Source organism: Halorientalis persicus, assembly GCF_900110215.1.
Classification (GTDB): domain Archaea; phylum Halobacteriota; class Halobacteria; order Halobacteriales; family Haloarculaceae; genus Halorientalis; species Halorientalis persica.
The window spans coordinates 1-83,845 of the sequence record NZ_FOCX01000017.1; the positions used below are offsets into that span (position 1 = coordinate 1).

Annotated in this window: 140 protein-coding genes, 1 tRNA gene and 2 pseudogenes; 109 read left to right on the forward strand and 34 right to left on the reverse strand. The window is 64.3% G+C overall.

Going from position 1 to position 83,845, the window contains the following annotated elements:
• Positions 1 to 232, reverse strand: a 232-nt coding sequence (locus tag BMX17_RS16165; protein WP_139203513.1) for a transposase-like zinc-binding domain-containing protein, incomplete at its 3' end; no start/stop codon positions are given.
• A 720-nt stretch (positions 233 to 952) separates the two neighbouring features.
• Between BMX17_RS16165 and BMX17_RS16170 the strand changes: the two genes are divergently transcribed.
• Positions 953 to 1,840, forward strand: a complete 888-nt coding sequence (locus BMX17_RS16170; protein WP_092661963.1) for a universal stress protein — start codon at positions 953 to 955, stop codon at positions 1,838 to 1,840.
• A gap of 1 nt (position 1,841) precedes the next feature.
• Here BMX17_RS16170 and BMX17_RS16175 read toward each other — a convergent pair whose 3' ends face one another.
• Both BMX17_RS16175 and BMX17_RS16180 read right to left on the reverse strand, forming a co-directional pair.
• Complete coding sequence (locus BMX17_RS16175; RefSeq protein WP_092661965.1) at positions 1,842 to 3,104, reverse strand: M20 family metallopeptidase; 1,263 nt, start codon at positions 3,102 to 3,104, stop codon at positions 1,842 to 1,844.
• An 8-nt stretch (positions 3,105 to 3,112) separates the two neighbouring features.
• Entirely contained in the window at positions 3,113 to 3,334 is a 222-nt protein-coding gene (locus BMX17_RS16180) for a YgaP family membrane protein (protein WP_092661967.1), read from the reverse strand.
• A 190-nt stretch (positions 3,335 to 3,524) separates the two neighbouring features.
• Here BMX17_RS16180 and trxA point away from each other — a divergent pair, with 190 nt between their 5' ends.
• The gene (gene trxA / locus BMX17_RS16185; RefSeq protein WP_092661969.1) at positions 3,525 to 3,929 is read left to right on the forward strand and encodes a thioredoxin; all 405 of its coding nucleotides are present in this window, start codon (positions 3,525 to 3,527) and stop codon (positions 3,927 to 3,929) included.
• A 16-nt stretch (positions 3,930 to 3,945) separates the two neighbouring features.
• On the opposite strand, the gene BMX17_RS16190 is transcribed toward trxA, so the two are convergent.
• Positions 3,946 to 4,488 carry a DUF1684 domain-containing protein gene (locus BMX17_RS16190; RefSeq protein WP_092661971.1) on the reverse strand — a complete coding sequence of 181 codons (543 nt, stop codon included), beginning with the start codon at positions 4,486 to 4,488 and terminating at the stop codon, positions 3,946 to 3,948.
• Between the two features lie 192 nt (positions 4,489 to 4,680).
• On the opposite strand from BMX17_RS16190, the gene BMX17_RS16195 reads away from it, so the two are divergent.
• The 3 genes from BMX17_RS16195 to BMX17_RS16205 are packed head-to-tail and all read left to right on the forward strand — an operon-like array spanning position 4,681 to position 6,939.
• Entirely contained in the window at positions 4,681 to 6,078 is a 1,398-nt protein-coding gene (locus BMX17_RS16195) for an FAD-dependent oxidoreductase (RefSeq protein ID WP_092661973.1), read from the forward strand.
• Complete coding sequence (locus BMX17_RS16200) at positions 6,075 to 6,296, forward strand: hypothetical protein (RefSeq protein WP_092661975.1); 222 nt, start codon at positions 6,075 to 6,077, stop codon at positions 6,294 to 6,296. The genes BMX17_RS16195 and BMX17_RS16200 overlap by 4 nt, the downstream gene beginning before the upstream one ends.
• Position 6,297: 1 nt before the next feature.
• Positions 6,298 to 6,939, forward strand: coding sequence for a class I SAM-dependent methyltransferase (locus tag BMX17_RS16205; RefSeq protein WP_092661977.1), 642 nt, complete (start codon positions 6,298 to 6,300; stop codon positions 6,937 to 6,939).
• A 23-nt stretch (positions 6,940 to 6,962) separates the two neighbouring features.
• Here BMX17_RS16205 and BMX17_RS16210 read toward each other — a convergent pair whose 3' ends face one another.
• The 7 genes from BMX17_RS16210 to BMX17_RS16240 form a co-directional block, all read right to left on the reverse strand.
• Complete coding sequence (locus tag BMX17_RS16210; RefSeq protein ID WP_092661979.1) at positions 6,963 to 7,649, reverse strand: helical membrane plugin domain-containing protein; 687 nt, start codon at positions 7,647 to 7,649, stop codon at positions 6,963 to 6,965.
• A gap of 10 nt (positions 7,650 to 7,659) precedes the next feature.
• On the reverse strand, positions 7,660 to 8,802 hold the full coding sequence (locus tag BMX17_RS16215) for an NAD(P)/FAD-dependent oxidoreductase (RefSeq protein WP_092661981.1): 1,143 nt from the start codon (positions 8,800 to 8,802) through the stop codon (positions 7,660 to 7,662).
• 19 nt (positions 8,803 to 8,821) lie between these two features.
• Positions 8,822 to 9,064, reverse strand: coding sequence for a sulfurtransferase TusA family protein (locus BMX17_RS16220; RefSeq protein ID WP_092661983.1), 243 nt, complete (start codon positions 9,062 to 9,064; stop codon positions 8,822 to 8,824).
• Between the two features lie 39 nt (positions 9,065 to 9,103).
• A complete protein-coding gene (locus tag BMX17_RS16225) occupies positions 9,104 to 9,502 on the reverse strand; it encodes a DsrE/DsrF/DrsH-like family protein (RefSeq protein ID WP_092661985.1) in 399 nt (132 codons plus the stop codon).
• A gap of 137 nt (positions 9,503 to 9,639) precedes the next feature.
• Positions 9,640 to 10,032: a helix-turn-helix domain-containing protein gene (locus BMX17_RS16230; protein ID WP_170845453.1), complete on the reverse strand. Its 393-nt coding sequence runs from the start codon at positions 10,030 to 10,032 to the stop codon at positions 9,640 to 9,642.
• Between the two features lie 123 nt (positions 10,033 to 10,155).
• A complete protein-coding gene (locus tag BMX17_RS16235; protein ID WP_092661989.1) occupies positions 10,156 to 10,755 on the reverse strand; it encodes a DsrE/DsrF/DrsH-like family protein in 600 nt (199 codons plus the stop codon).
• Positions 10,752 to 11,009: a sulfurtransferase TusA family protein gene (locus BMX17_RS16240; RefSeq protein ID WP_092661991.1), complete on the reverse strand. Its 258-nt coding sequence runs from the start codon at positions 11,007 to 11,009 to the stop codon at positions 10,752 to 10,754. The genes BMX17_RS16235 and BMX17_RS16240 overlap by 4 nt, the downstream gene beginning before the upstream one ends.
• Before the next feature lie 247 nt (positions 11,010 to 11,256).
• Here BMX17_RS16240 and BMX17_RS16245 point away from each other — a divergent pair, with 247 nt between their 5' ends.
• The 6 genes and pseudogenes from BMX17_RS16245 to BMX17_RS16270 all read left to right on the forward strand — a co-directional run bounded on the left by BMX17_RS16245 (position 11,257) and on the right by BMX17_RS16270 (position 15,929).
• Positions 11,257 to 11,730: a YeeE/YedE family protein gene (locus tag BMX17_RS16245; protein WP_092661993.1), complete on the forward strand. Its 474-nt coding sequence runs from the start codon at positions 11,257 to 11,259 to the stop codon at positions 11,728 to 11,730.
• Positions 11,727 to 12,185, forward strand: coding sequence for a DUF6691 family protein (locus tag BMX17_RS16250; protein ID WP_092661995.1), 459 nt, complete (start codon positions 11,727 to 11,729; stop codon positions 12,183 to 12,185). Before BMX17_RS16245 ends, BMX17_RS16250 begins: the two co-directional genes overlap by 4 nt.
• A gap of 245 nt (positions 12,186 to 12,430) precedes the next feature.
• A pseudogene (locus BMX17_RS16255) lies at positions 12,431 to 12,574 on the forward strand (DUF7512 family protein); the annotation flags it as partial.
• Positions 12,575 to 12,639: 65 nt separating this feature from the next.
• Positions 12,640 to 13,683: a sulfite exporter TauE/SafE family protein gene (locus BMX17_RS16260; protein ID WP_394327913.1), complete on the forward strand. Its 1,044-nt coding sequence runs from the start codon at positions 12,640 to 12,642 to the stop codon at positions 13,681 to 13,683.
• Between the two features lie 176 nt (positions 13,684 to 13,859).
• The gene (locus tag BMX17_RS16265) at positions 13,860 to 15,053 is read left to right on the forward strand and encodes an MBL fold metallo-hydrolase (protein ID WP_092661999.1); all 1,194 of its coding nucleotides are present in this window, start codon (positions 13,860 to 13,862) and stop codon (positions 15,051 to 15,053) included.
• A 99-nt stretch (positions 15,054 to 15,152) separates the two neighbouring features.
• Complete coding sequence (locus BMX17_RS16270; protein ID WP_092662001.1) at positions 15,153 to 15,929, forward strand: DUF2270 domain-containing protein; 777 nt, start codon at positions 15,153 to 15,155, stop codon at positions 15,927 to 15,929.
• Here BMX17_RS16270 and BMX17_RS16275 read toward each other — a convergent pair whose 3' ends face one another.
• From BMX17_RS16275 to BMX17_RS16310, 9 genes are all read right to left on the reverse strand, one after another.
• Positions 15,930 to 16,778 carry a universal stress protein gene (locus BMX17_RS16275; protein WP_092662003.1) on the reverse strand — a complete coding sequence of 283 codons (849 nt, stop codon included), beginning with the start codon at positions 16,776 to 16,778 and terminating at the stop codon, positions 15,930 to 15,932.
• A gap of 148 nt (positions 16,779 to 16,926) precedes the next feature.
• Positions 16,927 to 17,319 (reverse strand): winged helix-turn-helix domain-containing protein, encoded by a 393-nt coding sequence (locus tag BMX17_RS16280; protein WP_092662005.1) that lies wholly within the window; start codon positions 17,317 to 17,319, stop codon positions 16,927 to 16,929.
• Between the two features lie 105 nt (positions 17,320 to 17,424).
• Positions 17,425 to 18,060, reverse strand: coding sequence for a helix-turn-helix domain-containing protein (locus tag BMX17_RS16285; protein WP_092662007.1), 636 nt, complete (start codon positions 18,058 to 18,060; stop codon positions 17,425 to 17,427).
• A gap of 41 nt (positions 18,061 to 18,101) precedes the next feature.
• Positions 18,102 to 18,473: a truncated hemoglobin gene (locus BMX17_RS16290; RefSeq protein WP_092662009.1), complete on the reverse strand. Its 372-nt coding sequence runs from the start codon at positions 18,471 to 18,473 to the stop codon at positions 18,102 to 18,104.
• A 68-nt stretch (positions 18,474 to 18,541) separates the two neighbouring features.
• Entirely contained in the window at positions 18,542 to 20,110 is a 1,569-nt protein-coding gene (locus tag BMX17_RS16295) for an ABC1 kinase family protein (protein WP_092662011.1), read from the reverse strand.
• A 142-nt stretch (positions 20,111 to 20,252) separates the two neighbouring features.
• The gene (locus BMX17_RS16300) at positions 20,253 to 20,474 is read right to left on the reverse strand and encodes a DUF7511 domain-containing protein (protein WP_092662013.1); all 222 of its coding nucleotides are present in this window, start codon (positions 20,472 to 20,474) and stop codon (positions 20,253 to 20,255) included.
• A 112-nt stretch (positions 20,475 to 20,586) separates the two neighbouring features.
• A complete protein-coding gene (locus BMX17_RS16305; protein WP_092662015.1) occupies positions 20,587 to 21,048 on the reverse strand; it encodes a pyridoxamine 5'-phosphate oxidase family protein in 462 nt (153 codons plus the stop codon).
• A 77-nt stretch (positions 21,049 to 21,125) separates the two neighbouring features.
• The gene (locus tag BMX17_RS26225; RefSeq protein WP_170845441.1) at positions 21,126 to 21,284 is read right to left on the reverse strand and encodes a DUF7560 family zinc ribbon protein; all 159 of its coding nucleotides are present in this window, start codon (positions 21,282 to 21,284) and stop codon (positions 21,126 to 21,128) included.
• A gap of 106 nt (positions 21,285 to 21,390) precedes the next feature.
• Complete coding sequence (locus tag BMX17_RS16310; RefSeq protein ID WP_092662018.1) at positions 21,391 to 21,807, reverse strand: universal stress protein; 417 nt, start codon at positions 21,805 to 21,807, stop codon at positions 21,391 to 21,393.
• Between the two features lie 157 nt (positions 21,808 to 21,964).
• Here BMX17_RS16310 and BMX17_RS26230 point away from each other — a divergent pair, with 157 nt between their 5' ends.
• The 35 genes from BMX17_RS26230 (at position 21,965) to BMX17_RS16455 (ending at position 40,551) form a co-directional block, all read left to right on the forward strand.
• On the forward strand, positions 21,965 to 22,117 hold the full coding sequence (locus BMX17_RS26230; protein ID WP_170845442.1) for a DUF7560 family zinc ribbon protein: 153 nt from the start codon (positions 21,965 to 21,967) through the stop codon (positions 22,115 to 22,117).
• Between the two features lie 586 nt (positions 22,118 to 22,703).
• Positions 22,704 to 22,853: a hypothetical protein gene (locus BMX17_RS26235; RefSeq protein WP_170845443.1), complete on the forward strand. Its 150-nt coding sequence runs from the start codon at positions 22,704 to 22,706 to the stop codon at positions 22,851 to 22,853.
• The gene (locus BMX17_RS26240; RefSeq protein WP_170845444.1) at positions 22,846 to 23,004 is read left to right on the forward strand and encodes a hypothetical protein; all 159 of its coding nucleotides are present in this window, start codon (positions 22,846 to 22,848) and stop codon (positions 23,002 to 23,004) included. The genes BMX17_RS26235 and BMX17_RS26240 overlap by 8 nt, the downstream gene beginning before the upstream one ends.
• Positions 22,997 to 23,473: a bZIP transcription factor gene (locus BMX17_RS16315; RefSeq protein ID WP_092662020.1), complete on the forward strand. Its 477-nt coding sequence runs from the start codon at positions 22,997 to 22,999 to the stop codon at positions 23,471 to 23,473. The genes BMX17_RS26240 and BMX17_RS16315 overlap by 8 nt, the downstream gene beginning before the upstream one ends.
• 190 nt (positions 23,474 to 23,663) lie before the next feature.
• Positions 23,664 to 25,751 carry an ATP-binding protein gene (locus BMX17_RS16320; protein WP_092662022.1) on the forward strand — a complete coding sequence of 696 codons (2,088 nt, stop codon included), beginning with the start codon at positions 23,664 to 23,666 and terminating at the stop codon, positions 25,749 to 25,751.
• Positions 25,752 to 25,753: 2 nt separating this feature from the next.
• On the forward strand, positions 25,754 to 26,134 hold the full coding sequence (locus tag BMX17_RS16325; protein WP_092662024.1) for a hypothetical protein: 381 nt from the start codon (positions 25,754 to 25,756) through the stop codon (positions 26,132 to 26,134).
• Entirely contained in the window at positions 26,127 to 26,405 is a 279-nt protein-coding gene (locus BMX17_RS16330) for a hypothetical protein (protein WP_092662026.1), read from the forward strand. The genes BMX17_RS16325 and BMX17_RS16330 overlap by 8 nt, the downstream gene beginning before the upstream one ends.
• Positions 26,398 to 26,727, forward strand: coding sequence for a hypothetical protein (locus tag BMX17_RS16335; protein ID WP_092662028.1), 330 nt, complete (start codon positions 26,398 to 26,400; stop codon positions 26,725 to 26,727). The genes BMX17_RS16330 and BMX17_RS16335 overlap by 8 nt, the downstream gene beginning before the upstream one ends.
• Before the next feature lie 2 nt (positions 26,728 to 26,729).
• Complete coding sequence (locus BMX17_RS16340; protein WP_092662030.1) at positions 26,730 to 26,987, forward strand: hypothetical protein; 258 nt, start codon at positions 26,730 to 26,732, stop codon at positions 26,985 to 26,987.
• Positions 26,987 to 27,199, forward strand: a complete 213-nt coding sequence (locus BMX17_RS16345; RefSeq protein ID WP_092662032.1) for a hypothetical protein — start codon at positions 26,987 to 26,989, stop codon at positions 27,197 to 27,199. The genes BMX17_RS16340 and BMX17_RS16345 overlap by 1 nt, the downstream gene beginning before the upstream one ends.
• Positions 27,196 to 27,474 (forward strand): hypothetical protein, encoded by a 279-nt coding sequence (locus BMX17_RS16350; protein ID WP_092662034.1) that lies wholly within the window; start codon positions 27,196 to 27,198, stop codon positions 27,472 to 27,474. The genes BMX17_RS16345 and BMX17_RS16350 overlap by 4 nt, the downstream gene beginning before the upstream one ends.
• Positions 27,467 to 27,877, forward strand: a complete 411-nt coding sequence (locus BMX17_RS16355) for a hypothetical protein (RefSeq protein ID WP_092662036.1) — start codon at positions 27,467 to 27,469, stop codon at positions 27,875 to 27,877. Before BMX17_RS16350 ends, BMX17_RS16355 begins: the two co-directional genes overlap by 8 nt.
• Before the next feature lie 99 nt (positions 27,878 to 27,976).
• Positions 27,977 to 28,420: a hypothetical protein gene (locus BMX17_RS16360; protein ID WP_092662038.1), complete on the forward strand. Its 444-nt coding sequence runs from the start codon at positions 27,977 to 27,979 to the stop codon at positions 28,418 to 28,420.
• Positions 28,413 to 28,880, forward strand: a complete 468-nt coding sequence (locus BMX17_RS25260) for a hypothetical protein (protein WP_139203557.1) — start codon at positions 28,413 to 28,415, stop codon at positions 28,878 to 28,880. Before BMX17_RS16360 ends, BMX17_RS25260 begins: the two co-directional genes overlap by 8 nt.
• A 279-nt stretch (positions 28,881 to 29,159) precedes the next feature.
• Positions 29,160 to 29,411, forward strand: coding sequence for a helix-turn-helix domain-containing protein (locus BMX17_RS16370; RefSeq protein ID WP_092662042.1), 252 nt, complete (start codon positions 29,160 to 29,162; stop codon positions 29,409 to 29,411).
• Between the two features lie 60 nt (positions 29,412 to 29,471).
• On the forward strand, positions 29,472 to 29,765 hold the full coding sequence (locus BMX17_RS16375; protein ID WP_092662044.1) for a hypothetical protein: 294 nt from the start codon (positions 29,472 to 29,474) through the stop codon (positions 29,763 to 29,765).
• Positions 29,766 to 29,767: 2 nt separating this feature from the next.
• The gene (locus BMX17_RS16380) at positions 29,768 to 29,977 is read left to right on the forward strand and encodes a hypothetical protein (protein WP_092662046.1); all 210 of its coding nucleotides are present in this window, start codon (positions 29,768 to 29,770) and stop codon (positions 29,975 to 29,977) included.
• Positions 29,978 to 30,422: 445 nt separating this feature from the next.
• The gene (locus BMX17_RS16385; protein ID WP_092662048.1) at positions 30,423 to 30,746 is read left to right on the forward strand and encodes a hypothetical protein; all 324 of its coding nucleotides are present in this window, start codon (positions 30,423 to 30,425) and stop codon (positions 30,744 to 30,746) included.
• Between the two features lie 45 nt (positions 30,747 to 30,791).
• A tRNA-OTHER gene (locus BMX17_RS16390) sits at positions 30,792 to 30,880 on the forward strand.
• Positions 30,881 to 30,893: 13 nt separating this feature from the next.
• Positions 30,894 to 31,151 (forward strand): hypothetical protein, encoded by a 258-nt coding sequence (locus BMX17_RS16395; RefSeq protein ID WP_092662049.1) that lies wholly within the window; start codon positions 30,894 to 30,896, stop codon positions 31,149 to 31,151.
• Positions 31,152 to 31,268: 117 nt separating this feature from the next.
• On the forward strand, positions 31,269 to 31,391 hold the full coding sequence (locus BMX17_RS27325) for a hypothetical protein (RefSeq protein ID WP_280141404.1): 123 nt from the start codon (positions 31,269 to 31,271) through the stop codon (positions 31,389 to 31,391).
• 5 nt (positions 31,392 to 31,396) lie between these two features.
• Positions 31,397 to 31,726 (forward strand): hypothetical protein, encoded by a 330-nt coding sequence (locus BMX17_RS16400; RefSeq protein WP_092662051.1) that lies wholly within the window; start codon positions 31,397 to 31,399, stop codon positions 31,724 to 31,726.
• A gap of 17 nt (positions 31,727 to 31,743) precedes the next feature.
• Positions 31,744 to 31,962 (forward strand): hypothetical protein, encoded by a 219-nt coding sequence (locus tag BMX17_RS16405; RefSeq protein ID WP_092662053.1) that lies wholly within the window; start codon positions 31,744 to 31,746, stop codon positions 31,960 to 31,962.
• On the forward strand, positions 31,955 to 32,119 hold the full coding sequence (locus BMX17_RS26245; RefSeq protein WP_170845445.1) for a hypothetical protein: 165 nt from the start codon (positions 31,955 to 31,957) through the stop codon (positions 32,117 to 32,119). Before BMX17_RS16405 ends, BMX17_RS26245 begins: the two co-directional genes overlap by 8 nt.
• A 76-nt stretch (positions 32,120 to 32,195) precedes the next feature.
• The gene (locus BMX17_RS16410; protein WP_092662055.1) at positions 32,196 to 32,606 is read left to right on the forward strand and encodes a hypothetical protein; all 411 of its coding nucleotides are present in this window, start codon (positions 32,196 to 32,198) and stop codon (positions 32,604 to 32,606) included.
• Positions 32,603 to 32,863 carry a hypothetical protein gene (locus BMX17_RS16415; protein WP_092662057.1) on the forward strand — a complete coding sequence of 87 codons (261 nt, stop codon included), beginning with the start codon at positions 32,603 to 32,605 and terminating at the stop codon, positions 32,861 to 32,863. Before BMX17_RS16410 ends, BMX17_RS16415 begins: the two co-directional genes overlap by 4 nt.
• A complete protein-coding gene (locus tag BMX17_RS16420; RefSeq protein WP_092662059.1) occupies positions 32,856 to 33,821 on the forward strand; it encodes a MerR family transcriptional regulator in 966 nt (321 codons plus the stop codon). The genes BMX17_RS16415 and BMX17_RS16420 overlap by 8 nt, the downstream gene beginning before the upstream one ends.
• A complete protein-coding gene (locus tag BMX17_RS16425) occupies positions 33,818 to 34,063 on the forward strand; it encodes a hypothetical protein (RefSeq protein ID WP_092662061.1) in 246 nt (81 codons plus the stop codon). Before BMX17_RS16420 ends, BMX17_RS16425 begins: the two co-directional genes overlap by 4 nt.
• A gap of 179 nt (positions 34,064 to 34,242) precedes the next feature.
• Complete coding sequence (locus BMX17_RS16430; protein ID WP_092662063.1) at positions 34,243 to 34,638, forward strand: hypothetical protein; 396 nt, start codon at positions 34,243 to 34,245, stop codon at positions 34,636 to 34,638.
• Between the two features lie 15 nt (positions 34,639 to 34,653).
• Positions 34,654 to 35,361 (forward strand): hypothetical protein, encoded by a 708-nt coding sequence (locus BMX17_RS16435; RefSeq protein ID WP_092662065.1) that lies wholly within the window; start codon positions 34,654 to 34,656, stop codon positions 35,359 to 35,361.
• A gap of 4 nt (positions 35,362 to 35,365) precedes the next feature.
• Positions 35,366 to 35,554 carry a hypothetical protein gene (locus tag BMX17_RS16440; RefSeq protein ID WP_092662067.1) on the forward strand — a complete coding sequence of 63 codons (189 nt, stop codon included), beginning with the start codon at positions 35,366 to 35,368 and terminating at the stop codon, positions 35,552 to 35,554.
• A 6-nt stretch (positions 35,555 to 35,560) separates the two neighbouring features.
• Positions 35,561 to 37,186, forward strand: a complete 1,626-nt coding sequence (locus BMX17_RS16445) for a hypothetical protein (RefSeq protein WP_092662069.1) — start codon at positions 35,561 to 35,563, stop codon at positions 37,184 to 37,186.
• 7 nt (positions 37,187 to 37,193) lie between these two features.
• On the forward strand, positions 37,194 to 37,622 hold the full coding sequence (locus tag BMX17_RS16450; RefSeq protein ID WP_092662071.1) for a hypothetical protein: 429 nt from the start codon (positions 37,194 to 37,196) through the stop codon (positions 37,620 to 37,622).
• A gap of 16 nt (positions 37,623 to 37,638) precedes the next feature.
• Positions 37,639 to 37,824, forward strand: a complete 186-nt coding sequence (locus tag BMX17_RS25265) for a hypothetical protein (protein WP_139203558.1) — start codon at positions 37,639 to 37,641, stop codon at positions 37,822 to 37,824.
• A 3-nt stretch (positions 37,825 to 37,827) separates the two neighbouring features.
• The gene (locus BMX17_RS16455) at positions 37,828 to 40,551 is read left to right on the forward strand and encodes a hypothetical protein (protein ID WP_092662073.1); all 2,724 of its coding nucleotides are present in this window, start codon (positions 37,828 to 37,830) and stop codon (positions 40,549 to 40,551) included.
• On the opposite strand, the gene BMX17_RS16460 is transcribed toward BMX17_RS16455, so the two are convergent.
• Positions 40,548 to 40,868, reverse strand: coding sequence for a hypothetical protein (locus tag BMX17_RS16460; RefSeq protein WP_092662075.1), 321 nt, complete (start codon positions 40,866 to 40,868; stop codon positions 40,548 to 40,550). The two genes, BMX17_RS16455 and BMX17_RS16460, sit on opposite strands and share 4 nt — an antisense overlap.
• A gap of 45 nt (positions 40,869 to 40,913) precedes the next feature.
• Here BMX17_RS16460 and BMX17_RS16465 point away from each other — a divergent pair, with 45 nt between their 5' ends.
• The 7 genes from BMX17_RS16465 to BMX17_RS16495 all read left to right on the forward strand — a co-directional run bounded on the left by BMX17_RS16465 (position 40,914) and on the right by BMX17_RS16495 (position 46,043).
• On the forward strand, positions 40,914 to 41,525 hold the full coding sequence (locus BMX17_RS16465) for a hypothetical protein (protein ID WP_092662077.1): 612 nt from the start codon (positions 40,914 to 40,916) through the stop codon (positions 41,523 to 41,525).
• 34 nt (positions 41,526 to 41,559) lie between these two features.
• Positions 41,560 to 42,498 (forward strand): HNH endonuclease, encoded by a 939-nt coding sequence (locus tag BMX17_RS16470; RefSeq protein WP_092662079.1) that lies wholly within the window; start codon positions 41,560 to 41,562, stop codon positions 42,496 to 42,498.
• 25 nt (positions 42,499 to 42,523) lie between these two features.
• Positions 42,524 to 42,727, forward strand: a complete 204-nt coding sequence (locus BMX17_RS16475; protein WP_092662081.1) for a hypothetical protein — start codon at positions 42,524 to 42,526, stop codon at positions 42,725 to 42,727.
• Positions 42,728 to 42,729: 2 nt separating this feature from the next.
• Entirely contained in the window at positions 42,730 to 43,125 is a 396-nt protein-coding gene (locus BMX17_RS16480; RefSeq protein WP_092662083.1) for a hypothetical protein, read from the forward strand.
• Between the two features lie 3 nt (positions 43,126 to 43,128).
• Positions 43,129 to 44,079, forward strand: coding sequence for a phage minor head protein (locus BMX17_RS16485; protein WP_092662085.1), 951 nt, complete (start codon positions 43,129 to 43,131; stop codon positions 44,077 to 44,079).
• Positions 44,080 to 44,150: 71 nt separating this feature from the next.
• The gene (locus BMX17_RS16490; protein WP_092662087.1) at positions 44,151 to 44,465 is read left to right on the forward strand and encodes a hypothetical protein; all 315 of its coding nucleotides are present in this window, start codon (positions 44,151 to 44,153) and stop codon (positions 44,463 to 44,465) included.
• Positions 44,466 to 44,516: 51 nt separating this feature from the next.
• Positions 44,517 to 46,043, forward strand: coding sequence for a hypothetical protein (locus BMX17_RS16495; RefSeq protein ID WP_139203559.1), 1,527 nt, complete (start codon positions 44,517 to 44,519; stop codon positions 46,041 to 46,043).
• A gap of 95 nt (positions 46,044 to 46,138) precedes the next feature.
• Here the strand turns inward: BMX17_RS16495 and BMX17_RS26995 are convergent, their stop codons facing one another.
• The gene (locus BMX17_RS26995; RefSeq protein ID WP_244515029.1) at positions 46,139 to 46,330 is read right to left on the reverse strand and encodes a hypothetical protein; all 192 of its coding nucleotides are present in this window, start codon (positions 46,328 to 46,330) and stop codon (positions 46,139 to 46,141) included.
• A 9-nt stretch (positions 46,331 to 46,339) separates the two neighbouring features.
• On the opposite strand from BMX17_RS26995, the gene BMX17_RS27530 reads away from it, so the two are divergent.
• The 33 genes and pseudogenes from BMX17_RS27530 (at position 46,340) to BMX17_RS16640 (ending at position 67,180) form a co-directional block, all read left to right on the forward strand.
• Positions 46,340 to 46,459 (forward strand): hypothetical protein, encoded by a 120-nt coding sequence (locus BMX17_RS27530; protein ID WP_394327916.1) that lies wholly within the window; start codon positions 46,340 to 46,342, stop codon positions 46,457 to 46,459.
• Between the two features lie 586 nt (positions 46,460 to 47,045).
• Entirely contained in the window at positions 47,046 to 49,217 is a 2,172-nt protein-coding gene (locus BMX17_RS16505) for a hypothetical protein (RefSeq protein WP_092662093.1), read from the forward strand.
• Positions 49,217 to 49,618 carry a hypothetical protein gene (locus BMX17_RS16510; protein WP_092662095.1) on the forward strand — a complete coding sequence of 134 codons (402 nt, stop codon included), beginning with the start codon at positions 49,217 to 49,219 and terminating at the stop codon, positions 49,616 to 49,618. Before BMX17_RS16505 ends, BMX17_RS16510 begins: the two co-directional genes overlap by 1 nt.
• A 47-nt stretch (positions 49,619 to 49,665) precedes the next feature.
• Complete coding sequence (locus BMX17_RS16515; protein ID WP_092662097.1) at positions 49,666 to 50,487, forward strand: phage major capsid protein; 822 nt, start codon at positions 49,666 to 49,668, stop codon at positions 50,485 to 50,487.
• Positions 50,488 to 50,493: 6 nt separating this feature from the next.
• On the forward strand, positions 50,494 to 50,904 hold the full coding sequence (locus tag BMX17_RS16520; protein ID WP_092662099.1) for a hypothetical protein: 411 nt from the start codon (positions 50,494 to 50,496) through the stop codon (positions 50,902 to 50,904).
• Between the two features lie 5 nt (positions 50,905 to 50,909).
• Positions 50,910 to 51,149, forward strand: coding sequence for a hypothetical protein (locus BMX17_RS16525; protein WP_092662101.1), 240 nt, complete (start codon positions 50,910 to 50,912; stop codon positions 51,147 to 51,149).
• Positions 51,150 to 51,152: 3 nt separating this feature from the next.
• Positions 51,153 to 51,521 carry a hypothetical protein gene (locus tag BMX17_RS16530; RefSeq protein WP_092662103.1) on the forward strand — a complete coding sequence of 123 codons (369 nt, stop codon included), beginning with the start codon at positions 51,153 to 51,155 and terminating at the stop codon, positions 51,519 to 51,521.
• 6 nt (positions 51,522 to 51,527) lie between these two features.
• Entirely contained in the window at positions 51,528 to 51,992 is a 465-nt protein-coding gene (locus tag BMX17_RS16535) for an HK97-gp10 family putative phage morphogenesis protein (RefSeq protein WP_092662105.1), read from the forward strand.
• A complete protein-coding gene (locus BMX17_RS26250; protein WP_170845447.1) occupies positions 51,989 to 52,153 on the forward strand; it encodes a hypothetical protein in 165 nt (54 codons plus the stop codon). Before BMX17_RS16535 ends, BMX17_RS26250 begins: the two co-directional genes overlap by 4 nt.
• Positions 52,150 to 52,308 carry a hypothetical protein gene (locus tag BMX17_RS26255; RefSeq protein WP_170845448.1) on the forward strand — a complete coding sequence of 53 codons (159 nt, stop codon included), beginning with the start codon at positions 52,150 to 52,152 and terminating at the stop codon, positions 52,306 to 52,308. Before BMX17_RS26250 ends, BMX17_RS26255 begins: the two co-directional genes overlap by 4 nt.
• An 8-nt stretch (positions 52,309 to 52,316) precedes the next feature.
• Complete coding sequence (locus tag BMX17_RS16540; protein ID WP_092662107.1) at positions 52,317 to 52,952, forward strand: hypothetical protein; 636 nt, start codon at positions 52,317 to 52,319, stop codon at positions 52,950 to 52,952.
• A 16-nt stretch (positions 52,953 to 52,968) separates the two neighbouring features.
• Positions 52,969 to 54,291, forward strand: a complete 1,323-nt coding sequence (locus BMX17_RS16545; RefSeq protein WP_139203560.1) for a hypothetical protein — start codon at positions 52,969 to 52,971, stop codon at positions 54,289 to 54,291.
• 13 nt (positions 54,292 to 54,304) lie between these two features.
• Positions 54,305 to 54,685 (forward strand): hypothetical protein, encoded by a 381-nt coding sequence (locus tag BMX17_RS16550; protein ID WP_092662111.1) that lies wholly within the window; start codon positions 54,305 to 54,307, stop codon positions 54,683 to 54,685.
• 3 nt (positions 54,686 to 54,688) lie between these two features.
• The gene (locus BMX17_RS16555; RefSeq protein ID WP_092662113.1) at positions 54,689 to 55,153 is read left to right on the forward strand and encodes a hypothetical protein; all 465 of its coding nucleotides are present in this window, start codon (positions 54,689 to 54,691) and stop codon (positions 55,151 to 55,153) included.
• The gene (locus BMX17_RS26260; protein ID WP_170845449.1) at positions 55,134 to 55,298 is read left to right on the forward strand and encodes a hypothetical protein; all 165 of its coding nucleotides are present in this window, start codon (positions 55,134 to 55,136) and stop codon (positions 55,296 to 55,298) included. Before BMX17_RS16555 ends, BMX17_RS26260 begins: the two co-directional genes overlap by 20 nt.
• Before the next feature lie 18 nt (positions 55,299 to 55,316).
• Positions 55,317 to 57,146, forward strand: a complete 1,830-nt coding sequence (locus BMX17_RS16560; RefSeq protein WP_092662115.1) for a hypothetical protein — start codon at positions 55,317 to 55,319, stop codon at positions 57,144 to 57,146.
• A gap of 52 nt (positions 57,147 to 57,198) precedes the next feature.
• Positions 57,199 to 57,609, forward strand: a complete 411-nt coding sequence (locus BMX17_RS16565; protein WP_092662117.1) for a zinc ribbon domain-containing protein — start codon at positions 57,199 to 57,201, stop codon at positions 57,607 to 57,609.
• 52 nt (positions 57,610 to 57,661) lie between these two features.
• Positions 57,662 to 58,063, forward strand: coding sequence for a hypothetical protein (locus tag BMX17_RS16570; RefSeq protein ID WP_092662119.1), 402 nt, complete (start codon positions 57,662 to 57,664; stop codon positions 58,061 to 58,063).
• Between the two features lie 5 nt (positions 58,064 to 58,068).
• Positions 58,069 to 59,208 (forward strand): hypothetical protein, encoded by a 1,140-nt coding sequence (locus tag BMX17_RS16575; RefSeq protein WP_092662121.1) that lies wholly within the window; start codon positions 58,069 to 58,071, stop codon positions 59,206 to 59,208.
• 27 nt (positions 59,209 to 59,235) lie between these two features.
• Positions 59,236 to 59,874 carry a hypothetical protein gene (locus BMX17_RS16580; RefSeq protein ID WP_092662123.1) on the forward strand — a complete coding sequence of 213 codons (639 nt, stop codon included), beginning with the start codon at positions 59,236 to 59,238 and terminating at the stop codon, positions 59,872 to 59,874.
• 7 nt (positions 59,875 to 59,881) lie between these two features.
• The gene (locus BMX17_RS16585) at positions 59,882 to 60,202 is read left to right on the forward strand and encodes a hypothetical protein (protein ID WP_092662125.1); all 321 of its coding nucleotides are present in this window, start codon (positions 59,882 to 59,884) and stop codon (positions 60,200 to 60,202) included.
• On the forward strand, positions 60,202 to 61,494 hold the full coding sequence (locus BMX17_RS16590; protein ID WP_092662127.1) for a baseplate J/gp47 family protein: 1,293 nt from the start codon (positions 60,202 to 60,204) through the stop codon (positions 61,492 to 61,494). The genes BMX17_RS16585 and BMX17_RS16590 overlap by 1 nt, the downstream gene beginning before the upstream one ends.
• Positions 61,495 to 61,497: 3 nt before the next feature.
• The gene (locus tag BMX17_RS16595; protein ID WP_139203561.1) at positions 61,498 to 61,857 is read left to right on the forward strand and encodes a hypothetical protein; all 360 of its coding nucleotides are present in this window, start codon (positions 61,498 to 61,500) and stop codon (positions 61,855 to 61,857) included.
• A 2-nt stretch (positions 61,858 to 61,859) separates the two neighbouring features.
• Positions 61,860 to 62,636: a fibronectin type III domain-containing protein gene (locus BMX17_RS16600; RefSeq protein ID WP_092662131.1), complete on the forward strand. Its 777-nt coding sequence runs from the start codon at positions 61,860 to 61,862 to the stop codon at positions 62,634 to 62,636.
• A gap of 278 nt (positions 62,637 to 62,914) precedes the next feature.
• A pseudogene (locus BMX17_RS27535) lies at positions 62,915 to 63,052 on the forward strand (fibronectin type III domain-containing protein); the annotation flags it as partial.
• A gap of 144 nt (positions 63,053 to 63,196) precedes the next feature.
• A complete protein-coding gene (locus tag BMX17_RS27000; protein ID WP_244515030.1) occupies positions 63,197 to 63,736 on the forward strand; it encodes a hypothetical protein in 540 nt (179 codons plus the stop codon).
• Between the two features lie 12 nt (positions 63,737 to 63,748).
• Complete coding sequence (locus tag BMX17_RS16610; RefSeq protein WP_092662135.1) at positions 63,749 to 64,309, forward strand: hypothetical protein; 561 nt, start codon at positions 63,749 to 63,751, stop codon at positions 64,307 to 64,309.
• A 2-nt stretch (positions 64,310 to 64,311) separates the two neighbouring features.
• Entirely contained in the window at positions 64,312 to 64,674 is a 363-nt protein-coding gene (locus BMX17_RS16615) for a hypothetical protein (RefSeq protein WP_092662137.1), read from the forward strand.
• Positions 64,675 to 64,676: 2 nt separating this feature from the next.
• Positions 64,677 to 64,883, forward strand: coding sequence for a hypothetical protein (locus BMX17_RS16620; RefSeq protein ID WP_092662139.1), 207 nt, complete (start codon positions 64,677 to 64,679; stop codon positions 64,881 to 64,883).
• A complete protein-coding gene (locus BMX17_RS16625) occupies positions 64,876 to 65,214 on the forward strand; it encodes a hypothetical protein (protein WP_092662141.1) in 339 nt (112 codons plus the stop codon). The genes BMX17_RS16620 and BMX17_RS16625 overlap by 8 nt, the downstream gene beginning before the upstream one ends.
• Positions 65,215 to 66,225 carry a hypothetical protein gene (locus BMX17_RS25270; RefSeq protein WP_139203562.1) on the forward strand — a complete coding sequence of 337 codons (1,011 nt, stop codon included), beginning with the start codon at positions 65,215 to 65,217 and terminating at the stop codon, positions 66,223 to 66,225.
• Complete coding sequence (locus BMX17_RS16635) at positions 66,225 to 66,557, forward strand: hypothetical protein (RefSeq protein ID WP_092662145.1); 333 nt, start codon at positions 66,225 to 66,227, stop codon at positions 66,555 to 66,557. The genes BMX17_RS25270 and BMX17_RS16635 overlap by 1 nt, the downstream gene beginning before the upstream one ends.
• Before the next feature lie 89 nt (positions 66,558 to 66,646).
• Positions 66,647 to 67,180 carry a zinc ribbon domain-containing protein gene (locus BMX17_RS16640; protein ID WP_092662147.1) on the forward strand — a complete coding sequence of 178 codons (534 nt, stop codon included), beginning with the start codon at positions 66,647 to 66,649 and terminating at the stop codon, positions 67,178 to 67,180.
• An 18-nt stretch (positions 67,181 to 67,198) separates the two neighbouring features.
• Here the strand turns inward: BMX17_RS16640 and BMX17_RS16645 are convergent, their stop codons facing one another.
• The 9 genes from BMX17_RS16645 to BMX17_RS16680 all read right to left on the reverse strand — a co-directional run bounded on the left by BMX17_RS16645 (position 67,199) and on the right by BMX17_RS16680 (position 71,319).
• Positions 67,199 to 67,732: a hypothetical protein gene (locus tag BMX17_RS16645; protein ID WP_092662149.1), complete on the reverse strand. Its 534-nt coding sequence runs from the start codon at positions 67,730 to 67,732 to the stop codon at positions 67,199 to 67,201.
• A gap of 41 nt (positions 67,733 to 67,773) precedes the next feature.
• Complete coding sequence (locus BMX17_RS16650) at positions 67,774 to 68,148, reverse strand: hypothetical protein (RefSeq protein WP_092662151.1); 375 nt, start codon at positions 68,146 to 68,148, stop codon at positions 67,774 to 67,776.
• On the reverse strand, positions 68,145 to 68,318 hold the full coding sequence (locus tag BMX17_RS26265) for a hypothetical protein (protein WP_170845450.1): 174 nt from the start codon (positions 68,316 to 68,318) through the stop codon (positions 68,145 to 68,147). The genes BMX17_RS16650 and BMX17_RS26265 overlap by 4 nt, the downstream gene beginning before the upstream one ends.
• A 181-nt stretch (positions 68,319 to 68,499) precedes the next feature.
• Positions 68,500 to 68,748, reverse strand: coding sequence for a hypothetical protein (locus BMX17_RS16655; RefSeq protein WP_092662153.1), 249 nt, complete (start codon positions 68,746 to 68,748; stop codon positions 68,500 to 68,502).
• Positions 68,745 to 69,284, reverse strand: a complete 540-nt coding sequence (locus tag BMX17_RS16660) for a DUF8009 family protein (protein WP_092662155.1) — start codon at positions 69,282 to 69,284, stop codon at positions 68,745 to 68,747. Before BMX17_RS16660 ends, BMX17_RS16655 begins: the two co-directional genes overlap by 4 nt.
• Before the next feature lie 292 nt (positions 69,285 to 69,576).
• Positions 69,577 to 69,903 carry a hypothetical protein gene (locus BMX17_RS16665; RefSeq protein ID WP_092662157.1) on the reverse strand — a complete coding sequence of 109 codons (327 nt, stop codon included), beginning with the start codon at positions 69,901 to 69,903 and terminating at the stop codon, positions 69,577 to 69,579.
• The gene (locus BMX17_RS16670) at positions 69,896 to 70,519 is read right to left on the reverse strand and encodes a hypothetical protein (RefSeq protein ID WP_092662159.1); all 624 of its coding nucleotides are present in this window, start codon (positions 70,517 to 70,519) and stop codon (positions 69,896 to 69,898) included. The genes BMX17_RS16665 and BMX17_RS16670 overlap by 8 nt, the downstream gene beginning before the upstream one ends.
• On the reverse strand, positions 70,512 to 71,105 hold the full coding sequence (locus BMX17_RS16675) for an HNH endonuclease (RefSeq protein ID WP_092662161.1): 594 nt from the start codon (positions 71,103 to 71,105) through the stop codon (positions 70,512 to 70,514). Before BMX17_RS16675 ends, BMX17_RS16670 begins: the two co-directional genes overlap by 8 nt.
• The gene (locus BMX17_RS16680; protein WP_092662163.1) at positions 71,098 to 71,319 is read right to left on the reverse strand and encodes a hypothetical protein; all 222 of its coding nucleotides are present in this window, start codon (positions 71,317 to 71,319) and stop codon (positions 71,098 to 71,100) included. Before BMX17_RS16680 ends, BMX17_RS16675 begins: the two co-directional genes overlap by 8 nt.
• A 193-nt stretch (positions 71,320 to 71,512) precedes the next feature.
• Between BMX17_RS16680 and BMX17_RS26270 the strand changes: the two genes are divergently transcribed.
• The 6 genes from BMX17_RS26270 (at position 71,513) to BMX17_RS16705 (ending at position 73,393) form a co-directional block, all read left to right on the forward strand.
• Entirely contained in the window at positions 71,513 to 71,815 is a 303-nt protein-coding gene (locus tag BMX17_RS26270; RefSeq protein ID WP_092662165.1) for a hypothetical protein, read from the forward strand.
• Entirely contained in the window at positions 71,815 to 71,937 is a 123-nt protein-coding gene (locus BMX17_RS27330) for a hypothetical protein (protein WP_280141406.1), read from the forward strand. The genes BMX17_RS26270 and BMX17_RS27330 overlap by 1 nt, the downstream gene beginning before the upstream one ends.
• Positions 71,934 to 72,251, forward strand: coding sequence for a hypothetical protein (locus tag BMX17_RS16690; RefSeq protein WP_092662167.1), 318 nt, complete (start codon positions 71,934 to 71,936; stop codon positions 72,249 to 72,251). The genes BMX17_RS27330 and BMX17_RS16690 overlap by 4 nt, the downstream gene beginning before the upstream one ends.
• Positions 72,244 to 72,519, forward strand: a complete 276-nt coding sequence (locus tag BMX17_RS16695) for a hypothetical protein (protein WP_092662169.1) — start codon at positions 72,244 to 72,246, stop codon at positions 72,517 to 72,519. The genes BMX17_RS16690 and BMX17_RS16695 overlap by 8 nt, the downstream gene beginning before the upstream one ends.
• The gene (locus tag BMX17_RS16700; protein ID WP_092662172.1) at positions 72,516 to 72,827 is read left to right on the forward strand and encodes a hypothetical protein; all 312 of its coding nucleotides are present in this window, start codon (positions 72,516 to 72,518) and stop codon (positions 72,825 to 72,827) included. Before BMX17_RS16695 ends, BMX17_RS16700 begins: the two co-directional genes overlap by 4 nt.
• Positions 72,828 to 73,123: 296 nt before the next feature.
• The gene (locus BMX17_RS16705; protein ID WP_244515031.1) at positions 73,124 to 73,393 is read left to right on the forward strand and encodes a hypothetical protein; all 270 of its coding nucleotides are present in this window, start codon (positions 73,124 to 73,126) and stop codon (positions 73,391 to 73,393) included.
• Between the two features lie 4 nt (positions 73,394 to 73,397).
• Here the strand turns inward: BMX17_RS16705 and BMX17_RS16710 are convergent, their stop codons facing one another.
• Positions 73,398 to 73,646 (reverse strand): helix-turn-helix domain-containing protein, encoded by a 249-nt coding sequence (locus tag BMX17_RS16710; protein ID WP_092662209.1) that lies wholly within the window; start codon positions 73,644 to 73,646, stop codon positions 73,398 to 73,400.
• A 275-nt stretch (positions 73,647 to 73,921) separates the two neighbouring features.
• Here BMX17_RS16710 and BMX17_RS26730 point away from each other — a divergent pair, with 275 nt between their 5' ends.
• The 12 genes from BMX17_RS26730 (at position 73,922) to BMX17_RS16755 (ending at position 79,519) form a co-directional block, all read left to right on the forward strand.
• Complete coding sequence (locus BMX17_RS26730; RefSeq protein ID WP_092662174.1) at positions 73,922 to 75,007, forward strand: homing endonuclease associated repeat-containing protein; 1,086 nt, start codon at positions 73,922 to 73,924, stop codon at positions 75,005 to 75,007.
• Positions 75,007 to 75,177, forward strand: coding sequence for a hypothetical protein (locus BMX17_RS26285; protein ID WP_170845451.1), 171 nt, complete (start codon positions 75,007 to 75,009; stop codon positions 75,175 to 75,177). The genes BMX17_RS26730 and BMX17_RS26285 overlap by 1 nt, the downstream gene beginning before the upstream one ends.
• A complete protein-coding gene (locus tag BMX17_RS25280; protein ID WP_139203563.1) occupies positions 75,174 to 75,404 on the forward strand; it encodes a hypothetical protein in 231 nt (76 codons plus the stop codon). Before BMX17_RS26285 ends, BMX17_RS25280 begins: the two co-directional genes overlap by 4 nt.
• The gene (locus tag BMX17_RS26290) at positions 75,401 to 75,550 is read left to right on the forward strand and encodes a hypothetical protein (protein ID WP_170845452.1); all 150 of its coding nucleotides are present in this window, start codon (positions 75,401 to 75,403) and stop codon (positions 75,548 to 75,550) included. Before BMX17_RS25280 ends, BMX17_RS26290 begins: the two co-directional genes overlap by 4 nt.
• A complete protein-coding gene (locus tag BMX17_RS16720) occupies positions 75,547 to 75,759 on the forward strand; it encodes a hypothetical protein (protein WP_092662176.1) in 213 nt (70 codons plus the stop codon). Before BMX17_RS26290 ends, BMX17_RS16720 begins: the two co-directional genes overlap by 4 nt.
• Positions 75,756 to 76,148 carry a hypothetical protein gene (locus BMX17_RS16725; RefSeq protein WP_092662178.1) on the forward strand — a complete coding sequence of 131 codons (393 nt, stop codon included), beginning with the start codon at positions 75,756 to 75,758 and terminating at the stop codon, positions 76,146 to 76,148. Before BMX17_RS16720 ends, BMX17_RS16725 begins: the two co-directional genes overlap by 4 nt.
• Complete coding sequence (locus BMX17_RS16730; RefSeq protein ID WP_211611373.1) at positions 76,145 to 76,708, forward strand: HNH endonuclease; 564 nt, start codon at positions 76,145 to 76,147, stop codon at positions 76,706 to 76,708. Before BMX17_RS16725 ends, BMX17_RS16730 begins: the two co-directional genes overlap by 4 nt.
• A 40-nt stretch (positions 76,709 to 76,748) precedes the next feature.
• Complete coding sequence (locus BMX17_RS16735; protein ID WP_092662180.1) at positions 76,749 to 77,660, forward strand: hypothetical protein; 912 nt, start codon at positions 76,749 to 76,751, stop codon at positions 77,658 to 77,660.
• Positions 77,657 to 78,514 (forward strand): hypothetical protein, encoded by an 858-nt coding sequence (locus BMX17_RS16740; RefSeq protein WP_092662182.1) that lies wholly within the window; start codon positions 77,657 to 77,659, stop codon positions 78,512 to 78,514. The genes BMX17_RS16735 and BMX17_RS16740 overlap by 4 nt, the downstream gene beginning before the upstream one ends.
• Positions 78,507 to 78,815 (forward strand): hypothetical protein, encoded by a 309-nt coding sequence (locus BMX17_RS16745; RefSeq protein ID WP_092662184.1) that lies wholly within the window; start codon positions 78,507 to 78,509, stop codon positions 78,813 to 78,815. The genes BMX17_RS16740 and BMX17_RS16745 overlap by 8 nt, the downstream gene beginning before the upstream one ends.
• Positions 78,808 to 79,110, forward strand: a complete 303-nt coding sequence (locus BMX17_RS16750) for a hypothetical protein (RefSeq protein WP_092662186.1) — start codon at positions 78,808 to 78,810, stop codon at positions 79,108 to 79,110. Before BMX17_RS16745 ends, BMX17_RS16750 begins: the two co-directional genes overlap by 8 nt.
• An 88-nt stretch (positions 79,111 to 79,198) precedes the next feature.
• Positions 79,199 to 79,519 (forward strand): hypothetical protein, encoded by a 321-nt coding sequence (locus BMX17_RS16755; protein WP_092662188.1) that lies wholly within the window; start codon positions 79,199 to 79,201, stop codon positions 79,517 to 79,519.
• Between the two features lie 72 nt (positions 79,520 to 79,591).
• On the opposite strand, the gene BMX17_RS16760 is transcribed toward BMX17_RS16755, so the two are convergent.
• Positions 79,592 to 79,819: a hypothetical protein gene (locus BMX17_RS16760; RefSeq protein ID WP_092662190.1), complete on the reverse strand. Its 228-nt coding sequence runs from the start codon at positions 79,817 to 79,819 to the stop codon at positions 79,592 to 79,594.
• A 48-nt stretch (positions 79,820 to 79,867) separates the two neighbouring features.
• Between BMX17_RS16760 and BMX17_RS16765 the strand changes: the two genes are divergently transcribed.
• The 5 genes from BMX17_RS16765 (at position 79,868) to BMX17_RS16785 (ending at position 82,679) form a co-directional block, all read left to right on the forward strand.
• The gene (locus BMX17_RS16765; protein WP_092662192.1) at positions 79,868 to 80,074 is read left to right on the forward strand and encodes a hypothetical protein; all 207 of its coding nucleotides are present in this window, start codon (positions 79,868 to 79,870) and stop codon (positions 80,072 to 80,074) included.
• A 171-nt stretch (positions 80,075 to 80,245) separates the two neighbouring features.
• On the forward strand, positions 80,246 to 80,629 hold the full coding sequence (locus tag BMX17_RS16770; protein ID WP_092662194.1) for a DUF5805 domain-containing protein: 384 nt from the start codon (positions 80,246 to 80,248) through the stop codon (positions 80,627 to 80,629).
• The gene (locus BMX17_RS16775; protein ID WP_092662196.1) at positions 80,626 to 81,663 is read left to right on the forward strand and encodes a tyrosine-type recombinase/integrase; all 1,038 of its coding nucleotides are present in this window, start codon (positions 80,626 to 80,628) and stop codon (positions 81,661 to 81,663) included. The genes BMX17_RS16770 and BMX17_RS16775 overlap by 4 nt, the downstream gene beginning before the upstream one ends.
• Before the next feature lie 259 nt (positions 81,664 to 81,922).
• Complete coding sequence (locus BMX17_RS16780; protein ID WP_092662198.1) at positions 81,923 to 82,231, forward strand: toxin-antitoxin system TumE family protein; 309 nt, start codon at positions 81,923 to 81,925, stop codon at positions 82,229 to 82,231.
• Complete coding sequence (locus tag BMX17_RS16785; RefSeq protein ID WP_092662200.1) at positions 82,212 to 82,679, forward strand: HVO_A0114 family putative DNA-binding protein; 468 nt, start codon at positions 82,212 to 82,214, stop codon at positions 82,677 to 82,679. Before BMX17_RS16780 ends, BMX17_RS16785 begins: the two co-directional genes overlap by 20 nt.
• A gap of 416 nt (positions 82,680 to 83,095) precedes the next feature.
• Here the strand turns inward: BMX17_RS16785 and BMX17_RS16790 are convergent, their stop codons facing one another.
• The gene (locus BMX17_RS16790; protein ID WP_092662203.1) at positions 83,096 to 83,563 is read right to left on the reverse strand and encodes a hypothetical protein; all 468 of its coding nucleotides are present in this window, start codon (positions 83,561 to 83,563) and stop codon (positions 83,096 to 83,098) included.
• Positions 83,564 to 83,845 lie beyond the last annotated feature (282 nt).

Sequence of the window (83,845 nt, forward strand, 5' to 3'; positions counted from 1 at the left end):
TGAAGTACCATTCTTTCAGCGAGAGCTTCGAATGAGCAAATATCGTGCCGGTCTTGTCGTTGAACGTCCGGCCGCAATTCTTACACAGATACCGCTGATACTCCCGATAGCTGCCGTTTCTGACCGTCAGGTCAGAACGGCAGCGGGGGCACTCAACGCCATCACACCAGCGAACCTGCTGCAACAGGTCCGCTGCAGCCGATTCCGACACGAACCGGCTTATTGGGAACATATCGGGCACCGCTGGCGCGGTGCCCTTGCCCTCTTCGACATTCAGCCGCAGCTCTCGCTATCAACAATCTCCTTCGCAAGAGCGTTCCAATATAAATGTTAGAGTGACGCTTCTCAACCCAAGATCAGGCTGTCGAACATCGTAGATCGATAGTTCCATTTCATCGACCGGCGGTGGCATCGGTGTCGGAGTTGGCGTCTCCTCGTTTTGTCCACCGGATTGGTCTGTGCACCCAGCAAATCCTGCAATTCCAACTCCACAAATTGACTTAAATACTGCACGCCGTTTCATGTGTATATACGATCATTTCTGTATTAATAAGAGTATGCCATCAGACGGCGATACCGTTCCGATACTCGTCAACAGTGATATTCGGAGCGGGATTTTCCGCAGGTGAACCATCGACTGTTTGGAGACTGATCAGCGGCCGTTCCGCTCGCGGAATCGGCCGAAACCACGCATCACTGAACCGCTGTACTCGCTGTCGTCTCATCCCCTGGCGGAGAATTTGATATAGCAATACATGGTTTACAAGTCGGCGCTCGGACGCTGGTTGTGGGATATTACTTCAGAATAGAGTAAACTATGTCGTGTATTTCCGACTATTCTCGCCCATAGCGGTGCGATTCGGGCCGCGAGTCGGGCGACAGTTCGCGGTACCGGCGGATGAAAACTGTACCGTCGCTTTTTGTACTCCCGAGATGTAGCGTCATCGAAGGGATGTACGAGCGGATTCTCATACCGACGGACGGAAGCGACCACGCAATACGTGCAGCCGAACACGCGATGGCGCTCGCACGGGCGTTCGATGCGTCGGTGCGTGTGATCGGGGTCGTCGATATACAGGATTCTGCGGGGCCGTTCAACGCGGGCGGCGTCGACGATGCGTTCGTCGAGACGCTGCATTCACAGGCCAGTGAATCGATCGAGGCTGTCGAGGCACTCACGGACCAGCGAGTGGAGACGGATATCATCGAAGGGACGCCCGCGAACTGCATCGCCGACGACGCCGCGGAATTCGACGCAGACCTGATCGTGATGGGGACCCACGGCCGAACGGGCGTCCATCGTTACGTGGTCGGAAGCGTGACCGAGCGAGTCGTCCGGCTCGCCGACGCACCCGTGCTGACGGCCAGGGCTGGTGTCGAGCTCGGCCCTGCTGGAGGCTGTGACGACGTGTTGATCCCGACTGACGGGAGCGACCTGGCGAGTGTCGCCGTCGAGCACGGGATCGCGATCGCCGAACAGTTCGACGCTCGGGTTCACGCCGTCTCGATCGTCGACGTGGGTGACCTCGCGATGCGGGTCGAGTACACACCACCGACCGAGGCGCTCGAACGGGTCCGCGACCAACGGACCGAGGCGACCGAGGCAATCGCCGACCGGGCGCGTGAAGCCGGGCTCGAGGTACGAACTGCGGTCCGTGAGGGGTTCCCCGCGGAGGACCTGATCGAGTATGCGGACGAGGAAGGTATCGATCTACTCGCGATGGGGACGCACGGTCGGACCGGTCTGAATCGGTTCCTCCTGGGGAGTACCACCGAGCGGATCATCCGGCACGCCGACGCACCAGTCCTCGCGGTGAACGCCCGCGAACGGGACGACTGACCTACTCGCCGCCGGCTCCGGCGAGTCGGTACGGAAGCGTCGCGTAGACGAGCGCGTTGTCCCGGAGCGCGTCGACGGTGGTGTACTCGTCGACGGCGTGGACGGTGTCCGTCCCGAGTCCGAACTCGACGGTCGGGATACCGGCGTTCCGCAGTTTTTTCGCGTCACCGCCACCCGTCGCGCTCCGGCGGAAGATCCGGTCGCCGGTCACGGCTCCCGCCGCCTCGGTCACGGCCGTGACCAGCGGACTGTCGAGTGACTCGTACGTCCCGACGCTCCAGGACACGTCCTCGATACGGATTCCCTCACAGTCCGCCGCACAGTCCCGGATTCCCCGGAGCACGTCGCGTGTCTGGACGCCCGCAGTCAGTCGAATGTCGAGCCGGGCGGTCGCCGACGCCGGGACGCTGTTGACGCTGTCGCCGCCCTCGATACTTCCGAGGTTGATCGTCGGATACGCGAACAGGTCACGTGCCGTGGCTTCGCCCAGCGTCGGCGCGTAATACTCGACGGACTCCGAGACGATGGCTTCGATCTCGGGGGCTAACTCGAACTGCTCTGTCCCGAACTCCCGGCGGATGCGCTCGACGGCGTCGTAAAGCCGGTCGATAGCGTTCACCCCGAGTACCGGTCGCGACCCGTGTGCGGCGGTGCCGTCGGCAGTTAGCGTCAGCCACACGCTCCCCTTGTCCGCGACGGTCACGGAGTGTCGGCCGCGCTCGCAGGTCGTCTCCCCGATCACGCACCAGTTGGCGTCGAGTCGGCCGCTGTCGACCAGTGTCGGCAACCCCGGCGCGCCGGCGATCTCCTCGTCGCTCACGAACGCGAACTGGAGCGTTACCGGCGGTCTCGTCCCGGTCTGGACGTAGGCCGAAGCCACCGTCAGCAGAGCCGCGAGCGCGCCCTTCATGTCGGTCGCGCCGCGGCCGTAGATTCGATCCCCGGCCCGTTCGCCGAGCGGATCGTGGTCCCACGCCGCCGCGTTGTAGGGTACCGTATCGAAGTGCCCGTTGTACAGCAGTGTCCGGTCCGAAGCACCAGGAATCGTCGCCAACAGGTTCGGCTTGGCGGGATCGGCGACGACCCGCTCGGTCTCGACCCCGAGCGCCGCGAACCGCTCTTCGACGGCGTCCGCGATGGCACGGGTGTCCCCGGGAGGGTTCGTCGTGTCGAACGACAGCAGGGTTAGCAGCCGGTCGACGCTCTCGTCCACCCGACGCTCGACGGCGTCCGTCAGCGCCTCCGGCGGTCGGTCAGCCGCCATCCCGTCGGTCAGCGCTCCGTGTCACACGTGTCGATCCCGGCACCAGCGTAGATCGGACACCGCTGGGTCGTGCCGGTGACGACCAGTACGACACCGATCAGGGCGATGACCGCACCGGCCGCGACTCCCGCCGTCCAGTACCCGCCCACGGCAGCCACACCTGCGATCGCGACCAATGCGCCGAGCGCGATCCGCACTGTCCGGTCCAGACTCCCGACGTTTCGATCCATACACCACCCTACGGACCGAACGGTATTGTATATTGTGGGTATTATACACAACGTAGAATCGATCAGATGCGATCCATGGATCACGATCACTTGCGAGCGATGTCCGTCAGAATCTGGCGGTCCCGCGCCCACCCAGTATTGTGGAGTTGCCACAAAACAACTAAGTAGTGCCAGGGCGTATCGTACGGTGATGAGCGAGAACCGATCCATCGACGACATCAAGGAAGAGAAGATCGAGGAACTGCGCGAGTCGGCCGACGGGAGCGCCAACGGGTCGCCGTCCGAACCGGTTCACATCGGGTCGCCCGGCGACCTCTCGGAGACCGTCGACGAGAACGATGTGGTCCTCGTGGACTTCTACGCGGACTGGTGTGGTCCCTGCAAGATGCTCGAACCGACCGTCGAGGAACTCGCGGCCGAGACGGACGCGGCCGTCGCGAAGGTCGACGTGGACCGGAATCAGCAACTCGCCGGCCAGTACGGCGTCCAGGGCGTCCCCATGCTCTTGCTGTTCGCCGACGGCGAACCCGTCGAGAAGATGGTCGGCGTCCAGAGCAAGGACGACCTCGCCGGCCTGATCGACGCGCACAACTAGGCGGCCGTCGCCGGCCCTAGTAGTTCTTTTCGCCCGCTTCGATCGGCACCGCTAGCCAGTTCTCCGTCGGCGGGAGCGGACACTCGTATCGATCCGAGTACGCACAGGTCGGGTTGTACGCCTCGTTGAAATCGAGGATCCAGGTTCCCCGATCGGTCCGGTGCTGATCGGGTTCGAGGTCGATGTACCGGCCCGCGCCGTATGTCGCCTCGCCGCTGGTCGCGTCGCGGAACGGCACCCAGAGCCGATCCTCCTCCGGATCCCCTTTGTAGGCAGTCACGGTGACTGGCTCACCGTCGATTTCGACGGTGAACTCGCCCCACGCGAGATACTCCTGTTCGCCGTCCGTACTGGTCCCGACGACGACTCGCTCGGGCTCGTCGTAGGCCTCGAGTTCCACCTCGAACCGGTAAGCAGGGTCGACCGGGAAGTAGTCCAGCCCGTCGAAGTCCGCCCGCTCGTCCTCCGGGATCGGTGACCGCGGGTCCTCCCCGAAATACCGGTCTTTCTGGCGTCGCTGTGCCTCGATGTCGTCGATCCAGTCCTCGGCGGTCGCCATAATCGCAGTTTTGTTCTATACAGACAAAAGCGCGTCGCCCGACACCACCGTGTGACGCTATCTTACCGTCTCCGGGAACGATTCGCCGGTCGAAGTGCGGTGGTTCGGACGCGATACGCACTGCGAGGTGCCACTACTGGTATTGTAAAATAAACGCAATACTTTATTAGCGGGGCGGTCGTAGTTTCGTGTATGACAGCACCAGTAGTCGTGGTCGGCGGTGACGCGGCGGGGATGAGTGCCGCGAGCAAGTTCAAACGCGACGCGCCGGACCGGGAGCTCGTCGTGTTCGAGCGCGGCCAGTGGGTGTCCTACGGTGCGTGTGGCCTGCCCTACTACGTGAAGGGGGCGGTCGAGACGCTCGAGGACCTCGTCTCGGTGACGCCCGAGGAGTTCGTCGAGGAGCGAGACATCGATCTCCGAACGAACCACGAAGTGACGGCCATCGACCGTGACGACCGGACGGTGACCGTGGAGGGGCCCGACGGCGAGTTCGAGCAGTCCTACAGCGACCTGCTGGTCGCGACGGGGGCTCGTGCCGTCGAACCGCCGCTGGACGGAATGGACAAGGACGGCGTGTTCACCCTCCACAGCATGGGTGCGGGGGCCGACATCAGGCGGGCGCTGGGCGTCGAGACGCCCTCGGTGGACTCCCGCGAGGCCGCGGCCGACTACGCCGACGCCGAGTCCCCCGAGTCGGTCGGTATCATCGGCGGCGGCTACGTCGGCATCGAGATGGCCGAGGCGTTCGCCGAGCGCGGCCTCGACGTGCACCTCTTCGAGATGTTGCCCCACACGCTCCAGCCGTTCGGGGCCGAGGCGGCCGCCACCGTCGAGGACCACCTCCGCGAGGAGGGGATCGACCTCCATCTGGACACGGCGGTGGAGGGTATCCGTGGCGACGAGCGCGTCTCCGCCATCGCCGCGGGCGATGCAGACGTCCCCGTCGACCTCGCGCTGGTCGGCGTCGGCGTCGCGCCGAACACGGACCTCGCCGAGGACGCGGGCATCGAAGTCGGGGAGACTGGTGCCATCGCGACCGACGAGTACGGACGGACGAACGACGACCACGTCTACGCCGCCGGCGACTGCGCCGAGGCGACCCACGTCGTGACGGGCGAGCCCGATCACGTCCCGCTCGCGCTGACCGCCAACCGCGCCGGCCGCGCCATCGGGCAGACGCTCGCTGGCGACCCGACGCCGGTCGGCGAGATCGCCGGCACGGCCGCGGTGAAGGCCTTCGACCTCGAAGTCGCCCGCACCGGGCTGATCGACGAGGAGCGGGCCACTGAGGCCGGCTTCGACCCCGTCTCCGTGACGATCACCGCGCCGTCGCGTGCCCACTACTACCCCGGCGGCTCCGCGATCGAAATCACGATCCTCGGGGACCGCGAGAGCGGCCGCGTTCTCGGTGCGAGCATGGTCGGCCGCGAGGGCGTCGCCAAGCGCATCGACACCGTCGCCGCGGCGCTGCACGCGGAGATGACGGCCCACCAGCTCTCCTATCTCGATCTGGCGTACGCGCCTCCGTTCAGCCCGGTGTGGGATCCTGTCCTCACTGCCGCGAAGGTCCTGGAGGGCAAACTGTGAGCGGCGCGCTCACGGCTTTCGAGCGACGGTTACTGAACGAACTCGCCGAGGGAGAACGACCGCCCGCTGCGCTGGCCGTCGCACTCGACACCGACCTCGTGGCCGTCCTGGAAACCACGGCCGAACTGCAGGCTCGGGGCCTCGTGGAACGGCAGGGGTTCGACACCTGCCGGCTGACCGACCGTGGGCGTGAACACCTCGCGGAACGGCCCGTCTGAGATGCCTGTCGTCACCCCCTTCGAGGAACACACCGACCGGTACGACCGCTGGTTCGAGCGCCACGATGCCGCCTACGAGTCGGAACTGGCGGCCGTCCGAGACGCGTTACCGTCTGTCTCGGCCGAGGCGGTCGTCGAGATCGGCGTCGGGAGCGGCAAGTTCGCGGCCCCGCTCGACATCGGTCTCGGCGTCGACCCCTCGCGCGCGATGCTCGACCGGGCGCGCGAGCGGGGCGTCACCACGATCCAGGGCGTCGCGGAGGCAGTCCCGTTACGGGACGACAGCGTGGCCGCCGCGGCTCTCGTGACGACGATCTGTTTCGTCGACGACGTGGCGCGGACGCTGGCCGAGGCCCGCCGTGTCCTCGTTCCGGGCGGTACGCTCGCGATCGGGTTCGTCGACCGCAAGAGCCCACTGGGGGAACGGTACCGGGAGAACCAGGGTTCGAACCCCTTCTACCGCGACGCGACGTTCGTGGCGGTGCCGGACTTGCTCGACGCGATGGGGAACGCCGGCTTCGTGGATCTCGGGACGGTCCAGACGCTGTTCGGCGAGCCGGCCAGCATGGACGAGCCCGACCCAGTCGCGTCCGGGTGGGGCGACGGCTCGTTCGTCGTCGTCAGCGGCCGGGTGCCGGACTGACCCCGGCGACGGAAAAAGCAGGCTCAGTCTTCGCGCAAGTCACGCCCGAGCGCACGAGCGACGGCGAGCAGGAAACCCATACCCGACTGTACGTCCGGGTCCCGCAACGCCCTGACCGTTCCGACGACGCCCGGCGGCTCCGGCGGCTGATCGCCGGCCTCGCCGACCGCCTCCAGGACTGATTCCAGCGAGCCGGCGACATCCTCGTCGGCGGCTGTGTCCGCGAGTTCGCCCAGGCGCGACCCGGTCGCGGTCAGGTTCTGGACCATCTCGTCGTCCATCGCCGCCGTCAACAGCGAGAGGGTGTCCGCCAGTGCGAGCACGTCGTCGAGCGTTCCCGACCGCTGGAGCCTGGCCAGCGTCTCGATGGCCTCGGCCAGCTCGCCCGCGTTCTCGCCGGCCGCTTCCCCGAGTTGGGCCGCCTCGGGCGTCGCCAGTCCGTCCGCGGCCGCGCCGAGGTTCGTGCCGGTCGCCGCCAGGTTCTGGACCATCTCGTCGTCCATCGCCGACGTGGCGACGGCCGTCCCGTCCAGCAGGTCGTTGACCTCCCCGAGGTTGTCGAGAAAGCGCGCGACCTCCTCGGGATGCTCGGCGACAGCCTCACGGACTTCCGGCGGGAGGTCGCCACCGGCGTCTGTCGTCGCGGTGTCGCCGTCCGCGTCGGCTGGCGACTCGTCCGCTCCGGCCTCGTCTTCCTGTTGTTCTGCCATGATTGTCACCTCACAGGAGTCCCCTGGCGGTGAGCCAGTAGGACTCGTTGTAGCCGAGTTTCGCCCAGTGGACGGGTTTGGACGGTTCGCGCACCGTGGGCGTGGACCCGTACTCGAACTCGACGAAGGTCGCCTCGTCCATCCCGCTCTCGATGAAACAGACGGTCTTGCCGTCGTAGGTCGCGGTCGGGGTCTGACCGCGCGTTCGGCTGGCGATCCGGTCGGCGACCGCGCCGGCCTCGTAGTGAGCGACGCTTCCGGCCTTGCTCGTCGGTACGTCCGCGAGGTCGCCCAGCACGTACACGTCCTCGGCGTGGTCGGATTCGAGCGTGTGTTTGTCCACGTCGGCCCAGCCGTCGTCCCCGAGGCCGGCCTCGGTCACGAGGTCGCTCCCCTTGTGGGGCGGAATCCCCACCAGCAGGTCGTAGTCGAGTTCCTTGCCCTCCATCGAGTGGAGGACGCCGTCCTCGGGGTCGACCTCGTCGGCGTTGAAGAACGTCTCGACGTTGATGTCCCGCTCTTCGAAGGCCTCGCTGGCCCAGTCGGCGACGTTCTGGATCGCGTGGGCCCGCTGGATCGGGTAGGTGTAGGTGATCTCCACGTCCTCGCGCAGGCCGCGCTCGCGGAACCAGGCGTCTGCCATCATGACGAACTCGACGGGAGCCGCCGGACACATATGGGGCGTGCCGATCACCGAGAGGACCAGATGGCCCTCCGTGAACTCGGCCATCTCGTCGCGGAGCGCGTCCGCGCCGTCGGGCCCGTAGAAGTGATGGCCGCCTTCGGCGAGACCCGGCAGTTCCTCGGGGACGAGCTGTGCGCCCAGCGCCAGCGCCAGCTGGTCGTAGGCCATCGACCCGCCGTCCCGGAGCGACAGGCGCTTGCCGTCGGTGTCGATCCCCGTGACGCGGTCGATCTCGATGTCGACCGCGCGGTCGACGAGATCCGAGAGGGGGCGTTTCGCGTCCTCGACCGTCTTCTTCCCGAATGGGACGTAGAGGAACGTGGGCTTGTACACGTGGTCTGGGTCGTCGGAGACGAGCGTGACCCGGGCGTCACCGCGCTCGATCTCCGGGCCGAGTTTCTCGGCTAACCGGTTTGCGAGCACGGTGCCGCCCGTGCCGCCGCCGACGACGACGATGTGTTCTGTCATGATTTGGTGTGTGGACCGCTCAGTTGGTCTCGACGTACATGCTCCAGTAGTCGTCGTGGTCGACGACCTCGAGCAGGTCGTGGCCGGCCTCGTCCAGCCACTCCGGCACGTCGCTTTTCGATCCGTCGTCCGAGGTCTGTAGTTCGATGACTGTGCCCGGGTCGGACTCCTTGACCTTGCCGATGAGGTCCATCAGCGGACCGGGGCAGGTTGCACCGCGGGAGTCGACCGTCACGTCGGGTTCGTGTTCTGTTTCGCTCATTGTTGTGTTTGTGTTGTGGTGTATTCGAAGGGCCGATGCTCAGACGAAGACGACCTGTTTGTCCTGGGCTCGGTTCAGGAAGCCCGAGACGCCCAGCGACTCGTCGAATACGTCGACGTAGTCGTCCAGATCCTGGCCCATCAGATCCATCGCCATCTCGCAGGCGTACAGGTTCAGCGGGCCGATCTCTTTGGCCTGTGCGAACTGTTCGGTGAACAGCGGAACGTCCATGTCCTCGGCCTCCAGCATCCGTTCGCCGACGGGTCCGACCTCGAAATCGCCGGATTCGACCGTCTCTTTCTCGAAGGGGAGGAGCCCCTCCATCGTGGCGAACACCTCGACGGGCACGTCGGACGCCGCGGCGACGGACGCGATGGTGCTGACCGCCTGGACGCGGGACAACTCCCTGGACGCGAGGACGATTGCGTAGCCTGTCATTGGTACAGGTATAGCTACGAGGTCCAGGTAGATAATAATGTGCTCAATTCCCAATACCCGATAATACCAGATACGAGAGAGAGGGGGAGACGGAGGCTCGGTGCGGGTGGGTCAGAAAGCTGGTGCGCCGTGGTCGGTCACATCTCCGAGGGGGCCTGGGGAGCCACCTCGTCGCCGTACTTCGTGCGGAACTCCTGGATGAGGGTTCCGATCTGTGCGTACCAGTCGTTGAGCAGTCGCTGCATATCGTCGGCGACTTCTTCGGGGTCCGCCGGGTAGTAGACGTGGTAGTAGCCGCCCTGTTCGTAGTTGACCTGTTCCTTCTGGACGAGGCCGGTCTGGAGAAGGCGCTGGATCGACCGATAGGCTGTCGACCGCTCGCGCTCGACCCGCTCGGCGATCTCGTCGACCGTCAGCCGTTCGTCGCTCTCCGCGAGCGTCTCGAAACACTCCCTGTCCAGGTCCTTGAGGCCGTGGAGACACTCCAGAAGTCCCTCACACTTCATATCCTGGCGCAACATCTCCGCCATCGAGTCTGGCATATGTGTAATTAGCTGCCGTGGCGCTAAAAGAGTTATGTATGGACCATACAACACTCCGCGGCGGGGCAGACGGGCGCGTGTGGTGGTGTCGGAGCCCAAAATTCGGGCCGGTCAGACCAGCAGTTGGATGTCGGCGTCGGCCATCTCCTCGAGGGCCGTCGCGGCACCCACGCCGACGGTCACGTCGTCGTAGAAGTCGTCCTCGTCGTAGTCCATCAGTTCGATGGTCATCTGACAGGCCTGCATCTCGACGCCCATGTCGAAACAGGTGTCCAGCAACTCGTCGATGCTGGCGGTGTCGTTGTCGTCGATCCGCTTTCGCATCATCTTCGTCGTCACGCGGTCCATCCCCGGGAGCGACGCGATGGCGTTCGGGACGGGCATATTCGGGTTCCCGACCGAACTCATCTGGAGGTCCTGGGAGTGTTCCTCGTGAAGGATGTCAAGTCCCCAGAACGTGTGGAACACGGTCACGTCCCACCCGAAGGCGGCGGCCGTCGACGCGAGGATCAACGGGGGATAGGCCATGTCCAGCGTTCCCTTGGTCGCGATGATGACCATCGACTTCTGGCCGTCGTCGACCTCGGTCTCGACGGCAGCCAGCTCGTCTTCGAGTTCGTCCACGCGTGCGCGCAACTCCTCGAGCTCGGCCGCATCGATGTCCAGTTCCGGACCGTCGGCCTCGGCGGTTTCGTCTGTCTCCGTACTCATTCCTCCACCTGCACGTAGTGGACGAAGACGTTCTCACCGCCCTCCTCACGTTCCTCCTGATCGAGCAGGGTCACACCGCTGGTGCCGTCGGCCCAGCCGTCGAGGTCGCTCATACTGCCCGAGTCCGTCGCGACGACCTCCAGCACGTCGCCGTCGCCGAGGTCGTCGACCGCCTGCTTGGTCTTCACGACCGGCATCGGGCAAGAGAGTCCTTTCACGTCCAGCGTGTCGGTTACGTCTGCTTCGTAGCTCATGTTGTGTCCTCGGCGTACAATACTATGCCCGGCCTTGATAATTGTGTCGGTTACAGTCACTACTACACTGCCGACCGACACGCGAACCCCCATCTGAAGTCCTATTGGGGCTCTCTCGCCCAAACAGTATTGTACAAATGGTGGATTGCTATGCAAATCCTTTTGGCCGAGCAGACGGTACGGACGGGTGAGACATGACCGACAAGAGATCCGATAGGCCAGTCCGCACGGGCGGGGTGACCCGTCCATGATCGGTGCGGAGCTGTTTCCCAACGGCATCGCGCGGTACCTGATCGGTGGGTTGTTCATCGGCGGCGGCGCGTCGCTGATCTACCTCTCGACCGGCATCATCGCGGGTGCGAGTACGTTCCTCGAGTCGACGCTCTCGTACGTCTCGAGCGTCCCGCGGTTCAATCGACTCCCCTACGTGACCTCGCGGGACTGGCGCGTCGTGTTCACGCTCGGGATCGTCCTCGGTGCCGGCGTCTACGCCGTCGTCTGGCAGGGCGGCGCCTGGACGACCGACGTACAGTGGTGGCGGCTGCTCGGCGGCGGCATCCTCGTCGGCGTCGGTACCCGCCTCGGGAAGGGTTGTACGTCCGGCCACGGGGTCTGTGGTGTCGGCTCGCTCTCGTCGACCTCGATCGTGAACGTCGCGACGTTCATGGCCGTCGCCATCGGGACCGCCCAGCTGGTGCAGGCCCTGGGGGTGTCGCCATGAGCGACCGCGGCCCCGCGTTCTACCTGTCCATCCTCGTCGGCGGCCTGATCTTCGGGTTCGGGCTCGCCTACAGCCACATGGCCCGCCCGGAGATCGTCTTGGATTTCCTCCAGTTCGAGGACCTCGGCCTGCTGTTCGTGATGGGCGGGGCGGCCGTGGTGACCGCGATCGTCTTCACCGTCGCGACGAACTTCCTCGACGACGCCCCGCTCACCGGTGAGGAGTACGTTCGCCGAGTGAAGTCCTTCGACCGCAACGTCGTCGTCGGCGGTGTCGTCTTCGGCGCTGGCTGGGGGCTCTCCGGGATCTGTCCCGGCGCTGCCTACGCGAGCGTCGGAATCGGCAACTGGCCCATCCTCTGGGCCGTGGCCGGAATGTTCCTCGGCGCGTACGCGCAAGGCCGCCTCCGCTCGCGGCTGACCGACTCGAACGCCGGTCCCGCCACCGCCGACTGAGCTCCGTTTCTTCGACTCCGTCACCGCGCGCGACACCACCGTCCGCGCGATCGATCCACACTGATCCCATAACGACGGCTCGATCACCCGCCGGTAGTTACTCGTAACTTATCCATCGGTATCGGTCGGTTATGGCGATATAGTATTGTGCACTAGACCCAAAACCGTTATTTACCCGCTCCGACTACGAACGTCTGTGCAGAATTTCAACGTCGATGCAAGACTAACGGCACAGGTGAGTTCCGATGTTCGGAATTGAGACCCTCAGCGGGAACGCGCAGGCAGCGGTCCTCGTCGGCATCGTCCTGCTCGAGGCGCTGGTGCTGTACGTCGGGTACGGCGGCCTGGAGACGTGGCTGGGCCCACGGTTCAGGCGCGTCCTCGAAGGGCGGTGTGCGGTACTGGACGCGTTGTTCATGCGCTGTCAGGCCACGGAGAACGGAGGTGTCGATAGATGATGGAACTGTTCGGTGTCAGCGCCACGCTGCTGGCGACGTTCACAGGGTTCGGCCTGCTGATCGGGATCCTGTTCGGATTCTTCGGGATGGGTGGGTCGTTCCTGGTGACGCCGGCGTTGCTGGTGATGGGTTACGAGCCCAACGTCGCGGTCGGGTCCGGGCTGGCGTTCGTGTTCGGGACCTCGGTGATCGCGACGCTGAAACACCGGGATCTGGGCCAGGTCGACTACAAGCTCGGCGTGCTGATGATCGCCGGGACCACCGCGGGCATCGAGGTCGGCAAGCTCGGGCTGGAGTACCTCCAGCACATCGGGCTGGCCGGCTCGGTCGTCAGCGTCGCCTACGTCCTGTTGCTCGGTGGCATCGGGGCGTTCGTGACGCGTGAAGCGTTGAAAGGCGGCGACGACGACGGCGGGCTGGAACACGACGTCGACGAGGACGCCGACCTCGAGGACGCCGACATCCCCGACATTGCCCAGAAGATCCAGTCCTACCGGATCCCGCCGATGATGTCCCTGCGGGGCGGGTTCAAAGTCTCGCTGTGGATGATCCTGGCGGTGGCGTTCGCGACGGGCCTGCTGTCGGGATTCCTGGGCGTCGGTGGCGGGTTCATCCGGATGCCGGCGCTGTTCTACCTGATCGGTGTCCCGGTGCCGGTGGCGGTCGGGACCGACCTGTTCGAGATCGTCTTCTCGGGCGGGATCGGGTCGTTCCTCTACGCCCAGTCGGGCGCGGTCGATCTGAGCATCGTCGTGCCGTTGCTGGCCGGGAGCGCGCTCGGCGCGCGCCTCGGCGCGGCCGCGACGAGTCTGGTCGAGGAGGACGACATCAAGGTCTACTTCGGTGTCATGCTGTTGCTGGGCGCGATCGCCGTGGCCATCCGCGAGGTCGGCAACGCGATCCAGATGCCCGTCCTCGACACCGTCAGCCTCGTGATCATCCTCGGCGCGGCGCTGCTGGTTAGCGGGGCCGTCTCCTACAGCGCCGTCCGCGAACTCCGCGAGGAGGCCGAGCCTGCCACGAGTCCCGCTGCCGACTGAACGCTACTTACCGTCGACCGACAGTATTTCTACTTCTTACAATACAGCCTCTCCGTAGCAACAGGTATCGACCCCCGAGAACGTTCAGATCTGTGTGAAACTCCGGTCGAAGGAACAGAGTATTGCACAACATACGCAAGATATATGGGCATCGCTCTCCAACAGGTGAGTGTAACATGGACGCCGAAGACTTTCCGACGCCGGACGTTCCGGTCGACGAGATCGAACCGAGCGAACTCAAAGAGCAGATCGACGCGGGCGAGTCGGTGACGATCCTCGACGCCCGGATGGAGAGTGACTTCGAGGAGTGGCACGTCGACGGGGATTCCGTCGAGATCGCCAACGTTCCGTACTTCCACTTCCTCGACGAGGAGGTCGACGAGGATCTGCTCGATCGGGTTCCCGAGGGCGATCCGCTTGTCGTCCTCTGTGCGAAAGGTGGCGCGAGCGAGTACGTCGCCGGCCGGCTGGCCGAGGCCGGCCGTGACGTGGTCCACCTCGAAGAGGGGATGAACGGCTGGGCCCGGATCTACGAACGCGAGCCGGTCACCCGTTACGACGGACCCGGCGACCTCTACCAGTACCAGCGCCCCTCCAGTGGCTGTCTGGGCTACCTGCTCGTCGACGACGGCGAGGCGGCCGTGGTCGACCCGCTCCGGGCGTTCACCGACCGCTACCTCGACGACGCGGCCGACCTCGACGCCGAGTTGACCTACGCCTTCGATACGCACATCCACGCCGACCACATCAGCGGCGTGCGCGCACTCGACGAACGCGGCGTCACGGGCGTCATCCCCGAGGCGGCCCGCCAGCGCGGCGTGACCTACATCGACGACCTCGAGAGCGCAGCGGACGGCGACGTCTACGAGGTCGGCGCGGCCACCGTCGAGACGATCCATACGCCCGGCCACACCAGCGGCATGACGTCCTACCTGCTCGGTGAGAGCCTGCTCGCAACGGGCGATGGCCTGTTCATCGAGAGCGTCGCCCGTCCGGACCTCGAAGAGGGCGACGAGGGCGCGCCCGACGCCGCGCGCCAGCTCTACGAGACGCTGCAGACGAAGGTCCTGCCGCTGTCCGACGACGTGCTGATCGGCGGCGCACACTTTAGCGACGCCGCCGAGCCCGCCGACGACGGCACCTACACCGCCCCGATCGGCCAGCTCGAAGACGAGATGGACGCGCTCACGATGGACGAAGACGCGTTCGTCGACCTGATCCTCTCGGATATGCCGCCCCGCCCGGCCAACTACGAGGACATCATCGCGACGAACCTCGGCAAGCAGTCGGCCGACGACGAGGAAGCTTTCGAGCTCGAACTCGGCCCCAACAACTGCGCCGCCAGCCAGGACGCCCTGACCGGCGACTAACTCGACGCGCGAATCGACACCTGTTTTTTCACGCGCTGTCGACGGTACTGATATCAGTGACCAACAGTCACCGTTTTACGCCGTACCTGGGGGGACAGTATGAGCGACGGTGAGGAACCGTCCGGCGACGACCCGAACGAGACCGAGGCGAACCGCGATCCCGACCCCGGGCCCGAAACTGATCGCACCACACCGGGCCCTACCGAATCGCTGGACCCCCGTGTCGGCGAGGGGCTGCTGGACCGTGACATGGGACCAAGCGGGGCCATGGCACACCTCTACCGTGGTGAGATCCACCGGATGAAACTGTGGCGCGAGCGCCTGGACAAGACCACCAACTGGGCGGTCCTGCTGATCGCGGCGGTGTTGACGTGGGCGTTCTCCAGCGAGGCCAATCCCCACTACGTCATCCTCGTCGGCCACGCCGCGGTCGTGATGTTCCTGTTCATCGAGGCACGGCGCTACCGGGCATACGACGTGTGGCGCTCCCGCGTGCGAAAGCTCCAGGAACACGTCTGGGCCGTCGGTCTCGACCCGAACCAGGACCTCGATGACGAGGACTGGCGCGAGCGGCTGGCCGAGGACTATCGCACGCCCAGACTGAAGATCTCCACCGAGGAGGCCATCGCCCACCGGCTCCGGCGGGTCTACTTCCCGCTTTTCACCGTGTTGAACGGGGCGTGGCTGCTCCGGGTGACCGCCTTCGCCGGCACGGACTGGCCCGCGAGCGCGGCGGTCGGGACGATCTCCGGCACCATCGTCACCGGTGTCGTCGCGGTGCTGTACCTCGGCGCGCTCGTGATCTGCTGTCGGCCACGGACCTGGCATACCCGCGGCGAACTGCTCGACGAGGACCTCAGACAGAACGGCGACTGATCAGCGGACGCGCGTCGGCGGCACTAGAAGGACGTTCGAGGTCGCCTGTGCCGTGATGTCCTCCGAGACGCTCCCGAGCAAGAGCCGCCGCATCGGACTCTTCCCGCGTGCCCCCAGCAGGATCGTCGTCGGGTCGAACTCGGCTTCGGCCGCCAGTATCTCGTCGGTCGCGACACCCTCACGAACCTGTGCCTGCGCGTCGATACCCCGTGCCCGAAGGTCGTCGGCGAGTGCTTCCAGTCGCTCCTCGGCGTCGTCGACGGTGTCGCTCCCGGGTCGCCGGGCCGGTGGCGCGACGTGGACCAGCAGTGCCTCCTGCGTCGCGGTCTGGAGCCGGTCGAACTGGTCGAACGCGCGCTCGGCGTTCTCCGAGAAGTCCGTCGCGTAGAGGACCCGCTGGAAGAGGTGTTCGTCGGCGACCTCGTGGTCGTCGTCCTGCTCGACGATCCGCTGGACCAGCAGCGGCCGGACCGACGTTCGAGCCACGTCCCGTGCGGTCCCGCCGATCAACCGTTGTTCGAGGGGGCTCTGTCCCCGGGAGCCCACGATCACGAGGTCGGCGTCGATCCGGTCGGCCAGCCCGTTGATCCGTCGGTGGGGCGTCCCGCGCACGACGTGAGTCTGGACCTCGAAACCCTCGCGTTCGAGGATGTTTCGCTGTCGGTCGAGCGCGTTTCGCGTTCGCTGGCTCACGTCGCTTCCCGGCATCCCGGCCGTGACGTTCGGACTCGTGACGGTGACGAGATCGATCGCGTCGATCCCGTACCGTCCGAGACACTCCAGACAGGTCCGGTCCCCGATCGCCGCCTCGATCGCGTCTGACAGGTCGGTTGCATATACTGCGCGCATATCTCGACGTACGACGGCTGCAGTAATTAGTATTGTGGGTATTTTGCAATATGTACAAAAAAGATTCTACGAGACACGCCCTGGCGTATCGTGACAACCGAAAATACAGTGGGGGAGAACGGCGGAGGCGGCGAGTCGCCCGCTGTGATTACCGCTCGCTGGCGGGTCGGGTGCGCTGGGTGACTTCGAGGCCCATCTCCCCGCTCGTACCCAGCGACACGATCACGTCCTCGACGGTGCGGACGTACTCGCTGCTGTGTTTGCCGGTCGTGCAGAGGCGGGTACGCTCTTCGAGCAGTCCCGCGTCGGTCAGCAGTTCGAGTTTGCGATAGGTCGTCGAGAGCGGCAGATCACAGGCCTCGGACACTTCGTTCGCCGAGAGAGCGTCTTCGCTGGTCGCCTCCAGGATGGCACGGCAGTCGGCGTCGTCGAGCGCGTCGAGGACGTGCTGGATCTCCTCGACACCTTCGACGGTGGTCACGTCGTTGGCTGTGTTGTCGGCGAACTTCACGGACGAACCGGCGGACGGTGACTGACTCATACTATTTACAACACGGTCGAGAGGGAGGAACTGATAGCCCCAGTATCCGGGCAGGTTTATACGTGGGTCGAATTCGTTCGGATCTCACTTCAGGTGTGGTCGCCCTCAGAGCAGATCCCCGAGCAGTTTCGTCTCGGCCGCCGAGAGGTGTTCGCGAAGGGTCGAGGGGTTGATGTCCAGTTCGTCGGCGATCTCCGTCGCGTTGGCGCGTCGCGGGTTCTCGAAGTAGCCCATGTCGTGGGCGGCCTCAAGCACTTCCAGTTGGCGGTCGGTGAGTTTGCTGCGATCGACGAGGACGGAATCCTCGGCGGTCTCGCCGGCCGGAGCTCGGACGAACCGCTTGATGTCCACGTCGGGGTATCGCTCGCGGAGTTCCCCGACGACTGTCTGGAGTTCGTCGTAATCCGCCGCGTGGAACACGACCGTCAGGCACCCGTCGCGGGCGACGTACCGGGTCACTGGACAACCGAACTGGCCCAAACACTCACAGGGACAGCTGACCCCGTCGTCGTGCTCGATCCGGTAGCGCTGGGTCGATCCGTGGGCGAACACCGGCGTGAGATCCTCCTCGGGTTCGTACTCCGCGTCGATCGAGAACTCCGTCGCACCCTGAACGTCCCCGGACGGACGAACGCTCCGTGCCACCGAATCGACCGTCGCCTCCGCGGCGGTAGCGTGGTCGACGATCGGGCAGATATCCGGTGTGGAAAACTCGACCGTCGCTCGTATCCCGGACGACATCGGTGCTTGACGTTTCCCGGCAAGTCACTTCAGTGTACAGGTCACTCGGAGGGTTCGGCCAGTAATTCTTCCTCGTACGCGGCGACAGCCTCGACGACCGCCTCGGCGTCGTCGTCGGGCACGTCGAACGTGTCGAGGCTCTCTCGAAGCAACGCGACCGCCCGCTCGATGTCCGCCGGTTCGAAGGGAACGTGCAGATGAGCTTCCCGCACTGGCTCCGCATCGTACGTCTCCGGCCCACCGGCGGCCTCACAGAGGAAATCCGTCTGCGTCCGGCGTAGGCGCTCCATATTTGCGCCCTCGAAGAACGGTCCCAGCCGTTCGTCGGCGACGAGTCGGTCGTAGAAGTCGTCGACGACCGCCCGAATACCGTCCCGGCCGCCCAGTCGCTCGTACAGTGTCGTCTCGGACATATTCGGCCGTTCGGTGCTCCCGGGAGAAAAAACGAGGCCGTGTTCTCATTCCCTGGCAACGGGGCCGATCAGGTAACCCGCCGCGCAACCAGATACGTCACCAGGAAGACGGCACTCAGACCGCCGACGACGGTCGCGTACGCGCCGTGCTGGAACGTCAGTACCGACGCCGTGACGGCGAGTGCGCCCGCCAGGACGGCGTATCCGAGGTGTTGATCGCCGCGTTTTCGGCCGTCCGCTGGCTCGGTCCGGACGACGAGTTCGCCGCGTTCGAGCCGATCCAGCGATCGGTCGAGCCTCGCCGGCAGTCGCGTGAGCGCGGGCAGTGATCGCTGGGCGTCGGTCCAGGCCTCCTCGACCATCCCTTCGAGTTCCCGTTCGATGAACCCCTGTTCGACGAGGAACCGGCGGATGACCACCAGAAAGTCGAACTCCGGATCGAGCTGGCGACAGACGCCCTCGCCGACGGTGCCGACACGCACGAGCAACATGACGTCCGGCGGAATCCGGAACGGGAAGTCCTGCAACATCGTCGTCAATTCGGTGATGATCGCCCGCCAGGTAATCTCCGACCGGCCTTCGAGGTTCTCGATGACCAGTTCCAGCACGCGCCCGACCTCGGCGCGGTCGACGTCCGGTTCCAACACGTCCAGCGCGACCAGCGCGTCGGTCAGTTCGTGTACGTCCCGCCTGACGAGCGCGCGATAGAGATCGACGATGTCTCCCCGGACGCCCTCGGGGAGCCGCTCGCTCATGCCGAAGTCATAAATCAACAGCGCGCCCGTCTCCGTGACCGCGAGGTTCCCGGGGTGTGGATCGGCGTGGAACACGCCGTCGACTAGCCCCATCTCCAGATACACCGTCGCGATGCGCTCGGCCATCTCGTGTGGCGTCACGTCGAGGCCTGCGAACGCGTCCTCGTCGGTGATCTTGCGGCCGGTCAGGTAGTCCATCGCCAGGATTCGCTCCGAGGACAGTTCCTCGTAGGCCGCCGGGATAACGACGCGCTCGTCGTCGACGAAGTTCGAGCGCACGTCAGCCATGACCCGTCGCTCCCGCTCGAAGTCGAGTTCGTCGAGGATGATCTCCTCGAAGTCGTCGGCGGCGTTACGTATGGAGTACTCCTGGCGCTCGTCGACGAACACGCTGATTACCGGCACCAGCGCCCGGACCACTCGAAGGTCGCGCTCGATGATGGGTTTCAGTCCCGGGCGGCGGACCTTCAGCGCGATCCGGTCGCCCTCGTACGCGACCGTGTAGACGTACGCGAGCGAGCCGCCTGCGACGGTCTCCAACGTCGAGAGATCGAGGTCTCCGTCGAGTTCGTCTTCGACCACCGCACGCGGGTCACCGCCGGCGTCCTCGGGTATCTCGTCTTGAAGTGTGGCGAACACGTCCGCGTAGACTGGCGGGACGATGTCGGGACGCGTCGAGAGCACCTGGCCGATTTTGACGAACGCCGGCCCGAGTTCGAGCATCGCATCCCGCATCCGTTCGGCACGACGCCGGTGGGTCGCCTCGTCGAGTCGTCTCGGCCCACCGAACAACAGGAACCGACGCCGGTCCCGGAGGAAGGCGACAGCGAACGGCAGAAACCGAAACACGACGGCTAGATACCGGCGGAAGAACCCGGTCATCGCTTTCTTCGACACGTCTCGTGTCTCAGTCGACAGTTCATACCGTCAGGTTCGAGTGACCGACTCATATCTGTGGGGGAAGTATCGAATCCCGGGCATCGGCAAGGTCACGTGCCACCCAGCTGGCTACCTGGCGCGATGCCTAACGCATCCGTTCGAGGCTCACGAACGATCCCTCATGGGCGGTGATCCAGGAGGTCATCAGTTCGATCCCGCTCGCATCGGCCGGATAGAGGGTACACTCGGCCGGCTGGTCGCGGGAGACGACGATTTCGGCCGCGATCGGCACGGCGTCCGACGCGTCGTCTGCGGGGATCGGGAGCGATGCCTCGTCTCGAACGTCGTCGGTCGTGTGTGTACTCATCGTGATTTCCCTCCTGGCCGCGTGGCTCGTTCGAACGGACGGTCGACCCGTGAATAATCCCCCAGTGAACTTCCCGCAGACTGAGAAGTCGGCGAAGATCGATCGGCCGCGCTCACGACGAGTCGAGTGCCTCGTCGACGTCGACGTGTCGCCCACTCAGTTCGTCGGGAACGAGCTGGTACAGCTGAATGTCGAGGTCATCTTTGGACTCGCCCCAGATCTCGAAGAGTGGACGTTTCGCTTCACCGTATTGTTCGATGTGTTCGACGGTCAACTCCGACCGTGGTATCTCTTCGAGCCTGCCGACTGCGACGACGCTCCGATAGACGCCCTGTTCGTTCTCGTAGACGACCAGGCGCACCTGTGGTGTCGAACCCAGAAACTGCCGTTTCTCACTGCCAGGAGCTGAGACGAGTCGAAGATAGAACCGCCGTTCGTCGCTGTCGTACCCATACGAGATCGGGATCGCGTACGGCTCGTCGTCACGAGCCAGTGAGAGGACGCCGGTCTCGTGGCGGGCGAGGACTGCATCGGTTTCGTCCGCCGACAACGATGTCTGCTGATCCAGAGCCATTTGTTCGCACCCCCAATACAGCGGTGCCCAATTAATACTTGTCCGTCCTGCGACGCGAGAGCCGACCGGAGTAGGGCTCATCCCTCCGCGGCAGACGACGAGAACACCGCGTTCGTCACGCTCGCCCCGCAGACCACACAGCCGTTCTCCACGAGCGCGTCCCGCATCGACCCGTTCACCGAGATGGACTCGTCACACTCCGGGCAGGCGAAGGTGTAGTCCGGACCAGTGGCCATGATACCTCGTCCTACGCCGCGACCTGATAAAGACGATGCCCTTCCTCCAACGCTGTGAGAACAGCCACGGGAAACCGGAGCCGAATCGGTGTCGACCGACCCGGTTTCAGGCGAGCTGTACTGGCCGGTCACATCGATCGACGACTCTGTTGGCGACGCTCCCGATGTGGTGCCCGGTCTGTGACTGCCCGTGTTTGCCCAGCAGTGTCAGATCGGCGTCGATCTCGTCGGCGTACGCGACGATCTCGTCGTGTGGTTCACCGTGACAGGTCTTTGTCACGACCTCTACGTCCATCGTGTCCGCCTGTTCGGCGATCTCGGCCAGCTGTTCGTGCGCACGATCCTCGAGTTCTTCGAGTACCAGTTCCGTACTCGACAGGGCTGGCTCCCCGTATCGACCCGTATCGACGACCGAGATGACGTGGACGACGGCGTCGTATCTGGACCCGAGACTCAATGCGTGTTCGACCCCCCGATTCGCCGGAGCGCTTCCGTCAGTTGCAGCGAGTATTACGTCGTACATGATTCCCCACGATTATTTATACAATACGGCCCGCAATAAGCGGCGCAATGATTCTTACGCGTTGAGAATACCTGTATCGGACCCGAAGTGGTGCAATTCCCGCTCTGCTGGAAACAGAGGGCTTCATTTATCCCCTGACCTCATAGCATCAGTACGGATGGTCGAAAACGGGGCCGCAGAGTATCGGTTCGTCTGCGATGAGTGCGGCGAGTCGCTGGAGGTCAACGATGCGATGCGTGACACCCTCATCGAGAAAGGGTGTGTGATCTGCAGTGCCACCGTGACTACCGCCGAGTTTTCCACCGAGTAATTCGCCCCGCGACGGAACCACAAAAAGTGACTGTTCGCTAACCACTCGTTGTTATCACGACAGCCGTCTTGCTTATAGCCAGATATGGTTTACACGACCGGCCTGAGACGTGATCGTCTGCCACGGGGATAGAGTGAGTTATCATTACATACCACAATCGGTGCTGTGCTCGGATCCGAACGACTGTCCCCGTGGCGCCGGAGCATCGAGCCGGGAGCGTCCCGGCAGGCGGCTGCTGAGAAAACCACATTCTGGCCGATTCTCTGTGACCCCAACTTCCGACCGTCAACCCTTGGGGTCAGGTCGATACATCCCACTCTCGCTCGTTCGGTGGCTGACGGAGGTCGTCGATGACCAACAAATAATATCCTGATTTTTGGACCCATACATCTGACTGTAGGGAACTACAAGTACAAATATTAGAAGATAGGTGGCGGAAATGAGGTGGCATGGAACCAAATAAGATAGTGTGTCTGAACGGCTGTACGCACAGTTTTCGGCCAAATCTGGATGTTCGGGCAGAAATTCAGGTTGGTGCACCGCAACAGCCGGCCGGTGCAGATCGGTGCACTGACGAGGTGGTGGCATGAGTCTCGCCGACCGCTTCACGACCAAGACCTGCGGAGTCCTCGGCTGCGGCGCTGACGCCGAGGTCGTGATCGACCACCCAGAGCACGGTGAGCGGACCGTGTGTGGCAGCTGTGCCGCCGACTTCGAGGTGGTCCGCGATGTCTGAGGACCAATCCGACGCCGTCGTAGCTCAGCAGGTCGCCCAGCGAGCGCTCGCGAAGTGTGTCTACGTGGAACGTCGTCTCGACGCCCTGGACGCAGACATCGGCCGGTGCAAAGACGCCGTCGCAGAACTGGAGGGTCGGATCGATGACTGACGGCGTCGAGATCGAGCCAGAGGACGCGCTGGAGGTGGCCCAACGTGCCCTCGCCCGCGTCTCCGAGCTGGAGGAGCGCCTCGACGAAACCGAGGCCGAGAATGCAGAGCTGAAAGAGCGGCTGACAGTGCTCGAACTCAGATACGACGACCTGGACGGCGGCCGCTCCTACGACGATCTTGACCGGAACGGCCGTGTTGGTCGTGTCCGTGAGCACGCCTTCGAGCGAGCGACAGAGGGCCACGGCCACGCGACGCTGGACTACAATGACGTGATGTGGAGTGTCTTCGACGGTGAGCCCAGCGCGGACTACTGCTACAAGCTGATGCGGCTGGCCGCGGATGCGACCGGCTTCACGTTCCGAGATCCCGACGGGAAGGGCAAAGAACTCCGGGTGAACGCAGACGCCGCCCGGCAGGGCGTCTCGTTTTCGTCCGCGAATAAAACCGCACAGGAGGGGGGCCGGTAGAGATGGTCCGCTACTACCGCCACAAGCCACCTCCAGTTGTGTTTCAACCAAGTGCAGTTGTGTAAATAACTGTCGAATAGCTGATGGTCTCCCGTCGAATCGCCGTCGTCGCCGTCGTTGGCGATTCTTCGGGCGGCGAAATCAGTTTTATTCGCAGACGAAAACGGACGCGGTTTGCGGTTCACGATAGATGGCACAAGCGAAACCCACGCGGAACGAACAGGCAGAAATCGTCGACCGGTTCCTGGAGTGGTACCGGCAGTACTACCGCGACGAGATCGGCCAGCTGGCCCAGCGGTATCCGCAGGACCAGCGGTCACTCGTCGTCGAGCACAGCGACCTCTACAGCTACGACCCGGAGTTGGCCGACGACTGGATCGACCACCCGGACCAGTTTCAGGACATCGCCGAGGAAGCATTGCGGCAGTTCGACCTGCCGGCGGACGTCCCCCTTGACGACGCCCACGTCCGCATGGCCGGACTCGGGGAGACGTACACGGTCTACCCCGACGAGTTTTCGCCGACCGACGCGGCGAGCGAGTATCGGACTGTCCGCGGTGACGTCCTCGTCACGACCGAACCATATTCGGTGGTGACGACGGCGGCCTTCGAGTGTCAGCGGTGTGGCACACTCACCCGGATCCCGCAGTCGGGCGACTGGCAGGAGCCCCACGAATGCCAGGGCTGTGACCGGCAGGGCCCGTTCAAGATCAACTACGAGCAGTCGGCGTTCGTCGACGGTCAGACGATCCAGTTACAGACGCCGCCCGAGCGGGCGAGTGGCACCGGGCGGACGCTGCAGGTGTTCGTCCGGGACGACGCCGTCGACCAGGTGGAGATGGGCGACCGGATCGCCGCGAGCGGTATCCTCCACCTCAACCAGCAGTCACAGAACGGGCAGAAACAGGGGGAGTTCGAGCCCTACATGAAGGGGCATCACATCGCCGTTGAGGAGTCCAACAGCGCCGACCTGGACATCGACGCGGAGACGCGGGAGCGCGTGGAGGACCTCGCGGACGGCGCGGAGGGCGAGCCGCTGGACGTGGTCGCCGAGTCGTTCGCGCCGGAGGTCCACGGCTACGCAGACCCCAAGAAGGCCCTGGCGCTGGCGATCGTCGGCGGCGCGACACAAACGCCCGACCTCCGCGGGATGTTCCACGTCCTCCTGATCGGCGACCCGTCGACCTCCAAGTCGATCTTGATCGGTCGCGCCAACGAGCTGGCCGCGCGGTCGCTGGCCGCTGACGGCAAGGGATCGTCCTCCGCTGGTCTCACGTCGACGGCCACGCAGGGCGAGTTTTCCGACGGCCGCTGGACACTCCAGCCGGGGGCGTTGGTCAAGGCCAGCGGCGGCGTGCTGACGATCGACGAACTGGACGATATGCCCGGCGAGGACCGAAAATCGCTGCTCAAACCCATGGCCGACCAGGTCATCAACGTCTCGAAGGCTGGGATCAACGCCACGCTGTCGACGCAGACGGCGGTCCTGGCGGCGTCGAATCCGAAATACGGCCGGTTCGACCCCTACGAGCCCTTGGCTGACCAGTTCGTGTTCGACTCGAACCTCATCAGCCGGTTCGATCTCGTGTTCACGTTCCGCGACCAGCCCGAGGAGAGCGGCGACCGAGAGATCGCCGACCACATGACGCGCTATCGAGACGGCCAGGTTCGCGAACACCGCGGCGTCGAGGTGCCAGACGCACAGGCCGAGGCGACCGACCAGCCGGTGAGCGACGAGATACTGCAGGCGTGGCTGGCGCTGGCGAAACGCCAACCAGATCCGTACTTCGCCGACGAGGGCGTCCGCGAAGAGCTCCGGGACAAGTTCGTCACGATGCGCGGGATGAACGGTTACGATGATGACGACGAGGTCCCGGTGACGTTCCGGAAGCTGCCCGGCGTCGAGCGTGTGGCTCGCGCGATCGCGAAACTGGAGTTCTCGCCGGTGGTCGAGACCCGCCACGCCGAGCAGGCTATGGCACTGGTTGGGTCCAGCCTGCAGGACTACCAGAAGACCGAGGAGGGCACGCTCGACGCCGACATCAGCGAGACTGGGGAGAGCCAGTCCCAGAAAGATCGCAAACAGGCTGTCGCCGACACGATCCGCGACCTCCAGACCGAGGGCGACAAGAAGGGCGCGGCGGTCGGCGATGTCGTCGACAAGCTTACCGATGAGTATGAGGAGTCGACACTCCGCCACGACATCCGGCAGTTCATCCAGACCGGCGAGGCGAGCGAACCGCGGAACGGCCGCGTGCGCTACTTCGGGAGGTTGTAAACATGTCCGAAAACGATACATCCATGAGCGGTATCGAGCACAAGGACTCCATCAACAGTCTCGCGTTCGTCGACGGGGACAGTGGATCGCACGTCGAGTACGGCGGCCCGTTTGCGTTCACTCGCGATGGCGGGACGGCGGAGGTCACGATCCCGGTTGATCCCGACGACTACGCCGGTATCTACGAGACCACCGCCGAGAACCTGACCGACCGGGAGGGCGATCTCGCGGTCGCGGTCGCCGACGGTGGTATCGAAGTTACTGGCTTCATCGACGCCGCCGTGATCGAAGAGGGGCGGCTCGTCGTGGCTATCGACGACGGCAACTACGCCGGCCCGTCTGACATCGACATCGATCCTTCGGAGGTCGATCGCGATGTCTGAACGCGGTACTGAGCGTTTCAAGGAACATCCGGACCCGGACCGGTTCTTCATGCAGATCGAGCCGGCCGAAATCGAGATGCAGCCGATGGATCACGACGACGTGACGTTCAAAACACAACTGGTGCCCGGCGGCTCGTTCGGTTTTGAGCTGTCAGCCCGCTACAGCTACGCCGGTCGGGACTGCACCCAGTGCATCTGCCTCGGCAGGGAAGCGACCGAAGCGCTTTACGAGCGTCTTGGCGAGATTCTGGAGGTCGATCACCGTGAGTAACGACTACCTCGCCGTGTTTCTTTACCGGTGGGACGACGCGAACGACGTGCGAGACGCCAGCACCGTCGGATTTGGCGAACAGCGGCAGATCCAACAGCACTACCCGTCGACGGTCATCGGCGTGGCCACGCGGCCCGTCGGCGAGCCTATCGACCACCACGAGGGCACGCCGGAGTACGAGGACCGCACGGAACGAGAGTTCCGCGAACACGTCCGCGAGGTCGCCGACGACGTTCGGTGGTTCAACACGCCGCTTCAGTGCGACACCGAGGACCTCGTAACGCCTGCACAGTCGACCACGGGTACTGAACGGGGTGACTAGTCGTGAGCGACGCGAAAGAAACCCCGGACGCCGACGAGGTCCCGCCACCCGAAGCGGACGAGGACTGGGTGCGCGTCGAGCGGGGCCACGCGTTCATCGGGATGCGCGTCGCGATCACCACTGACGCCCGGACCGTCGAGGGGCCGATCACCGCCATCTGGGAGTACCGGGGCGACCCGACGCGCGTGGAGGTCGAGCCCGACGAGGGCGAGCCGCTGAACGCGAACCCGAAGAGCGACCACGTGGAGGTGCTCGGCTGATGTCGCTGACGCTCACGTTCACGTGGCAGCACCTCGTCGGCGGGCTCTACGGCGTCGGGTTGGTGTGGGCGCTCGAACTCGGTGAAGACGAGTACCGGCGGTCCGGGCTCGGCTCTGCCCTCGGCATGGCGGCGTTCACGCTTGGGGCGACGTGGGTCCCGCTGACTGTGGCACTGCTCGCGATCGTCGGCCTGCTGGAGGTGCTGGCATGACGTTGTACTTCGCGTTCGACCCACCGGAGGATCTCCTCGACGACCCCGTCGAAGACATGGGCTGGCCGGAGGCTCCGGTCTCGGTCTACGACCCGACGCTGCCGAATCCCTACGACATCCCGGGCGCCGCTACGAAGACCCGGCAAGCGATCGAGGCGCTGCCGGACCGACCGCACACCTATCACCCAGTCAAGTACTGGGTCCGCATGGAGTACTACCCGCTCGTCGAGAACGGTGACGTCGTCCGACCGCACGGGGTGAGCGACGATGAGTGACCTCTCCGACATCACGGACCTGACAATCCCGGATCCCGACGAGATCACGACCGACGCCCTTGACGAGCTGACGAGAGCCCACACCGACGCCCTCAACGACCGGCTAATCGATGCCGCAGCCGACGGTTACGACTACCTGTACGTCGTAAACGACTACGCGACGCGGAACCTCCGGTCCGGAGTCTTCCAGACCGATCGTCTCGGAGAAGAGTTAACGGCATCGCAGCGAACGCTCGCGACTAACGCTGAGCCCGAGGCTCTGCTCCCGATGCTCAAGATCCACGGTAGCGCCAGGGCGTACGACTTGTCGATACTGACCGAAGCCGAACGTGAGCAGATCGCGGACGGGGATATCCCGCGACAACTCCTGATAACTTCGGTCACGGAGGGCGACGATGCCTGATCCGTTCCTGCGTCCGGTCTGCTGGGTCCGTGGGCACGATACGGAGGTACTATCGTTCCATCACCATCGGTACGACTGGGTCTGTCGGAGGTGTGGCAAATGGGGGTAGACTACCAGGCCCGCGACGAGCAGCGCGCCCGACAGGCCGACCGGCAGGCCGCTCGCGAGCGCTACCACCGCGTCCTCCGGACGGTCGCCCACAACACCGGCGACCCCCAGCCCCCGGCGGCGCGGCTGTCGAGCATCGGGCTGACGCTGGTCGCCCACGGCCCGATGTCCCGGTCGGACTACCGGAGCGCGCTGCAGGCCGCCGAGGAGAACCACGACCTCCTTCGGCTGGTCGATCCGCAGGACGGCACAACGCGCCGGCTCGCACTCGTGACCGAGCCGGACCTGCGGGCGGTCGTTGACTGGCTTGCCGAGCACGATCACGAACGGCAACTGCTGGCGCTGGTCATGTGGTTGGCCGACCACCAGCCCGACTGGGACGACGTGATCGGGCACGCGAACGCGGCCCTGCAGGAGGTGCGTGCAAATGAGTAAGTTGCCCTGGGGTGTGTGTACGCGTTGTGGCGATTACATCGACCGTCCCAATGTAGTTGAGTGCGACGGGGCGGAGGAGTGCCGAGTGGTTGATAGCTGGGCGGTTGATGAAATAGAGCCGAATCTGGTATCGCCTGTCCCCCACCTCTCGAAAGCCCGTGCGCTTGACAGAGTGTCTGTTGAGACCCAACACGGCGGCACTTTGAATGGCGTTGTTGATATTTCCGGCTTCTCTGAATCAGAGCCGTCGGGGTATGCTGTCGAGATAACGCCAAAACACATCTGGGACTCAAATGTCGGAGATCTACTGTGGGTCCTCGTCCACCGACGCCGCGCTGATGAGTGGGCTGGCGTTCACTTGTACGAATTGTTAGAGGACTTCGAGTCATGGCGTGATGTTGGGCCCGTGGAATCCATCACTCTCAGAGAATACCCCCGCGAGGAGTGTGATGGTGCATGACGAGCGAGCCCGTCTATCTGCCACCGAATCCAACCGATGTCTATCACACAGACCCGGACTGCCAGCGTCTAAAGCAAGGCGTGGAAAAAACAGTCGCGATAACTGAAGCAAAGGGCTTCTACGGCCTTCGGGAGTGCAGGTTCTGTGGCGGAGATGTAGAGCATGGCGCCCACAGTAACGAAAGATGCGAAGCAACCGCTTCTGATGGCACTCGTTGTGGACACACACCATTGGCGGGCTCTGATTACTGCCTCGCACACCTTGACCTTGAGGTCAACCATGACTGAGGAACACCCACCCACCACGCCGACGACCGTGCCCGAGGCGATCGCCGACGAGCCACCGGCCGCCGCGCTGGTCTACCTGCTGGTCGACGCGAACGAACCCACGACGTTCGGCGCGCTCGTCGAGGCGAGCGGCCTCTGCGCCACGACGGCCCGGACGCATCTGGACACGCTGCTGGACGCCGACCTCGTCGTCGAGGAGGTCCACGGCTCGGATGCGCGACGGGACATCTATCGGACGGCATAGTAATGATGTAGTAAAGACTAAGTGGGTATGGGTGTAACAATGTAGTAGAGGCAAACAACAATGCCCGCAACCTACGCAGACAAGCCGACCTCGGAATGGGACTACAGCCACGCGCTCGCGGAAGGCGATGTGTTGGTACACACGGACGATCAAACCGGCGAGCAGGCGGTCTGGGAAATCGCAGCGGTCAATGATGATGGGTCCGTGCGTGCCGAGATGGTTGATCAATCGCCGGGTGACGTTGCTGGCAACCCGACCGAACACTGGTCGGAGGACGAGATCACGCGATCGTTGGCTGATGACGTACTCGGACTGCGCGACGATGGTCGCAGTCATGAGCTCGCGACGTTCTGAGCATGACTGAGTGGACGACTATTCGCGTCCGCAAAGCCGCTCGCGATGAGGCTGACGAACGGAAGCCCGACGACGTGACCTGGTCGGAATGGATCACGGGCGAGCGCGAGGCTGACCTCGACCCCGACATCGACGAGGATGCGATCGCCGACGCCGTCACAGAAGACCTCCTCGCCCAGCTCCCGCCGGCGATCGCCGACGAACTCCGGTAACATCTCGCCTTTGCTGACAGTCCACTCAGACTGGTAGTGTGAAGAATTTGGCCTTTCGGCATGGTTTAGGCCCACAGGCCGCAACTAACAGGCAGCACCCGACATGGGTGCCCATCCCCCGACCCACCCCAGCCGACCGATCACACGCTCCCTGTGTGGCTTCCACCCCCGGTCGGACATCCCCTTTCGATGCACGCGGACCGTCGTTCATAGCGGCGGACCAACGGCCAGCGACTACTCCCCCACTATGGCTGCAACATCCACCGCACAGACGGAGTTTCCGTGCTCTCGTGACGGTTGTAGCAACACTCGGACACAGGATAGCTCGGTTGAAGGCTCATACTGCTCACAAGATTGCCACGACCGCGCCAGTGGCGGAAAGTTGCTGGAGCGCCTTGGCGATGACCACCGATTCTGTGCTTCGTGCTACCGGCCGCTGAAAGTAGTGTACCGCCCGGCAGACAGCGAGTGTCCGAAGCTTCGGACGAAAGCGCTGGTCGTCCGAGAGTCGTTCGTGGGCTACGAGGAGCTGACCGAACACGCCGAGCAGGGGGCCTACGGCATCGAGTGTTCCTGCGGCTCCGTCGGCTACGGCGACCCCGAGTCCCTGTGCCGGGACGGCTCCCCATACGAGTGGTTCCTCAAACGCGCCATCGGACAACTACGCCGGGAGGGTGCGTGGGGCCACCGCTTCGACGTGGCGACGTTCGCCGACGCCATGTGGGAGGGCGACGATCTCGACCTCGCGGTGGGCAAAGCGATCCGCTGATTTCCATACGGCCGCGGGCGTAGGGGCCTCGCGGCGACTCCTTTTGGCCGGCTTGAGTCAGGCAAAGCACTCGACTTGTCATTCCGCGTGTTTGCTACATCGAGCGTTCACGGGTTCGAATCCCGTGCCGGCCTTCGCGATGCGATTATGTCAACGTCAAAACCGACGCTTCGCGACGAACTCGCGGAGTACAACGACCACCTCGACGACTGCCTGAGGAGCCGATTCAGTATGTCGCTCAAGACCTTCAAGACGATCAAGGCCACTACGCAACTGGTCGGCGCGGCGGCTGGCATCTACGCGATGACCCTGCAGGCTGACCCGCTGGCTGTGCTGACACTCGTGACGGTGATGGTGTCGGGCCCAGAGGTGCTGGAACTCCTCATCAACCAAGAGCAACAGTAGCCATGGCCGCCACCCCAACCCGGGACGGCACGACCTGCCTCTGCGGGCGGCCGTACTGCCGGCTCGACGCACCGGATCACTGCCCGCGCTGTGGCCGTGACCTGCCTAACTGATCCCATGTCCTTGCCCGTCGGCGACGCGACGCCCGCCCTGTCGGACGGGCGGCTCGTGATCTACTCGCGCGACGACCACCGCGCCTGGATCCAGGGCCCGCCGGTGGACCTCACGGAGGCACGCTAACACTCATGCTCGACACGATCATCCGCCTGCTCCGACAGGCCGGCGCGTACCGAGAGTCCGACACCGACCGCAACGGCGTTCTCAGTTACGCCGCCGAGACGCATGCCGTGGGCTACGGCGGGGCACTGGGGGCGACGGTCGCCATCGCAGTGCTCGGCCTGCCGTGGCCCCTGGCGGTCTGGCTGGCCGGCTACGGCGTCGTCTGGCTCTCGCGCTGGACGCACAACGAGCGCATCCTATCCGAGCTCCGGCGGGAGCCCCAGTACTTCCTCGGCGCGAGCGTCGCGTCGTTGGTCGTCACCTGGGGGCTGGCCGCCGTGGCGGGGATCGCCTGAGCACTCCACCGTTTCCGATGCTATTCGACAGTACCTCCACCCACCGACTGCGCACACTCACGATTAAACTCATCGCCAACCCGACGCTGCCGGCGCTGGGCTACACCAAGACCGTCGAGACGATCGTCGCCGGCGGGCCGACGGCGTCGTGGCTGGGCTACAGCGCGCTGATCACGCTCCTGTGGGTGTTCGCCGACGACATCCGCGATACAGTCGAGGAGATGGCCGATGACTGAGGAACATCCGGAAGACTGGTCCCCGAGTATCGACCGCGACGAGGTCCAGGCGGCGATCGCCGAAGCACGGGCCGAAGCGAGCGAGCACAACGCCGAGTACGCCGCTGGGATGCGGCATTCCTGCACGATCATCGAGTCGGCCCTCCGCGACGACTGACCACGCTCGCCCCGTGACCACACGCGACGGTCGCGGGGAGCATCACCAACCCGCAACCCTTCAACCGCAACTCACGATGCCCCGAACAGTCGACATCACGATCGAACCGAACGACAAGTACGACGCGGTAATCCGTGGCAAACTCCCCGACGAGGACGCACATCAAGAGGCCCTCACAGAAGAAGAGTATCGCGAAGCCCATCCAGCGCCGGATGCGGCCGACGACTACGTCGCGTTCGTCGACGAGGCCGCAGAAGTCCAGCCCGAGGACTACGGCAAGGATCCCGAGGAGATCCCGACGGTCTCTTGGGACGACATCAGTCCGTCGTCGGACGCCGACCTCGTCGCGAAGATGGCGACGTACTTCACCGGCATGTCCCCCGACGAACCGACGGATCTGCTTCGAGCCAAACTCCGGCTCCTGGATGTCGACACCTACATCGACGCCCAGCTGGCTGCGACCGCTGAACTGCGCGAGGTAGCATGAACGCGTTCGCCCAGCTGTACGAAGGTCGCCTCGAGTACGCCCGAGCGACGCCCGGCTCCCGGGAGTGGTGGCAGGCCATCCGCCGCCTCCGCATGGCGCGCCGCAGGATCAACGACGCCATCTCTGCGATTGTGGATGCGATCACCTCGCTGGCGGAGATCGTCGCCGAACCGCTCCTGTCCATCGCCGAGGCCATGCCCGACCTCTCGCCGTCGGCGTGGACACTCCCCGACACGGACGGTGGTCACGATGAGTAACGCGCCCGACGGGCCGCTCGACGACTACGACCCCGACGAGACGGTGTACGCGACGGACCCGGAGGACAGCGGCTCGGTTACGTTCGGGTCTCGCGAGGAGTACGACAAGCCCTACAAAGACAAAAACTGGCTGTACCACCAGTATCACGTCCTGAAGAAGAGCATGTCTGAGATTGCGGATGAAGTGAGTATCACGCATGGTACGATCGGCTACTGGATGGACAAGTACGACATTTCGCGGCGAGACCTGCCAGAAGCCGGCGCAATCGCGAAGGGTGCTGGTAATAAACGATACCGGGATGCCGGGTGGTTGCGCGAGCAGTATGTTGAGCGAGAGAAGAATACACCTGAGATTGCGGAGCAATGCGGAGTGAGTAGTCACACTATTAGCGACTGGCTTGACCGCCACGGAATAGAAACACGCTCCCGAGCGGAATCGCAGTGCGGTGTTGTCCAATACGAAGAACTCGGTGATGAAGAGTGGCTCCGCACACAGTACATCGACCGGAAACGGGATTCTGCCGACATCGCTGAAGAGATTGGGTGTGCTTCGAATTCGGTGCGGCATGCCCTCAAACGATACGACATTCCGATGCGCGACCGGTCTGAATATCTCCACTTAGCGAAACGGCAGGAAGTCGGCACGGGCGAAGTCGAACAGCCCCCAGAAGAGGCCGAGGACGCCGGAGGCGATGAGACAACCGCCACCCAGTCGGGCGGTAATAGCTACGAAGGACCGTCCGTGGGCATCGATCTGTCGTGGTCGGACTCGAAAACAGGCGAGACGCAGTGGTGTCCGTACACTGGCGAGGACTGGCTCCGCTGGCAGTACCACCAACTCGGCAACTCGATATACGAAATGGCCGACATCTGTGGCTGTAGTGAAACGACAATTCGGCGCTGGATGGACCGCTTCGGCATCGAGCGCACAGACGGCGGCCCGGAGCCCGACACATGACCCGCAAGAGCACGAGCGTCACCGAGGACGCGTTCGAACACGGCCAAGCCACCAAGAAGGGCAACGAGTCCTGGTCGGAGTGGTTTCACCGGGCTGCTGACGCGCTGGAATCGCAGGACAGCGACGTGAGCACGGACCCGAGCACGACTGACGTGCCTGACGATGTCCTCCGAGAGGCCCACATCCCGGACATCAAGCGGGAAGTGGCCGACGAGGTCGAGAATCGCCTGACGCGACAGTGAGCACGGTACCGAGCACACATGACTGACCGCACCTGGCCGCGCTGCGAGGACTGTACGCTCCCGGCAGTCTGCCTCGGAGCCGATCTCGTCTCCCCGGACCACCTCTGCGGGCAGTGCTGCCCCACGCACCGGGGCAACGACGCCACGATCTCCCACGCCGTCGCGGAGGGCTACACTGCATGACCGATGTCCTCGTCGAGCCGGACGATACCGCGGAACGACTCCGCGACTACGTCCGAGCACACCCTGACGTCCGCAAAGACCAGTACTCGGGGTACGACGACCCGATCATGGGCGCGTGCTACGTGCTGGCGGAGAGCTACTTTCACTCGATGGGCGGCACGGACAGCGACCTCGAGGTCTACCGCCTCGGCTGGGACGACGTCGACCCGAGCTACGATGGGTCCCACTGGTTCCTCCGGAACGCCGACGACGCCGTCATCGATCTGTCGCTCCCGACGCCCGAAGACGGCGACGTCCCGTGGGATGTCGCGAAACACCGTGCGTTCATCACCGGCTACGAACCGTCAAATAGGGCGCAGCGCGTCCTTGAAGCGCTGAACCTCGGAGACTGAAACAAACTCAACCTCATGGCACCTGACGAGTTCCACTCCGACGCCCACCCGGAAGCCACGGATATCACCGGCGACCGGGACTACGGCGAGTGGGGGCAATGCGTCGCCACCGCCAAGTCAACGGGTGAGCGCTGCCGGGCGCCAGCCAACGGCTCGCACGGGAAGTGCGGGACACACGGCGGTGACGAAGACAGCGGCGCACCCGAGGGCAACGACAACGCCGAAGGGAACGATGGCGGCGCTGCACCCGAAGGCAATGACAACGCAGCCACGCACGAACTCTACTCGGACGAAAACGCGTACTACCAACGCCGGGACGAGGCCAACCAGACGCTTATCGACGCGATCTACGACGACTACTACAAGCGCTTCGAGGCCCGCAACGGTGAGCCGATCACAGGCGACGAGGCGATGCTGTTCAAGGTCGCGGTCAGCGTCCATAAACTCCTCAAGGCCGATGACTGGATCGAACAGCGGCCGGAGACGCTGGACTCGGGGCATCCACTGATCGACCGCTCCGAGAAGAGGACGGCACAGGGTGAGTCCTACTACGAATACGTCCAGTCGGCGGTCATGAAGGCCGAGAAACAACTGGAGGGGTTCATCCGACGCTGGCTCAAGGCCAACGACCTGCACGGCCCCGTGGACGACGGCGCGGACGTCGAAGTCGAAGTGACGGCGAAGATGTGGGACGACCTGACCGGCTACTACGACGAGGACTGATTTCATGAGTGCGCACACCTCCCAAACCCACGGCATAGTTCCGCTGGCGGCCGACAAGTTCGAGACTGGCGACTGGTCATTCCAGTATCGCCACGTGGCCGTATCGCCAGCTGCGGCAGAGGATGAGGTACGACTCGTGAACGGGCTACTCCCTGCCGGCGTCGACGAGGTTGCCATCAGCACCGACGAATAGCACACCATGAGTACCGACAGCACTGGCCCCGCGCCCGATGCCGATGACATCGTCGCGGTGCCGCCACCGTCGCACTTTGCCGAGCGGGCCGACACCGGCGACGAAACGTGGCTCGAGGATGCTATCACCGCATATCTGGACCTGACGCTCGGGCCCAAGCAGCGCGAGATCTGCCGCTCGGTCGTCACCAACGAACGGACGGCCGTGATCGGGGCGAACGGGACGGGGAAGACCTACATCACGGCAGCGATCGTGCTGGCGTGGCAGAACGTCCGCTACCCGGCCATCTCCTTTGGGACGTCGGGAACGGGCAAGAAGCTGTACCGGACGCTGTGCCGGCCGATCGACAAGCTCCAGAATGCCGCGAACGGCGGCGCAGGACTCCCCGGCGAGTTCAAGAAACAGCCGCCGCGCATCGACTACGACGACCCCGAACACTACTTCGAGGCGGCGACGCCGTCCGATGCCGGCGAACTGGAGGGGGCCCACGAGGGGTACACGCTGTCGATCATCGAAGAGGCCGACAAGGACGACGTGACGGCCGAGACGATCGACGCGATGCGGTCGCTCGTCACCGACTACGACAAGGGCCGGATGCTCGCTGTCGGCAACCCGCCAACGGACGAAACGAACGCCTTCGCCGACATCGTCGCCGACGACTCGCCGTGGCACACGGTGCGTGTGTCGTCGTTCGACAGCCACAACGTCCTCGTCGAGACAGGACAGCGCGAGGGCGAGCGGATCGACGGCATGGCGACCGTCTCCGCGCTCAAGGCCGACTGGCGGGACTATCACGATATCCCGTGGCCGGGCGTCGCCCAGGCCCAGCAGTGGACCGATCCGGACCACCCTGACTTCCGTGAGGATCTTCACGAGGACTGGTACCGCCGGCGGGGTGGCATCATGCCACCGGACTCGGCAACGATCGCCCGCCCCTACGACGCGGCGACGGCGAAGGCGGCCTACGCCAAGCCGCGGACGGTCTCGACGCTCGGCGCGGCGGTCCCCAACAACCCACCCGTCGGGACCGGCATCGACGTCGCCGGCCCCGGCTCGGACCGGACGGTCGCGATCACGTGGTACCAGAACGGCGACGTCGAAGTCCAGTACACGGCCCAGGACGCCGACTACCCGGCCCAGGAGGAGGCACTGCTGGCCGAGGACCGCCTGGGCGGCATCCGCAACCACCCGGTCGCTGTGGACGCCTCCGGCGAGGGCTCGGGCCTGGCGGGATATCTGGACGACCGGCTGCCCGACGTCTACCGCTTCGGGAGTGACAAGAAGCCGCTCACCGACGGCGAGGCCGACGACAACCCGTACGGCCTGGTCAACTACGCGACCCAGCGAGCCGAAGCCCTGGCCGCACTGGGGGCCGCACTCCCGGACGCTCGCTACGTCGACGGCGACCTCCGTGAAGAGCTGGTCGCCGGCGGGCGGACCATCCGATACGGCACCAAGACGCTGGACTCCCGCGGCGAACACGGCGCGGAGGTCGTCACGGTCAACGCGAAGGACGCGATCGCCGACCGGATCGACCGCTCGCCGGACTTCCTCGACGCTTGCTCAATGGCTATCTGGGCGCGTGACTGCACGCCAGAGGGCATCTCACCCGAGAACGCGGTCGTCTTCTGACCCACCCATGACAACACTCCGCTGTCCCGAGTGCGGCACTCCGCACACTGACCCGCCGAATCCAGCACAGCTACCCAGAGACACGACGGTCTACGTCACCTGCGAGTGGTGCGACAACCGCTACGGCGCGACCGTCTACACCGGGCCCGACGACCCGTCCGACGAGATCCCACCGGGGATGCTGGCCATGGCCCAGCTCGTCGGCGGCGGGACGGCCCTGGTCTGTGGCAACCTGCGCGGCAACACGGCGATCACATCCCAGCGACAGGCTCAGGCCGCCGGCCGCATGACGGGCGGTGGCGTCGACGTCACCGTCACCGGCAACGCAGTGCAGCCGCCTGCGAACGCCGTTACGATCAACGCAGACGCCCAAACCTCTAGCCAGATCCGAGACGCGGTCCGGCGACAGCGGGACCAACGCGGCCAGCGCCGATGAACGCGGTGGTATTCTAATGATAGTGACAATCATGTGGACGGCGGCGGCGGCAGAGGCACACGGCCGCGAGACCGACTATCGCGGTGTCACGGCCGTCGGACAGCACCCGGACGAACTCAAACTGCACACGGACGACGACTCGCCACCGGTCGTGATCGATCGCGACTACGTCGTCGCGTACAATCGGTACGCGGAGGAGTAACGGATGAAAGACGCCTCGACCGACAAGCCAGTTCTGGCGACCGACGCTGCACTCGCCGCCGACAGCAGCGACGGCAACGCCCAGGATGGCGAGGCGAGTCCGCAGGCCCGGGACAAGCGCCCGATCGTCATCGGCCGGCGCGAACACACGGCCGAGCCGGACAAATCGAACATCGAGCAGTGGCGGGAGGCCTACAAGAACAACCCGCTGATTCGTGTCCCGGTCCAGAACTTCGCCGCGGACGTCCTCGAGCCCGGGCTCTCGGTCACGCTGGAGTTGGGCGACGATGCGGACGAGGAGGCTGTCCCGTCGGTGCCGGATGACCACTACGCCGAGCAGTACCGGGGGCTTGACCTGGACACGGCGCTGGAGCAGTGGCTCGCCAACAGCTACATCGACGGCTGGGACTTCGACGCCTCTGCCACGGACCTGCTGGAGGCGATCGTCAAGGACCGCCGCGGCCGGCGTGGCACGGGCCTCGTCGAACACTCCTGGGACGACCCGACCAAGCGCGAGCGCCTCCTCGCACTGCGCCCGATCAAGACTGAAACGGTCACGGCCTACATCCGGGAGGGGAAGGCAATCGCCCTTCGGCCAGATGACAACGCCAACGAGTTCGAATCGGTGGCCGTCGACGACCTCGGTGACGACTCGCGCGAAACCGCGCCCAAGACGCCGGCGGGGAAGACCGCGACCATCGCCCAGTTCGACGACGTTTTCGGCGCGAGCGAGCGTGACGAGATCCCGTTCGCGCTGGACGACATCACGGTCTCGCCCTACGACGCCGACACGGGCGCGCTGTTTGGCCGCCCGGACACGGCGACCGTCGCCGAGCGGGCGGATGCCGTCAAGGAGAAACTCGCCCATATCGACCAGGCGATCCTGAACACGGCCTTTGCGAACATCATCGCCAAGGTGGACACGGACGATCGGGAGCTCGCAACAAAGATCCGCGACGACCTGAGCGTCAACTCGCCGGACACGGTCTCGGGGACGAACGTCCCGGTCGAGATCACGGAACTGGACGGGTCAGTCCCCGACGCCGTCGACACGATCCAGCAGGAGATCGAGTTCGTCCTGGCGGCGATGCCGACGCCGCTGTACCGGGTCGGGTTCGCCGGCGACATCAACCGCGACGTGACCGACGTCCAGCAGGAGGACTACCGCGACGAGGTCAAGCGGGAGCGCCGGCGGCTCGAAGCCGACTTCCAGGGCGCACTCGAGCAGAAGGCCCGCGAGTTCCTCCACGGCAGTGCGCAGGCCGACGCGGAGCTGGACGTGACGCCACGGCTCCGGATCCGGCCCGAGGAGGCAGCGTCGCCGCTCCGCGACGAGGAGTTCGACCCCGAGGCGTTCGCGACGCTGATGAACGGCCTCGCGACGGCCGCAGGTCCGAAGGGTGGCGCGGACACGATCGTCCCGCAGGACGAGATCGTCGACACGTTCCTGGATATGGATCCCGACGACGTCCTCGGCGGCGACGGCGCAGACGAGGCCGAACTGGACGAGTCCGACCCACGCGTCCAGCAGGCGTTCGCAGAGTTCACGGATGTGGATGCGGCGCTCGCAACTGGCGCGGATCGCCATGCCTACGGCCCGGCGATGAACACTGACGATGCGTTCTATCGCCTGGATCCCGACGAAGCGTACTGTGCGGTTGAGGGCGACGTGTTCGGCCAGTTCGATGACGTAGATACCGACGACAACGACCGCCGGCTCTGCCCATATTGCGGCGACCAACTCCAAGATACCGACGCGGCGCTGGCTGACGGGCAGTCGGGCGTGACCTTCACCAACGTCGGCGGCGACCCCTTCCACGATCAGGCCACGCTCGAGGCGTTCCTCGACGAGCTGGCCGACGTCGCCGAGGGCCCGGTCCGGATCGGCGATACGGAGTGGCCGGCCGAGGACTACAGCATCCACGACCACCCCGTCACTGCGGTGGGCCTCTCCGAAGCGGCGGCCGAATCCATCTGGGCCGACTACAGTGACGAGGCCCGGGCGCTGTGTGGGCCCAAGCCGCGGGCCGCCCTATCAGCCGACGACTGGACTCCCGAACTGCATCCGCGCGATGAGGAGGGGAAATTCACAGAGGCGGGCGGGGCCGTTTCTGGACTGATTAAAGGAGCTTACGAAACATTCTCTGACGAAAGCGACAGACAGACAGTCAGCAACCTAACCCAGGCTTGGGCCGGGTGGCCAACAGATAGTGACACAGCACCACTCTGGAAAGCGGCGGAACAGGCAACCGGGAACCGAAATGACCCGACCGACATCACCGACACGCCGATGCTCCAGAACCAAGCGAGCCCGGAAACCGTCCAAACTGCAGCCGACTATCAGGACCATGTCTCTGATGTCCTTGGCGAGGTGGCGGAGGGCGACACGATTACCGCCCATAGATTTCTTCATGGTGAGGCGGCGGAGCGGCTGCGGAATGGCGAATCACTCCCGCCGCGAACATTAGCGAGTTGGACGACTGATGAGAACACTATCGGACAGGTGATCGACGAGGCAGGGTTCGACGCCGAGGGCAATCCCATCGAAGCCGAAGACGCCGTCGTCGTCACAATGGAGGTCCCAATAGAAAACGTGATGGATCACCACGCAATCAACCCTGAGCTAAACAATGCTGGGCAAAACGAGGCAATTATCGGGCTTCCCGAATCGGACGATCTTGCCGACGGGACCGTTCGTGAAGCTACGGAGGTGACTGGCGGTGATTAGTCGCCGTCGATCGACGCGAGGCGCTTCGACTTCTCAGTCTTCTCACCAACCCGCTGTGAGACGGTGTCGACCGTGGATTTCTCCAGTCCAAGGAATTCTGCGATATCACCATGCTGCCACCCAACCAACTCCTTCAGTGCGTACACCTCCGATTCGCGCTTGCTTAGCGGCGTCTCGTCGGCAAGTTCCTCGGAACGGCAGATGTTACACACCGGCTCATTCAACTCACTCAAAAGACCGACTACGATACCGTGATCAAGCTCGTCGGTCGATGTGCACCGGGCGCATTCTGTCTGACCATTCATGTATTCCACCACACTCTACAAATATGTGGAGCGTCGGTATAAATATGAGGGATAGAAATGCCTGACAAGGACATCCCTAACATCCTGCTCGGCTATGACTTTGAGCCGCCAGTAGCCTCCGACGCCACAGAAGAGACTGGCGAAACCTCGGCTCAACTCGCGACGCGCTACGAACCCGGCGAAGACCTGGTCCAGACGCCGGACGGACTCGGGCTGGTGGTCGAGACGATCACCGAGACGCGCGAGATCGACGAGGGCGAGGACATCCCGGACCGCGTCGAAGCGAGTTCCGAGTCGCCGACCTACGTGGTCACACTCGCCGATGCTGACCCACCGCTGGGCTTCTACAAGGCGAGCGACCTCTCGGCGGCCGACGTCGACGCAGACGTGAACCCGCTCGACGAACTGGGTGGCGAAGAGGCCGAGATGGCCTGTGCCGAGGCGGAACTCGGCGACTGGTCGCCGCCCGAGTCGTGGGAAGAGGCGGACTTGCCGGCCCGGGCGATCGGGCTGAAGGCCTTTGCATCCATGGGTGGCGATTTCGAGGGATGTGAGTCGGAGATGGACGGCAACGTGGCTACGCCGGACCAATTCTGCGGTGCGTTTCTCGACTGGATATTTTCTGGCTACGACTTTTGGAGGGGAGATAGCTTCTTACCCGGGGACTGACAACCATTAAGGCTCCGCAAAACCATATTACGCCATGGGCGACACATGTCCGGACTGTGGTGAAGAGTTCGAGCGGCTGAATCAACATCTCGCGTTGAGTGATTGCGAAGGTGAAGGTTCGAAAGTCACGCTCGAATGTGCTGAGTGTGGTACCGAATTTGAAGAGTACAGGTATCGGGTTGAGAGTGACCGAGATCGTGATGGCACGAAGTTCTGCAGCAAAGCCTGTCACAATGCGTCGATGCGGGCCGGAAACTCAGTCCCGTGCGACTGGTGCGGCGAACAGACGTACAAGTCGCCGTCCCAACTCGAAAACAATGACCACCACTTCTGCTCGCAGGAATGTGAGAATAGATGGCGTGCCGATAGGATGTCCGGCGAAGGCGCGCCCTGGTGGGATGGCGGGAAAGAGGTGGTCGAATGCGAATATTGCGGTTCCGAATACAAAGTCACGCCCGCACTCGTCAACGTCACACGGTTTTGTAGCCGCGAGTGTCAGGTTGACGCCATCCGACCTTCGGCTGAAGAAACGCCTGACCCGGAGTTTGAGACCAAGGTATGCGCCAACTGTGGGAAAGAAATCACGCGCCGGTCGCACCACTTTCGCGGCGAAGTCGCAGTTTGTAGCGAGGACTGTTTCAGTGACTGGATGTCCGAGAAACGCCGTGGTGAAAAGAATCCAGCGTGGAAAGGTGGGAAGACAGTCGTTGATAGGGTTCGAGCTGCTTTAGGCGAAACTTCTTGGGAGAAGATCGCGGCCGATCAACGAGAACACGCAAATCATGAATGTGAAATATGTGGCACGTCGCCCAACGGCCGAAAACTTGCGGTCCACCACATTATCCCAGTGGCTTCTGGTGGAACGAATGGCGATTGGAACCTCATGGCACTCTGTAGCGAGTGTCATCAGAGGGTTGAGAACAAGACACGCAAGATTACCGCTCCTCACCTGTTCCAGCCAGTTGCTGAGTAACTCAATCCTGCCGGGGGACTGACTCATGACAGACAACAGCCCAAACTGCGAGTGCCCGGTCTGCCGTAGCCAGTCGTGGGAGTGGTTCGAGTACATCCAGCTGACGGGGTGGCGGTGTGGGACCTGCGAGACCACGATTGTCCGGGCCGACTCGCCGACAGACGACGTCCAGTGCGAGCAACCATCTGCAGAGGGCGAGTCGATCCCACGGAGCGTTCGGAAGGACTGATCATGTTCGAGAGCATCCGGCGGCGACTTTCAGGCGTCTTCCGACCGCCAGAATCGACCGTGGCTGATACGTCCGCCGATGATCCCCGTGAGTGGTCGCCGGACGATGGCGCGGGCTACATCCCGACCGAGGAGGGTGGCTCGGGCCGCGGCACCAGGCAGATCCACACCCTCGCTAAGCGCCATCTCCCCGGCGACGACTACACCATCCACCGCACGGAATTCAACGATGGCACGACCCGCACGATGGCACAGTACAACGACGGCTGGGCGGCGACGAACTACCGGACATACGAACTCTGGCAGGAACGCGGCGAACTCTGGATCGAGTACTACGAGGGCGACGTCCGCCGCGACCGGCGGATCTTCCGCTTCGAGCTGACTGACCGCGTGATCTAACCCATGCCTGATCCAGCCAAGAACCTCCGCGAGGACTTCCTCCGCGAGATCCGCCGCCGGTTCCGCCGGCTTCGGGACCAGGTCCGCCGCTGGGCTGGCTACGAGGACGACATCTTCGGCCTCGGGCAGGACGCTCAGGCCGCTACCAGCGCGGCGGACCTGCCTGACGACGCGCCGCAGGTGTTCCGGTTCCAGACCGACCGCGCCAAGATCGCGGCGTTCCTGGCGTGGTGGCAGGACCGCCTCGACGCCGACCTCCTCGAACCCATGCCCCAACGTCGCGTCCGCAACGGCGAGCACTGGACGGGCGCGCTGCTCCGCGCGGCGTACGCCCAGGCGTGGCAACAGGCCCGATCACGACTCCGCACCGAGGGTGTCAGCGTCGGCTCCCTCCCAGGTGGCGAGGACGGTGACGTGATCGAGGGCCTGCTGGACATGCCCGCCCCCCGTCGGGCGCTCCAGGAACTCTACACCCGGACTTACGAGAATCTCCAGAGCGTCGGCGCGGACGCGGCCGAGCCCGTCCGCGACACGCTCGTTGAGGGCATGGACCAGGGCTGGAACCCACGGAAGACGGCCGACAAGCTGACCGAGGAGGTGCGGACACTCCAGCACACCCAGGCCGAAACGCTCGCCAGATCGGAAACTCAGCACGCGTATTCGGTGGCCACGCTCGACAGATACGAGCGGGCTGGCGTCGGCGTCGTCAGTCACGGCGAGTGGCTGGATACGAACGATGCTCGCGTCTGTACCTTCTGCCGCCGACTCTCCGGCGCCGAGCTGGCGCTGGCTGAGATGCGTGACGGGCTCGTGGAGTTCCGCGGGCAGGTCTTCAGATTACTCGCCCCCTCACACCCGAATTGCCGCTGCTCGATCGCGCCGAGCGTCGACAGTGATCCGCCGACGTCGCCGCTGTCGGAGCGGGTGCCGGGGACTGTGCTGGCAGGCGGGTAGCCCGACCACTGACCCGATGACGCTGGCCCGGCCGAGCACCAGAGAGGGCACGGACCCCACTTCTGCAACCCATGAGTAACGACGCACCCACTCGCACGAAAGAGGCAACGCTCGCTGACGGCGAATCGATCACGGTTGATGCCAAGACCGACACTGCCGACCGCGTCGCGACACTCGTTGATGATGGCGACGGCAACGAACCGGCTACGTACGACCTCGTCCAGGAGGTGCGGAATAGCGAGGGCGACTGGATGCCGTTCGACTCGGTCTCGAGCACGACCGAGACGGCGTTCGTCGACGAGGCCGTCCCGCGACGGATGCGCGCAACGGTCACGAATGTGTCAGGCGGCGAGGCCACGTTTCGGGCGGCGATGAACGCCCGGTGATCTGCCATGGCACGAACACCAGACGAATACAAGCGGAAGGGCGGGCAGCAGGTGCGCGAGGACGTCGAGCGACAGGATGCCGAACTGGTAGATACAGAGGAGGGACCGAGCGCGGGTATCATCCATGCGCGGGGATGGGATGGAGCAGACGGCTACCAGCAACTCCAGAACGCTCTGGACGATCTCGACACCGATCCAGGGACAGTCGTGGTTGGGCCAGACGGCCCCGACAGCTACACAGGGGAGGATGGCGAGGACTACGACCGAGTCTGGCTATTGACAAACAGCCTTGAAATCCCCTCGAACACGACTGTCGTAATCCACGGCGACTGTGTGCTGGCAGATGGGGTCGGCCAAAACCTGATCCGTAATAAAAACTATGACGACGATGCCGTCCGCGATCAGAATATCCACATCGTCGGCGTCGGCCGCCCCTATCTTGATCAACGGCCTGGGCATCAAAATCGGACGGCAAACGACGCCAAGCACGTCGGCATCCGACTCTATCAGGTCGACACCTGCTCGGTCAAAAACCTCGAACTGCGGACGACATCATACGCTGTTCGTCCCGAGGCCGTTACCGACCTCACCGTCGGGAATCTGTGGTTCGACCAGGACGGATCGGTCGGCAACCAGGATGGCCTCCACATCGTCGGCCCGACATTTGACTTCTCCGTCGACGGTCTCCACGGAGTCACACACGACGATATCTGCGCAATCGAGTGTGGGGCGTTTTCGGTCCCGCTCGATGGGGCTTCGGGAGATGTTCACGACGGCTCGATCCGCAACCTGACAGGCAATCCCAAAGGTGGCGCTCCTGGGGCCAGCCTCAAATTCATCGGGGGCAATGCAGGGACCATCGGCGGTGTGTCCGCATCCCATATCATTGTCAAAGGCCGTCGCGGCGTCGAGTTCGAGGATTACGTCGGGGGTGGCTCTGATCCTGCACAGGACACGGAATCTGGCATCGTCGTCTCCAATATCACGACCAGCCGAGCGGGCAGCTTCGACTCGCTGGTCCACTTTGTGGGCGGCGTCTCGAACGTCGAGGTTCAGGGCATCTCGGGCGATATCAACACCGTCAATGGCGTCGTCACCGTCGGCGAAGATGTCGATAACGTCACTGTCTCAGAGGTCGACCTTGTCATTCGGTCTGGCGGGAAGATGCTAAACGTCCTGAATGGAGCGACTGCGTCGGACCTGACGCTTGCTGATGCCAGAGCGCGCAATCAGGCCAGTGGTCGCTTTATCAACACTGCGTCGGACACCACGCTGGAGGATGTCGAGATCCTCAGTCCGAAGGCAGACGGGTTTGATCGGTTTCTGGCGGTGTCTGGGTCCGCGACGGGCCGCGTCGTCGATGCAACGGTCAAAAATATCAGCGACACGATCTATGACGAGGTTGGGTCACTCAAATTCGTCGGCGATAACCCGCCGTTCGACAGTGCTGCGCCAGCGGTCAAGGGGTCTGAGGTTATCGCAACAGCGGCGTGGGACCCTGATGGGGACGGCAATGCCGAGCGAGTCCAATACGACGGTTCGTCATGGCAGGAGGTTGTGGACCTGCCGAATTGGTGATCGGCGTTAGGTTCGCGGGACTCCCATAGCAGGACTTCCGCGCAGGACCGGCCTGAAAGAAACGCCCCTGACCGGGGCGATCGCGTCGGTCGGGGCTACCCGAGCGCGTGCCGAACCGAGCTGGCCGTCCTCTCGTAGTCTTCGTCGGCGTAGGTCAGAACGGTGTCGAGCGTCGACCAGCCCATGTGGACCTTGAAGTCCATCAGGCCGAGGCCGTCCGCGAAAAGATCCGCGAGGAGGAGTGTCAGAAATGCGGTTCGTCGGACGTCCTTCTTGACATTCACCATATCATCCCGGTGTCGGCGGGTGGAACAAACGGAGATTGGGATTTAATCACGCTGTGCCGCCGCTGTCACGGCGAGGTCGAGGCCTACACTCGTGACCTGGCCGGCACCGAGCCAGTCCTGACTGAGTAAGACGACATCCGATGACCCCGCCGGGGCGAGGCCCTCCCGGCACAGATCCACTTCTGGAACGAATGAATCATGCCTGTTGTCCTGTGTGCAGGTCGCCAAATGTAGCCCCATGGCCTTATGGCGAGTCCGATGACCGCTATCGGTGCGAAGACTGTGGCGATACGCACTTTAGTCCGGATTGGCGGCCTAAATCCGGGTTGGGGGATGTATATAGGACTGATGAATCGGCGTAAGGCAGACTGTCCGTGCTCTTGGACCCTTTTGACGTCGTCCGTCGAAGACTCGGCCACGAGCACCGAGCGCCCTGACGCTGCTGGAATTGGCGTAACATCCAAATTTGGCACTGAAAGCGCGGCATCTGTCGCCACGGTGGGTAACCGTAAGAGTATGTGCCAAAGAAGGTGTGGGTGCGAACCGCGGTGGTGCGAAAGCACGCCGTGTCCTGTACCACTTCGCCAAAACGGCAGTAGCGGGAGTATTCCAACACGAAAGACCTGTTGACAGTCTGCGCGCAAACGGTTCAGCAGTCTCCGATGACGCCTTGCCGGGGCCGAGGTCCAGACCCGGCTGGATTTCTCATGATACGATGACACCAACACAGTACACCAGCCGCATCGCCAGCCTGCGGGAACGCGACGCTGCCGACTACCCGTACGTCGTCCATGGCGTCGCCCAGGCCGCAGGCGAACTCACGCACGGCCAGAACGGGCCGAAGTACTGGCCCGCTGCCGAACTGCAACAGGCCGCGCCGACGCTGGCCGGGCAGACGGTCTACTCGGTCCACGACGGCGACCGCCACGCGGTCGGCGAGATCCTCGCCGCGGCCTACGACGAGACGCGGGATGCCGTCGTCTACGAGGCGGGGCTCGAAGATGCCGAGATCGCGGAGGCGCTGTCGATCGGCGAGCGCGAGCCGACGATCGAGGCGGCCAACCCGGACGCCGTCGACCGCCACGACGAGACGGGCGCGGTCATCATGCGCGGCTTCGAGTACACCGGGATGGCGACGACCGAGCAGGGGGCGTCGGACGCTTCCTACGCCGCGCCAGGGAGCGCCGCCGAGAACCCCGCCGTTGCGGCGCTGTCGGCGGCCAGCATCCAGGCCACACTGCACGACGATGACGACGCCGATGGCGCTGGGGCCGCCCTGGCCGTTGGCGATGACGGCTGGTCGGCCGGCCTTCGGCTGTTCCGCGTCGTGCCCGCTGAGGGCGACGAGACGGACTACGACAATGACGTCCTCGGGGTTGGTGTGGCGTTCCCCGATGCCGGCGTCTACGTCGACTGGCAGCGGGCGGCGTTCCCGGACGAACTTGACGACCCGCACGTCTCCGAGTACGGGTCGATCCCGGACCTGCGGAAGGCCACCGGCAACGACATCGTCGACATGACGCAGCCGCCGGGCGAACGGGCGTCACTTGCCGACCTCGGCCAGTTCGCACCGGGCGGCGTCGTCTCCTGGCGGACGGGCAACGGCACGCTCGCCTACGGCAAAGTCCAGGCCAAGATCCAGCGCGGGCAATTCGACGACCTGCTCAGCACCGACCAGGTCGTGACCGCGCCGGCCGTGCTGATCGGCGTCCACGAACCCGGTCAGGGTGACACGTGGACACCGGCGGAGCGGCTGGTGGCACGGAAACCCGGGTCCGTGACCCGTCACGACGACTTCCCAGCCGCGCCGGCGAGCGAAGCCGCCATGGCTGCACTCGCGGCTGACAGCTACGAGGTGACGAACGTCTCGCCCGACGAGATCACGGGCGACGGCCCCGGCTTCACGGACACCGAGTGGGACGGCGACGACGTCACGGCGTCGCTCCCGAACCCCAGCGAGGCCGACGACGCGGCCGGCGTGCTGGACCAGACGATGGCGCTGGTCCCGACCGACGACGAGGCGCGTGACGCCAAGTCGAACTGGAAAGCGCCGTTCCGCGACGGGCCGGACGCCCCAGTCAACACGCGAGCGCTGGTCGCGATTGACGCCGCGATCAGCGGGGCCCGCGGTGGGTTCGAGGGCGTCGCCGACGCGACGCTGGATGCCCTGTCCGACTGGACCCAGTCCATGCTCGCGGCCGCGCCGGACGGCCTGTTCGGGGCCGACGATCCCGAGGCCGCGGCGGCGACGGCTGGCTGGCTGGCGGCGACCACGGCCGATGACCCATCCGGCGAGGCCCAGGACCGCGACACTGCTGACAGCACCGACTCTCCAACTACAGCGACCGCCACCGACAGCGGTGGCACTGATACAATGAGTAACGACAACGATACCGATTCTCCTGATGTCGAGGCGCTGCTTGAGCGCGTCGACGAGAAAGAGGCACAGATCGACGACCTCGAAGCAGAACTCGAGGCCAAGGCCGAAACGATCGACGAGAAAGAGGAGCGAATCGCCGAGCTCGAAGAGACAAACGAGGAGCTGCGCGAGCAGAACGAGGCGGCCCGCGAGCAGTATGCAGCCGCCCTCGCCGAGGCCGACACGATCCTCTCGGAGGACGAACTCGCCGAGCAGTTCACGCTCGCCGAACTCTCGGAGAAGGTCGAGGAGGTCGACTTCGCCGCAGACGATGGCACACCCGAGCCGACCGTCCGCTCGGGTGGCGGCCCGTCCGCGGAGGCGAACCTCTCGGCAGCCGAGCAGGAGCGGAAGGCCGAACTCGAAGAACGGAAGGTTGAACTCGAGGACGCAGACAACGACCTCGCCGAGAAGGAGCTCGAACGCGTCGAAGCCGAACTCGCCGAGATCATGGGGGGTGAGGCCTGATGAGCCTCAAACCCGGGCAGTCCCACAAGGACGACGCCCAGCACACCGAGACCCGCACCGCCGCCGAGGCGCTGTCCGCGGGCGACGCCGTCGCGCTCGACGCGAACGGCGAACTCGTGACCGCCGACGGGACGAACAACCCGACCGTCTACGGCGTCGTCGGCCACGACGACGGCGACGGCTACGCGGCCGGCGACGACGTCCTGGTCACCTACAGCGGCCCGGTCGTCGCGAACGTCGCGGCTGGCGTCGGCCCTGGTGTCGAACTCGGCGCGAGCGCCACCGAAGGCCAGCTCGCCGGCGGCACCTCGGCAAAGGGCATCATGACGATGTACGGCGAGGGCGCAGCGCCGGGCGGGATTCCCGACATCCCGACGGGCTACGCCCACGTCGACGTGTAACGTAGGCAACCAGCGACCACACACCAACGCTTAACGAGGCATTCTCAATGGCACTCCCCAACATCGACCAGATCATCGACCCGACGACCGTTCGCGACTTCGCGGCGGAACGCATCGAAGCACAGACTGTCGTCCGTGAGTTCTTCATGGACGAAAACGTCCCCGACGGGGCGGGCGAAGAGTACGAAATCCCGGTTCCCGCGGAGGAGCTGGGCCTCCCCGAAGAGGTCGAACCTGGCGCGGACGTCACGTACGACCGCGAAGAGTACGGGCGCCCGCGCGTCACTCGGCAGATCTTCAAGAAGGGATCGAAGATCCCCGAAGAAGACATCAACGACCACATCTCCGACCTCCTGGGGGAGCACGTCGAGGGCCACGCCAAGAATATGGCCAAGAAGCTGGACCGGTCGGCCTTCGCCGTCCTCGATTCGGCCGCGCCCAGCGGCGAAGCCGTCGGGGACGATGACGGCACGCTCTCGTTCACGGACATCAACGCCGGCGTGACCGAACTCGCCCAGCGTGGCGAGGACGGCTTCACCGCCGACATGGCGCTGGTGGGCCCGAGCGGCAAGGAGTCGCTCATCAACTACCTGGCCGAACGGGGCACCGACCTCGGTGACGAGGCAGTCCAGAGCGGCAGCCTCGGTGAGTTCGCCGGCATCGAGTTCATGTTCTCGAACATCGTGAGCGTCGGCGCCAACGAGGCGATCGTCGTCGACACCGACCAGTTCGGCTACGAGGGCGAATGGCAGCCCGTCGACACCGACCAGACCACCGACTTCGACTCCGAGGCGGTCAAGGTGAAGATCAAGGCCGCGTACGGTTGGACCGACAAATTCAGTGAGGCGGCCGTGAGGGTGCAGGGCTGATCGGCCATGCCCCACACACTCGCACTGACGACCGGCGACGACTACAGCGGCACGCTCGCACTCGGGAAACACCCCGACGGCGAACTCGCCTTCGAGGACGGCACAGCTGTCGTCGAGCGCGAAGAGACGGCGCGACGGCTGGCGGATCACTACCCGAACCTGACGTACGACGGCCCGGCCGACGCTGACGGCACTGACGATGCCGCTGATGCTGACGACGCTGCCGATGCCGACGATGCGTCGGTCGCAGAACCACCACTCAACCCCGACGAGTTCGCCGTCGACGCACTCCGGGACGCGCTGGCCGAGGCCGACTACAGCGCGGCCGAACTCGACGCGATCGAACAGGCCGAGCGAGCGGATGGGTCACCCCGGTCGACGGCCATCGACGCCATCGACGCCGCTCGCGAGGACTGACCGCCATGCCAAGCGTCACACTCACCTTCGATGGCGGTGGCCTCCTGGTCGGGTGTCAGACTGTCGCGTTCGGGGACACTGACGGCCCGGTCGATGGCGACCCTGTTCCGTCGGGGTACGTCAGGCTGGCCGAGATCGAGTCGATCCATGACCCCGCCCCGGACGACACCGCGCCGGTGGCCGATAGCGCGGACACACTACTCGTGGCCGACGACCACGTCACGATGATCGAGTGGGAGGACTGACGCATGGCCTACGAGCCGCGGTACTGTGACCTCGATGACCTCCCGCTGCAAGGCCCCGGCGACGTCTTCGATCCAAGCGACCTACAGAAGGCTGCCAAACACGCCGAGGCACAACTGGAGAGCGAGGTCAACGATGGCCGGCGGATCGACAACCCGGAGGCGATCCACGAGAAGGCGGCGCTGGCCTACGCGACGTACATGCTCTTTTCCGGGCCGGAACACCCGTCATCGGCGAATGCTGGCGACTTCTCGGCCGGCTCCGGCGAGGACGTGATGGAGGTCGCCCGCGAGATGAAGTCGATGTATCGCGACGCCGTCAACACGATCATGACGGCCGACGATGACGCAGGCGGCGGCGAGTTCGTGGTCTGACCCCTCATGACCGACATCGGCGGGCTCGGTGCAGCAGCCGAGGACCTGGACGACCTCGCCGACGCACTCGAGGCAGCCGCCGACGAGGTCGACGAGGCCGTCGATGCCGGCGTCCAGAAAACAGCGTTTCAGATGGAGGGCACGGCCAAGCGCCACGCCCCGGTGGACACCGGCGCACTCCGGGCGTCGATCCAGGCCCGCCGGCTCAACGTGGGCCGCTGGGCGGTCGGCTCCTCGATGGAGTACGCCGCCGACGTCGAGTACGGCACCGCTCCGCACCCGATCACGCCCGATGACGCCGACGCGTTGCGGTTCCCCGGCCCGGACGGCGACCCCGTCTTCGCCCAGCACGTCGACCACCCGGGGACGCCGGCCCAGCCGTACCTGCGGCCGTCGCTGAAACAACACGAGTCGGGCTTGGTCGACAACATCGCCGCCGAGATCGAGGCACTCCTGGAGGCACATCTATGACAGTCCACAGTTCTCGCTACTGGTTCGTCGCGTTGTTGAGCTTCGCAATGGCCACTGTGGCGACCGTGACTGGGTCGGTGCCCGTCGCGATCTTCGCGCTGATCGTCCTCGTCCAGAACGAAGCATACGAGTGCCGCCGCCAGCGGGAGGGCCATCTATGACAGACAATAGTACGGCCTACCTGCTCGGCCTGTTGCTGGTCGGCGGGGTCGGCATCAACGCGATCGTGACTGAATCGCTGATCGGCATGGTCGCGGCGCTGGCCATGGCCGTCCACATCGAGGCACGAGAGTGCCGCCGCCAGTGGGAGGACTGATCTGAACCATGGTCAACCCACAGACGATCCTGCGCGGCCTCAGCACCCGGCTCGAAGCCGCGACGGGCCTCACCACTGTCCTGACGCGAGAGTCGGACCCGGGCGGTGTGGACGGCCACGTCGACTCACCGTTTGGCGACCTGCAGATCGTCGCCGACGACCGCCTCGAGGCGTTCAACACCGACCGCGTCGGCTACGTGACGGACGACGCCGGCAACCGGGTCGGTGAGTTGTTCGCGGCGACGTTCGATGCCGAGTTGCAGCTGGACATCTACGTCGCCGCCGGCGATGACGAGCACGACGCGACCGATCTGGGCTACCGGGCCCAGCGCGTCTGCCGGCAGTACGACGACCGCGAGCGGGGCGACCCGCTGCCCGATCCGGACGGCAACCCCATCGACGACGTCGAAGCGTTCGGCGTCGGCGACGGCCGCCGCGCGGATGACCTGACGGATCGGCCCGGCATCCGTCGCTGGCGGCAGGACCTGTCCGTCGAGTTCACTGACGTGATCGATACGAGCGTCGCGTACGGCGACGCGGCCTACGTCGCGACGGTCGACACGCCCGCGCCGGGTGACATGACTGGCGGCGACGCAGTGCAGATCGAGTACGTGCCCGCGGACTTCGCGGGCGAGACGCCATAAGACGACGCAATCCAACATGGCAATTTACGGCAACACGTCCCGCGTGAGCGTCGATGTCAGCGGCGGTGCGATCACCGCCGTCAACATCGGCGACCAGGACAAACTGGTCATCTTCGCTCGCGGGGACCCGAACAGTGGCACAGCACAGACGAACGATCCGACGCAGGTGAGCGGCCCGCAGGCCGCCGCTGCGGCGTTCGGCGAGGACACGGCGCTCACGGAGGCCATCCGCGACGCGGCGGCCAACGGCGTCGGCTATGCGTCCATCTGGGGCGTCATGCCGGCGACCCAGAGCGCGACCGGCGAGGCGATCGCCGGCGGCTCGGGCACGCTGGGCAACACGCCCATCATCGAGGACGTCGCCGAGATAACAGCGACGAACACCACCGACGGTGTCGAGGCCGACGTGGCGTTCCGGTACAACGACCCCGTCGCCGAGCCATCGAGTGAGCAGACGGTGCACATCAACCCCTTCGAGGGGATCGTCGAGGCCGGCGACAGCGACGAGTACGAGATCGACTACAAGTGGCTGGACTGGCAGTCGGCATTCGATGCGGCGACCGGCGTCATCCAGGAGCAGGAACACGGCGAGTGGCGCGTCCACTCCGAAGCCGAGTCCGTCGTCGCCGACGCGATCTCGACGGTGAGGCCACTCCGCGAGAGCGAGTGGAAGATGATACGCGTCTCGGCGGCGGCCCAGCCCAACACGAACAGCAGTGCAACGCCGCCGGAAGCGCACTTCGACGCGACGGGCTACACGGACGGCCTGGACAACGATGCGTTGTTCTTGACTGCGCCGGAGCGCCGGCCGGGCTCGGATAGCCTCGTGGGCGGTGCAGTGGCGGGGCAGATGGCGGGCACCAGCATCGACGAGCCGATCCTCGGCAACGCACTGACCGGCGTCACGGACCTGACCCAGACGCTGACGGTCCCCGAGCAGACGGACCTGGCCAACTCGGGCGTCATCCCGATCTCGGCCAGCGGCAGTCCAGCACTGGAGGACAACGTCTCGACGTCCACCGAGACGGACTGGACGCGGGACTTCTTCACGGCGCGACTGCGCGACCAGCTCGTGCTGACGGCGCGGGCCATCGGCCGGGCCGCCCGGGGCCGGCTCAACAACGACACGGTTGAGACGCTGGTCCAGGAGCGGCTGGCCGACGAGCTGATCGACCTCATCGAGGACGGCGTGCTGGAACCCAACACCGACGACGAGACGCGGTGGTACACGAACGCCGAACAGGACGCGACGAACCCGAAGAAACTCGACATTTCGTTTGGGTTCTCACCCGTCGGTGTCGTCGGCACCGTGGACGTGGACATGACGATCAACATCTAAGAGGTGATACAACATGGCAGATAGACACGAGACCGGCAAGGACGGCGTGCTGACGGTCCAGGGACGCGACGTCCCGTTCACCAACGCCGACTACTCGGTCTCGTATGACACGAGTGCGTCGGACTTCAACGACGGGCTCTTCGAGGACACAAGCTACGTGTCGGCGTCGGCCAGCGGGTCGATCGAAGCCGACGGCTCGAAGGCAGAGCTGAAGAATCTCCTGCTCAACGACGACGGGACGCCGGTCAACAACATCCGCATCCAGGTCAACGGTTCCGAGGGCGGCGACCGGTTCACCAGAGTCAAGATCGAGGAGTTCAGTCGGGAGTTCCCCGGCGGCGACAAGACCACCACGGAGATCTCGTGGACGGCGGATCGGTACCGCCCGGTGTGATCTATGCAGGATCCAACTGACCAGCTGGACGTCTTCGACGAAGTGGTGTACGGGGCCGAACGAACGAAATCGGCCACAATCGAGACCAAGGGGAACCGGGCCGACTTCGAGTTCGAGATCGTGCGCCCGGGCCGAAAAATCCGCAACGCCGTCATCACGGCGCTCCCGGAGGGGTTCTTCGAGGGCGCAGAGGACATCGACATGGACGATGTCGACGGTCCCGAGGACATCGACATGGACGACGTCGACCTGGGCGACGTCGACATCCAGTCGCTGACGCTGGACGCCGAAGGGACCGACGCCTGGGACGACATGCTCGTCGCCGGGCTGGAACACGACGAGTTCGGCGATAACGAAATCCGGCAGCTCGTCGAGAAATTGCCCGAAGCGACCTACTACGGCATCGGCGCGGAGGTGTTGAGCCACGCGTTCCAGGGCGGGCGGATCGATGGGTTTCGCGTCGAGTGACGAGGGTCAGATGCTGTTCGACGCCGTGCGGATGTTCGGCCTGCCCGGCGTCGATCACGCTGGCGACCTGACCGACCTGCAACTCCGATTCATCCACACGGCCTGGGTCGAGCGCCAGGAGATGCTCGCTCCGGGCACCGGCTAACCGACGACTGGTTTTCCCATGCGAGAAGAAGTACTCCGCGCCCTGCTGTATGCAAAGGGCAACGTCGCACAGCACATGCGCCGCGTCGCCGGCGAGGTCCGGGACGCACGCGATGAAATGGCCGAAGGGGCGGTCTCGGCGAGTGCGCTGGCAAACCGCCTGTCCGGCGCGGAACGCGACGGTGAAGGGTTCGCCAACGCCGCCGACGAGGTCCGCACCGCCGTCGCGATGATGGTGCCGTCGCTGGTCGCCGCCCGGACACAGATCGACGAGGTCGGCGACGAATCCCGCGAAGCCGCGGCGTCGCTGCTGGGGCTGTCGGCCTCGACGTCGACAGCCAGCATTGCCGCAAACGCGGGCTCAGTCAGCATCGGCGGCTTCCAGGCGTCGCTGGCGGCACTTACGGCCGTCGCAGCGGCTGCGATCGCCATCATGTCGGCACTGGCCGTGGCGTTCGCTGGCGTCGCCATCGCCGCCGCGGGGGTGGGAGCAGCCTTCGCGGCGCTGCTGGGCGGGGGCCTCATGGCGATGGGGCAACAGGCCGCCGCCCAACAGGAGGACCTCAAGTCCACACTGGAGGGCGTCCAGCACGTCCTCGGCCAGATCAAGGACGTTGCCGCCGAGATCTTCGCCCCACTCGCGACGGAAGCGAACGCGGAGTTGTTCCGTGGATTTGCCAGTGCTGCGTTGAGTGTGCTGGAAAATTTCGTCGCGATGGTGAACGCCCTACGCCCGGCGCTCACGGCGATGGCGGACACGCTGGGCGGCGTCTTCGCCGAAACGGAGCCACAGTTCTTCGCGGCTCTTGAAGGGCTGATACGAGAGGTGTTGCCCTACCTAACGCAATTCATAGCGTTCCTGATGCGCTCGGTCCCGAAAGCACTGCGGTTCCTGCGGGACCAGGTCGATTACCTCCTCCCGAAGATCGCTGAGTTCGGGCGGGCGATGCTGGACCTGGCGGTGCCACTCCTGCGGATCGCGACTGCCGTCGGTGGCGTCCTGATCCCGGTGCTGACGCCAGTGGCGGACTTCCTCGCCGGGATGGCACAGGTCATCGCGACCGTGGTGGTCCCGCCGCTCCGCGTGCTTGGGAACATCCTCGGCTGGCTCGCCGACACGTTCGGGCCGGTGTTCAAAGCTGTCGGCGCGGTCGTGGGTGTGCTGGCGAGTATCGGCATCGCATTGACGGCCGCGTCGTGGCTGACGACACTCGGCGGGGCCGCCCTCTCGCTGGCTGGCTTCTTGACGAGTACGCTGATCCCGGCGCTGTACTCGGTCGGGACAGCCATCGCCGCCGCGCTCGGGCCGGTCGGCTGGGCGGCGATCGCGGTCGGCGTCATCGCCGGCCTGCTCGCCAAACTCGGGCTGCTGGATGACGTGCTGTCGGGCCTGGCGAACGCGATCCTCGGGGTCGGCGGCGCGATCAACAAAAGCATCGGGCATCTCATCCCGTTCAAGAGGCAGTTGGCGGCGATCGCCGACGCGGCCGCTGCGGCAGCGGCTGAAGTCGGCCGGCTGACGAGTATCGCTGGCGGGGCACTCGCCGGGGCCGCGGCAGGGAGCGTCGTGCCCGGTCTCGGAACGATCAGCGGGGCCGTCATCGGCGGCATCGGCGGCAACGTCGCCTACGAGGCTGGCGCGCCGGCTGGTGGTGGTGGCGGTGGCGGCAGCAGTCGGGGCCAGCCAGCAGCGGGCGCGAATCGCTCGCGCTACGCCGGCACGACAGTCGACCTCCGAGGCGCACAGTTCGGCGAGGATACCAGCGACCGCGAAGTTGAGCGCATCGTCGAGCGAGCCGTCGAAAAGGCAGACAAACGCAACCGTCGCCGTTCAGGCCACTCCGGATAACTCGGCGCGAAACTGCCCACACACTAAAGCCCTGACACGACACACTCTCAATATGGCAGACCAACAACCAGACGAACAGCCCGCCCAACCGGCAGACAGTCAAGCGGGCCAGGGGCAGATGTACTGCACGGAGTGTGGGGCCAGCATCAGCCGGCGGGCGGAGATCTGCCCTGATTGTGGCGTTCGCATCCAATCCAACTCCGACTCCACCGGGATGCTCACGGGCAACCAGTGGCTTATCGTCGGCGGATTCGCCGCTGTTGCAGGCGTCTTTGCCCTCGCAATCGTCTTCGCGCCGCTGGCGATCATCGCTGGGTCAAAACTCCGGCAGCACCCGCCGGCAGATGTCTCACAACAATACCACGACCTCGTTGCCTACGGGTTGATGATCGCCGGCGGCATCGAGGTTGTGCTCTGGATCAACACGATGATCACAGTGTACAATCGGCTTGGCGTCTGGTAGTCCTGTCCACGAGCAACACGCCGTATCGCTTTTCTCCCATCACACCACACGCATGTCACTCACCACAGACCGTCCATACGTCCGTGTCGGCGATATCACATTCGACCTCAACGGCAGCCGAACGCTCCCAGAGGTGGAGATCGACGGCGGGCAGCGGCGGAAAACGAAAGAGCCAATCGGAGAGGATGCTCCCGTGGTCGTCCAGATCCTGGGCCCAAAGGCCAAAGAAGTAACAATAACCGGCCTTTGCTCAAAAGCAGAGGCCGGCAGGGTCGACGACTTGGATCAGGAGCCGGTCGTGACCGTCCGCTCGGATCGCTTCTCTGGCGAGGCGAACCCGCACACAACGAACACGTACCAGGCCGAGGGTATCAACGACGACGGGTTCTCGGAGTATCGGTTCCGGATCGAACTCACGGAGATTGTCGGCGGGGCCAGTGTCCAGCGGTCCTGAGTGTCATGCCTGTTCAAGAACTCAGCGCGACCGTCACAGTCGGGAACGCCAGTTTTGCACCCGTCGAATTGACGGTCCGCACGAACCGCTACTCCGAGGCTGCCGAGGTTGAAGCGTCGGGGCCGACGGGCGGGGACGTGCTTCCGGATGCCCCCGCCAGCATCGAGATCAATGGCGAACGCGTCTTTACCGGGACCGCTGACACCGTCCGGCAAAGCGGCTACGGGAGTGTCGACGTGGTCGCCTACGACGCGATCGACCGCCTGCACAAGACGGATATTAAGGCCGACTTCCAGCAGGCATCGTGGACGGACATCGCTCGGGAAGCCGCCGAGCGGTCGGACGTCCCCTTCACCGCTCGCCACGTTGGCGGCTCTGGTGGGTCTGGCGGTGGCGGCAATGACACTGATCTGGTCTTCGACGAGATCGCCGACGACAGCATCGATAATCTGCAACAGGCAAAGGAGGATCTGCAGGCCGCGGCGTCGGACTCCCAGACGACCAGTCAGCAGAGCACGACATCGGCATCAGTCAACGGCGAAGATGCGATCGCGCTGCTCACCCGGGCCGCGACAAACGCCAATGCCATCTGGTTCGTAGATACCGGGGGGACACTGCAGTGGATCACGTACCCCGGCCAGAGCGCGGCCCAGATCCCCCCGTCGACGACGCTGCACGAACTGCAATACGTGCTGGACGCCAGCGCCGGGAAACGCGCGCCGCCGTACCAGCGCGTCGTCGTCACTGGCTCCTCGCCGTCTTCGCAGTCGACAGACGGCGACAAGCCGGGCGGGCAGGGCGCGAGCCATATGCTGACCCGCGAGCCCGTCCGAGCGGTCGCCGGGAGCGGCGAACCAACCTACCACTACGCAGACCGCGACATCCGGACCGACCAGCAGGCCCAGCAGGCCGCGACAAAGATCCTCGGCGAGTTCCAGAGCCAGCAGGCCGGTGGCTGGATCGACATCGTCGGCGATCCGACGATCCGCCCGCTTGACATCGTCCAACTCCCCGACCACCTGGGCGGCGAGCGGTATCTCGTCTCCGGCGTCACGCACGAGCTCGCGCCCGACATCGGCTACGAGACGCGGATTGAGTGCGGCGGGCTGATCGACGACGGCCCGGTCCAACTCACGGGCCGGTAGCAACCGACTGCGGTCCGATTTTCCACCATGACAGACGGCACTGAACCCACCAACATCGACTGGATACTCGGCCAGATCCGCGACCGGCTGAAACCGCTCCAGCGCGGGACGGTCAAACAGGTCTACGAACACACCAGCAGCGACGACATCTCGAATCACGAGGTCGACGTCCAGCTGGTCGACGAGCCCGACCGGACCCGCCGGCGGCTCCCCGTCGCCGTCCCGACCGACGACGCCGCGCTGGTCCCGCGGGGACCCGACGACCCCGGCGGCCCGGACGACGTCCTCGTGCAGTTCGTCGACGGCAACTCGGAACGGGGCATCGTGACCCACGTCGTCCCGACCGCTGAAAGCCGGGCCCCGCAGGGCGAGGCCGGCGACGTGCGCGTGACGCGTGCCGACCTCTACGCCGAACTCGCCGGCGACGGCTCGGTGGCCCGGCTGGCCGAGAAACCGGGCGATCTCGATGGCCCGACGGCCGAGATCGCCATCGACGCCAGCGGCGCGGAGACGGTGGCCCGCGTCGACGCCGACACGGTCGTCCTCGGCGCGGGCGGGTCGCAGGTCATCACCGACGCCACGCTGTCGACGACGACCGACGCCGACGGGCACGTGACGAGCGTGTCGCTGTCGCTGACCCGGTCGGACATCGTCGAAACGGAGTGATCCACGAATGCCAACAGATACCAAGTTGACACAGGACCGAGACATCAGCATCGACCCGACTGGAGATATCGCGACCGTCACGGGTCGGGACAACGTCCGCCAGCAACACGTCAACGCCATCTTCCGGGCGGCCGACGCCTTCGATGCCCAACTCGGCGGGATCGACGCCGAACTCGACTTCGAGACGGCGCTCGGCGAGGAACTGGACGCCCTGCAGTACGTCCAGTCCTACTCGGTCGACGCGACCTACGAGTCGCCGGGGACGCTGCGGGCGACCGTCGAGAGTGACGCCCTGGACCAGCCCGTCACCGAGGAGGCCGATGCCTGATGGGCGGGTTCGGACCCGATGGCTACACGGCGCGGGAGATCGCCGAGTTGTTCGGGACGTACCAGGACAGCATCGACCAGACGTACGGCGACGATCTCGAACCCTACGAGGGGTCGTTCAACCGAGCGCTGTTCCAGGCGTTCGCACGCGCCGTCCACGACAATCAGGAACAGGACCTCGAAGCGCTGTACGACTCGCTGTTCATCGCGACCGCCGAGGGCCCGCACCTCACACAGCTGTGTGCCGAGCGGCTGGACGTGCAGCGCCAGGAAGCCATCCGAGCGACGGGCGTCGTCGAGTGGACGCGCAACACCGCCGGGAGCGAGCAGACGATCCCCGGCGGCGTGCCCGTCGCCACGCAGCCACCGGACAGCATCGAGTTTCGGACGACCGAGCCGGCGACCTTCGACGCTGCATCGGCGACCGTCCAGCAGCCGATCCGGGCGGTCGAGGGCGGGACGGTCGGCAACGTCGGCGCGGACCGCATCACGCGAATGCCCTCGCCGCCGGGAGCCGTCACCGGCGTCACGAACCCGCAGCCGACGGGCGACCCAGCGTTCGACCTGCCCGGCGGCGAGCCCCAGACGCTCGGGCAGGACCGCGAGACTGACGAGGAGCTCCGGGACCGAGCGCTGTCGCCCGGGTCGATCGGCGGCGCGGCGACCGTCGGCGCGGTCTCCGAGGCGATCCGTGGCCTCGAAGAGCGCCCGTCGCTGACGATCTACACCAACCGGACGCTCTCGGACAACGCCAACGGGAACGGGCTGCCCAAGCTGTCGGCGGAGTTGGTCATCTATCGCCGCGGGGCGACCGACCAGCAGATCGCCGAGACGATCCACAACCACATCTCCGTCGGCGAGCGGCTCGTCAACGGCATCAACGGGACGGCCAACTCGGCGACCGTCACGGACGACGTGCTGGGGCAGCAGCGCACGATCCTGTGGTCCGAGCCGACGCCGACGGCCCTGTCGATCAGTGTGGACGTGGTCACTGAAGCGGGCTACGAGGGCGACACGGCCGTCCAGCGTGCCATCGCCGGGTACATCGGCGGGACCGATCCCGAGGGCGGTGCGGTGCCTGGGCTGGACGTGAGCGAGGACGTGGTCGTCGACGAATTAGAGTCCCGGATCACGGATCTGGACGGCGTCGTCGGCGTGGCGTCGGTCGTGATCGACGCCGATGGCGATGGACAGGACGACACGACGGCCCGGAGTGACGGATTGCAGGCCTACGTCGTCGCGAGTGACGAGGTCGTCGAAGTGGACGCGACGAGCGCAATTACGGTGAGCTAAATGGTGACACAACTCGACAGCTACGGATTCGAGGATTTGAGAACCTATATCCAGAATAATTGGGCCTTCATCGCTGTCATCGATGATGCCAGCAACGAAGCCCTCCGCTGGGATGTGGCCGCGAATGCAAATGCGTCGTGGTCATCTGGCCCAGGATCGAACCCACTGACTGCGGAGTTGACAGTGACAGGTCAGGATGTGATCGATGCTGGTGGTTCACTTCCGATTACGCTGACGGGGACGGAATCGTACAAATCATCGTCAGCGACGACTCGAACGACGCATGACCCGTGGAGTGATGCAACGCTTGAAGTCGCAGAGGATGAGGTTGTTATCTCCCACAACTTCCGCCTCCCACCATAATCATGGCAACAGTAGAAGGAACCACGGTCTCAAGACCGCAGGATGAGAATTCGCGTGACGCATATGAGGGGGGAGGGAATATTTTCAACCCCAATACAGATTTAGCGGGGATTAAACTGAAATTATCGAGCAAAACCCTAAATATAGAAACTATTGAGTTATGGACAGCGGACGCTGATGATTATCCAGATACAAAACTTACTGAAAAGAATAATAGTAATCTATGGGATTCTGGAGAAACGATATCAATAACAGAATCACTTACAGCAGGTCAAAAGTACGTCGTCTATGCTGTTCCGAAAGATGGTTTCGGGAACGATTATATTGGCACAGCCGATGTTGACCCTTCTCCATGGAGTAGAAGCAGTACCGATGTAGATTGGGGGCCAGGATATACCGAAATAGACGGTCCAGACGATCTGTTAGCATACGCCTTCATAGAACTGACAGCCCTTTTATCAGTTAGTGCCCCATCAACACCGCAGAATCTAACTGCTTCAGCGTCACAAGACGATATCACCCTCAACTGGGATAGCGTCGATTGGGGCGAGCAGCAAGACCACTACAATATCTACCGTGGGCAATCTTCTGGCTCGTATTCATATATCGCGGAGGTGCCAGCAGGGACAACGAGTTATACCGATTCGGGCCTTCTCGACGGTGAGCGGTATTACTATGTTGTGGACGCCGAGAACAGCGCGGGGACATCTGGGGACTCAAACGAAACTGTCGCAACGACGGCGCTCCCTGCACCGAGCAACCTATCACTCTCTAACTGACTATGGCATCAGTCACGCTCTCGTGGTCCGACAACTCCGACAACGAGGACGGGTTTCGTATCTATCGTGGGACCGTCAGTGGTTCCCTCTCGCAGATAGACACGGTCGGGGCGAATACTACCTCGTACACTGATACAGGTCTCCCCGATGGTGAAAAGTACTACTATCAGGTCGAAGTCTACACCAGTCACACGTCGAGTTCGACGGCTGAGAAGTCGATTGTCACGACGCTCCCCGCCCCGAGCAATCTGAGTGCGTCCCTCGAATCGCAATCGAGCATATCGCTCTCGTGGACCGATAATAGTGCTGATGAAGATGGGTTCCGCGTCTATTACCGCGAGTCGGGTGCATCATCGTGGACGCAATATAGCGACCTCGCCGCGAACACAACGAGTGAGACGCTGATTGGCTTGAATAGTGGGACTGACTACGAGATATACGTCGCAGCGTACACGACGCACACTGAGAGCGGTAGCGGAACAACGACGCAACGAACTGCCTACGGCTATACACGGTCGGCGACAGTGACTGGTGACGGTGATGTGGACGCGACACGCCAAATGTCTTTCACACGGACTGGCACGGTCACTGGCGATGGGGAGACGGATGCGACCCGCGTGTTGTCACTCCCACGAACGGCGACCGTCACTGGAGATGGTGATGCGGCTGCGACGCGTTCGGGAATGGACAAAGCGCGGTCGGCAACCGTCACTGGAGATGGGATCGCTGATGCCGACCGCGTGTTCAAAGAGACGTTCCCCAGCGAGCTCACCCGCGACCTCGCTTGGGATTTCGATATCGACAAGCGGGGGTTCGTCAGCGAGTGGGTGCGACGGACCCCCGCTCCAGGCCACGGCTCGGTCGCGGCCTACGCCGAGGGGCAACTCCGCGGCCAACCCCTGACGCTCATCGTCGAGTACGACCGCGACGGTGATGGCGAGCCTGATGCGCGCTCACAACCCCAGCGACTCCGATCCAGCAACGACGTGGCCGTCTTCCCGTCACTATCGGGCGGCGAGGGGCAGTACCGCGTCATCCTGCGTGACATCGAGCCCCAGGATCTCCTCGTCGCCATCAACATCGGCACGACCCATACGTAACGGAGGTCAACAGTGAAAGATGACGTTCTCGCCGCTGCGCCGCCTACGGGCGTCCGCTTCGAGCAGGGCACCGAGGTGGCGCGGCTGGTCAACACACTCGCACAGCTCTACTACCGCATCGACGACGACATCAGCACGCTCCGGCGCTCCCGGTTTATCGAGTCGGCGACCGGCCGCGAGCTTGACCTGATCGGGCTGTCGGTCAACGTCTACCGGCCGGACGGCGAGGCCGATCCGAAGTTCCGCCGCCGAGTCTTCGCCGGCTTTGCGGCCGCCCAGTCCCGGACGACCTTCGAGGACTTCGCCCGGGTCTGCTTGAAAGTCCTCGATGCCGACCCCAGCGACGTGCGGCTGACGAAAGACTGGGCGTCGGATCTGGGCACGATCATCGTCCGCGTCCGCTCGACGGTGCTGGACGGCTCGCCGTTCACGACGGACACGATCACCGAGTTACTGGAGCAGGCCGCGCCGATGAGCCGACGGGTCGCGATCCAGCTGACCGACGTGGCAACGTTCGGTGACCCCGATCGGGGCTGGGGCACGCAGTTCGGCGGCGACATTACGAGTGATTGAACATGGCACAGGAATCCTCAGAACTCGACTATACGCATGGCGCACAGGGTACGAAACCATCCAATCCACTCGACTTTCAGACGGGCGAGGCGATCCCACCGGAACACTTCGACTGGTTCTGGTACACGACAATCCAGAAGATCAACGCGCTCGTCACGGACATCGACAACATCCTCAACGGCGGCGTGACGGTCACGAAAGCCGATACGGTCGACGGCTGGGACAAGCAGGACATCAAGGACTGGGTCAACAGCAGCGCCGATGTCCCGAACGCCGACCTCGCCGATCAGGCCCAGAGCGTCGAAGTCCGCAACAACGACCCCTCAGACATTGAGGGTCGCGTTTGGATCCGGAGTGATCTCTAACAATGGCACGAATCAACGCCAACGTCGACGTACCGACCGATAGCACAGATGACCTGCTGGAGATTCTCGACAATCTCGCACGCGATATCGGGAACGTCGAGGATCGTGCCGAGCGGTTGCAGGAGCATGACATCGAACTTGACCTCAAACGACAGGATGGCGAGATCACGGTCTCGCTCAAGCAGGCCACGGAGGAGACAAATGCCTGACGACCACCAGACGCGGACACTGACGTATCGCGCCGCACCGATCCAGTGGACCAACTGGACACTCCCCGAGGATGCACAGACCATCCTCTCAGCTGCTCTCCGCGATGTAGGCGGCTCGGTCTCACATGACTGGATAGACGGGCTTGCTGGCGGGTTCGTTGACGAAAAGACGTACCAACTCGACGGTGTTTCGTACCGGTCCTTTGTGGTGACGCGGATCGGCATCACGACCTACGAGATCACACTCTCGACAGACGAGCAGATTGACACGTCTCACGAGTCTCGGCCGTTCCGTGAGCGACTGTCCTACTACCTGCGCAACGTCCTATAGATGCCACAGACCTACACGTCGCCAACGCTGACCGTTAGCAACGGCGAGATCACCAGTCACGATACCGCAGACGTTGCCGATGGGATCTCCATCCTTTCGGCAGAGTGTCGGTGGCAGGGAGTCACGACAACGGAGACAAATACATCTTGGAACACATACCTCGATGACACAAGAGACAATAACCCAGACTCACAAACATACGTTACACACGAATTAACACAACCATTAGAGGGCACTGAACAGAAAGATTTCAGAGCAGTAGCCATAATCGGTGTTGAACTTCCCGATGATACTGGGTATGGTTTTAATTTCCGACTACTTGCAGACAATGATGGAGACGGGGACTTTGAGCAAGATATACGAAACAAAGGTTCAAAAATGAATAGTTTCTATGAGTCACATGATGTCAAAGGAGATACATTACAAAACCCGCCTGATGGGATGGCGGCTCGTATTTTCCCAAATGCTGAATATAATGGAAAATTACACTACCTTGGGTGGGAAAATAGGGATTTAATCACACTTGATTACATTTCAGCAGGTATCGAATATAGATATAAGTCGACTGTGACTGTCACAGAACAGACGACAGATCCGTTTGCAACCCGTGACGTAGATGGTGCCTATTCGGGCACACTCTCAGACGGCGAATGGAGCCCTTGGGTCACTCTCAACGGCCTCCAGACGGGCGTCAACGAGTTCTATCACAACATCAGCGGGTCGAACGAGGCCAAGTTCGAATTCCGCTACGACTGGGAGTACACATTCCCCGAGCCCGTTGGCGGGTTGCTCTCGGTCGGCGCGCGTGATGGGTCCCAGCTGCATCGCGTCGCACTGGCCGACCCCAGCAGCAGCCGGCTGGCCTACAATCACGTCCGGGTGCTGGTCGGCGGCACAGCGTATGCGATCGACGTCGTTGACCCAAGCGATCCCGACGCGATCGACTGGTTCCGGCTCGGCACCCAGCACGGCGTCGTCTGTCCACGCGCCTATCAGACCGAGTCCGTGTGATGTCTGGAGTCGACGAGGCTGACTTTCACGATCGCGTCGTCGCGCAGTTGCGAGACGCGTTCGGCGACGACCGCGTCCGCTCGGAGGTCTGGCTGGACGGGCCCGAGCGCCGGCTCGACGTCGCGGTCGACCTACCCGAGCTCGGGACTGGGCTGGCGGTCGAGCTGGAGGATCGGCCGGCGGACTGCATCCACGGCGCGGGGCAGGCGCTCGTCTACGCGCGGACGCTGGGGTATCTCCCCGTCGTGGGCTACCCCGCCGCGGCGGCCGACGGCGACCTCGCGCCGGAACTCGACGCGCTCTCGGAGCGCGTGCAGGTCGTCGCGCTGTGAGTGTGGCGCTAAATCGCCCAGTGGCAACGCTGGCATCGGCCGTCGAGTCAGGCGCAGGACATATATCGCCGTCGTGGGTCAGTGATAGTATGCCATACTGTCAGGAGTGCGGGGCCGAGGTCGGCGACGGGGCCGCGTTCTGTGCTGAGTGCGGGGCTGCTGTCGACAAGTCGACGGCACCAGCGGCCGGCGCGGATAGCGAGGGCGGCGAGACTGGCGGTGACGAACCGACGTGGGCGCAGCTCCCGGGCCTGGATCCGGACCACCGGGCCCGGAATCTCTGGGTTGGGTTCGGCTATGTGGTCGCGACGCTGGTCATCCTTGGCGCGCTTGTCGGCGGCGGGGCCGGCGGCGGCGGTGGGCAGGACGTGTATGTCGTCGTCGACTACAGCGGCGACTGGTCGGGTGCGATCGGCACGGCCGGCAACATGCGCTCGGTCCAGGGCAGCGGGCAGACCCGACTCGACGTCCCCGACGATGCGACGATCGTTTCGGCGAACGCCCAAAAGCGGGATGGCGCGGCCGGGACGCTGACTATTCGGATCATGCGCGGCGACGAGGTCGTGGCTCAGCAGAGTACGAGCGCTCAGTACGGGGTCGCCCAGGTGTCTGAGCGGGTGTGAGGTCGGGAGAACACTCTCTTAGTCAGTCATCCGGCAGCCGTTTGCGATCGCCCCCTGCATCGAATCGCCTAATGCTGTCATGATCCGGAGGTCGATGTCCGCCGGGCGTGTGTCTGTTGTTACACCCATGACAAACCGCTCCTGTGACCCGGGGCGGACATCGAGGTGTTCCGGCCGGTCGAGCACCATGCTCCGCGGGATCGCCTCGCCGATCTCGGTGCCTTCGTCATCGTAGATCGTGGCGCGCGGTTGGATCGACAAATAGTCCGTCGCCTCGTTGTGGACGACGCCTTCAATGGTGACTCGGTAGACTGTGCGTGTCGTTCCGTTCGCCGTGACGTTCCTTGTCGTGAGCCAGCTACGGAGTTCTTCGACCTGGGCGTCGCCATTCCGTTCGCTACAGGGAGCCAGGCCGTACGGGACCGAGTCGGTCTCGTCGGCCTCTGTTGTCGTGGTCGGAGTCGTGCCCGGGCCTGACTGCCCGCCGAGACAGCCGGCTGCGAGGAGGACGATGCCCAGTGCCGCGATGGTGAGGGAAGTGCGTCGCTGCATACGGTTGGTTACCCGACGTGTCACCAAAAGTGTAGGGCCAGTCAGTTGCCAGTCTCGGCCGACTCGGATGCGAGTTGCCGCTCCACCGCAATCGTCGCGGATTCCGTGAGGCCGTAGGCCTGCCCGACCCGCGTGTCGACGCGGTCTTTCGCGGCTTCGACCAGCGACTCGATTGCGTCTTCGGAGTCGTACAGCGGGATCTCGTCGGCCCAGCTGTCGACGACATCGCCGGCCACGCGGTCGCTGAAGTGCATGATCGTCATGTCTGCCGGCAGGCCGTCGTAGAGGCGGACGCGAGCGGTGACTGTCCCCGCCTCGTCGTCGTGGGGGAGTGGTGGCGTCGCAGTCACCGTGACGCGGATGTAATGGTCACGGTACTCTTCTTTCGTGTCGTGGACGGTTTCGGAGTCAGTCATGCCACCCACCGCGTGACGTTCGAGACGGTCGTGCAGCCCTCGGCTTTGGCCTGGTGGCCGGTCGAAACGACGTCGCGCTCGCAGGCCGGACATTCGTCGGGGGCGTCCGAGCGCATCAGGACGACGCCACAGCTGTCGCAGGCGAGGAAGTAGTCGTCGGAGTTAGGCATCATCCACCCCCGCACAGTCGTCGCAGATCCCCGTCGCCGTCGGGACGGATCGCGTGCAGTCCGGCATCGCGCAGGGCTGCCAGTGGGCCGGCTCAGGCATCGTCTTCCCCCGCAGTCTGTTCAGTGCCCGTGCTCGTCTTAGCAGGGCCTTCAGCCTGGAACGGTCCTGAAAAGAACGCTATCAGTCGGGAAACTCGACGTCGGCACAGTCCTCGCAGTGAACCGCGCCGTCGACGAGCGTCCACGTCGTTGCGAGGACGCCACAGCCAGCACAGATAGGTACTCCCGACTGCCCGCCTTTCCGCTCCAGTTCTTCCACAGCTTCGGCCATCCGTAGCAGCAGACCGTCCCACGTCTCCCCGTCGCGCTTCAGCTCCCGAAGACGATCGCGTGTGGACTCGTCGGCCTTGATGTTGACGCGCTCGCTCATTCGTCACTCTCGAAGCGAACCGCGACGGTCGTTGCCTCGATGTCGGGATGCTGGCTCGTGAGCGTGATCTCGTCCGTCTTCTGAAGCGCATGACGGACGCGACCCTCCCACATCTCGACAGCAGTGTCCCACCACTCGTCCCAAGCCTCGTCGTCCTGCTCGTCCTCAGGGACGTCGTCGCGGTAGATCGACCGAACTTCCGAGATGTCGGGGTAGCTCCACTCGTTGCGGAACTTGGGGTGGCGCGATCCCTCGTCGTGGCCGACGAGGAACGCCACCGCACCGATGTGCAGCGGTTTCGGATCCATCTCGGGCGGGTAGTGCGCGTGATCCTCAGAGACGTGCGTGGTCGCCGTCTGCTCGCCTTCGAATGGCGGCGAGACACGCAGGACGTGGCTCCGCTGTTCGGTCTCGTCGCGCTTGGTCCGCCGCATCGTCTCGACCACGGCCTCGGGGTCGACGACGATCGTCTCCAGGTCGGCCGCAGGGTGGTTCTCGTCCGATCCGCCGTCCGTGGTCGCAATCTGTTGCGCCATGTATCCCACTTGTACCCCATTGGTAATAAGTGTTGGGGTACAGTTGTACCCCTTCGGTCAGTATCGTTCTCAGGCATGTCGTTCACCTCGCAGGTCCAGGTGTTCCCCGTCTGCGTGGGTATCTCGTCTTGGACGTGAAGCGCGTCCATCTGCAATGAGGTCAGGAAGTCCTGCTGTTCGATCCACTCCCACGCCTCTTCCTCGCTATCGAAAAGGCCGACGGGAGAGTGGCCGATCAGCACGACCGCCGACGTTCGCTCAGTACCGCGCACAGACCCACCGTTCTCGTCGCTCACGCTGACGCACCTCCGGCGAACTGGTCGAGCCCGGTCTGGGCCGACTCGGTTTCCTCCGTCTCGCGTTCAGGATCTTGATGCGTGCCGTCCCACTCGAACTTGAGGAACGCGTCGCAGTCCCAGGTCGTGCAGCCGCCCCACGACGGCGTCGTCTGTGCCGGGTCGCCGGTCGCGATCGTCAGCTCGAAGGTCTCGCCACACCCCGGACACTCGACGGTGACGCGTTCGTTGAACGGCAGTTCGACCGTCGCGTCTTTCCGCCGTTCGCGGTTCCGGCGCGTCTCCAGCCGGGCGTCTGAGCGGTCGTGGAGTTGATCAGGCATCGTCGATCACCTCCAGATCAAGTAACGGTTCTTCGATTGTGATCTCTACGCCACCGTTGAAAACCAAATCTGTGTTCGGCATGTTGTTGCCATGGTGACGGGCCTGCGTGAATCGTACAGGCGTGTATGGTTCTGGCAGCCCCTCCCCTTCACGCCCCCGGTACACGTAATACAATTCCTCGCTTTCCGGCGCGGTGATTTTCACAGACTCAACTCCACAGGGGACATTAATCGTTGCTGCAACCAACCGCTCCACAACGCTCCTTGGATCGGCGTCCATCGGTTCGGGCCGCCCTTCAAGATGCAACCGCGGCCCGTCGATCGTAATGTACGCACGTTGCTCGAAGGTCAATTCCTGGCCTGTCAGCCGTTTCTCAGCGGTTTGGTAGTTTAGGACTACATCCCCGGATGTTTCTATCCGAACCGATCCTGGATCGGTGTTGATGTTAATCGCCTCCGCCACTATGCGCTCCGCGTAATCCGGCGCGTCATTTGTGGATTCCACGATCCGGTCGCGCTCCTCGACGCCGATCTCGGCCTCGCAGCCGGGACACCAGTGCAGCGGGCCGGCATCCTGCAGCTCCAGCTGACTTCCGCAGTCGGCGCACTCAGGCATCGTCCACCTCCAGCCGTGAGATGGCGTCCTGCAGGGCCGCCCGGTCGCCTCGGCGCATGGCCGTTTCGATCTCGTCCAGAACGCGGCGCGCACCCTCGTCGAGCGTCTCAGGCGCGCCGGGGAGATCGTCCTCCTCGGGCACGTACTCGTAGAGGCCGCGGTTCAGCTTCTGGACGACGCCCAGCTTCTGCAGTTGGTTCAGCGCGTCGTTCACGTACTGTTTCCGGAGGTCGGTGACATCACGCACGCGCATGGGGTTCGCCCGCTCTTCCTCCCGAAACACATCCAGTACGGCTCGCTCCCGGTCGTCAGGCCGGAACACATCCTTCGCCTCTTCGAGAATGCTCAAATCAAGCTCTTCCACGTCGTCGGGTGCGATGCGGTGGATGGCGTTGTGGCAGCGCTCGCAGAGGGTCAGCAGGTTGTCCTTCTCGTTATTGCCACCGGCCGACGCTGGTTTAATGTGGTGGACCTCCAGACTCGCGACGGGCTCGCCCACGCCACAGTACCGGCACTCATCCTCGTCCCTCGTTAGGACGATCTCGCGGCGCGTCTGAGACATCCGCTCCCGCTCCGCCTCAGACATCTTCAGTCACCTCCCGTGGGTCCTCGACGAGCTCGTACAGCCCCTCGTATACCTTTCGCGCGTTCCCGTGCTCGACCAGCCGGCCGAGTCGGTCGCGCACATACTGCAGACTGTAGCCCGTTTCGTCAGCCGCGAACGGGGCAGTCACACGACCGTCGCGTAGCATATCAAGCAATGCCTCATCCGCCGGCCCCAGGTCCTCCTCGTCAAGCATTAGTCCTGGATCAGTAGTTGTGGCGCTCACGTGATAAGGTACGGTGGCATGGTACTTAGTCCTTAGCCCGTTACCCTTAGACCCTAAGTACTAAGTACCCGGCCGTTGTACTATGAAGTAGAGACGCCGGGTGCCACGTCAGAAAGTGGCCGCGTGTTCCAGCACGCGACCGGCGCTCTGGACCAACAGAGCAATGACGACCTACAACCCAACCGAAGTTAACGCTGATGCACTGCCCGCCGACACGCTACTGGTCGGCGTCGACGCGAAGGACGCCGTCCACCGCTACAGTCGGCACGAGAACACGGTCTACGTCGGCGACGCCGGCGCGGACACGCTCGCGGCGTTCGACCTGGACGAGTACCCGGCCGACGATGTCGCGGGCATCGAGGGCTGGGTCGGACTGACCAAGCAGCGCCGCGGCTGGGCGGAGTGCCGGTACGTCCGCGACTGGGGCCAGCACATGGCCGAGACGCTGCAGGAGGCTGGTGTCTGATGCCCACGACCTACCGGATCCACATCGGCGGCGTCACGGTCGAGACTCAGTCGGCGACCGTCGCCCAGCTGGAAAGCGACGCGGGCAGTCGTGTGACCGCGGTCACGGAGGGGCAGCGATGAGCGACCAGACCGACCGCGCTGTCGCGGCGCTGGAGGACGTCGTCGCCATCGAGCGCGTCGCCCCGGGCATGGTGCGAGTCGTGACGTGGTCGGACAGCTACACCGTTGACGCACGGGGCGACGGTTGCCTGTGCCCGGACAAGGAGTACAACCTCGCACCCGACGAGAACTGCAAACACCGCTGGGCTGCCGTGCTCGCGACCAGCGACGAGCTGCCCGCGCCGTGGGACGTCGTCGACGATCTCGACCAGGGACCCGAGCCGCTGCCCGACTTCGAGGAGTTCGAGGCCGATCCGGAGGTGGAGTATGTCTGAACACTGCACCGTCGAGAAACGCGAGGCTGCCGAGCGCGCGGCCCGGACACTCCGCCGGCGGCCGCAGGTCCAGGCCGTCGACGTCCTGCCCCCGGCGCGGGATCCGACCGACCGCTGGACGCTGGACATCGTCCTCGCGCCGGAGGCGGGCGGCCTGCCGCCAGCCGTCGAGACCGACCTCGCGGCCGAGGGGTTCACGACGCGCCGCGTGACGCCCCAGGGCCCATACTGGGGTGCGGTGGCAGTGTTTGGGGGTGGGCGGGCGTGAGTGGACGGGGTAGAGGGACGCCCGAGCCTGCGCGATCGTTCGTCGACGGCGATACCCACTTCCGCCTGGAGCGCGAGGAGCAGCCGGTCGGCGACGGTGGGCTGACGGCGGTCCGACCGACGGGCGTCGTGATCTGCGAGGAATGTGGCCAGTCCGCCACCAACATCGACGAAATCCCGCACGCGAAGGACTGCGACCAGCGGTTCGTCCACAGCCGGTTTTACGCCGCGCACATGCTCGACGGGCGCTGTGGATCGCTGCTGTCTGACGAGGTCGGGGCTGTGGCCGGCAGCAGCGCCGGCGATTGAGTCTCACGGAAGTAACGCACCTTTTTACGTACCTCCCGGCCCTCAGTCACGACTGGATGTCTGCGAGACAGACCGCACCCAACCCGCCCAGTGGCGACGCTGGCGTGTTGGTTAACGACCGCTCGGAGTGTTGGTTAAGACGCAGCGACGGTCACTTTCGCCGACCTGTTGTCCGCCGAGGGGCTTCCGACACCGCTCCCGTCCGGCGATTCGTTCGCCACCGCCAACAGTTTCACTTTCACTCCACCCGAGAAAACCGTTCAATACCCTCCCCTGTGTCGGTATGTGCTGGACGCATGCCAGGAACACTCCAGATAGTTGCGGACGGCTCGGCGGTCGGCGACGCTCGGCGGGTCGAGATCGACCGCGGCGACGAGCCCATGCGCTGGCGGTGTCCGAACGGCCACGTCAGCTGGGATCGCACGAACAACCACCTCTGGTGTCCGTCCTGTCGGCGGCAGGCAGAGGCCGGCGACGACGTCGAGCCCGAGCACTGGGAGCTCGTCGACGCCAAAACCGACCGGACGATCCCCTACAGCGCGGTCCGGTTCGCGGGGGAGCAGTAAGATGTCAGTCCTCGGACGCGGACGGCTCCAGCGTCGAGGCGTCCAGGTCCTCGTCGAGAAAAGCACGACCATCGTCGGTGAGGCGGTAGAGGCCGCGGCCCAACCGTTCGACGAGCCCGTAGTCGGCGAGTTTCGAGAGGCGGTTACTGGCGTAGTTGGCGACTGTGACGCCGAACTCGTGTTCGAGGGCATACGGCGTCATGTTCCCCTCGTCGCGCAGCGTCTCCAGGATGTGCTCGTCGACGGGGCGCATCCAGTCGGCGCGTTGTCGGACCACGCCCCCGTCTCGTGCTGTGGAACTCATAGCAATTCCGGTAACCAAGTATATGCAGTGTTCACTGAAGTAGTTACTCCCTTCGCTATCTTCTGCACTGTGCTGACTACAGTAAGCTATTTGTAACTGGCACTCACAGTGTCAGACGGAAGCCACACGCTGCTGTCGGGGCGGTGCAGTGCGGTACGAAAGCGCCCCGGGGTGCCCTAAACACCCCGCGGCTGTGGTTCTCCACCCAGATCGGATTTCGAACCATGTCAAGCAAGGATACGGGCCAACTTAACTGTGGGCCCACAGACACGCAAGAATCGCCTGATACCAAACCGTGGCGCGACGAGAGTATTCTCCGAGAGCTGTACCACGGCCGCGGGCAGACGACGCGGGAGATCGCCGACGAACTCGGCTGTACGAACGGTACCGTCAGCACCTGGCTCGACAAGCACGACATCGAAACGCGCGAGAACTGGACGGCCGGCGTCGAGGCCGCCAAGCGCGTGAATCGTGTGGAGTACGTCCAGCAACGGACGCTCCCGGCCGGGTACGAGTACTGGGCGTCGAAGGAGGGCGAGGACCGAACCAACGAAATCGTCTACGTCCACCGGCTGCTGGCGGTCGCGGAGTACGGGTTCGACGCCGTCGCCGATGCCGACGTCCACCACGAGAACGGTATCCAGTGGGACAATCGGCCGGCGAACATTCGCCCGATCGACAAGGCCGACCACACGCGCTCGCACAACAGCAACCGGTACACTGACGAGGAACTGCTGGACGAGATCCGGGCCGTCGCCGACGCGGTCGGCGGGCGTCCGGTCTGCCGGGATCTACAGGATCACGGCGACGTGTGTCCCCAGACCATCATCCGGCGCTTCGATAGCTGGGCGAATGCCATCGAAGCGGCGGGCGTTGGTGAGCCGGATCCTGACGACTCGGCGGTCGAGTCCGATGAGACGCGACAGACGACGCTCATCGCAGACGGCGGCGTCGTTCAGACGTCGCCCGACCCCGAGCCAGTGGCCGCGGATCTGACCGCGTTCCAGAGGGATGTGCTGGTCGAGTTGGCGAAGTCCCAAGTCAGCCCCGAGCAGACCTACGGCCTCCGTCTCAAGGAGCGCGTGGGGGAGTACTACGGCCGAGAGATCTCGCACGCGCAGATCTACACCAATCTGGACAAGCTGGTCGACCGTGGCCTCGTCGAGAAGGGTGACATCGACCGGCGGACGCACTCCTACGAACTGACGGACGCGGGCTACGACGTGCTCGTGTCCCATCACGACCGTCTCGCCAGCGCGATCAACGAGGTTTCGGGACAGACGATCCCGCTCGCCGGAGGGGACGACTGATGCCCCGCTACGCCCCCCGCGACGAGACCCAGGGCACCGAGCCCCGGGCGTGCCAGCACTGCGGCGAGCCGGGCCACGCCCACGACCGCGAGCGGATCTACACCGACGAGGAGGACACGCCGACCGGGTCGTATCACTACGCCTACGTCTGTCCGGAGGGGGCAGCATGAGCCCGCGCTGTCAGTGCGGCCGTCGGATTCAGTCGGGCCGGCGCTGTCGGCAGTGCCAGCTGGACGCGCGCTACGGGAGCGAGGTCACCGCCACCACCGACGGCGGCCGGCGCGTGATCGGTCCCAACGAGACCGGGCCGGGCCCGCACGTGCAGTGTGGGGAGTGTTCCGCGACGTATCACGGCTCGGCTGCGGCGCGGGGCTGCTGTGGGGGTGACGCGGCATGAGCGCCGAGGAACTCACCACCCAGATCAACAGCGCCGTCGAGCAGGCGATCGTCGGCGAGGCGTCGCTGGACGAGATCGACCAGGCGCTGGCCGACGCGCGCGAGCGCATCGAGGAGGTCCGGGCCTTCCGGGGTGAGACGGCATGACTGCGGCCTGTCCCGACTGCGACCGCCCGCTCGCCGAGGTTGAGCCCGGCGTCGGCGCGTGTCACAACTGCAACGAGAAGTACCAGCTGTCGCAGTGTGAGTACTGCGGCGACCGCGTCACCGAGGCGGAGGCGCGAGCCGAGAACGCGCCCGGCGCGACGCTGTGGTTCTGCCGGGACTGTGCAACTACCCGACGGAGGACAGCATGACCGACGGCGCCATCGACAACGAGTTCGACGACGCCGAGAAGGACCCGCGGGACGTCCTGCGGGACGCCCGCGCCGACCTGGGGCCCGGGCCCCACCGCGATCACGACCAGATGGGGCGCGGCGACGTGGCGGTCGACCTCGTCACGCGCCAGACGGTGTACATCGCCCGGGCCGTGGCCGGGTCGCTGCCGGAGTACTACGCCGAGGAGGAGTTCGACCTCTACAACTACAAGATGCACCCGTACCTGCCCGTCAGTCTCGACGACACGGTCTACGAGTGTGTCTACGTGGGCGGCGTGAAGGACCTGCACAACTTCTCGGGGACGTACTCGTTCCCTGAAGGGCGGTTGGCGAGAGTGCCTGTTGAGTTGGCAGGTGATGGCGAATGAGCTTCGAGTGTGGGTACGAAGGATGCGGCCGGTCGTTCGACTCAAAACAGGGCCTCGGCCAACACGAGAGCGCCGCCCACGAGGGGGACGAGCCGTACAAGGACGAAGAGAGGATGCGAGAGCTGTATCTCGAACAGAAACTGTCGTCCAAAGAGATCGCGGAGAAGTTCGACGTCTCCAGTACCACGATCATCGACTGGCTCGACCGGCTCAACATCCAGACCCGGACGCCGAGCTACGAACGCCCCCCCAACTTCCGAACGAATAACCTCGGTTATGAGGAGATTCGTAACGAGTACCAGGGCGAGAGAGACAGTGTACTAATTCACCGCTTGATGGCGGTTGCTGAGTGCGGATTCGATGCTGTTGCCGGGAAGGATGTCCACCATGAGAACGGCATCCAGTGGGATAACCGCCCCAGGAACCTCAGCCTCATGACCCGGTCCGAGCACGTCTCGGAACATCACCAGCAGGGTATGTACGACGATCACCTCGAAGAGGTTCACCAGCACAGGCACGACGATGGCCACTTCGCGAGCTTCGGAGGGGGTAGCGCATGACGCTCGCTCGTATCCCGGTCGAACTGGGGGGTGAGACGGCATGAGCGACGCCGAGGAGATCGACATCAACTGGGGGCCCGACCAGCCGACCCCGACCGACGAGCCCCAGGCCAACGTCTACCCCGACGGCGACGTGCGCGTCAACGCCGCCGCGGGTCGGCAGTTCTTCGACACCGACGAGGTCGCCGTCGGCGCGGCCCCCGACGCCGGCCTGCTGGTGTTCGATCCCGACTGCGAGCGGACCGACCAGACGCTGCAGATCCATCGGACTGCCGACGAGGACGGCGGGGAGATCTCGGCGACCTCGCGGACGCGGCAACTGCTGGATCTGGACACCCTGGAGGAGACGCTGCGCGTCCCCATCGTCGAGCGTCCCGACGGCCTGCTCGTGGCCGACGTGGGCGCGGTGCTGGCCGACGGCGATGATGACGACTCGCCCGACGCGGAGCGCGCCGAGCAGATGCGGGACGCGATGGGCGACGCCGTCGACGCGGCCGGCGACGACCCCGACGACATCCTGGCCGAGTACCACACCAGCCAGCCGCTCGTCGAGGAGTTCCTGGTCGACGCGCTGGCCCGCGGCCAGCGGGAGTTCGTCGCCAGCGAGATCGCCGATGCGATGGACGAGGGTCTCGGCAGCGTCACGGTTGGGCACGCGCTCTCGGCCCTGATGGACGCCGACGACGCGCCCATGGCCGTTGCCAAGACCGACAAGACTGGCGACAACAACGCGACGGTCTGGCGGGTCGAGCCCGGCGTGGAACTGGCCGCGAAGCTGGAGGCCGACGCCGCCGTCGACCTGGAGGGCGTGCTCGGCGAGGACGTCGACAGCGTCCAGGCACTCGCCGAGGCGCTGGACATCGAGGAAGGTGAGGCCCGCCGGCGCGCGATGGACGCCGGCGTTTACACCGGCCTCCAAGATCACGTCGACCGGCCCGGGGTGGAACGATGATCGCCGGCAGTCTCGCCCGGTTCGAAGAGCCGGCCGACGACGCGCTGGAATCCCAGTTCACGAACGGCCGCTACCCCGCGCTCTACGTCGAGCGCACGCAGGAGAGTTTCGACGATCGCCCGATTCAGTCCGGGAAGGCCGCCGACACCGTCGAGACGATTCAGCGAAAGGTCGAGATCGGCACTGTCGCCGAGAGCGACAAGAAGACCCTGCACGTTGAGCGCGTGGAAGACCGCGAAACCCTCATCACCGAGTGGGTCGCCGATCCCACTGGAACCGGCCTGATCGCGGCCGAGTCCACCGACGGTGAAGGGCCGCTCGCGTTCCCGTTCGACCAGTTCTATAACCAGGGCGGTCCGGTCGAGCGGCTGGAAGTCGATATCCCGGGGCTGTTCCTCGCATGGCGCGACGACGATGCCCTCGGTGACGTCTGGATGAACGGGTCGGACCCCGGCGACGGCGCGAGCATCAACTACCACGCCAAGGCCAGCGCCGATCGACAGCCCACGATCGGCCTCGGGTTTGAGCGGCCTTGGAACGGGACCGTGATGCGCGGCGTCGCGTTCCAAAGCGGCTACGCCGCCATCTACAGCACGTCCTCCGAGACCGAGTTTATCCGGTTCGTTGGGGACGAGCTGCTGCCGTTCGCGTACGTGCCCGACGACGAAGACGAGGGTGAACAGGCGACGCTCGACGACACGGCCGACGATGGGGAAGACGCCGGAGACGGCGGGGATGACTGGGTGCCCGGCGAGTGCGACCAGTGTGGTCACGACCGGAAGAAGACGCAGTACCTGGATGGCCGTCGGATCTGCATCATCTGCGCCGACGAGGAGGGGATGCTCGATGCCTAAGCACACTACCCACCTCGATCCCGACCGCGGGCTCTGGATCCCACCGGGACTGCGTGAGTACGGCCAGCAGGTCGTCATCCGGACGCCGCGGGCTACGCACCAGATCTTCGGGAGCGACTGTCTCGACTCGTACCACGGCCTGGTCCACGAGACCGACTTCGGCTCGGCCGATGAGCACAACGATCCGAAGAACGCCCGGCTGGCTCCTGACAAGGTGACGATTAAGCCCGCGGGCGAGGAGGCTGTCGAACTCCAGGTCGAGAACGTCAACGCGGCCGGCGAGGTGGTTGCCGATGCCTGAGGACCCCGTCGCCGACGCGCTCGACCGGATCGCCGAACAGTGGGACAACGACGACCCGGAGGTGCTCGTCTTCCGGGACGACGAGGGTGTGAACCCGACCGTCGCGGACGTGGACGGTGACCTCCGGCTGCTGTCCATGAACCTCGTGCAGGCCCGCGCCATCGGCGAGGACGACGTGCGGGCCGGGTGGGACCGCTACGGCAAGCCGGACATCGTCTCTCTGTCGACACAGTCGCATCGATTTGGAAAACGCCACTTCGAGGACGTGGCCGATCTGGAGGGGTCCACCGCATGACCCGACACCACCGCGTGTGGCTCGCGACGCTCGTGTTCGTCGCGGCCGCGCTGCTGGCGGGCTGGCTGCTTGGGGAGGTGCTCGTCGCATGAGCGCCCAGCCCCAGCCCGGCGCGTTCCGCGAGCAGGACGGGCAGGCGCTGCAGGTCGATCATCCCGGCCACGAGCCCCACATCGAGTGGCGCTGGGACGAACGCATCGGCACGTCAGAGTGGACGGTCCGGGCGGCCTACCGAGACGGCGACGTGCTCGACTGGCCCGGCGCGGCCTACGCGCGGTATCACGAGCCCACGGGGACGATCATCGTCGCCGAGTGGGGCTTCCTGCAGACCGTGATCCGCGTCGACGAGGCCGAACTGGACGCCACGCAGGCGGCGCTGGCGCGTTCGGAGGTGGGCGACGATGCGTGACGGGCATCACACCCCCATGCTGACCCCCCGGACCTATCTGTGTGATTACTATAGCGAGATGCAGTTCACGCGTCAGTCCAGCCGCTCGCATTTCTCGCGGACGGCCTCGGCGATGAACTCCTGCCGGCGGTCACCCTCCATCGGGAAGCCTTCCTCGGCGAGCACGCGTTCGGCGGCGATCGCCTCGTCGAGGAGTTCCCGGGCGCGTTCCGAGACGCTGCTGTCCTCAGGCATGGTTCGCTTGATGTATTCGAGTTGCACAGTCCGGTACGATGTCCCCTTCTTGGTGTACTCGGCCATGCGCGCATCGAGAGAGCGACTGACCAAAAACCCCGCGGAGGCACAAAAATGAGCACGAACCCCCACACTCAGGCGACGATTATCGACACGCTCGGCATCGACCGCGACGCGGACGTCCTCCTTGACGAGGACGGACCCGTCTCCCTTGACGAGTTGGTCTGTCTCTGGGACGAACTCGACAATCCGCGCGAAATGCTGACCGAACCGGAGCCGTTGGACTACGAGGTCAACGGAGGTGCCTACTGGGAGCGATGATTTGTGTTACTGACACCCCGGGTCTGACGGGGCCAAAAACCAGGGTGCACCGCGAATCGCCCGACGCGACAGTCTCATATAACCGAGAGGTGAGTGTCACGCACCCAAATAAGATAGTTTATTCGCAGTAGTGGGGACAAGCTTTAGTCACCGGCGTTCGAGGGGTCGGATATGTCCACTGACGGTGACGTCGATACGTCTCGGACCAGTGTCCGGACTTACGTCCCGGCGTATCAAAAGGAGGAGTGGGAACGACAGGCCGACCGGATGGACATGAGTCTCAGCGAGTTCGTCCGGTCGATGGTCCAGGCGGGCCGTCGAGGTTTCGAGGGCGGCGGCGCTGGTGGGACTCCCGACGATACGCCGGCCGACGACGGCCGAGACCTGGAGCGCCAGATCGTCGCGGAACTGCGCGAACGCGGGTGTTGCTCCTGGGACGAACTCGTGAGCGCCGTGACCGACGATATCGAATCCGAACTGGAGCGGACGCTCCAGGAGAGCCCACGCATCCAGCACAGCCCTCGCCAGGGGGGCTACCTTCTGGAGGACGCATGAGCCAGGCCGAGTCCGCCGAAAACCCGGACGATCCGGTGGCCTACTTCCTGCAGGACATCGAATTCCAGGGCAAATCGGCCCGGACGCGTGATTCCTACGAACGCGTCCTTCGGGAGTTCGAGGCGTACCTCGACGCGAACGGGATGTGTGACCTCGACGGCGTGTCCTACCGGGACTGTATGTCCTGGATTCACACGCTCCGGGACTCTCACGCCGAGAGTTCCATCGCGACCTACGCGTCTTACCTCCACCGTTTTTACTCGTACATGGTGCAGGTCGGCGTCTTCGACGCCAATCCGATGACCGTCGTGATCGAGGAGATGGACGAATCGATCCACACGGACCCAACCAGGCGCGACCTCTCGATCGAGGAAATGCGTGGGTTCGTCGAGACGATTCAGCATCCCCTGGCCGATGCCATCGTGACGACGCTGCTCAAGACTGGGATGCGATCCGGGGAACTGTGCAATCTCGACGTTCGGGACCTCAATCTGGACGGCGTCGCGCTCTCGAACGCTGGAATAACCGAGGTGCGACCGCAGTTACAGGGTCGTCCGAATTCCATCTACGTCGACGACGCGCCCGCACGTGGCGAGCGAATCAACGGCGAGCGACGCGACGCCTCGAACAAGCGCAAGCGAGCGACGGTCGTTCCAGTCGACGCGGAGCTGAAGGCGACACTAGAACGGTGGCTCGCTGTTCGACCCGATCCGGCGTCACCGGCCGAGCCGGTCTTCGTGAACACGAGCCGAAACTGGGGCGAACGCGTCACCATCGACACCGTCCACCACGTCGTCGCCACGAACGCCGAACGGATGGGATGGTACCGGACCGGGGGCGGTGCCGACGAGAACGTCACACCGCATTACTTCCGGCACTTCTTCACGACACACCTCCGGGACCGGACCGGGGACCGCGGGATCGTCAAGTACCTCCGTGGCGACGTGGCCTCGGACGTGATCGACACCTACACCCACAACTGGGGGAGTCGCGTCCGGGAAACCTACGAAACCAACATCTACTCGCTGTCCTGAGAGGGGTTTCGCCACAAGCAGTAAATTTTGTTATATATTATCGTTGACTGCCCGTGCTCACTGTCGAACGGATAAACCATATGTCGCTATATCCAATGGCGAGGTCTGAAGTTGGGCAGGTCCGAATCAATTCGTTGGATGGTAATGGTTCTTAACACCATTTTCACCAAACAACATATACACAAATAGATGAATGCTGCAGGCATCTTCGCCGGGTAAGGTTTATCTCCGTTGGGGTTGAAACACAACATAGGAGACGATGCCTGCGTCAGTTGTGTACCGGGACGAAAGCGAGAAACCGGACGGGAGCCGGTACGAGATGGTCGCGTGGCGAGTCCCAATGAACGAGGACTTCCCGCAGGGACTGAAGTACAGCTTCCAGTACATGGACGCTGACGGCAACACGCTCCTGCGATACGACAACGCGCCCTACCACCTGGATGTCGGCCGGCACCATCGACACACACCCGAGGGCGACATCACGAAACTGGAGTTCACAGGCCTCTCCGACCTGATCGCTGACTTCCAAACCGAGGTGACCGAAATCTATGAGCAACGAACCGACTGACACCGAACCCACGCACGACGAATTCACGCCCGACCCGGACGGGGTCGACTACCCGTCGACCCTCCGCATCACGTCGCTGCCAGCGGAGCAGGCACAGCAGGCGGCCATCGAGCGCGCCGAACAGTGGGAAGACGGCGAGGAGGTTCCACACGTCGTCAACTTCGAAGAACGGGCGCGGCTCCGCCAGCTGCTCACCGACCGGCGGATGGAACTCCTCGAGGAGGTGATGGAACAGCCACCCGAGAGTATCCGCGCGCTGGCTGACCACCTTGACCGCGACGTTCACGACGTTCACGACGATCTCCATTTGCTGGCCGAGTACGAGATCATCCACTTCGAAGAAGACGGGCGCGCGAAGAAGCCGTACGTTCCCTACGATACGGTCCGAATCGAAGTTGAGTTCGGCCTCCCTCGTGGCGAAGGGTCAGAGTCGGCCGCATCGGCGTGAATCGCGTTGGACCCGGTTTCGGTGCGACTGTTCCCGGTTGCGCGTCGATATTTTCCCGACCCTCGTTTTGCACACGTCCACCGGAAACGCTGTGTGCAATTTCCGCCGCTCGCGAGAGTCGCCGGACCCGGCTGCCGCCACGATTACGACGACGGCCCAACCCGGCCAGGGGTACGAGGAAGGCTCAGTGATCGGCCAACGTCACATTCAGCTGCGTGTGTGCAAAACCCGAGTGCTCAGTGTAGATGCGAATCTTGCAGTGGGATATGCTTTATATCAAGGAAATATACCGAACGATTCACTTTCTGACGACTGTTGGGATATGTGAATTCCTCTATAACGACCCGTTTCTACGACAAAATATGGTATCCAATTGCTGTACTGTTGCAGACCCTCGCTGAGACTCTGCTTCTCAGTTACTGCTCAAACGGGCCTCTATTACTTGTCCCAGCGACAACCAAAGTCTTCTCACCGTTCTCAAGCACCCCTGCCCTGAGGTACTCCCCAGCAACACTGCTGTCGTTTCTTGGCCCTGGATAAAAGCTGACCTTGCCGTCCGGTTCGGTGACTACTTCGCCGTCAATCGTGAACCGAACTGTGTACCACACCGGTTCAGTAAAAATGGCTTCGTAGGTTCGGGTTGTGTCAGCCTGTAGTATAGCAGTAGTGCGCCGCTCGGTGAGAGGTTGCGGCACAATCGGATCGCCGACGACTTCTCGTGCATCCTCCTCATACTCAGTTCCGACATCGGTGATTTCCATCGCGATCTCGTGAGGAAGCGTGTCCCTATTTACTAACTCAAGACTCCCGGCTGGAACGTCCTCAGAACCGAGTGCACTGCAACCAGCGATGCCACCGAATCCGGCCGCGGCGAGAGTTGCCACGAATGAGCGTCGTGTAGTGGAGGGCATAGATAATGGTTGAATAGTATGGAAATAAATTCTTGTCATTTTTGGATCCGCTATTCCGCACCCGTTACATGCTGACTGCATCCTCTCAGTAACGCTCTGCTGACTATATCCTCTGGATCAAGCGCTCGGCTGTGTTGCACCTGACCAAGACTGGAAGACTGAGAGCCAGCGTACGATCCAGAAAAGTAGCTGAGATGGCAGAGAAGCGCCGGTTAGAAGGTGTGTTTAGAGAACTGGAAGCAGCAGATCAATCAA

Excerpts from the sequence above, each read along its gene's own strand:
- BMX17_RS16490 (WP_092662087.1), top strand. The coding sequence starts at position 44,151 with ATGAGTAACGACGCACCCACTCGCACGAAAGAGGCAACGCTCGCTGAC.
- BMX17_RS16695 (WP_092662169.1), top strand. The coding sequence starts at position 72,244 with ATGTCTGAACACTGCACCGTCGAGAAACGCGAGGCTGCCGAGCGCGCG.
- BMX17_RS16405 (WP_092662053.1), top strand. The coding sequence starts at position 31,744 with ATGCTATTCGACAGTACCTCCACCCACCGACTGCGCACACTCACGATT.
- BMX17_RS16745 (WP_092662184.1), top strand. The coding sequence starts at position 78,507 with ATGCCTAAGCACACTACCCACCTCGATCCCGACCGCGGGCTCTGGATC.
- BMX17_RS16450 (WP_092662071.1), top strand. The coding sequence starts at position 37,194 with ATGACAACACTCCGCTGTCCCGAGTGCGGCACTCCGCACACTGACCCG.
- BMX17_RS16270 (WP_092662001.1), top strand. The coding sequence starts at position 15,153 with ATGAGCGACGGTGAGGAACCGTCCGGCGACGACCCGAACGAGACCGAG.
- BMX17_RS16195 (WP_092661973.1), top strand. The coding sequence starts at position 4,681 with ATGACAGCACCAGTAGTCGTGGTCGGCGGTGACGCGGCGGGGATGAGT.
- BMX17_RS26265 (WP_170845450.1), bottom strand. The coding sequence starts at position 68,318 with ATGCCTAACTCCGACGACTACTTCCTCGCCTGCGACAGCTGTGGCGTC.
- BMX17_RS16415 (WP_092662057.1), top strand. The coding sequence starts at position 32,603 with ATGAACGCGTTCGCCCAGCTGTACGAAGGTCGCCTCGAGTACGCCCGA.
- BMX17_RS16530 (WP_092662103.1), top strand. The coding sequence starts at position 51,153 with ATGGCCTACGAGCCGCGGTACTGTGACCTCGATGACCTCCCGCTGCAA.
- BMX17_RS16505 (WP_092662093.1), top strand. The coding sequence starts at position 47,046 with ATGACACCAACACAGTACACCAGCCGCATCGCCAGCCTGCGGGAACGC.
- BMX17_RS16215 (WP_092661981.1), bottom strand. The coding sequence starts at position 8,802 with ATGACAGAACACATCGTCGTCGTCGGCGGCGGCACGGGCGGCACCGTG.
- BMX17_RS16475 (WP_092662081.1), top strand. The coding sequence starts at position 42,524 with ATGACAGACAACAGCCCAAACTGCGAGTGCCCGGTCTGCCGTAGCCAG.
- BMX17_RS16660 (WP_092662155.1), bottom strand. The coding sequence starts at position 69,284 with ATGGCGCAACAGATTGCGACCACGGACGGCGGATCGGACGAGAACCAC.
- BMX17_RS27325 (WP_280141404.1), top strand. The coding sequence starts at position 31,269 with ATGTCCTTGCCCGTCGGCGACGCGACGCCCGCCCTGTCGGACGGGCGG.
- BMX17_RS16175 (WP_092661965.1), bottom strand. The coding sequence starts at position 3,104 with ATGGCGGCTGACCGACCGCCGGAGGCGCTGACGGACGCCGTCGAGCGT.
- BMX17_RS16710 (WP_092662209.1), bottom strand. The coding sequence starts at position 73,646 with ATGCGCCCCGTCGACGAGCACATCCTGGAGACGCTGCGCGACGAGGGG.
- BMX17_RS16575 (WP_092662121.1), top strand. The coding sequence starts at position 58,069 with ATGCCTGTTCAAGAACTCAGCGCGACCGTCACAGTCGGGAACGCCAGT.
- BMX17_RS16370 (WP_092662042.1), top strand. The coding sequence starts at position 29,160 with ATGACTGAGGAACACCCACCCACCACGCCGACGACCGTGCCCGAGGCG.
- BMX17_RS25270 (WP_139203562.1), top strand. The coding sequence starts at position 65,215 with ATGCCACAGACCTACACGTCGCCAACGCTGACCGTTAGCAACGGCGAG.
- BMX17_RS25280 (WP_139203563.1), top strand. The coding sequence starts at position 75,174 with ATGAGCCCGCGCTGTCAGTGCGGCCGTCGGATTCAGTCGGGCCGGCGC.
- BMX17_RS16290 (WP_092662009.1), bottom strand. The coding sequence starts at position 18,473 with ATGTCCGAGACGACACTGTACGAGCGACTGGGCGGCCGGGACGGTATT.
- BMX17_RS16785 (WP_092662200.1), top strand. The coding sequence starts at position 82,212 with ATGAGCAACGAACCGACTGACACCGAACCCACGCACGACGAATTCACG.
- BMX17_RS16775 (WP_092662196.1), top strand. The coding sequence starts at position 80,626 with ATGAGCCAGGCCGAGTCCGCCGAAAACCCGGACGATCCGGTGGCCTAC.
- BMX17_RS16345 (WP_092662032.1), top strand. The coding sequence starts at position 26,987 with ATGTCGCTGACGCTCACGTTCACGTGGCAGCACCTCGTCGGCGGGCTC.
- BMX17_RS16310 (WP_092662018.1), bottom strand. The coding sequence starts at position 21,807 with ATGTACGACGTAATACTCGCTGCAACTGACGGAAGCGCTCCGGCGAAT.
- BMX17_RS16330 (WP_092662026.1), top strand. The coding sequence starts at position 26,127 with ATGTCTGAACGCGGTACTGAGCGTTTCAAGGAACATCCGGACCCGGAC.
- BMX17_RS16705 (WP_244515031.1), top strand. The coding sequence starts at position 73,124 with ATGCCAGGAACACTCCAGATAGTTGCGGACGGCTCGGCGGTCGGCGAC.
- BMX17_RS16655 (WP_092662153.1), bottom strand. The coding sequence starts at position 68,748 with ATGAGCGAGCGCGTCAACATCAAGGCCGACGAGTCCACACGCGATCGT.
- BMX17_RS16455 (WP_092662073.1), top strand. The coding sequence starts at position 37,828 with ATGAAAGACGCCTCGACCGACAAGCCAGTTCTGGCGACCGACGCTGCA.
- BMX17_RS16510 (WP_092662095.1), top strand. The coding sequence starts at position 49,217 with ATGAGCCTCAAACCCGGGCAGTCCCACAAGGACGACGCCCAGCACACC.
- BMX17_RS16465 (WP_092662077.1), top strand. The coding sequence starts at position 40,914 with ATGCCTGACAAGGACATCCCTAACATCCTGCTCGGCTATGACTTTGAG.
- BMX17_RS16730 (WP_211611373.1), top strand. The coding sequence starts at position 76,145 with ATGAGCTTCGAGTGTGGGTACGAAGGATGCGGCCGGTCGTTCGACTCA.
- BMX17_RS26230 (WP_170845442.1), top strand. The coding sequence starts at position 21,965 with ATGGTCGAAAACGGGGCCGCAGAGTATCGGTTCGTCTGCGATGAGTGC.
- BMX17_RS16640 (WP_092662147.1), top strand. The coding sequence starts at position 66,647 with ATGCCATACTGTCAGGAGTGCGGGGCCGAGGTCGGCGACGGGGCCGCG.
- BMX17_RS16225 (WP_092661985.1), bottom strand. The coding sequence starts at position 9,502 with ATGACAGGCTACGCAATCGTCCTCGCGTCCAGGGAGTTGTCCCGCGTC.
- BMX17_RS16380 (WP_092662046.1), top strand. The coding sequence starts at position 29,768 with ATGACTGAGTGGACGACTATTCGCGTCCGCAAAGCCGCTCGCGATGAG.
- BMX17_RS16425 (WP_092662061.1), top strand. The coding sequence starts at position 33,818 with ATGACCCGCAAGAGCACGAGCGTCACCGAGGACGCGTTCGAACACGGC.
- BMX17_RS16680 (WP_092662163.1), bottom strand. The coding sequence starts at position 71,319 with ATGCTTGACGAGGAGGACCTGGGGCCGGCGGATGAGGCATTGCTTGAT.
- BMX17_RS26290 (WP_170845452.1), top strand. The coding sequence starts at position 75,401 with ATGAGCGCCGAGGAACTCACCACCCAGATCAACAGCGCCGTCGAGCAG.
- BMX17_RS26730 (WP_092662174.1), top strand. The coding sequence starts at position 73,922 with ATGTCAAGCAAGGATACGGGCCAACTTAACTGTGGGCCCACAGACACG.
- BMX17_RS27000 (WP_244515030.1), top strand. The coding sequence starts at position 63,197 with ATGTCTTTCACACGGACTGGCACGGTCACTGGCGATGGGGAGACGGAT.
- BMX17_RS16275 (WP_092662003.1), bottom strand. The coding sequence starts at position 16,778 with ATGCGCGCAGTATATGCAACCGACCTGTCAGACGCGATCGAGGCGGCG.
- BMX17_RS16220 (WP_092661983.1), bottom strand. The coding sequence starts at position 9,064 with ATGAGCGAAACAGAACACGAACCCGACGTGACGGTCGACTCCCGCGGT.
- BMX17_RS16280 (WP_092662005.1), bottom strand. The coding sequence starts at position 17,319 with ATGAGTCAGTCACCGTCCGCCGGTTCGTCCGTGAAGTTCGCCGACAAC.
- BMX17_RS16250 (WP_092661995.1), top strand. The coding sequence starts at position 11,727 with ATGAGCGACCGCGGCCCCGCGTTCTACCTGTCCATCCTCGTCGGCGGC.
- BMX17_RS16395 (WP_092662049.1), top strand. The coding sequence starts at position 30,894 with ATGTCAACGTCAAAACCGACGCTTCGCGACGAACTCGCGGAGTACAAC.
- BMX17_RS16295 (WP_092662011.1), bottom strand. The coding sequence starts at position 20,110 with ATGACCGGGTTCTTCCGCCGGTATCTAGCCGTCGTGTTTCGGTTTCTG.
- BMX17_RS16445 (WP_092662069.1), top strand. The coding sequence starts at position 35,561 with ATGAGTACCGACAGCACTGGCCCCGCGCCCGATGCCGATGACATCGTC.
- BMX17_RS16170 (WP_092661963.1), top strand. The coding sequence starts at position 953 with ATGTACGAGCGGATTCTCATACCGACGGACGGAAGCGACCACGCAATA.
- BMX17_RS16635 (WP_092662145.1), top strand. The coding sequence starts at position 66,225 with ATGTCTGGAGTCGACGAGGCTGACTTTCACGATCGCGTCGTCGCGCAG.
- BMX17_RS27330 (WP_280141406.1), top strand. The coding sequence starts at position 71,815 with ATGCCCACGACCTACCGGATCCACATCGGCGGCGTCACGGTCGAGACT.
- BMX17_RS16430 (WP_092662063.1), top strand. The coding sequence starts at position 34,243 with ATGACCGATGTCCTCGTCGAGCCGGACGATACCGCGGAACGACTCCGC.
- BMX17_RS26260 (WP_170845449.1), top strand. The coding sequence starts at position 55,134 with ATGGGTTTCGCGTCGAGTGACGAGGGTCAGATGCTGTTCGACGCCGTG.
- BMX17_RS16590 (WP_092662127.1), top strand. The coding sequence starts at position 60,202 with ATGGGCGGGTTCGGACCCGATGGCTACACGGCGCGGGAGATCGCCGAG.
- BMX17_RS26240 (WP_170845444.1), top strand. The coding sequence starts at position 22,846 with ATGTCTGAGGACCAATCCGACGCCGTCGTAGCTCAGCAGGTCGCCCAG.
- BMX17_RS16550 (WP_092662111.1), top strand. The coding sequence starts at position 54,305 with ATGGCAGATAGACACGAGACCGGCAAGGACGGCGTGCTGACGGTCCAG.
- BMX17_RS16480 (WP_092662083.1), top strand. The coding sequence starts at position 42,730 with ATGTTCGAGAGCATCCGGCGGCGACTTTCAGGCGTCTTCCGACCGCCA.
- BMX17_RS16260 (WP_394327913.1), top strand. The coding sequence starts at position 12,640 with ATGATGGAACTGTTCGGTGTCAGCGCCACGCTGCTGGCGACGTTCACA.
- BMX17_RS16735 (WP_092662180.1), top strand. The coding sequence starts at position 76,749 with ATGAGCGACGCCGAGGAGATCGACATCAACTGGGGGCCCGACCAGCCG.
- BMX17_RS16435 (WP_092662065.1), top strand. The coding sequence starts at position 34,654 with ATGGCACCTGACGAGTTCCACTCCGACGCCCACCCGGAAGCCACGGAT.
- BMX17_RS16400 (WP_092662051.1), top strand. The coding sequence starts at position 31,397 with ATGCTCGACACGATCATCCGCCTGCTCCGACAGGCCGGCGCGTACCGA.
- BMX17_RS16540 (WP_092662107.1), top strand. The coding sequence starts at position 52,317 with ATGGTCAACCCACAGACGATCCTGCGCGGCCTCAGCACCCGGCTCGAA.
- BMX17_RS16315 (WP_092662020.1), top strand. The coding sequence starts at position 22,997 with ATGACTGACGGCGTCGAGATCGAGCCAGAGGACGCGCTGGAGGTGGCC.
- BMX17_RS16350 (WP_092662034.1), top strand. The coding sequence starts at position 27,196 with ATGACGTTGTACTTCGCGTTCGACCCACCGGAGGATCTCCTCGACGAC.
- BMX17_RS16625 (WP_092662141.1), top strand. The coding sequence starts at position 64,876 with ATGCCTGACGACCACCAGACGCGGACACTGACGTATCGCGCCGCACCG.
- trxA (WP_092661969.1), top strand. The coding sequence starts at position 3,525 with ATGAGCGAGAACCGATCCATCGACGACATCAAGGAAGAGAAGATCGAG.
- BMX17_RS16210 (WP_092661979.1), bottom strand. The coding sequence starts at position 7,649 with ATGGCAGAACAACAGGAAGACGAGGCCGGAGCGGACGAGTCGCCAGCC.
- BMX17_RS16580 (WP_092662123.1), top strand. The coding sequence starts at position 59,236 with ATGACAGACGGCACTGAACCCACCAACATCGACTGGATACTCGGCCAG.
- BMX17_RS16525 (WP_092662101.1), top strand. The coding sequence starts at position 50,910 with ATGCCAAGCGTCACACTCACCTTCGATGGCGGTGGCCTCCTGGTCGGG.
- BMX17_RS16770 (WP_092662194.1), top strand. The coding sequence starts at position 80,246 with ATGTCCACTGACGGTGACGTCGATACGTCTCGGACCAGTGTCCGGACT.
- BMX17_RS16725 (WP_092662178.1), top strand. The coding sequence starts at position 75,756 with ATGACCGACGGCGCCATCGACAACGAGTTCGACGACGCCGAGAAGGAC.
- BMX17_RS26250 (WP_170845447.1), top strand. The coding sequence starts at position 51,989 with ATGACAGTCCACAGTTCTCGCTACTGGTTCGTCGCGTTGTTGAGCTTC.
- BMX17_RS16230 (WP_170845453.1), bottom strand. The coding sequence starts at position 10,032 with ATGGCGGAGATGTTGCGCCAGGATATGAAGTGTGAGGGACTTCTGGAG.
- BMX17_RS16765 (WP_092662192.1), top strand. The coding sequence starts at position 79,868 with ATGAGCACGAACCCCCACACTCAGGCGACGATTATCGACACGCTCGGC.
- BMX17_RS16740 (WP_092662182.1), top strand. The coding sequence starts at position 77,657 with ATGATCGCCGGCAGTCTCGCCCGGTTCGAAGAGCCGGCCGACGACGCG.
- BMX17_RS16515 (WP_092662097.1), top strand. The coding sequence starts at position 49,666 with ATGGCACTCCCCAACATCGACCAGATCATCGACCCGACGACCGTTCGC.
- BMX17_RS16265 (WP_092661999.1), top strand. The coding sequence starts at position 13,860 with ATGGACGCCGAAGACTTTCCGACGCCGGACGTTCCGGTCGACGAGATC.
- BMX17_RS26285 (WP_170845451.1), top strand. The coding sequence starts at position 75,007 with ATGCCCCGCTACGCCCCCCGCGACGAGACCCAGGGCACCGAGCCCCGG.
- BMX17_RS16620 (WP_092662139.1), top strand. The coding sequence starts at position 64,677 with ATGGCACGAATCAACGCCAACGTCGACGTACCGACCGATAGCACAGAT.
- BMX17_RS25265 (WP_139203558.1), top strand. The coding sequence starts at position 37,639 with ATGATAGTGACAATCATGTGGACGGCGGCGGCGGCAGAGGCACACGGC.
- BMX17_RS16375 (WP_092662044.1), top strand. The coding sequence starts at position 29,472 with ATGCCCGCAACCTACGCAGACAAGCCGACCTCGGAATGGGACTACAGC.
- BMX17_RS26235 (WP_170845443.1), top strand. The coding sequence starts at position 22,704 with ATGAGTCTCGCCGACCGCTTCACGACCAAGACCTGCGGAGTCCTCGGC.
- BMX17_RS16285 (WP_092662007.1), bottom strand. The coding sequence starts at position 18,060 with ATGTCGTCCGGGATACGAGCGACGGTCGAGTTTTCCACACCGGATATC.
- BMX17_RS16650 (WP_092662151.1), bottom strand. The coding sequence starts at position 68,148 with ATGACTGACTCCGAAACCGTCCACGACACGAAAGAAGAGTACCGTGAC.
- BMX17_RS26270 (WP_092662165.1), top strand. The coding sequence starts at position 71,513 with ATGACGACCTACAACCCAACCGAAGTTAACGCTGATGCACTGCCCGCC.
- BMX17_RS16325 (WP_092662024.1), top strand. The coding sequence starts at position 25,754 with ATGTCCGAAAACGATACATCCATGAGCGGTATCGAGCACAAGGACTCC.
- BMX17_RS16675 (WP_092662161.1), bottom strand. The coding sequence starts at position 71,105 with ATGTCTGAGGCGGAGCGGGAGCGGATGTCTCAGACGCGCCGCGAGATC.
- BMX17_RS16300 (WP_092662013.1), bottom strand. The coding sequence starts at position 20,474 with ATGAGTACACACACGACCGACGACGTTCGAGACGAGGCATCGCTCCCG.
- BMX17_RS16665 (WP_092662157.1), bottom strand. The coding sequence starts at position 69,903 with ATGCCTGATCAACTCCACGACCGCTCAGACGCCCGGCTGGAGACGCGC.
- BMX17_RS16670 (WP_092662159.1), bottom strand. The coding sequence starts at position 70,519 with ATGCCTGAGTGCGCCGACTGCGGAAGTCAGCTGGAGCTGCAGGATGCC.
- BMX17_RS16555 (WP_092662113.1), top strand. The coding sequence starts at position 54,689 with ATGCAGGATCCAACTGACCAGCTGGACGTCTTCGACGAAGTGGTGTAC.
- BMX17_RS16780 (WP_092662198.1), top strand. The coding sequence starts at position 81,923 with ATGCCTGCGTCAGTTGTGTACCGGGACGAAAGCGAGAAACCGGACGGG.
- BMX17_RS16190 (WP_092661971.1), bottom strand. The coding sequence starts at position 4,488 with ATGGCGACCGCCGAGGACTGGATCGACGACATCGAGGCACAGCGACGC.
- BMX17_RS16690 (WP_092662167.1), top strand. The coding sequence starts at position 71,934 with ATGAGCGACCAGACCGACCGCGCTGTCGCGGCGCTGGAGGACGTCGTC.
- BMX17_RS16240 (WP_092661991.1), bottom strand. The coding sequence starts at position 11,009 with ATGAGCTACGAAGCAGACGTAACCGACACGCTGGACGTGAAAGGACTC.
- BMX17_RS16570 (WP_092662119.1), top strand. The coding sequence starts at position 57,662 with ATGTCACTCACCACAGACCGTCCATACGTCCGTGTCGGCGATATCACA.
- BMX17_RS16320 (WP_092662022.1), top strand. The coding sequence starts at position 23,664 with ATGGCACAAGCGAAACCCACGCGGAACGAACAGGCAGAAATCGTCGAC.
- BMX17_RS16585 (WP_092662125.1), top strand. The coding sequence starts at position 59,882 with ATGCCAACAGATACCAAGTTGACACAGGACCGAGACATCAGCATCGAC.
- BMX17_RS16355 (WP_092662036.1), top strand. The coding sequence starts at position 27,467 with ATGAGTGACCTCTCCGACATCACGGACCTGACAATCCCGGATCCCGAC.
- BMX17_RS16235 (WP_092661989.1), bottom strand. The coding sequence starts at position 10,755 with ATGAGTACGGAGACAGACGAAACCGCCGAGGCCGACGGTCCGGAACTG.
- BMX17_RS16245 (WP_092661993.1), top strand. The coding sequence starts at position 11,257 with ATGATCGGTGCGGAGCTGTTTCCCAACGGCATCGCGCGGTACCTGATC.
- BMX17_RS16600 (WP_092662131.1), top strand. The coding sequence starts at position 61,860 with ATGGCAACAGTAGAAGGAACCACGGTCTCAAGACCGCAGGATGAGAAT.
- BMX17_RS16535 (WP_092662105.1), top strand. The coding sequence starts at position 51,528 with ATGACCGACATCGGCGGGCTCGGTGCAGCAGCCGAGGACCTGGACGAC.
- BMX17_RS16180 (WP_092661967.1), bottom strand. The coding sequence starts at position 3,334 with ATGGATCGAAACGTCGGGAGTCTGGACCGGACAGTGCGGATCGCGCTC.
- BMX17_RS26225 (WP_170845441.1), bottom strand. The coding sequence starts at position 21,284 with ATGGCCACTGGTCCGGACTACACCTTCGCCTGCCCGGAGTGTGACGAG.
- BMX17_RS16360 (WP_092662038.1), top strand. The coding sequence starts at position 27,977 with ATGGGGGTAGACTACCAGGCCCGCGACGAGCAGCGCGCCCGACAGGCC.
- BMX17_RS16305 (WP_092662015.1), bottom strand. The coding sequence starts at position 21,048 with ATGGCTCTGGATCAGCAGACATCGTTGTCGGCGGACGAAACCGATGCA.
- BMX17_RS26255 (WP_170845448.1), top strand. The coding sequence starts at position 52,150 with ATGACAGACAATAGTACGGCCTACCTGCTCGGCCTGTTGCTGGTCGGC.
- BMX17_RS16720 (WP_092662176.1), top strand. The coding sequence starts at position 75,547 with ATGACTGCGGCCTGTCCCGACTGCGACCGCCCGCTCGCCGAGGTTGAG.
- BMX17_RS16420 (WP_092662059.1), top strand. The coding sequence starts at position 32,856 with ATGAGTAACGCGCCCGACGGGCCGCTCGACGACTACGACCCCGACGAG.
- BMX17_RS16750 (WP_092662186.1), top strand. The coding sequence starts at position 78,808 with ATGCCTGAGGACCCCGTCGCCGACGCGCTCGACCGGATCGCCGAACAG.
- BMX17_RS16410 (WP_092662055.1), top strand. The coding sequence starts at position 32,196 with ATGCCCCGAACAGTCGACATCACGATCGAACCGAACGACAAGTACGAC.
- BMX17_RS16520 (WP_092662099.1), top strand. The coding sequence starts at position 50,494 with ATGCCCCACACACTCGCACTGACGACCGGCGACGACTACAGCGGCACG.
- BMX17_RS16760 (WP_092662190.1), bottom strand. The coding sequence starts at position 79,819 with ATGGCCGAGTACACCAAGAAGGGGACATCGTACCGGACTGTGCAACTC.
- BMX17_RS16545 (WP_139203560.1), top strand. The coding sequence starts at position 52,969 with ATGGCAATTTACGGCAACACGTCCCGCGTGAGCGTCGATGTCAGCGGC.
- BMX17_RS26995 (WP_244515029.1), bottom strand. The coding sequence starts at position 46,330 with ATGGTGAATGTCAAGAAGGACGTCCGACGAACCGCATTTCTGACACTC.
- BMX17_RS16615 (WP_092662137.1), top strand. The coding sequence starts at position 64,312 with ATGGCACAGGAATCCTCAGAACTCGACTATACGCATGGCGCACAGGGT.
- BMX17_RS16560 (WP_092662115.1), top strand. The coding sequence starts at position 55,317 with ATGCGAGAAGAAGTACTCCGCGCCCTGCTGTATGCAAAGGGCAACGTC.
- BMX17_RS16205 (WP_092661977.1), top strand. The coding sequence starts at position 6,298 with ATGCCTGTCGTCACCCCCTTCGAGGAACACACCGACCGGTACGACCGC.
- BMX17_RS16440 (WP_092662067.1), top strand. The coding sequence starts at position 35,366 with ATGAGTGCGCACACCTCCCAAACCCACGGCATAGTTCCGCTGGCGGCC.
- BMX17_RS26245 (WP_170845445.1), top strand. The coding sequence starts at position 31,955 with ATGACTGAGGAACATCCGGAAGACTGGTCCCCGAGTATCGACCGCGAC.
- BMX17_RS16755 (WP_092662188.1), top strand. The coding sequence starts at position 79,199 with ATGAGCGCCCAGCCCCAGCCCGGCGCGTTCCGCGAGCAGGACGGGCAG.
- BMX17_RS16470 (WP_092662079.1), top strand. The coding sequence starts at position 41,560 with ATGGGCGACACATGTCCGGACTGTGGTGAAGAGTTCGAGCGGCTGAAT.
- BMX17_RS25260 (WP_139203557.1), top strand. The coding sequence starts at position 28,413 with ATGAGTAAGTTGCCCTGGGGTGTGTGTACGCGTTGTGGCGATTACATC.
- BMX17_RS16645 (WP_092662149.1), bottom strand. The coding sequence starts at position 67,732 with ATGCAGCGACGCACTTCCCTCACCATCGCGGCACTGGGCATCGTCCTC.
- BMX17_RS16565 (WP_092662117.1), top strand. The coding sequence starts at position 57,199 with ATGGCAGACCAACAACCAGACGAACAGCCCGCCCAACCGGCAGACAGT.
- BMX17_RS16485 (WP_092662085.1), top strand. The coding sequence starts at position 43,129 with ATGCCTGATCCAGCCAAGAACCTCCGCGAGGACTTCCTCCGCGAGATC.